The sequence below is a fragment of the Promicromonospora citrea genome, from assembly GCF_013004695.1.
Lineage (GTDB): Bacteria > Actinomycetota > Actinomycetes > Actinomycetales > Cellulomonadaceae > Promicromonospora > Promicromonospora citrea.
The window spans coordinates 1-114,726 of record NZ_JABEMG010000002.1 but is presented as its reverse complement, the minus strand read 5'-3'; the positions used below and the strand labels follow the sequence as shown (position 1 = coordinate 114,726).

97 protein-coding genes and 4 tRNA genes (1 of these 101 only partly in view) are annotated in these 114,726 nt (G+C 73.5%); 62 read left to right on the top strand and 39 right to left on the bottom strand.

What is annotated here, in order from left to right:
• From HLB15_RS01090 to HLB15_RS01060, 7 genes are all read left to right on the top strand, one after another.
• On the top strand, positions 1–391 hold the 3' portion of the coding sequence (locus tag HLB15_RS01090; protein WP_171102822.1) for an ABC transporter substrate-binding protein. 890 nt of this gene lie to the left of the window's left edge; the window shows 391 of its 1,281 coding nt (coding positions 891–1,281); its start codon lies beyond the left edge, outside the window; it ends in the stop codon at positions 389–391.
• Between the two features lie 332 nt (positions 392–723).
• Complete coding sequence (locus HLB15_RS01085; RefSeq protein ID WP_171102820.1) at positions 724–2,175, top strand: branched-chain amino acid ABC transporter permease; 1,452 nt, start codon at positions 724–726, stop codon at positions 2,173–2,175.
• 13 nt (positions 2,176–2,188) lie between these two features.
• Positions 2,189–3,175 carry a branched-chain amino acid ABC transporter permease gene (locus HLB15_RS01080; protein WP_171102819.1) on the top strand — a complete coding sequence of 329 codons (987 nt, stop codon included), beginning with the start codon at positions 2,189–2,191 and terminating at the stop codon, positions 3,173–3,175.
• Positions 3,165–4,160 (top strand): ABC transporter ATP-binding protein, encoded by a 996-nt coding sequence (locus HLB15_RS01075; RefSeq protein ID WP_171102817.1) that lies wholly within the window; start codon positions 3,165–3,167, stop codon positions 4,158–4,160. Before HLB15_RS01080 ends, HLB15_RS01075 begins: the two co-directional genes overlap by 11 nt.
• A complete protein-coding gene (locus tag HLB15_RS01070) occupies positions 4,157–4,951 on the top strand; it encodes an ABC transporter ATP-binding protein (protein ID WP_171102815.1) in 795 nt (264 codons plus the stop codon). The genes HLB15_RS01075 and HLB15_RS01070 overlap by 4 nt, the downstream gene beginning before the upstream one ends.
• 83 nt (positions 4,952–5,034) lie before the next feature.
• Positions 5,035–6,129 carry a threonine aldolase family protein gene (locus tag HLB15_RS01065; protein ID WP_171102813.1) on the top strand — a complete coding sequence of 365 codons (1,095 nt, stop codon included), beginning with the start codon at positions 5,035–5,037 and terminating at the stop codon, positions 6,127–6,129.
• 25 nt (positions 6,130–6,154) lie between these two features.
• Positions 6,155–7,450: a glycoside hydrolase family 3 N-terminal domain-containing protein gene (locus HLB15_RS01060; protein WP_171102811.1), complete on the top strand. Its 1,296-nt coding sequence runs from the start codon at positions 6,155–6,157 to the stop codon at positions 7,448–7,450.
• Positions 7,451–7,495: 45 nt separating this feature from the next.
• On the opposite strand, the gene HLB15_RS01055 is transcribed toward HLB15_RS01060, so the two are convergent.
• A complete protein-coding gene (locus HLB15_RS01055) occupies positions 7,496–9,676 on the bottom strand; it encodes a S9 family peptidase (RefSeq protein ID WP_229785612.1) in 2,181 nt (726 codons plus the stop codon).
• 93 nt (positions 9,677–9,769) lie between these two features.
• Positions 9,770–11,035: an endonuclease/exonuclease/phosphatase family protein gene (locus tag HLB15_RS01050; RefSeq protein ID WP_171102809.1), complete on the bottom strand. Its 1,266-nt coding sequence runs from the start codon at positions 11,033–11,035 to the stop codon at positions 9,770–9,772.
• Between the two features lie 189 nt (positions 11,036–11,224).
• On the opposite strand from HLB15_RS01050, the gene HLB15_RS01045 reads away from it, so the two are divergent.
• Positions 11,225–11,770, top strand: coding sequence for a septum formation family protein (locus tag HLB15_RS01045; RefSeq protein WP_171102807.1), 546 nt, complete (start codon positions 11,225–11,227; stop codon positions 11,768–11,770).
• Here HLB15_RS01045 and HLB15_RS01040 read toward each other — a convergent pair.
• Positions 11,751–12,977 carry an MFS transporter gene (locus HLB15_RS01040; protein ID WP_171102805.1) on the bottom strand — a complete coding sequence of 409 codons (1,227 nt, stop codon included), beginning with the start codon at positions 12,975–12,977 and terminating at the stop codon, positions 11,751–11,753. The two genes, HLB15_RS01045 and HLB15_RS01040, sit on opposite strands and share 20 nt — an antisense overlap.
• A 253-nt stretch (positions 12,978–13,230) precedes the next feature.
• On the opposite strand from HLB15_RS01040, the gene HLB15_RS01035 reads away from it, so the two are divergent.
• Both HLB15_RS01035 and HLB15_RS01030 read left to right on the top strand, forming a co-directional pair.
• On the top strand, positions 13,231–15,531 hold the full coding sequence (locus HLB15_RS01035) for an immune inhibitor A domain-containing protein (RefSeq protein WP_171102803.1): 2,301 nt from the start codon (positions 13,231–13,233) through the stop codon (positions 15,529–15,531).
• A gap of 85 nt (positions 15,532–15,616) precedes the next feature.
• On the top strand, positions 15,617–16,597 hold the full coding sequence (locus HLB15_RS01030) for a Gfo/Idh/MocA family protein (RefSeq protein ID WP_171102801.1): 981 nt from the start codon (positions 15,617–15,619) through the stop codon (positions 16,595–16,597).
• Positions 16,598–16,749: 152 nt separating this feature from the next.
• Here the strand turns inward: HLB15_RS01030 and HLB15_RS01025 are convergent, their stop codons facing one another.
• Positions 16,750–17,064, bottom strand: coding sequence for an ArsR/SmtB family transcription factor (locus HLB15_RS01025; RefSeq protein WP_171102799.1), 315 nt, complete (start codon positions 17,062–17,064; stop codon positions 16,750–16,752).
• Between the two features lie 60 nt (positions 17,065–17,124).
• Here HLB15_RS01025 and HLB15_RS01020 point away from each other — a divergent pair, with 60 nt between their 5' ends.
• Positions 17,125–18,318, top strand: coding sequence for an MFS transporter (locus tag HLB15_RS01020; protein ID WP_171102797.1), 1,194 nt, complete (start codon positions 17,125–17,127; stop codon positions 18,316–18,318).
• 9 nt (positions 18,319–18,327) lie between these two features.
• Here HLB15_RS01020 and HLB15_RS01015 read toward each other — a convergent pair whose 3' ends face one another.
• The 5 genes from HLB15_RS01015 to HLB15_RS00995 form a co-directional block, all read right to left on the bottom strand.
• The gene (locus HLB15_RS01015) at positions 18,328–19,149 is read right to left on the bottom strand and encodes an amino acid ABC transporter ATP-binding protein (RefSeq protein ID WP_171102795.1); all 822 of its coding nucleotides are present in this window, start codon (positions 19,147–19,149) and stop codon (positions 18,328–18,330) included.
• On the bottom strand, positions 19,136–19,795 hold the full coding sequence (locus tag HLB15_RS01010) for an amino acid ABC transporter permease (protein WP_171102792.1): 660 nt from the start codon (positions 19,793–19,795) through the stop codon (positions 19,136–19,138). Before HLB15_RS01010 ends, HLB15_RS01015 begins: the two co-directional genes overlap by 14 nt.
• 9 nt (positions 19,796–19,804) lie before the next feature.
• A complete protein-coding gene (locus HLB15_RS01005) occupies positions 19,805–20,599 on the bottom strand; it encodes an amino acid ABC transporter substrate-binding protein (RefSeq protein ID WP_171102790.1) in 795 nt (264 codons plus the stop codon).
• A 93-nt stretch (positions 20,600–20,692) separates the two neighbouring features.
• The gene (locus tag HLB15_RS01000; protein ID WP_171102788.1) at positions 20,693–21,646 is read right to left on the bottom strand and encodes a helix-turn-helix transcriptional regulator; all 954 of its coding nucleotides are present in this window, start codon (positions 21,644–21,646) and stop codon (positions 20,693–20,695) included.
• Positions 21,643–22,599: a cation diffusion facilitator family transporter gene (locus tag HLB15_RS00995; protein WP_171102785.1), complete on the bottom strand. Its 957-nt coding sequence runs from the start codon at positions 22,597–22,599 to the stop codon at positions 21,643–21,645. Before HLB15_RS00995 ends, HLB15_RS01000 begins: the two co-directional genes overlap by 4 nt.
• 176 nt (positions 22,600–22,775) lie before the next feature.
• Here HLB15_RS00995 and HLB15_RS00990 point away from each other — a divergent pair, with 176 nt between their 5' ends.
• Positions 22,776–23,543 carry a class I SAM-dependent methyltransferase gene (locus tag HLB15_RS00990; RefSeq protein ID WP_171102783.1) on the top strand — a complete coding sequence of 256 codons (768 nt, stop codon included), beginning with the start codon at positions 22,776–22,778 and terminating at the stop codon, positions 23,541–23,543.
• Positions 23,544–23,561: 18 nt separating this feature from the next.
• Here the strand turns inward: HLB15_RS00990 and HLB15_RS00985 are convergent, their stop codons facing one another.
• Positions 23,562–27,008, bottom strand: a complete 3,447-nt coding sequence (locus HLB15_RS00985) for a S41 family peptidase (protein WP_229785613.1) — start codon at positions 27,006–27,008, stop codon at positions 23,562–23,564.
• A 192-nt stretch (positions 27,009–27,200) separates the two neighbouring features.
• On the opposite strand from HLB15_RS00985, the gene HLB15_RS00980 reads away from it, so the two are divergent.
• The 6 genes from HLB15_RS00980 to HLB15_RS00955 are packed head-to-tail and all read left to right on the top strand — an operon-like array spanning position 27,201 to position 32,493.
• On the top strand, positions 27,201–28,061 hold the full coding sequence (locus HLB15_RS00980; RefSeq protein WP_171102780.1) for an ABC transporter ATP-binding protein: 861 nt from the start codon (positions 27,201–27,203) through the stop codon (positions 28,059–28,061).
• Between the two features lie 55 nt (positions 28,062–28,116).
• The gene (locus HLB15_RS00975; protein WP_171102777.1) at positions 28,117–29,175 is read left to right on the top strand and encodes an aliphatic sulfonate ABC transporter substrate-binding protein; all 1,059 of its coding nucleotides are present in this window, start codon (positions 28,117–28,119) and stop codon (positions 29,173–29,175) included.
• The gene (locus tag HLB15_RS00970) at positions 29,168–29,992 is read left to right on the top strand and encodes an ABC transporter permease (RefSeq protein WP_171102775.1); all 825 of its coding nucleotides are present in this window, start codon (positions 29,168–29,170) and stop codon (positions 29,990–29,992) included. Before HLB15_RS00975 ends, HLB15_RS00970 begins: the two co-directional genes overlap by 8 nt.
• 37 nt (positions 29,993–30,029) lie before the next feature.
• Entirely contained in the window at positions 30,030–31,358 is a 1,329-nt protein-coding gene (locus HLB15_RS00965) for an O-acetylhomoserine aminocarboxypropyltransferase/cysteine synthase family protein (RefSeq protein WP_171102773.1), read from the top strand.
• Complete coding sequence (locus HLB15_RS00960; protein WP_171102772.1) at positions 31,355–31,846, top strand: CoA-binding protein; 492 nt, start codon at positions 31,355–31,357, stop codon at positions 31,844–31,846. The genes HLB15_RS00965 and HLB15_RS00960 overlap by 4 nt, the downstream gene beginning before the upstream one ends.
• 23 nt (positions 31,847–31,869) lie before the next feature.
• Positions 31,870–32,493 carry a nucleoside/nucleotide kinase family protein gene (locus HLB15_RS00955; RefSeq protein ID WP_171102770.1) on the top strand — a complete coding sequence of 208 codons (624 nt, stop codon included), beginning with the start codon at positions 31,870–31,872 and terminating at the stop codon, positions 32,491–32,493.
• 18 nt (positions 32,494–32,511) lie between these two features.
• Here HLB15_RS00955 and HLB15_RS00950 read toward each other — a convergent pair whose 3' ends face one another.
• Together HLB15_RS00950 and HLB15_RS00945 are read right to left on the bottom strand one after the other, a co-directional pair.
• Positions 32,512–33,234 carry a VOC family protein gene (locus HLB15_RS00950; protein WP_171102768.1) on the bottom strand — a complete coding sequence of 241 codons (723 nt, stop codon included), beginning with the start codon at positions 33,232–33,234 and terminating at the stop codon, positions 32,512–32,514.
• A 251-nt stretch (positions 33,235–33,485) separates the two neighbouring features.
• The gene (locus HLB15_RS00945; protein WP_229785614.1) at positions 33,486–34,859 is read right to left on the bottom strand and encodes an NAD(P)/FAD-dependent oxidoreductase; all 1,374 of its coding nucleotides are present in this window, start codon (positions 34,857–34,859) and stop codon (positions 33,486–33,488) included.
• A 79-nt stretch (positions 34,860–34,938) separates the two neighbouring features.
• Between HLB15_RS00945 and HLB15_RS00940 the strand changes: the two genes are divergently transcribed.
• From HLB15_RS00940 to HLB15_RS00930, 3 genes are all read left to right on the top strand, one after another.
• A complete protein-coding gene (locus HLB15_RS00940) occupies positions 34,939–36,324 on the top strand; it encodes an amino acid permease (protein WP_171102764.1) in 1,386 nt (461 codons plus the stop codon).
• Between the two features lie 81 nt (positions 36,325–36,405).
• Positions 36,406–37,578, top strand: a complete 1,173-nt coding sequence (locus HLB15_RS00935) for a metallophosphoesterase family protein (protein ID WP_171102762.1) — start codon at positions 36,406–36,408, stop codon at positions 37,576–37,578.
• Between the two features lie 66 nt (positions 37,579–37,644).
• On the top strand, positions 37,645–38,331 hold the full coding sequence (locus HLB15_RS00930; RefSeq protein WP_171102760.1) for an MOSC domain-containing protein: 687 nt from the start codon (positions 37,645–37,647) through the stop codon (positions 38,329–38,331).
• A gap of 137 nt (positions 38,332–38,468) precedes the next feature.
• Here HLB15_RS00930 and HLB15_RS00925 read toward each other — a convergent pair whose 3' ends face one another.
• On the bottom strand, positions 38,469–38,936 hold the full coding sequence (locus HLB15_RS00925) for a DUF6194 family protein (RefSeq protein WP_171102758.1): 468 nt from the start codon (positions 38,934–38,936) through the stop codon (positions 38,469–38,471).
• Positions 38,937–38,978: 42 nt separating this feature from the next.
• Here HLB15_RS00925 and HLB15_RS00920 point away from each other — a divergent pair, with 42 nt between their 5' ends.
• Complete coding sequence (locus tag HLB15_RS00920; RefSeq protein ID WP_171102755.1) at positions 38,979–39,767, top strand: MerR family transcriptional regulator; 789 nt, start codon at positions 38,979–38,981, stop codon at positions 39,765–39,767.
• A 41-nt stretch (positions 39,768–39,808) separates the two neighbouring features.
• Here the strand turns inward: HLB15_RS00920 and HLB15_RS00915 are convergent, their stop codons facing one another.
• Both HLB15_RS00915 and HLB15_RS00910 read right to left on the bottom strand, forming a co-directional pair.
• Positions 39,809–40,300, bottom strand: a complete 492-nt coding sequence (locus HLB15_RS00915) for a PH domain-containing protein (protein WP_171102753.1) — start codon at positions 40,298–40,300, stop codon at positions 39,809–39,811.
• A 33-nt stretch (positions 40,301–40,333) separates the two neighbouring features.
• Positions 40,334–40,990 (bottom strand): histidine phosphatase family protein, encoded by a 657-nt coding sequence (locus tag HLB15_RS00910; protein WP_171102750.1) that lies wholly within the window; start codon positions 40,988–40,990, stop codon positions 40,334–40,336.
• Positions 40,991–41,105: 115 nt separating this feature from the next.
• On the opposite strand from HLB15_RS00910, the gene HLB15_RS00905 reads away from it, so the two are divergent.
• From HLB15_RS00905 to HLB15_RS00895, 3 genes are all read left to right on the top strand, one after another.
• Positions 41,106–42,923 carry an FAD-dependent oxidoreductase gene (locus tag HLB15_RS00905; protein ID WP_171102748.1) on the top strand — a complete coding sequence of 606 codons (1,818 nt, stop codon included), beginning with the start codon at positions 41,106–41,108 and terminating at the stop codon, positions 42,921–42,923.
• A gap of 127 nt (positions 42,924–43,050) precedes the next feature.
• Positions 43,051–43,188, top strand: coding sequence for a hypothetical protein (locus HLB15_RS00900; protein ID WP_171102746.1), 138 nt, complete (start codon positions 43,051–43,053; stop codon positions 43,186–43,188).
• Between the two features lie 328 nt (positions 43,189–43,516).
• Positions 43,517–44,935, top strand: a complete 1,419-nt coding sequence (locus HLB15_RS00895) for a class-II fumarase/aspartase family protein (protein ID WP_229785615.1) — start codon at positions 43,517–43,519, stop codon at positions 44,933–44,935.
• A gap of 21 nt (positions 44,936–44,956) precedes the next feature.
• Here HLB15_RS00895 and HLB15_RS00890 read toward each other — a convergent pair whose 3' ends face one another.
• Positions 44,957–45,559: an RNase H family protein gene (locus HLB15_RS00890; RefSeq protein ID WP_212759343.1), complete on the bottom strand. Its 603-nt coding sequence runs from the start codon at positions 45,557–45,559 to the stop codon at positions 44,957–44,959.
• Between the two features lie 187 nt (positions 45,560–45,746).
• Between HLB15_RS00890 and HLB15_RS00885 the strand changes: the two genes are divergently transcribed.
• From HLB15_RS00885 to HLB15_RS00870, 4 genes are all read left to right on the top strand, one after another.
• Entirely contained in the window at positions 45,747–46,895 is a 1,149-nt protein-coding gene (locus HLB15_RS00885) for a VIT1/CCC1 transporter family protein (protein ID WP_229785621.1), read from the top strand.
• A gap of 234 nt (positions 46,896–47,129) precedes the next feature.
• Positions 47,130–48,818 carry a hypothetical protein gene (locus tag HLB15_RS00880; RefSeq protein ID WP_171102740.1) on the top strand — a complete coding sequence of 563 codons (1,689 nt, stop codon included), beginning with the start codon at positions 47,130–47,132 and terminating at the stop codon, positions 48,816–48,818.
• Between the two features lie 81 nt (positions 48,819–48,899).
• Entirely contained in the window at positions 48,900–50,126 is a 1,227-nt protein-coding gene (locus HLB15_RS00875; protein ID WP_171102651.1) for a chromosomal replication initiator protein DnaA, read from the top strand.
• Between the two features lie 294 nt (positions 50,127–50,420).
• Positions 50,421–51,719 carry an MFS transporter gene (locus HLB15_RS00870; protein ID WP_171102738.1) on the top strand — a complete coding sequence of 433 codons (1,299 nt, stop codon included), beginning with the start codon at positions 50,421–50,423 and terminating at the stop codon, positions 51,717–51,719.
• 75 nt (positions 51,720–51,794) lie between these two features.
• Here the strand turns inward: HLB15_RS00870 and HLB15_RS00865 are convergent, their stop codons facing one another.
• The 3 genes from HLB15_RS00865 to HLB15_RS00855 all read right to left on the bottom strand — a co-directional run bounded on the left by HLB15_RS00865 (position 51,795) and on the right by HLB15_RS00855 (position 55,125).
• Positions 51,795–53,243 (bottom strand): flotillin family protein, encoded by a 1,449-nt coding sequence (locus tag HLB15_RS00865; RefSeq protein ID WP_171102736.1) that lies wholly within the window; start codon positions 53,241–53,243, stop codon positions 51,795–51,797.
• A 107-nt stretch (positions 53,244–53,350) separates the two neighbouring features.
• A complete protein-coding gene (locus HLB15_RS00860) occupies positions 53,351–53,815 on the bottom strand; it encodes an NfeD family protein (protein ID WP_171102734.1) in 465 nt (154 codons plus the stop codon).
• Positions 53,816–53,901: 86 nt separating this feature from the next.
• A complete protein-coding gene (locus HLB15_RS00855) occupies positions 53,902–55,125 on the bottom strand; it encodes an MFS transporter (RefSeq protein ID WP_171102732.1) in 1,224 nt (407 codons plus the stop codon).
• A gap of 97 nt (positions 55,126–55,222) precedes the next feature.
• On the opposite strand from HLB15_RS00855, the gene HLB15_RS00850 reads away from it, so the two are divergent.
• On the top strand, positions 55,223–55,531 hold the full coding sequence (locus HLB15_RS00850) for a GNAT family N-acetyltransferase (RefSeq protein ID WP_171102730.1): 309 nt from the start codon (positions 55,223–55,225) through the stop codon (positions 55,529–55,531).
• A gap of 233 nt (positions 55,532–55,764) precedes the next feature.
• Positions 55,765–57,477: a glycoside hydrolase family 10-like protein gene (locus HLB15_RS00845; RefSeq protein ID WP_229785616.1), complete on the top strand. Its 1,713-nt coding sequence runs from the start codon at positions 55,765–55,767 to the stop codon at positions 57,475–57,477.
• A 10-nt stretch (positions 57,478–57,487) separates the two neighbouring features.
• On the opposite strand, the gene HLB15_RS00840 is transcribed toward HLB15_RS00845, so the two are convergent.
• Positions 57,488–57,823 (bottom strand): rhodanese-like domain-containing protein, encoded by a 336-nt coding sequence (locus tag HLB15_RS00840; protein WP_171102728.1) that lies wholly within the window; start codon positions 57,821–57,823, stop codon positions 57,488–57,490.
• Between the two features lie 134 nt (positions 57,824–57,957).
• On the opposite strand from HLB15_RS00840, the gene pgm reads away from it, so the two are divergent.
• On the top strand, positions 57,958–59,634 hold the full coding sequence (gene pgm, locus HLB15_RS00835) for a phosphoglucomutase (alpha-D-glucose-1,6-bisphosphate-dependent) (RefSeq protein WP_171102726.1): 1,677 nt from the start codon (positions 57,958–57,960) through the stop codon (positions 59,632–59,634).
• 3 nt (positions 59,635–59,637) lie between these two features.
• Here the strand turns inward: pgm and HLB15_RS00830 are convergent, their stop codons facing one another.
• Positions 59,638–60,336, bottom strand: coding sequence for a TetR/AcrR family transcriptional regulator (locus HLB15_RS00830; RefSeq protein ID WP_171102724.1), 699 nt, complete (start codon positions 60,334–60,336; stop codon positions 59,638–59,640).
• Positions 60,337–60,460: 124 nt separating this feature from the next.
• On the opposite strand from HLB15_RS00830, the gene HLB15_RS00825 reads away from it, so the two are divergent.
• Positions 60,461–63,277 carry an MMPL family transporter gene (locus tag HLB15_RS00825; protein ID WP_171102722.1) on the top strand — a complete coding sequence of 939 codons (2,817 nt, stop codon included), beginning with the start codon at positions 60,461–60,463 and terminating at the stop codon, positions 63,275–63,277.
• The gene (locus HLB15_RS00820) at positions 63,274–65,580 is read left to right on the top strand and encodes a YhgE/Pip domain-containing protein (protein WP_171102720.1); all 2,307 of its coding nucleotides are present in this window, start codon (positions 63,274–63,276) and stop codon (positions 65,578–65,580) included. Before HLB15_RS00825 ends, HLB15_RS00820 begins: the two co-directional genes overlap by 4 nt.
• A gap of 62 nt (positions 65,581–65,642) precedes the next feature.
• Here the strand turns inward: HLB15_RS00820 and HLB15_RS00815 are convergent, their stop codons facing one another.
• The 4 genes from HLB15_RS00815 to purB all read right to left on the bottom strand — a co-directional run bounded on the left by HLB15_RS00815 (position 65,643) and on the right by purB (position 70,479).
• The gene (locus HLB15_RS00815) at positions 65,643–66,017 is read right to left on the bottom strand and encodes a serine/threonine protein phosphatase (RefSeq protein WP_171102717.1); all 375 of its coding nucleotides are present in this window, start codon (positions 66,015–66,017) and stop codon (positions 65,643–65,645) included.
• 57 nt (positions 66,018–66,074) lie between these two features.
• The gene (locus tag HLB15_RS00810) at positions 66,075–67,427 is read right to left on the bottom strand and encodes an acetamidase/formamidase family protein (protein ID WP_171102715.1); all 1,353 of its coding nucleotides are present in this window, start codon (positions 67,425–67,427) and stop codon (positions 66,075–66,077) included.
• Between the two features lie 144 nt (positions 67,428–67,571).
• Positions 67,572–68,915 (bottom strand): M20 family metallopeptidase, encoded by a 1,344-nt coding sequence (locus tag HLB15_RS00805; RefSeq protein WP_171102713.1) that lies wholly within the window; start codon positions 68,913–68,915, stop codon positions 67,572–67,574.
• 88 nt (positions 68,916–69,003) lie between these two features.
• Positions 69,004–70,479, bottom strand: coding sequence for an adenylosuccinate lyase (purB, locus tag HLB15_RS00800; RefSeq protein WP_229785617.1), 1,476 nt, complete (start codon positions 70,477–70,479; stop codon positions 69,004–69,006).
• A 211-nt stretch (positions 70,480–70,690) separates the two neighbouring features.
• On the opposite strand from purB, the gene HLB15_RS00795 reads away from it, so the two are divergent.
• Both HLB15_RS00795 and HLB15_RS00790 read left to right on the top strand, forming a co-directional pair.
• Positions 70,691–70,963 (top strand): hypothetical protein, encoded by a 273-nt coding sequence (locus HLB15_RS00795; protein WP_171102711.1) that lies wholly within the window; start codon positions 70,691–70,693, stop codon positions 70,961–70,963.
• Complete coding sequence (locus tag HLB15_RS00790; protein ID WP_189087124.1) at positions 70,957–72,492, top strand: type VII secretion target; 1,536 nt, start codon at positions 70,957–70,959, stop codon at positions 72,490–72,492. Before HLB15_RS00795 ends, HLB15_RS00790 begins: the two co-directional genes overlap by 7 nt.
• Positions 72,493–72,505: 13 nt before the next feature.
• Here the strand turns inward: HLB15_RS00790 and HLB15_RS00785 are convergent, their stop codons facing one another.
• Positions 72,506–72,913, bottom strand: coding sequence for a phage holin family protein (locus HLB15_RS00785; RefSeq protein ID WP_171102709.1), 408 nt, complete (start codon positions 72,911–72,913; stop codon positions 72,506–72,508).
• A 14-nt stretch (positions 72,914–72,927) separates the two neighbouring features.
• Here HLB15_RS00785 and hisC point away from each other — a divergent pair, with 14 nt between their 5' ends.
• Positions 72,928–74,016 (top strand): histidinol-phosphate transaminase, encoded by a 1,089-nt coding sequence (gene hisC / locus HLB15_RS00780; RefSeq protein ID WP_171102708.1) that lies wholly within the window; start codon positions 72,928–72,930, stop codon positions 74,014–74,016.
• A gap of 3 nt (positions 74,017–74,019) precedes the next feature.
• On the opposite strand, the gene HLB15_RS00775 is transcribed toward hisC, so the two are convergent.
• Positions 74,020–74,916, bottom strand: a complete 897-nt coding sequence (locus tag HLB15_RS00775) for a helix-turn-helix transcriptional regulator (RefSeq protein WP_171102707.1) — start codon at positions 74,914–74,916, stop codon at positions 74,020–74,022.
• 101 nt (positions 74,917–75,017) lie between these two features.
• Here HLB15_RS00775 and HLB15_RS00770 point away from each other — a divergent pair, with 101 nt between their 5' ends.
• From HLB15_RS00770 to HLB15_RS00755, 4 genes are all read left to right on the top strand, one after another.
• Positions 75,018–76,472, top strand: a complete 1,455-nt coding sequence (locus tag HLB15_RS00770) for an MFS transporter (protein ID WP_171102705.1) — start codon at positions 75,018–75,020, stop codon at positions 76,470–76,472.
• Positions 76,473–76,723: 251 nt separating this feature from the next.
• Positions 76,724–77,890 carry a pyruvate dehydrogenase (acetyl-transferring) E1 component subunit alpha gene (gene pdhA / locus HLB15_RS00765; RefSeq protein ID WP_229785618.1) on the top strand — a complete coding sequence of 389 codons (1,167 nt, stop codon included), beginning with the start codon at positions 76,724–76,726 and terminating at the stop codon, positions 77,888–77,890.
• Positions 77,887–78,918, top strand: coding sequence for an alpha-ketoacid dehydrogenase subunit beta (locus HLB15_RS00760; RefSeq protein WP_171102703.1), 1,032 nt, complete (start codon positions 77,887–77,889; stop codon positions 78,916–78,918). Before pdhA ends, HLB15_RS00760 begins: the two co-directional genes overlap by 4 nt.
• Positions 78,919–78,937: 19 nt before the next feature.
• Positions 78,938–80,353, top strand: coding sequence for a dihydrolipoamide acetyltransferase family protein (locus HLB15_RS00755; protein ID WP_171102701.1), 1,416 nt, complete (start codon positions 78,938–78,940; stop codon positions 80,351–80,353).
• A gap of 105 nt (positions 80,354–80,458) precedes the next feature.
• Here the strand turns inward: HLB15_RS00755 and HLB15_RS00750 are convergent, their stop codons facing one another.
• On the bottom strand, positions 80,459–80,740 hold the full coding sequence (locus HLB15_RS00750; protein WP_308424949.1) for a WhiB family transcriptional regulator: 282 nt from the start codon (positions 80,738–80,740) through the stop codon (positions 80,459–80,461).
• A gap of 157 nt (positions 80,741–80,897) precedes the next feature.
• On the opposite strand from HLB15_RS00750, the gene HLB15_RS00745 reads away from it, so the two are divergent.
• Together HLB15_RS00745 and HLB15_RS00740 are read left to right on the top strand one after the other, a co-directional pair.
• Positions 80,898–82,940 (top strand): bifunctional copper resistance protein CopD/cytochrome c oxidase assembly protein, encoded by a 2,043-nt coding sequence (locus tag HLB15_RS00745; protein ID WP_171102699.1) that lies wholly within the window; start codon positions 80,898–80,900, stop codon positions 82,938–82,940.
• 66 nt (positions 82,941–83,006) lie between these two features.
• Positions 83,007–85,166, top strand: coding sequence for a S9 family peptidase (locus HLB15_RS00740; RefSeq protein ID WP_171102697.1), 2,160 nt, complete (start codon positions 83,007–83,009; stop codon positions 85,164–85,166).
• Between the two features lie 21 nt (positions 85,167–85,187).
• Here HLB15_RS00740 and HLB15_RS00735 read toward each other — a convergent pair whose 3' ends face one another.
• Both HLB15_RS00735 and HLB15_RS00730 read right to left on the bottom strand, forming a co-directional pair.
• Entirely contained in the window at positions 85,188–85,529 is a 342-nt protein-coding gene (locus HLB15_RS00735; RefSeq protein ID WP_171102695.1) for a hypothetical protein, read from the bottom strand.
• Between the two features lie 221 nt (positions 85,530–85,750).
• The gene (locus HLB15_RS00730; protein ID WP_171102693.1) at positions 85,751–86,803 is read right to left on the bottom strand and encodes a chymotrypsin family serine protease; all 1,053 of its coding nucleotides are present in this window, start codon (positions 86,801–86,803) and stop codon (positions 85,751–85,753) included.
• Between the two features lie 261 nt (positions 86,804–87,064).
• Between HLB15_RS00730 and HLB15_RS00725 the strand changes: the two genes are divergently transcribed.
• Together HLB15_RS00725 and HLB15_RS00720 are read left to right on the top strand one after the other, a co-directional pair.
• Positions 87,065–87,280, top strand: coding sequence for a hypothetical protein (locus HLB15_RS00725; RefSeq protein WP_171102691.1), 216 nt, complete (start codon positions 87,065–87,067; stop codon positions 87,278–87,280).
• A gap of 10 nt (positions 87,281–87,290) precedes the next feature.
• Positions 87,291–89,258 carry an NHL domain-containing thioredoxin family protein gene (locus HLB15_RS00720; RefSeq protein WP_171102689.1) on the top strand — a complete coding sequence of 656 codons (1,968 nt, stop codon included), beginning with the start codon at positions 87,291–87,293 and terminating at the stop codon, positions 89,256–89,258.
• Between the two features lie 38 nt (positions 89,259–89,296).
• On the opposite strand, the gene HLB15_RS00715 is transcribed toward HLB15_RS00720, so the two are convergent.
• Positions 89,297–89,941 (bottom strand): HAD family hydrolase, encoded by a 645-nt coding sequence (locus HLB15_RS00715; RefSeq protein ID WP_171102687.1) that lies wholly within the window; start codon positions 89,939–89,941, stop codon positions 89,297–89,299.
• Positions 89,942–89,974: 33 nt separating this feature from the next.
• A complete protein-coding gene (locus HLB15_RS00710; RefSeq protein ID WP_171102685.1) occupies positions 89,975–90,466 on the bottom strand; it encodes a PTS sugar transporter subunit IIA in 492 nt (163 codons plus the stop codon).
• Between the two features lie 143 nt (positions 90,467–90,609).
• Between HLB15_RS00710 and ptsP the strand changes: the two genes are divergently transcribed.
• The 3 genes from ptsP (at position 90,610) to HLB15_RS00695 (ending at position 94,668) form a co-directional block, all read left to right on the top strand.
• Positions 90,610–92,259 (top strand): phosphoenolpyruvate--protein phosphotransferase, encoded by a 1,650-nt coding sequence (gene ptsP, locus HLB15_RS00705; protein WP_171102683.1) that lies wholly within the window; start codon positions 90,610–90,612, stop codon positions 92,257–92,259.
• A 58-nt stretch (positions 92,260–92,317) separates the two neighbouring features.
• On the top strand, positions 92,318–93,196 hold the full coding sequence (locus tag HLB15_RS00700; RefSeq protein WP_171102681.1) for a sugar phosphate isomerase/epimerase family protein: 879 nt from the start codon (positions 92,318–92,320) through the stop codon (positions 93,194–93,196).
• Positions 93,197–93,516: 320 nt separating this feature from the next.
• Positions 93,517–94,668: a magnesium and cobalt transport protein CorA gene (locus tag HLB15_RS00695; RefSeq protein ID WP_171102680.1), complete on the top strand. Its 1,152-nt coding sequence runs from the start codon at positions 93,517–93,519 to the stop codon at positions 94,666–94,668.
• A 4-nt stretch (positions 94,669–94,672) separates the two neighbouring features.
• Here HLB15_RS00695 and HLB15_RS00690 read toward each other — a convergent pair whose 3' ends face one another.
• Positions 94,673–95,986 carry an MFS transporter gene (locus HLB15_RS00690; RefSeq protein ID WP_171102678.1) on the bottom strand — a complete coding sequence of 438 codons (1,314 nt, stop codon included), beginning with the start codon at positions 95,984–95,986 and terminating at the stop codon, positions 94,673–94,675.
• A gap of 66 nt (positions 95,987–96,052) precedes the next feature.
• The gene (locus HLB15_RS00685; protein WP_171102676.1) at positions 96,053–96,664 is read right to left on the bottom strand and encodes a TetR/AcrR family transcriptional regulator; all 612 of its coding nucleotides are present in this window, start codon (positions 96,662–96,664) and stop codon (positions 96,053–96,055) included.
• Positions 96,665–96,896: 232 nt separating this feature from the next.
• Between HLB15_RS00685 and HLB15_RS00680 the strand changes: the two genes are divergently transcribed.
• Both HLB15_RS00680 and HLB15_RS00675 read left to right on the top strand, forming a co-directional pair.
• The gene (locus tag HLB15_RS00680) at positions 96,897–97,907 is read left to right on the top strand and encodes a hypothetical protein (RefSeq protein ID WP_229785619.1); all 1,011 of its coding nucleotides are present in this window, start codon (positions 96,897–96,899) and stop codon (positions 97,905–97,907) included.
• A gap of 543 nt (positions 97,908–98,450) precedes the next feature.
• Positions 98,451–99,494, top strand: a complete 1,044-nt coding sequence (locus HLB15_RS00675; RefSeq protein ID WP_171102674.1) for a pirin family protein — start codon at positions 98,451–98,453, stop codon at positions 99,492–99,494.
• Positions 99,495–99,501: 7 nt separating this feature from the next.
• Here HLB15_RS00675 and HLB15_RS00670 read toward each other — a convergent pair whose 3' ends face one another.
• The gene (locus tag HLB15_RS00670; RefSeq protein WP_229785620.1) at positions 99,502–100,221 is read right to left on the bottom strand and encodes a GntR family transcriptional regulator; all 720 of its coding nucleotides are present in this window, start codon (positions 100,219–100,221) and stop codon (positions 99,502–99,504) included.
• Between the two features lie 164 nt (positions 100,222–100,385).
• On the opposite strand from HLB15_RS00670, the gene HLB15_RS00665 reads away from it, so the two are divergent.
• Both HLB15_RS00665 and HLB15_RS00660 read left to right on the top strand, forming a co-directional pair.
• Positions 100,386–100,685: a hypothetical protein gene (locus HLB15_RS00665; RefSeq protein ID WP_171102672.1), complete on the top strand. Its 300-nt coding sequence runs from the start codon at positions 100,386–100,388 to the stop codon at positions 100,683–100,685.
• Entirely contained in the window at positions 100,673–101,017 is a 345-nt protein-coding gene (locus tag HLB15_RS00660) for a hypothetical protein (RefSeq protein WP_171102669.1), read from the top strand. The genes HLB15_RS00665 and HLB15_RS00660 overlap by 13 nt, the downstream gene beginning before the upstream one ends.
• An 89-nt stretch (positions 101,018–101,106) precedes the next feature.
• Here HLB15_RS00660 and HLB15_RS00655 read toward each other — a convergent pair.
• Positions 101,107–101,180: transfer RNA gene (locus HLB15_RS00655), tRNA-Gly, on the bottom strand.
• Positions 101,181–101,337: 157 nt separating this feature from the next.
• Here HLB15_RS00655 and HLB15_RS24425 point away from each other — a divergent pair.
• From HLB15_RS24425 to HLB15_RS00640, 3 genes are all read left to right on the top strand, one after another.
• Positions 101,338–101,772: a TM2 domain-containing protein gene (locus HLB15_RS24425; protein ID WP_229785763.1), complete on the top strand. Its 435-nt coding sequence runs from the start codon at positions 101,338–101,340 to the stop codon at positions 101,770–101,772.
• Between the two features lie 64 nt (positions 101,773–101,836).
• Positions 101,837–102,412, top strand: coding sequence for a dCTP deaminase (gene dcd / locus HLB15_RS00645; protein WP_171102667.1), 576 nt, complete (start codon positions 101,837–101,839; stop codon positions 102,410–102,412).
• A 68-nt stretch (positions 102,413–102,480) separates the two neighbouring features.
• Positions 102,481–103,602 carry a hypothetical protein gene (locus tag HLB15_RS00640; protein ID WP_171102665.1) on the top strand — a complete coding sequence of 374 codons (1,122 nt, stop codon included), beginning with the start codon at positions 102,481–102,483 and terminating at the stop codon, positions 103,600–103,602.
• A gap of 54 nt (positions 103,603–103,656) precedes the next feature.
• On the opposite strand, the gene HLB15_RS00635 is transcribed toward HLB15_RS00640, so the two are convergent.
• Both HLB15_RS00635 and HLB15_RS00630 read right to left on the bottom strand, forming a co-directional pair.
• A complete protein-coding gene (locus HLB15_RS00635) occupies positions 103,657–104,277 on the bottom strand; it encodes a bacterial proteasome activator family protein (protein ID WP_171102662.1) in 621 nt (206 codons plus the stop codon).
• Positions 104,278–104,382: 105 nt separating this feature from the next.
• Positions 104,383–105,360 carry an NAD(P)H-quinone oxidoreductase gene (locus tag HLB15_RS00630; RefSeq protein ID WP_171102660.1) on the bottom strand — a complete coding sequence of 326 codons (978 nt, stop codon included), beginning with the start codon at positions 105,358–105,360 and terminating at the stop codon, positions 104,383–104,385.
• A gap of 142 nt (positions 105,361–105,502) precedes the next feature.
• Between HLB15_RS00630 and HLB15_RS00625 the strand changes: the two genes are divergently transcribed.
• From HLB15_RS00625 to HLB15_RS00605, 5 genes are all read left to right on the top strand, one after another.
• Entirely contained in the window at positions 105,503–109,522 is a 4,020-nt protein-coding gene (locus HLB15_RS00625) for a HAMP domain-containing sensor histidine kinase (protein WP_171102658.1), read from the top strand.
• A 40-nt stretch (positions 109,523–109,562) separates the two neighbouring features.
• Positions 109,563–110,012 (top strand): roadblock/LC7 domain-containing protein, encoded by a 450-nt coding sequence (locus HLB15_RS00620; RefSeq protein ID WP_020017525.1) that lies wholly within the window; start codon positions 109,563–109,565, stop codon positions 110,010–110,012.
• Positions 110,013–110,022: 10 nt separating this feature from the next.
• Positions 110,023–110,433 (top strand): DUF742 domain-containing protein, encoded by a 411-nt coding sequence (locus tag HLB15_RS00615; protein ID WP_171102656.1) that lies wholly within the window; start codon positions 110,023–110,025, stop codon positions 110,431–110,433.
• 91 nt (positions 110,434–110,524) lie between these two features.
• Positions 110,525–111,244, top strand: a complete 720-nt coding sequence (locus tag HLB15_RS00610) for a GTP-binding protein (RefSeq protein WP_229785764.1) — start codon at positions 110,525–110,527, stop codon at positions 111,242–111,244.
• Between the two features lie 125 nt (positions 111,245–111,369).
• Positions 111,370–111,454 (top strand) — tRNA-Ser (locus tag HLB15_RS00605).
• Positions 111,455–111,535: 81 nt separating this feature from the next.
• Here HLB15_RS00605 and HLB15_RS00600 read toward each other — a convergent pair.
• Positions 111,536–113,248, bottom strand: coding sequence for a GMC oxidoreductase (locus HLB15_RS00600; RefSeq protein WP_171102653.1), 1,713 nt, complete (start codon positions 113,246–113,248; stop codon positions 111,536–111,538).
• Positions 113,249–113,413: 165 nt separating this feature from the next.
• Here HLB15_RS00600 and HLB15_RS00595 point away from each other — a divergent pair.
• Positions 113,414–113,505, top strand: a tRNA-Ser gene (locus HLB15_RS00595).
• A 174-nt stretch (positions 113,506–113,679) separates the two neighbouring features.
• Positions 113,680–113,752: transfer RNA gene (locus tag HLB15_RS00590), tRNA-Arg, on the top strand.
• The last annotated feature ends 974 nt before the right edge of the window (positions 113,753–114,726 follow it).

Sequence of the window (114,726 nt, the reverse complement as noted above, 5' to 3'; positions counted from 1 at the left end):
GGCCCCCGACGAGTTCCGTGACCGCGTGAGCGGCTGGTACGAGGAGAACGAGGGCGAGGCGCTCTCCGACTTCTCCTACGCCCCCGAGTCGTACGACGCGGTGATCCTCGCGGCGCTCGCCGCGGTCCGCGGCGAGGGCACGGACGGCGCGACCATCTCGGAGAACATCAAGGCGGTCTCCGGCGCCGAGGGCGGTACCGAGGTCACCTCGTTCGAGGAGGGCGTCGAGGCGCTCGAGGCCGGCGACGAGATCCACTACGTGGGTCAGTCCGGCGTGGGCCCGCTCAACGACCAGAACGACCCGACGTCCGCGTTCATCGGCGTCTACAAGTACGACGACAAGAACGTGAACGTCTTCGAGCGTTCGATCGAGGGTGAGGTCGCGCCGTAGTGCGCCATCTCGGGTGCCCGGCGGGTGAGCTCCACCCGTCGGGCGCCTCCTGACGACACCGGCCCGATCGCCTTCCGCGCGGAGGGTGGTCGGGCCGTCGTCGTCCCTGGCCCGGCACGGCCGTGAAACGTGCCCCGATCAACCACTATCAACCACGACCCTTTCGTGTGACACGGGCGTGCCAGGTGTGACACAAACCACGGCTACACTTCGGCTCGCTCGCGAAACCTTTGCGATTCACGGCCTGTTCAGGGCTGCTACACCACGGGGAGAACGGTGGTCCCGAGAGCGAACCTCTGGGCCAGCCCCTGACACCACGGAGGACCCGGCACATGACAGCCGACCGACCCATCGCGTCCGCGGCACGGCGAATCCTCGCCGTCGGCGTGGCGGCGCTCGCGGCCGCGACCGCGAGCGCGGCGATGCTCGCCGCACCCGCCGCGGCATCCACCACGGACGTCGCCACGACCTGCACCCCCGACGGGACCACCGCCTGCGTCTCCCCGGTCGTGCTCGACAGCGACAACGAACCCCTGCCCGGCATCGACGTGACCATCGCCGGGCCGGGCTTCGAGCAGGTCGTCACGTCCACCGACGGGCCGGTGTCCGTCGCCGTGCCCGAGGTGGGCACCTACACGCTGACCATCGACGAGGACACGCTGCCGGAGGGCACCACGGCGAACGCGACCGAGCGCCAGGTGACCGCGCAGCTCGGCTCGACGGCCCGCGGCGCGTTCCGGGTCGGCGAGGGCGTGGCGCCCGAGGGCGGCGGGGCGACCGACGAGCCGACCGAGCCCGCGGACGGCGGCACGTCCGACGGGGCCGGCGCAGGCGGCGAGGGGGAGGACACAGGCATCGGCGCCGACGGCTCCACCCAGAACGTCTCCGGCTGGCCGGCCTTCAGCCAGGTCTGGCAGCAGTTCGGTTCCGGCATCCGCTTCGGGCTCCTGCTGGCGCTCGCGTCCGTCGGCCTCAGCCTGATCTACGGCACCACCGGGATCTCGGCCTTCTCCCACGGCGAGCAGGTGACCCTCGGCGCCCTGCTCGGGTTCATCTCCGTCAACTGGTGGGGCCTGCCCGTCCCGGTCGCCGTCGTCGTCACGATCCTCGTCTGCGCCGGGACAGGCTGGTTGCAGGACATGGTGCTCTGGGGGCCGTTGCGCAAGCGCGGGACGCCCGTCATGCAGCTCATGATCGTCACGATCGGCCTGTCGATGGCGCTGCAGTACGTCATCCAGATGTTCATCGGCGGCCGCTCGCAGCGCGTGCTCCCGTCGAACGCGCAGCCGCTCGAGCTCGCGGGCATCACGCTGAGCACCGCCTCCTGGATCTCGATGGCCGTCGCCGTCGTCGTGATCGGCGCCATGGCGTGGTTCCTCACGCAGACGCGCATCGGTCAGGCGACACGTGCCGTGTCGGACAACGCGGCGCTCGCCGCGGCCACGGGCATCAACCCCGACCGCATCGTCCGCATCGTGTGGATCATGTCGACCGGCCTCGCCGGCCTGTCCGGCATGCTGCTCGCCATCTCGTTCGGGTCGTTCACCTGGACCCTCGGCATGATCCTGCTGCTCCTCATGTTCGCCGCCGTGACGCTCGGCGGCATGGGCACGGCGTTCGGCGCGCTGGCCGGCTCCATCGTGATCGGCATCGTCGTCGAGATGTCCACCCTCATCCCCGGCATGCCGAGCAGCCTCCGGTACGCCTCGGGCCTCTTGATCCTCATCCTCGTGCTCCTGGTCAGGCCGCAGGGCCTGCTCGGTCGCGCCGTGCGGGTCGGCTGAAAGGAGAATCGTCATGGACGAACTGAGTCGCATCCTCATCCAGGCCCTCGGGCAGCTCATCGCGCCGGCGACGGCGGCGTACGCGCTGGCGGCCATCGGCCTCAACCTGCACTTCGGGTACACGGGCCTGCTCAACATCGGGCAGGCAGGCTTCATGCTCATGGGCGCCTACGGGTTCGCCATCGCCACGATCGAGGGCGCGCCGTTCTGGCTCGCGTTCCTCGTCTCGGCCGGCGCGGGCGCACTGCTGGCGCTCCTGCTCGGCATCCCGACGCTGAAGCTGCGCGGTGACTACCTCGCCATCGTGACCATCTCCGCGGCGGAGATCATCCGGTTCGCCGGGCGCTCGACGCTCTGGGCCGACTACACCGGCGGCGCGTCCGGCCTGGCGGGCTCCACGTACAAGGGCCCGTTCCAGGCGCTCTCGCCGCTGCCCGACGGGCGCACCACCATCGGCCCGCTCGAGTACCTCAACAACGGCTCGGACTCGTGGTGGACCCGCATCTTCGCGTGGTCGGTCGTGCTCGTCGCGGTGCTCCTGGTCTGGCTCATCACGCGCAGCCCGTGGGGCCGCGTCCTCAAGGGCATCCGCGAGGACGAGGACGCCGTGCGCGCGCTCGGCAAGAACGTCTTCGCCTACAAGATGCAGGCGCTCGTGCTGGGCGGTGTGGCGGGCTCGCTCGCCGGGTTGCTGTTCGTGCTACCGATCTCGGTGGCCCCGGACAACATGGGTCGCACCCTGACCTTCTTCGTCTGGACGGTCATGCTGCTCGGCGGCGCGGCCACCCTGTTCGGGCCCGTGCTCGGGGCGATGCTCTTCTTCTTCGTCTACATGCTGCTGCGCACGGGCATGCGGGCGGGGCTGGCGGACGTCATGCCCGCCCAGAACGTCGAGCACCTCGCGGGTCTCATGGTCGGTGTCGCGCTCATGTGCATCGTGATCTTCCGCCCCCAGGGCATCCTGGGCAACAAGAAGGAGCTCGCCTTCGATGTCCGCTGAGAACACCACCGAGAAGCCCGCGGAGAACACCACCGAGCCCGTCGAGCTCGACGACGAGACCCTCGCGGCCACCGTCGTCGACAGCGAGACGGCGCGGCAGGTCACCGAGACGCTGGCCGGCGTCGAGCCGAAGGTCGGCGTCGCCAAGCCCGACCCGATCCTCCGGGCGACCGGCGTGCAGCGCCGGTTCGGCGGCATGACCGCCGTCGACGTCGACCACCTCGAGGTCCAGCGCGGCGCCATCACCGCACTCATCGGGCCCAACGGCGCGGGCAAGACGACCTTCTTCAACCTGCTCACCGGGTTCGACAAGCCGAACCAGGGCACCTGGGAGTTCGAGGGCAAGCAGATCGCCCGCACCAGCGCCGCGAAGCTCGCGCGCAGCGGCATGGTGCGCACGTTCCAGCTCACCAAGGCCCTCTCGCGCCTCACGGTGCTGCAGAACATGCTGCTCGCCGCGCCGGACAACCCGGGCGAGAACCTGTTCGGCGCGCTGTTCCGGCCCCTCTGGTCCGGGGTGGAGAAGCGCAACACGGAGAAGGCGCTCGAGATCCTCGAGCGGTTCAACCTCGCGCAGAAGAAGGACGACTTCGCCGGCTCGCTCTCGGGCGGCCAGCGCAAGCTGCTCGAGATGGCCCGCGCCCTCATGACCGACCCGGCGATGATCATGCTCGACGAGCCCATGGCCGGTGTGAACCCTGCGCTGGTCCAGTCACTGCTCGGGCACATCCAGGCGCTGCGCGACGACGGCATGACCGTGCTGTTCGTCGAGCACGACATGCACGCCGTGCGGCACATCTCGGACTGGGTGGTCGTGATGGCGGAGGGCCGGATCGTCGCGGAGGGCCCGCCGACGTCCGTCATGCAGGACCAGGCCGTGGTGGACGCCTACCTCGGCGCGCACCACGACACCGACCTCGGGGACGACTCGCTGCTCGACCCCGCCGTGCTGGCCCGGCTCGAGGCCGAGGAGGAGAAGCGATGAGCGACACAGCCGCACCGGACGCCACCACCACGCCGGAGGCCCCCGCCCAGGAGCGGAAGGTCCTGCTCCGGGCGACCGATCTCGTCGCGGGATATCTGCCCGGCGTCAACATCCTCAACGGGTGCAACCTCGAGGTCGCCAAGGGTGAGCTCGTCGGCATCATCGGCCCGAACGGCGCCGGGAAGTCGACCCTCCTCAAGGCCCTGTTCGGTCTCGTCAACGTCCGCTCGGGCAGCGTGACGCTCGACGGCGTCGACATCACGAACCAGAAGGCGAACAGGCTGGTGTCCCAGGGCGTCGGGTTCGTGCCGCAGAACAACAACGTGTTCCCCTCGCTCACCGTCGAGGAGAACATGCGTATGGGCGTGTTCCTGCGGCCCAAGACGTTCGCCGAGCGGTTCGAGTTCATCACCGACCTGTTCCCCACGCTGGGCGAGCGGCGCTCGCAGCGCGCGGGCGCCATGTCCGGTGGTGAGCGCCAGATGGTCGCGATGGCCCGCGCGCTCATGATGAACCCGTCGGTGCTGCTGCTCGACGAGCCGTCGGCCGGCCTGTCGCCCGTGCGCCAGGACGAGACGTTCCTGCGCACCCGCATGATCAACAAGGCGGGTGTGTCGGTGGTCATGGTCGAGCAGAACGCGCGGCGCTGCCTGCAGATCTGCGACCGGGGCTACGTCCTGGACCAGGGCAAGGACGCGTACACGGGCACCGGCCGTGAGCTCCAGGCCGACCCGAAGGTGATCTCGCTGTACCTGGGCACCCTGGCGGAGGACGTCGACAAGGCGTCCTGACCCCGCCCGCGCAGCGCCCGTCCGCCGTCGTGCGGACGGGCGCTGCGTCGTCGGCAGGGGCGAGCCAGGAGGAGAATCGAGGCGTGCTGCAGCTCGCTTCCGACAACTACGCCCCCGTCCACCCCGAGGTCCTCGCCGCCGTCGCGGCGGCGAACGACGGCCCGGCCGTCTCCTACGGCGCCGACCCCGTCTCCGCCCGGCTCCAGGAGCGCGCCGCCGAGGTGTTCGGCGAGCGCGCCCGCATCTTCCCGGTGCTCACCGGCACGGGGGCGAACGTCGTCAGCCTCATGGCCGTCACGCCGCGGTGGGGCGGCGTGATCGCGAGCGACGTCGCGCACGCCCACACCGACGAGAACGGGGCGCCCGAGCGCGTGGGCGGCCTCAAGATCCTCGCCGTGCCGAGCACGCACGGCCGCATCGGGCCCGACGCCGTGGACCGGTACGCCGGCGACCTCGGCGACGTGCACCGCGCGCAGCCCGCGGTGCTCAGTCTCACGCAGTCCACCGAGCTCGGCACCGTCTACTCGCCGGCGGACCTCAAGCTCCTGGCCGACGCCGCGCACGCCGCCGGCCTGCGCGTGCACGTCGACGGCTCGCGGCTCGCCAACGCGGCGGCGGCGCTCGGCGTCGGGCTGCGCGAGCTCACCGCCGACGTCGGCGTGGACGTCCTCTCCCTCGGGGCCGCGAAGAACGGCGGCATGCTGGGGGAGGCGGTGGTCGTCCTGGCCGACGACGACCCCGCGGGGCCCGCCGCGGCCGTCCCGTACCTGCGCAAGGCGACGATGCAGCTCGCCTCCAAGACCCGGTACGTCTCGGCGCAGCTCCTCGCGCTGCTCGGGGAGCCCGGGACGCCGACAGCGGGCGCCGGGGAGAACGCGCCCCTGTGGCTGCGCAACGCGGAACGCTCCAACGCGACGGCGGCGCGCCTGCGTGCGGCGATCGAGGCCGCGGGGCTCGCGGGCGACGGTGCGGTCCGGCTGGTACGGCCCACCGAGGCGAACGTGGTGTTCGCCACGCTGCCGCGCACCGCCGCCGAGCGCCTGCGGGCGCACGTGCGGTTCTACGACTGGGCCCCGGGGGAGACGGCCGACCGGGTCGAGGTCCGCTGGATGTGCGCGTGGGACACCACGGACGCGGACGTCGACGCGTTCGTCGCGGCCCTGGTGTCGTCGCTCTGATCGCGGCGGGGTGAGACTGGGGGTCATGACACGACATCGTCCGCTCGGCCTCGTGGCCGCAGCGGTTCTCGCGACGGCGCTGGTCACCGGCTGCGCCGGGCAGCCCGCCGAGCCCGACCCGACGGCGGCTCCGGGGCCCGCGCAGTCAGGTGCGCAGTCCACCGGCAGGCCGAGCGGTTCCCCGTCGCCGTCCGTCGCCTCCCCGTCGCCGTCCGCCGACCCGTCGCCGACCAACCCCGGCCGCCCGTCGCCGACCCCGACGGAGACGGCCGCCCCGCCGAACGAGGCGCCGGCACCCGGGGAGCCCGACCTCTCCCTCGTCGCCGGGTGGAGCCTCGAGGAGAAGGTCGGTCAGCTCGTCATGGTCGGCCTCCCGGTGAAGGGCCCGTTCCAGCCGACCTTCGACATGGTCCGGGACGACCACATCGGCGGCGTCTTCCTGCACGGCCGCACGCAGGCCGGTCGGCAGCCGGTGAAGAACCTCGTGGATGCCGCCGTGGACGCGGCGGCGCAGGAGCGCGAGCCGCTGTTCGTCGCGACCGACCAGGAGGGCGGGCAGGTGCAGGTGCTGCGCGGCCAGGGGTTCAGCGACATCCCGAGCGCCGTCGACCAGGCCAGGCTCGACCCCGCGGAGCTGCGTGCCCGGGCGACGACCTGGGGGCAGGAGCTCGCGGCGGCGGGCGTGAACCTCAACCTGTCGCCGGTGATGGACCTCGTGCCGGCCGGGTCCGCGGCGGCCAACGCGCCGATCGGCGCCTTCGGGCGCAGCTACGGCTTCACGCCCGACTCGGTCACGGCGCACGCCAACGCGTTCGCCGCGGGGCAGCGGGCCGCGGGGGTGCAGACGTCGATCAAGCACTTCCCGGGGCTGGGCCGCGTGACCGCCAACACCGACACGACCGCGGGGGTCACCGACACGGAGACGGGGCCCGACGCGCCGTCGGTCGGTGTCTTCCGGTCGGGCATCGAGGCGGGCACCGGGCTCGTCATGATGTCGTCGGCCGTGTACACGCGCATCGACCCGGACGCGCCGGCGGTGTTCAGCCCGACGGCGGTCGGCCTCGTGCGCGAGCTCGGGTTCGACGGCGTGATCATCTCCGACGACCTGTCGGCCGCCGTGCAGGTCACGGGCATCCCCGCCGGGCAGCGCGCCGTCCGCGCGGTCGACGCGGGCGTGGACCTCGTGCTCGCGTCGGCGAAGCCCGCCGTCGCGGGCGACATGGTCGCGGCGCTCGTCGCGGCGGCGCGCGACGACGACGCGTTCGCGGCGAAGGTGGACGCCGCGGCCGCGCGCGTCGTCGCCGCGAAGGCCGGACTCTGACACGCGGGTCCGTGCGCGGAGCGCTCCGCGCACGGACCCGGGGGGTCAGCGGTCGGCCAGGCCCAGCACGTCCAGCACCCAGGCGTGCTCGAACGCGATCTGCTCCCACGCGGCGTAGCGCCCCGAGACGCCGCCGTGCCCGGCCGACATCTCGATCTTCAGCATCGCGGGCGCGCCCGCGGCCTGCAGGCGGGCGACCCACTTGGCGGGCTCGACGTACAGCACGCGGGTGTCGTTGAAGCTGGTGGTGGCGAGGATCCGCGGGTAGTGCGACGCGTCGTCCGGCACGTTCTCGTACGGCGAGTACGAGCGCATGGTGGCGTAGACGTCCGGGTCGTGCAGCGGGTCGCCCCACTCGTCCCACTCGGTGACGGTGAGCGGCAGCGACGGGTCGAGCATCGACGTCAGCGCGTCCACGAAGGGCACGCCGGCCAGCACGCCCGCGAACAGCTCGGGCGCCAGGTTGACGGCGGCGCCCACGAGGAGGCCGCCCGCGCTGCCGCCGTCGGCCACGAGGCGGTCGGCCGCGGTCCAGCCGGCGTCGACCAGGTGCCTGCCGCACGCCACGAAGTCGGTGAACGTGGTGCGCTTGGCGGCGAGCTTGCCGGCGTCGTACCACGCGCGGCCCATCTCGCCGCCGCCGCGCACGTGCGCGATCGCGAACACGACGCCCCGGTCCAGCAGGCTCAGCCGGCCGATCGAGAAGTACGGGTCGATCGAGTGCTCGTAGGCGCCGTACCCGTAGAGCAGGAGCGGCCTGGGTGCGGCGGGCGAGCCGTCCGTGAGGTCGACCGTGTCCTTGCGCCACACCAGCGAGATCGGCACGCGCGTGCCGTCCTCGGCCGTCGCCCACTCCCTGCGCTGGTCGTAGTCGTCGGCGTCGTAGCCGCCGAGCACCGGCTGCTGCTTGAGCAGCGTCCGCTCGCCGGACGCGACGTCGTGCAGGTAGAGCGACTGCGGTGTGACGAACGAGGTGTAGCCGACCTTGAGGTTGGGCTGCTCCCACGTGCCGACGCCCGCGCCGACCGACTCGAGCGGCCGGCCGAAGGAGAGCTCCTCGAAGTCCCAGGTGACCGGGCCGCTCGCGGGGAGCTGGAGCACGGCGGAGCGCGAGATCGCCGCGCGGCGGTAGTGGAGCACGATGTAGCGCGCGCTCGCGCCCACGCCCTCGAGCCGGACCGCCGGGTCGTGCGGTACGACGACCTCGGCCGCGGCCGGGTCGACGCTCCCGCCCGGCGCGGGGACCGGCGAGCTGACGAGCTCGAAGTCGAGCGCGTCGTGGTTGTGCAGGATGAGCAGGCGGTCCTCCGGGCCCGACGCGCCGGGCAGCACGGCGTGCTCGACCGAGTACTCGACGCCCTCGCGGCGGGGCCACACGACGCGGAACTCGCCGGTCGGGTCGTCCGCCTCCAGCAACCAGGACTCGCTGGTCACCTTCGAGCCGAGCTCGATCTGCAGGTACTTCTTCGACCGCGACAGGCCCACGCCCACCCAGTAGCGCTCGTCCGGCTCCTCGAACACCACGACGTCGTCGGACCCCGGGGTGCCGAGCCGGTGCCGCCAGACGCGCCACGGGCGCCAGGCCTCGTCGAGGGTCAGGTAGAAGACGTGCTCGCCGTCGGGCGCGAACAGGGCGCCGGGCGCGGTCTGCTCCACGACGTCGGGCAGGTCCTCGCCCGTGGCCAGGTCGCGCACGCGCAGCGTGTAGCGCTCGTCACCCGCCGTGTCGGTCGCGTACAGCAGGAGCGTCCCGTCGTCGGTCACGTCGAGCGAGCCGAGGGCGAAGAAGTCGTGCCCCTCGGCCTCGACGTTCTGGTCGAGCAGCACCTGCTCGCCCGGCACCGGCACGCCGGGCTCGAGGACGCGCGGCGTCCAGTCGTCCGGCCCGGCGGCGGGGTAGCGCGCGTGGATCGGGTACTGCTTCCCCTCGACGGTGCGGGCGTAGTACCACCAGTCGCCGTCGCGCGACGGGACGGACAGGTCGGTCTCCTGGGTGCGGCCCTTGATCTCGTCGAAGAGCGTCTGCCGCAGCGGTGCGAGGTGCTCCTGCTGCCGCAGGGTCCAGGCGTTCTGCGCCTCGAGGTGTGCGACGACCTCGGGGTCGTCCTTGGCGCGGAGCCACTCGTAGTCGTCGACGAACGTGTCGCCGTGGAAGGTGCGTTCGGTGGGGCGGCGGGGGGTCACGGGCGGTGCGTCGGCCCCGGACGAGATCAGTGCATCGGACACCGCGTCAGCCTATCGGCGCGGCCCTCGCCGGGTGCGGGGTCGTCGCCCTTTTCGCGGTGCGCGGAGGGCGAGGATCCCGCACTCGGCGGACGGTCAGAGACGGAGGTCGGTCCAGGTGAGCCGGTGGTCGCTGCTCGGGAAGGGGAAGACGCCGGTGAGGCGGGACAGCGGGTCGACGGCGGCCGGCCAGAACACGCCGGCGCCACGGACCCGCAGGTCGCGCGAGGGCAGCACGTAGTCGACGCGCAGGTTGCCCGGCGTGGTGTCCGCGAAGTCGGCGGTGTCGAGCGCCGGGTCGCCGCGGTGGTCGGCGTTCGCCCCGCCCTGCAGCGCCGCGGCCTCGGCCGCACCAGCCGACGAGGCCTGCGGGTCGGCGATCCGGGGGTGGCGCAGGAGCTGGTCGATCGCGGCGTCCGCGGAGTCGCCGTCGAGCGGGTCGGCGTTGTAGTCGCCGACGATCACGAACGACGAGCCGGGGCGCAGCCCGCCGCGGCGGCCCTCGTCGTCCGACACGTAGCGGGCGTGGCGGCCGCCGCGTACGTAGTCGGCCCAGAACCGGATCTCGTCGTGGTTGCGCAGGCCGTTGCGGTCCTCCGCGCCGTCGAACGACGGCGGGGTCGGGTGCGCGGCCAGCACGTGCACCGTCTCGCGGCCCACGCGCACCGGCACGTCCCAGTGAGACTTGCTCGACAGCGGCAGCACGGCGAGCTCCTCGGCGGAGTACCAGTCGGCCGGGGCGGGGGTGGCCGGGTCGTCCGGCAGCAGGGCTCCGGGCATGTCCTGCCAGCGGAAGTGCTGGAACGTGCGCACCTGGCGCCGCTCGATCGGGTACTTCGACAGCACGAGCATGCCGTACTGGCCGGGGAACGTGCCGAAACCGAGCGCGTCGTCGCCCCCGCCGACCGTGCCGTCGTTGTCGAGGTCGAACCCGCTGGGCACACCCGTGTTCACCGGCGCGACGAACGCGTACCGGTACTCGACGGGCCGGCCGGTGCCCTGGGGCACCTCGAGGTAGTTCTCGCGGAACAGGTCGGCCGCGGCGTACGGGTCGGCGTCGCCGGAGTAGTCGAACTCGTTGAGGAGCACGACGTCGGGGTCGGCGTGCTGGATCACCTCGGCGACCGTCGCGGCCTGGGCGTCGTCGCCCGTGGCCAGGTCGGCGAGCAGCTCGCCCTCCGCGGCGCGGTTGAGCGAGAGGTTGTACGTGGCGACGCGCAGGTCGCGGTGCGCGGGCTGGCCCGGGTGCCCGGGGCGCGCGCTCGCGCCGGCCGGGACCGCGCCCGCCGCGACCACGGTGCCGGCGAGCAGGGCCGCTGTCGCGGCGGCGCTCGTCAGGCGCCAGGGGGTGCTGGCTCGCATGGCTGCTCCTTCGTCGGGTCGTCGTGCCGCGCGCCGGTGCGCGCGTGAGCGAGCGTAGGCCCTGACCCGGCCCGGCGGGGTGAATTCGGGATGAACGGCCCGCTCAGGGGCCCGACCGGCGGTAGGTTTCCGGGGCGGCCCAGCGCCGTCCCGCGCCGTCCGCCGCGGGTCCCCGTCGAGGAAGAGCTGATGAACCGTACTGCCCGCCCCGCCCGCCTGCTCGCGGCGGTGTCCGCCGCCGCCGTCTCGCTGACCCTGCTGTCCGGCTGCGGCCTGCTCGAGGAGCTGACGTCGAGCGGCGACGCCCCGCGCGACGAGCCCGGCGGCGAGATCACCGCCGCGGCCGAGGCGGACGCGTTCGAGATCCTCAAGGGAGACTGCATCGACCTCGAGGCGATGGCCGGCTACGGCGACGCGTCCGCGGGCGAGGAGTACGAGGTCGAGACCGTGCCTGTGGTGCCGTGCGACGAGCCCCACACGGGCGAGGTGTTCGCCGAGCTGGTCATGGACACCGACGAGTACCCCGGCGACGAGGGCATCGCCACGAAGTTCGACGAGTGGTGCTACGGCGAGTTCGAGAAGTTCGTCGGCATCTCCTACGACGAGTCGGTGTACGGCTACACCGGCTTCTACCCGACGCAGCAGACCTGGGACATGCTCGACGACCGCACCCTCCAGTGCATCGTCAGCGCGGAGGAGCCGGTGACGGGCACCCTCAAGGGCGCCGCGAAGTAGTCCTCGTCGTGCGGGCGCGCCTCGTCGTCCACAGGTCCAGGCCGAGGACGACGAGCGCCGCCAGCACGAACGCCGCCCCGACGAGGGGCACGGCGTGGATGCCGGTCGTCGCGACCACGAGGGCGCCCAGCGCGGCGCCGCCGCCGATCCCGATGTTGAACACCGAGCTCGAGATCGCCGTCGCCGACTCGGTGGCGCCGGGCGCGACCCGCAGCGACAGGAACGACAGGGCGGGCGGCACGGCGCTGAACGCGAGGCCGAACAGCGCGAGGCCGGCCAGGGCGACGGCGGGGACGTGGCCGAGCGTGCCCAGCAGCACGAGCGCGCCGGTCAGAGCCGAGAGCGCGACGACGACGGTGTGCCACGGCTGCTTGTCGAGCACCTGGCCGATGAGCAGGGTGCCGACGAGGCCCGCGGTGCCCTGGACGAGCAGCAGACCGCTGAGCCAGCGGTCGGGGAAGCCCGCGGTCTCCAGCAGGAACTGCGTGACGAACGTGATCATGGTGAACCCGCCGGTCACGAGCAGCACGGTGACGAGCAGGAGCATGACGAACCGGCGCAGGTCCGGGTGGGTGCCGCGCGCGGTGCCGCTCTGCTCGGCGTCCACGTGGGGCATCGCGACGGCCATCGTGACGCACGCGACCAGGCTGACCGCGGAGAACAGCAGGAACGCCGTGCGCCAGCCCGCCTGCTGACCCACCCAGGTGCCGAGCGGCACGCCGAGCAGCGGCGCGAGGGAGTTGCCGACAGCGAGGCGGGCGATCATCCGGCCGCGCACGGCGGGCGCGAACAGGCTCGCGGTGGCCGGCGTGACGATGGACCAGAACAGGGCCTGGCCGAGCGCCGTGACCATGCGGGCGGCCATGAGGTCGGCGTAACCGACGGCCAGGGCCGACCACAGCGAGCCGGCGGCGCACACCGCCGTCGTCGCGGCGAGCACCCACCGCCGGGGGAAGCGCCGCGTGAGCCGGGTGAGCGGCAGGGACGCCAGCACGACGACGACGGCGTACGCCGTGACGAGCAGCCCGACCTCCGAGGTGGTCCGGCCGAGGTCGGGGGCGATGAGCGTCAGCAGGCCGCCCGGCAGGTTCTCGGCGGTGACGAAGGTGAAGGCGCTCACCGAGAGCGCGACCAGCGCGACGACGGCGCGCCGGGGGTCCACCGGGGCGGCGGCGAACTCCGCGGCGGCGGGCCGGTTCGGGGTCATGCGCTCTCCAGGGCTCGGTTCCGGGTGAAAGCAGTGGTCAGACGGGGCGGGTGCCCTGCAACGGTACGCGGCGTCGAACCGATTCGGTGCACGCGTGCCCGTGCACGCCGGGTGACCGCATCTGTGTCCTAGGCAACATTGTCGTAATATTTCCCTGGTTTCCTCCTGCGTGGACAAAGGTGTCCAGCAGGTTCGGGACCCGTACATGCAGCACCTCCCCGTCCCGGACGCGGCTCTCTCCACGGAGGAAGAAATGAACCCACGTATCTGTGCCGTCGGTGCGGGAGCAGCCCTGCTGCTCTCCGCTGCCGTCGTACCGATCACCGCTTCCGCAGCACCGCCCGTCGAGGACGTGCCGCAGCAGGCCGCTCCGGCCAAGGAGGACAACCGGCCCGACCCGCTCGCCGAGAAGCGGAACGAGAAGCGCCAGCGCGCGGTGGAGATGGTCGCCACCGGCAAGGCCAAGGTCGAGACCCGTGGCAAGGGCAAGCACAAGTCGAAGGTCGTCGAGATCTCCCCGCGCGAGTACGTGGAGTACGGCGTCGAGGAGACGGCTCAGCTCTTCAGCATCCTCGTGGACTTCGGCGACGAGGTCGACGAGCGCTACCCCGACGCGTCCGCCGGCCCGGTGCACAACCAGATCCCGGAGCCGCGCCGGAGCGACAACTCCACGTACTGGGAGCCGGACTTCTCCCGCGAGCACTTCCAGGAGATGTTCTTCACCGGCCTGGAGGACCAGGGCGGCGAGTCGTTCGCCGGCGTCTACGACGAGATGTCGTCGGGCCGGTTCGACCTGCAGGGCGACGTGTCCGACTGGGTGACCGTGCCCTACAGCACCGCGTCGTACGGCACCACCGAGTCCGGCGCCGACATGACGCGGTTCATCCAGGACACGGCGAACGCCTGGTACGAGCAGCAGGTCGCCGCGGGCAAGAGCGCCGAGGAGATCGAGGCGTACCTGCAGTCGTTCGACGTGTGGGACCGCTACGACGTCGACGGCGACGGCATCACCGCCGAGCCCGACGGCTACATCGACCACTTCCAGGCGATCCACGCCGGCGAGGGCGAGGAGGCCGGCGCGCCCGAGGAGGCCATCTGGTCGCACCGCTGGGCGGTCAACCAGGGCGGTCTCGGCAGTGACGGCCCGGCCGACTTCGAGAAGCTCGGCGGGATCAAGATCGGTGACTCCGACATCTGGATCCGTGACTACACCACGGAGCCGGAGAACGGCGGCCTCGGCGTGTTCGCGCACGAGTTCGGCCACGACCTCGGCCTGCCCGACTACTACGACACCGCGGGCGGCGAGAACGGCACCGGGTTCTGGAACCTCATGAGCTCCGGCTCGTGGATGGGCCACGGCACGGGCACCATCGGCACCACGCCGAACCACATGGGTGCCACCGAGAAGCTGTTCCTCGGCTGGCTGGACTACGAGACGGTGGAGCCCGGCGAGCGCGAGCGCGTCAAGCTCGGCCCGTCGTTCCACGCCACCACCAGCGCGCAGGCCGCCGTCGTCACCCTGCCGGACGGCGTGGCGACCGAGGACCTGGGCATCGCGGCGTACGACGGCGAGTTCGTCTACTCGAGCACGGGCAACAACCTGAACAACACGATCACCTCGCCGTCGTTCACGGTCCCCGACGGTGCGTCGCTCACCGCGAAGGTCCAGTACGCGATCGAGGACGACTTCGACTACGCGTTCGCCGAGATCTCGACGGACGGCGGCTCCACCTGGGCCGCGCTGCCGAACAACCTCTCGACCGACGAGGACCCGAACGGCACCAACCCGGGCGGCGGCATCACGGGTGACTCGGGCGGCGCCTGGATCGACCTCACGGCCGACCTCGGCTCCTACGCGGGCGAGACCGCGCAGGTCCGCTTCCGCTACGCGAGCGACGGCGGTGCCAACGAGACCGGCATCCTGGTCGACGACGTCGCCGTCGGCGACGCGCTGACCGAGGACTTCACGGACACCGACTGGACGGCCGACGGCTTCGTCACCGTGGGCGCCGACGGCACCTACGAGGTCACCTACGAGCACTACTACGTCGCGGAGAACCGCGTGTACGGCGGCTACGACCAGACGCTGCGCACCGGCCCGTACAACTTCGGCTGGACCTTCTCCAACAGTGACAAGGTGGAGCACTACCCGTACCAGGACGGCCTGCTGGTCTGGTACGTGAACAGCCGGTTCGGTGACAACAACACGTCGCAGCACCCGGGCGGCGGCCAGGCGCTGCCGGTCGACGCGCGGGCGAAGGCCCTGAAGTGGTCGGACGGCACGATCGCCCGCAACCGCATCCAGTCCTTCGACGCGACCTTCGGCCGCGACAAGACGGACCCGATCTCGCTGCACCGCGAGGTGGAGGCGGGCTCGCTCACCACGCTGAAGGTGGGCAAGCAGAAGGCCGTCACGACGTTCGACGACACTGACCCGAACGCCTACTACGACCCGGCCAACCCCGGCCACTCGGTCAAGGTCGGCGGCACCGGCACCACGATCAAGGTGCTCACGCAGGACAAGAAGGGTCACATGACGATCCAGGTCAACTGACCCCGGTCGGACGCACGCTGTGGCGCGGTCTCGCGAGAGGCTGCGCCACAGCCGTCTCCGGACGGGACGCACTACGCTCCGACGCATGACACACCTGCGATGGGGCATCCTCGCGGCCGGCGGGATCGCCGGCGCCTTCACCTCCGACCTCAACGACAACGGCTTCACCGTGCAGGCCGTGGGCTCGCGCTCCCTGGACAAGGCCCAGGCCTTCGCCGACCGGTTCGGCATCCCGACGGCGCACGGCTCCTACGAGGACCTGGCGAACGACCCCGAGGTCGACATCGTCTACGTCGCCACGCCGCACCCGATGCACGCGCAGGCCGCGAGGCTCGTGCTCGAGGCGGGCAAGCACGTGCTGGTCGAGAAGCCGTTCACGCTCAACGCCGCCGAGGCGCGCGAGGTCACCGAGCTCGCGGAGGCCAAGGGCCTCGTGGCGCTCGAGGCCATGTGGACCCGGTTCCTGCCGCACATGGCGCGGGTGCGCGAGATCATCGCCTCGGGTGCGCTCGGTGAGGTCCGCACCCTCATGGTCGATCACACCCAGGACCTGCCCGACGACCCCGCGCACCGCATCAACGCCCTCGAGCTGGGCGGCGGGTCGCTGCTCGACCTCGGGATCTACCCGGTCTCGTTCGCGTGGGACCTGTTCGGGAAGCCGACCAGCATCCGGTCGCACGCGACGTTCAAGGAGACCGGCGCCGACGCGACGATTGCCACGATCTTCGGGTACGACGATGGGCGGGTCGCCACGACCGTCTCGGCGTCCGACACCCGCGGGCCCAACCGCGCCTCGATCCTGGGTACGGAGGGTCGCATCGAGATCGACGCGACCTGGTACAACCCGGCCGTCGTCCACGTCTTCGACGCCGCGGGCACCGAGACCGACACGTTCACCGCCGAGGTGACCGGTCGCGGCATGCACTTCCAGGCCGCGGAGGCCGAGCGCCTGGTCGCCGCCGGCGAGCTCGACAGCCCCCTGCTGCCGCGCGCGGAGACGGTCGCGATCATGGCGACGCTGGACGAGATCCGCGCCCAGATCGGCCTCCGCTACCCGGGCGAGTGACGCGGTAGGCGCCGCTGAGATCTGGCGCCTGGGTGTGGTGGTGCTGCCGAGATCTGGTGTTTCCGGTGAGATCTGGTCGCGCACCACCAGATCTCACCGGGAGCACCAGATCTCAGCGGGCGTGCCGGCAACCGGCCGGCAGCCCCGCAGCGTCAGGTCGGTGGGGCCGAGCCGAGGACCGACGGCAGCAGGCCCGGGAACTTCTCGTCGAGCTCGTCGCGGCGGAGCTGGATGTCGTGGGTGCGGCCGTGCACGATCGTGCGCGTCAGGCCCGCCTCGCGCAGCGTGCGGAAGTGGTGCGAGGCCGTCGACTTCGACAGGTCGAGCCCCATGAGGCAGTCGCCCTTGGGGTAGGGCTTCCCGTCGGCCAGCATGCCGACGATCTGCAGCCGGACCGGGTCGGCGAGCGCACGGAGCACGTCGACCAGCTCGACGTCGGCGATGTCGGGAGACGGGTACTCGTTCACGACGGACCCCTCCCCAAGACAGTTCGACAACCATCGAACCGTTCGGTTACGCTCGACGGTATGACGTTCATCGAACAATCATACCCGCTGCGCGGTGCCTACCTCCGGATCACGGTGATCGCAGCGGCGCTGTTCGTGGTGGGGACCAACGCGTTCGTCATCGCGGGCGTCCTGCCGCAGATCGCGGCGGGGATCGGTGCCTCGCCCGGGGCCGTCAGCTACTCGATCTCCTGGTACGCCGTCGTCGTGGCGGTGCTCGCGCCGATCGTCTCCGTGCTGTTCGCCCGCGCGTCGCGCGCCGCCCTCATGGGCACCGGCATGGCGCTCATCGCGGCCGGTATCGCCCTCTCGGCGCTCGCGGGCGACCTCGCGCTGTTCACCGCGGGCCGCGTCGTCGCCGCGCTGGGCGGTGCGGCGCTCATGCCGGCCGCCATGGCGGCCGCGCCCGCGCTCGTGCCGCCCGAGCAGCGTGGGCGCGCGCTCGGCGTCGTCGGGTTCGGCTTCATCCTCTCGACGGCGATCGGCTCTCCGCTCGGCACCGCACTCGCGTCCCTCGGGAGCTGGCGCGCGGCGCTCGGGTCACTCGCCGGACTCGCCGCGGTGCTCGCCGTCGCGCTCGCGCTGGCGACGCGGACCGTGCCGACCGGTGTCGTGCCAGGGCTCGTCGCCCGGTTCGCCGTGCTGCGTGACGTGCGCATCGGACTCGCCCTGCTGACCACGCTGCTCTTCACGGCGGCGTTCAACCTGGTCTACATCTTCAGCTCCGCCGTCACCGAGGGGGTGACCGGCGGTAGCGGCACAGCGCTGGCGACGCTCCTGCTCGTCTTCGGCGTGGCAGGAGTCATCGGCAACACGCTTGGGGGAGTGCTGACCGACCGGCTCGGCGCACGCCCCACGGCGCTCGTCGCGCTCGGCCTCGTGGCTCTCTCGCTCGCCGCACTCTACGGCGTGACCGACTCCTACGTGGGCACCGCCGCCCTCTTCGGCGTCTGGGGCCTGGGCGGCGCCGCGGCCCTCGTGCCCATCCAGCACCGCCTCGTCGACTGCGACCCCGCCGTCGCCGGGGTGTCCCTGTCCTGGTACTCGACGGCCATGTACCTCGGCATCGCGCTCGCCCCCGTCGTCGGCGCGTCGGTGCTGCCCTACGGCGCGGCCTGGCTCGACCTGGTGGGCGCGGGCGCGGCGGCCGCCGCGCTGGCGCTGTTCGCGCTCGGGTACGTCGTGCGCCGCCGGGTGGCGGCTCCGCCGGCCTGACGCCGCGGGTCAGTCCAGCGGGTGCAGGATCCGGTCGAGGAAGCGCCGCGTGCGCTCCTCGGCCGGGTCCGTGAACACGTGCTCGGGCGCGCCCCGCTCGACCACCACGCCGCCGTCGAGGAACAGCACCTGGTTGGCCACCTGACGCGCGAACGACAGCTCGTGCGTCACCACGACCATGGTCCAGCCCTCGGCGGCGAGGTCCTTCATCACCGTGAGCACCTCACCCACGAGCTCGGGGTCCAGGGCCGACGTCGGCTCGTCGAACAGCAGGAGGTCCGGCTGCAGGGCGAGCGCCCGGACGATGCCGACGCGCTGCTGCTGACCGCCCGACAGCTCGTGCGGATAGGCGTCGCGCTTCTCGGCGAGCCCGACGCGGGCCAGGAGCTCCTCGGCGCGGTCCACCGCCGCCGCGCGCGGCACGCGCTGCACCTGGGTGGGCCCCTCGACGACGTTCTCGAGCACCGTGCGGTGCGGGAACAGGTTGTGGTGCTGGAACACCATCGCCGACCGGTCACGCAGGGCGGCGCGGTTCGCGGCGGCGGTGCGGCGGGCGGTCCGGTTCCAGAACCAGCCCGTGCTCGTCGCGCCCGCCTGGGCGGCGAAGTCGACGGTCGGGCCGCCGTCCAGCTCCAGCACGCCGGCGTCCGGGGTCTCCAGGCCGTTGAGCGAACGCAGCACCGTCGTCTTCCCGCTGCCCGACGGCCCGATGAGCGCGACGACGTCGCCCCGGCACACGTCGAGGTCGACGCCGCGGAGCACGTGGTTGTCGCCGAACGACTTCTCGATGCCGCGGGCGGTCAGGAGCGGCGCGCGGTCAGTGGGCGACATAGCGGTCCAGCCTCTTCTCGAGCACGTTCTGTCCCGCCGAGAGCACGGTGCAGAACATCCAGTAGATCAGGGCCGCCTCGCTGTAGATCAGCAGGAACTCGTTGGAGAACGCGGCGATCTGCTGCGCGACGCGGAACATCTCGGTGACCAGGATGAGCGTCGCGAGCGACGTGTCCTTGACGAGCGAGATGAACGTGTTGGACAGCGGGGGCACCGAGACGCGCGCGGCCTGCGGCAGGATGATCCGGCTCAGCGTGCGGGCCGGTGACATGCCGACCGTCCAGCCCGCCTCCCACTGGCCCTTGGGCACGGACAGGATGGCCGCCCGCACCACCTCGGCCGCGTAGCCGCCCACGTTGAGGGAGAACGCGATGATCGCGCTGGGCCACGGGTCGATGCGGATCCCGAGCTGTGGCAGGCCGTAGAAGATGATGAAGAGCTGCACCAGCAACGGCGTGCCGCGGATCAGCGAGATGTAGGCGCGCCCCACCCACGACAGCACCGGGTTCGGCGAGAGTCGCAGCAGCGCGACGAACAGCGCCAGCACGAGCCCGATCGCGAACGACGCGAGAGCGAGCGGCATGGTGCCCGTGAGGGCGCCGCGCAGGAGCGGCCAGAAGGATTCGGAGACGAGCTGCCAGTCCATGGGTGCGGACTACTCGGAGACGTCCTCGCCGAAGTACTTCTCGCCCAGCTCGGCGAGAGTGCCGTCGGCGCGCAGCTCGTCGAGGGCCCCGGTGATCGCCTCCGCGAGGGCCTCGTTGTCGGGCGTGACGACGAACGCCGCCTCCGACTGCTCCTCGGTCTCCGCCGCGACCCGGATGCCCGAGGCGTCGTCGGTGGTGGCGTAGTCGAGGTAGGTGAGGCTGTCGTTGATCGTCGCGTCCACGCGGCCCTGCTCGAGGAGCGCGACCGCCTGGGCCCAGCCCTCGACGGCCTCGACCGTCGCGCCGTTCTCCTCCGCGAGGTCCTTCCAGTTGCTCGTGAGCGACTGGGCGGTGGTCCTGCCGTCGAGGTCCGCGAAGTCCTGGATCTCGTCGTTGTCGGCCGCGACGACGAGCACGCCGGTCGAGACGGTGTACGGCGCGGAGAAGACGTAGTCGGCCTCGCGCTCCGGGGTGATGGTCACCTGGTTGGCGATCGTGTCGAACCGGCCGGCGTCCAGGCCCGCGAAGATCGCGTCCCACTGCGTCTCCTGGAACTCGACCTCGACGCCCAGCTTCTCGCCCACCGCCTCGGCGACCTCCACGTCGTACCCGACCAGCTCGCCGGACTCGTCGTGGAAGCTGAACGGGCGGTACGTGCCCTCCGTCGCCACGACGAGGGTGTCGCCCGAGAGCCCGAGGTCGTCGCCCGCCCCGCCGGACTCGCCGGAGCCGCCGCAGCCGGTCAGGGCCAGGAGGGCGGCGGTGGCCGCTGCGGCCGAGAGAAGGGCGCGGGTGCTGGACATGGATGCTCCGTTCGACGGGTCGACATACATCGGTCGTGCCGATGCGTGCCCCCAAACTAGCCGATGGCGCGGGGCGGACCCACCCTCGCCGTCTCAGCGTCTCGCGGTTCGGGCACGCTCGCCCCGCCGCCACCGCTCCGGCGTCACGCCGTACCGAGCCTTGAACCGTCTGACCAGGTAGGTGGCGTCGCGCAGGCCGGTCCGCGCGGCGACGACGCCGAGCGGCAGGTCGGTCTCACGCAGGAGCCGGCGCACCTCGGTCATGCGCCGCTCGGTGATCCAGTCGAGGAGCGTGCGGTCGGTGCGCTCGCGGACCACCGTCGTCAGGTGCCCGGGCGTGTAGCCGAGGGCGCGCGCGACGTCCCCGGCGGAGACCGGGTCCCGGTAGGTCGCCTCGATCTGCTCGAAGACCCGGCCGACCAGCGGGTCCAGCGGCGCGGGAGCCGACGGCGCGAGCCGCGCCGCCCCCACGAGCAGCCGGGTGAGCAGCGCCGCCACCGCCTCGCGCGTCCCGACCCGCTCGGGCGACGCCAGCTCGTCGGCCAGCTCGGTCAGCCACGCCGTCCAGCTCGGGCGCTCGGCCTCCGGCACCCTCGCGCTCGCGCCGCCCGGCGTCGGCTCCGCCGCGAACAGCGCGAGCAGCGGGTGGTGCGCCCAGGCCAGCGGCGACACGGACGCGAGCGACGGGACGGCGTCGGGCGTGAACGACACGCTCCACGACCGGCCGTGGTCGAGCGCCGCCCGGCCGACGTCGATGGTGCGGCCGGGCGGGACGGCGTGCACGTCGCCGTCGCGCAGGGGTGTGGGTGAGCCGCCCATGCCGACCGTGCCGCCGCCTCGCTCCACGTAGACGAGCACGAGGAAGTCGTGCGCGTGGGGCTGCCCGGGCGGCTGGTGCGGCAGCCCCTCCTCGAGGTCGTTCCGGCCGAGGCAGACCGGCGGCGACCCGGGCGCAGCGGCGTGCCGGTACACCGGCGTGCCGTCCGGCCGGACGGTGCGCAGCCGGTTCCGGAAGCCGCCCGGGTGCCGGTCGGGTGCGGACGTCACCGCGTGTCCCCGGTGTCCGTGGGGACGGCCGGCGTGAGGACGGCGTCGACGATCTGCGGGGCCTGCTCGAGCCGGCGCTCCAGCTCCCGCAGCCGGACCGCGACGTGCGACTCCGTGTCGTCGCCCGGCAGGTCGATGCTGGCCACCAGCAGGAGCTGCCGCGGCCCCACGTACTCCAGCCGCAGGTAGCCGACGTGGTCGACGCCGGGCAGCGACTCGATCCGCGCACGGACCGCGTCGTGGATGCGCTCGTCGGCGACCTCTCCCGTGAGGAACCGCCGGTTGCGGTCGAACAGCACGAGCGCCACGACGCACAGCAGGAGGCCGACGAGGATCGACCCGGCGGCGTCGTACCGCGCATCGCCGGTCGCCTGGTGCAGGCCCATCCCCGCCGCGGCGACGACGAGCCCGGCCAGCGCCGCCGAGTCCTCGGCGAGCACCGCACGCAGCGTCGGGTCGGACGTGTCCAGCGCGTGGTCGAGGAGGTCGCGCCCCAGCGCGCGGGCCTCGGTCCGGGTGCGCCGGAAGGCCTGGACGAACGACGCCCCCTCGAGGCAGAAGGCCACGGCGAGCACCAGGTAGCCCACCGTGTAGGACGTCGACCCCTCGCCGGGGCCGAACTCCTGGATGCCGTGGTAGACCGACACCACGCCGCCCGCGACGAAGAGCCCGATCGCCGCCAGCAGCGACCAGACGTACGCCTCGCGGCCGTAGCCGAGCGGCCGGTCCCGGTCCGGTGCCCGCGCCGCCTTGCGCTCGGCGACCAGGAGGAAGACCTCGTTGCCCGTGTCGGCCCACGAGTGTGCGGCCTCCGCGACGAGCGAGGCCGATCCCGTCAGCGCCGCGGCCATCGTCTTCGCCACCGCGACGGCGAAGTTCGCCGCGAACGCGATCACCACCGTCAGCGCGGAGCCCGTGGGCCGTGCCGTGCTCGTCGCCGTGTCGTCCGCCATGCGTCCTCCCGTCCCCGGGGCGACGCTACCTCCGCCCGTACCGGTTCGCCCAGGGACCGGCGCCGCAGCGGCCGACGATCGTGCCACGGGAACCGACATCTGTCCGGCCGTGAGGCCGAAGGATGTCCGACGCTGGAGGAGCACGGCGGGAGGCCGCCGACCGGAGGAGGGACCCGATGGACCACGACACGACCATCACCGACCACCGCACCGCCGAGGAGCGCGACCGCGAGTTCCTGCCCGGTGTCGGCAGACCGTGGCTGCTGCCCTTCTACGACCTGTTCTCCCGGCTCGCCGGCGTGCGGCGCATCCACGACCGGACGGCGGCGCTCGCGGACGTCGCCCCGGGGGAGTCCGTGCTCGACGTCGGCTGCGGCACCGGGAACCTGTCGCTCGCGGTGCTGCGGGCACAGTCGGCGGCCCGGGTCACCGGCCTCGACCCTGACGGCGCCGCTCTGCGGGTCGCGGCCCGCAAGGCCGCCCGGCGCGGGGTCCCGCTCACGCTGGTCCAGGGCTTCGCCGACCGGCTGCCCGCCCCCGACGGGTCGCTCGACCACGTCGTGTCAGCGCTCGCGCTGCACCACGTGCCCGACGGGGCCCGTGAGCAGTTCGGGCGCGAGGCGCTCCGCGTGCTGCGGCCCGGCGGGCGCGTGACGATCGCGGACTTCGGCAGCGCGGGAGGGGAGGCGGGTGCCGGGACCACCGCCGGGGGCGGTCACGGGCACGCCGAAGGCCACGGTCACGGCACCGGTGGGCACGGGCACGGCCACGCCCGGGGTCACCGGCACGGCCGGTCCGCCACCGCGGATCCCCGCGCCGCGCTGAACCGGGAGGGCGGTGTGCTGCGCCTCCTCGCGGACGCCGGGTTCACCGACGCCCGGGAGGTGGCACAGATCGAGCACCGCTTCGGCCCGCTGACGGTCGTCCAGGCCACCCGGGCCTGACGCCGGACCGGGCGCGGCTCAGGCCCGGCGGACCCGCGGCTCCGGGAACGCGGGCGGTGTGGCCGCCGGGCGCTCGTCGAGGCGCCGGAACGCCTCGGCGATCGCGGTGTCGAGCTGCCGGTCGACGTCGGAGAAGTATTCCGCCGGTGTGTGCCGCACCTCGATGTCCGGGTCAACGCCGTGGTTCTCCACGCCGAAGCCCTTGCCGTCGAGCCAGAACGAGAAGCGCGGCTGGGTGATCCCCGTGCCGTCGACGAGGCCGAACCGCCCGTCGATGCCGACCACGCCGCCCCACGTGCGCACGCCGACCACCGGGCCGATGCCGAGTGCCTGCGCCGCGGCGTTCACGATGTCGCCGTCCGACCCTGCGTACTCGTTGGTGACCAGCACGACGGGTCCGCGCGGCGCGCGGTCCGGGTAGGTCGCGGGCCTGCCGTAGTGCCGGTTCAGCTCCCAGCCGACCACGCGGGCGGCGAGGCGCGCGATGACGAGCTGCGAGGTGTGCCCGCCGCCGTTGAACCGCACGTCGACCACGACGCCTTCCCGCTCGGTCGCCAGGCGCAGGTCGCGGTGGAGCTGGGCCCAGCCCGTGCTCATCATGTCCGGCACGTGCACGTAGCCGAGCCGCCCGCCGGACTTCTCGGCGACGTACTCGCGGCGCGAGCGCACCCAGTCCTGGTAGCGCAGGTCGGACTCGTCGGCCAGCGGCACGACGACGACCCGCCGGTCGGTGCCTGCCGCGTCGCCGTCGCCGCCCGCGGGCCGGCGCAGGGTCAGCTCGACGGGCGTCTCCGCCGCGCCGACGAGGTTCGCCGCCGGGCCGGCCACGGGGTCGACGGGGCGTCCGTCGACCGCGACGACCAGGTCGCCCGGGCGGGCGTCGACGCCCGCCGCGCGCAGCGGCGACCGGGCGCCCGGGTCGGACGACTCGCTCGGCAGCACGCGCTCGATGCGCCAGCCGTCCGCCGTGCGTGCAAGGTCGGCGCCCAGCAGGCCGAGCCGCCGCGACTCGTCGCCCAGGGGCCCCGGCGCCCGGACGTACGCGTGGGACGTGTTGAGCTCCGCGACCGTCTCCCACAGCACGTCCACCAGGTCGGCGTGGGTCGCGACCCGGTCGACGAGCGGCCGCCACCGCTCCACGACGCCGGCCCAGTCGACGCCGTCCATGTCCGCACGCCAGAAGTGGTCGCGCATGATGCGGGCGTTCTCGTCGAACATCTGGTGCCACTGCCTGCGCGGGTCCACCTCGTGGCGCAGACGGGACAGGTCGATGTCGAACGCGGTCGGGTCGCCGTCGCCCGGCTTGCTCGTCGCCGACTGCGTGGCCAGTCCCGACCCGGACCGGACGACGATCCGCTCGCCGTCGCCCGAGACCGCGTAGAAGTGCACCTTCTCGGCGACGTCCGTCACCCTGCGGGCCTCGAAGGACCAGAGCTGGAGCACGTTGGGCGCAGGCTCCTCCTCGGCGCCGGCGTGCCGGGAGCCGAGCACGCCCGCGTCGTCGGTCTCCCGGACCCAGAGCACGCCGCCCTTGACCGCCTGCAGGTCGCGGTAGCGGCCCGACGTCACAGGGAACGGCACGACGCGCTCCTCGGCGCCGTCGAGGTCGATCTCGGGGGAGGGGGTCGCCGGCGAGGCGTCCTTGGCGTCGTCTGCCGTGTCCCTCGTCGTCTCCTTCGTCGTGCCCTTCGTCGTGTCGTCGGCCTTCTCGTCCGCCCTGCCCTCCGCCTTGTCCTCCGCCTTGGCGAGCCGCCAGCCGTCGGCGCTCGGGCCGAACGGGGCGGGCTCGGTCGCGGACAGCGGGATGAGCCAGGGCCGCGTCGCGGCGCTGAACGAGAGGCCGAACTCGTGCGAGTCGTAGGACGGGTCGAACGTGCGGTCGGAGAGGAAGACGAGATACCGGCCGTCGTCGCTGAACGCGGGCGAGAAGTCGTGGAACCGCCCCGACGTGAGCGGCACGGCCGCGGGCTGCTCGGCGTGCAGGTCGGCGACCATGATCTGGTGGTGGTCGCCCACGGTGCCCGTCGGGCTCGACCAGGCGAGGTACCGCCCGTCGGGCGAGAACGTGGGCGAGAGCGCCTCGCCGTCGGCGGACCGGCCGACCTCCGTCACCGTGCCGGGTGCGACGGCGGGCTCCTGGTCGCCGGACGTGTCCGGCGTCGCGACCACGCTGATCCGGCCGTCGTGCGAGACGGCGGCGACCCGGTCGCCGGACGGGCTCGCCGCGAGGTGCAGGACCCGGCCGAGCTCACCGGCCGCGAGCCGCTGCGGATCGTCGGACGGCACGCCGGCCGAGGTGCCGGGCAGCGCGTGGATCTCGAGCGCGTCCTCCCGGCTCACGCCGTCGGCCGTGGTGCGCGGCGCGTCCGTGACGACGGCGGCACGGCGTGTGTCGCCGAGCAGCACGGGCTCGCGCACGCGGACACCCGGGTCGGCGACGAGGGCGCGGGCAGGCCCGGCGCGGTGGGTGACCCACCACGCCGTGCCGAACCAGCCGACGACGCTCGCGTCGCCGGTCGTGTCGACGGCGATCCCGTCGACGGGCACGGGGCTCGAGTCGGGGTCGGTCGAGTACGGCTGGGGCAGCGCGCCCGTGAGCGTGATGTCGAGCCGGCGCGGGGTGCCGTCCAGGCCCTCGAGCAGCCAGAGGTCGCCCCGGCTGTGCCAGACGATGCGTGAGCCGTCGGACGCGGCGTCGCGCACGTAGCCCTCGGCCGGGCCCTGGTGGGTGAGCTGCCGCGGCTCGGGCGTGCCGTCGGCGCCCGCCAGGCCGTCGAGCACCCAGAGGTTGGCCTGCTCGTCGGCGTGGTCGGGGAAGGTCGCGCCCCGGTCGGACGTGAGCACCAGGCTGTCGCCGATCCAGATCGGGTCGTAGACGCCCGCGGTCTCGTCGGGCAGGGGTCGCTCCCAGTCGCCCGTGCCGCGGTCGAGCCACAGCACCGACGCCGTGCCGCCCCGGTACCGCTTCCAGTAGGCCGGGGTGCGGTAGCCGGCCGAGACGAGGGCCGTGGTGCGGGCGCCGTCGCCCGCCACGTGCTCGGCGACGCCCCAGGCGGGGCCGTAGCGGCGCGGGGTCTCGACCGTGCCGTCGAGCGCGACGGCGCGCACCACGGTGAGCGAGCGCTCCGGGGTGCCCGCGTTGGACGAGACCAGCACGCGGCCTTCCTCGTCCCAGCCGAGCACGGTGAGGCTGGTGCCGCCGAACCAGGTGAGGCGCCGCGTCGCGCCGTCGGCCAGGTCGACGAGGTACGCCTCGGGGTGGCCGTCCTTGTGGGAGACGTAGGCGAGCCTCGTGCCGTCCGGCGCGAAGCGCGGCGTGGTCGCCGGGACGTGGTCGCTGGTCAGCCGCCAGGCACGCCCGCCGGACACCGGGGCGAGCCAGACGTCGTCGTCGGCGACGAAGGCGACCTGGTCGCCGTGGACGTGGGGGTATCGGAGATAGGGCCGGAGAGTGGGCTGGGTCACCCGGCCAACGTACTCGCGGCCTCCGACACCCGTCATCGGAAATGGGTCCCGCGGCGGACGAGGTGCGTCCGCATCGTGGTCTCACATCGCGGAACGCCCTGGTCTCACCGACACATCGTCCGCTTCGATGAGAGCCATCGACGGTGCCTCGTGAACGCGAGGCACCGGACCGAGCGCACGGGAGGCACGACGATGGTTCTGCCCACGGAGCAGACGGCCCTGCCGTCGCCCGTGCCCACGACGAGCCCGGGCGGCGGACGGGGCACGAGCGCGCTGCCGGTCCGTCTCGACGGCGTCGCGCGAGCGTTCCCCGCGGGCCGGGGCAGCACGCCCCGCACCGTGCTCGCGGGCGTCGACCTCGAGGTGGCGCCCGGCGAGATCGTCGCCGTGCTCGGCCCGTCGGGCTGCGGCAAGTCGACGCTGCTGCGGCAGGTCAGCGGGCTCGACGCGCCCACGGCAGGCCGGGTGACGGTCGACGGCACCCCGGTCGCCGGGGCCGACCCGCGCACCGCCGTCGCCTTCCAGGAGCCTCGGCTGCTGCCGTGGCGCACCCTCACGCAGAACGTGGCCCTCGGGCTGCCCGCCGGGACCCCACGACCGGCGGGCCGCGAGCGCGTGGCCCGGCTGCTCGACCTCGTGGGCCTGTCCGGGGCGGCGGAGCTGCGGCCGCGGCAGGTGTCCGGCGGGATGGCGCAGCGGGCGTCGCTCGCCCGGGCCCTTGCCCGTGACCCCGGCGTGCTGCTGCTCGACGAGCCGTTCGGGGCGCTCGACGCCCTGACCCGCTTGCGGATGCAGGACCTGCTGCTCGACGTCCACGCCGCGCAGCCCGCCACGGTGCTGCTGGTCACGCACGACGTCGAGGAGGCGCTCTACCTCGCCGACCGCGTCGTGCTGCTGCGCACGCTGGGGCAGGGCGCCGCCCCCGCCGGCAGCGTCGCCCGCGTCGTCGAGGTGCCCGGCGCACGACCGCGTGACCGCGCGGCGCGCGACCTGGCCGAGCTCCGCGCCGAGCTGCTCGACGGCCTCGGCGTCCCGACCCACCACGACCGCTGAAGCTTTCCGAACACACCAGCCCGCCGACCGCCGTCGGGCAGCGAGAGGACGAACCATGCGCGACCGCACGATCACGACGCCCGGCCGGACCCTGACCTCGACGGCAGCGCCGGTGGCGGCAGGCCTGACCGCTGCCGTGCTGGCGCTGAGCGGCTGTGTCGCGGGGGAGGGGAGCGCCGCGGCGGGCAGCTCCGACGCCGGCTCGGGCGGGTGGAGCACCGACGCCGTCGCGGTCGACTTCGCGACCTACAACCCGCTGAGCCTCGTGATCCGCGAGCAGGGCTGGCTCGAGGAGGAGCTCGACGGCGTCGAGGTGACCTGGGTGCAGTCCGACGGGTCCAACACCGCGAACGAGAACCTGCGCGCCGCGGCGGTCGACTTCGGCTCAACGGCGGGATCGGCCGCACTCCTGGCGCGGGCGAACGGCTCGCCCATCCGCACGGTCGACATCTACAGCCAGCCGGAGTGGTCGGCGATCGTCGTGCCCGGCGACTCGGACATCACCGACGTCGCCGACCTCGAGGGCACCTCGATCGCCGCGACCAAGGGCACCGACCCCTACTTCTTCCTGCTGCAGACGCTGGAGGAGGCAGGCATCGCGCTCGACGACGTCGAGGTGCAGAACCTGCAGCACGCCGACGGCCGCGCGGCGCTCGACAACGGCTCGGTCGACGCGTGGGCGGGGCTCGACCCGATCATGGCGGCGGCCGAGGCCGAGGCGGGCGACCGGCTGGTCTACCGGAACATCGACTTCAACACCTACGGATTCCTCAACGCGCGCGAGGAGTTCGTCGAGGAGCACCCCGACGTGACGCAGGCCGTCGTCGACGCCTACGAGCGGGCCCGGGCGTGGGCGCTGGAGCACCCCGAGGAGCTGTCCGCGCTGCTGGCCGACGTCGCGGGGATCGACCCGGAGGTCGCCGCCACGGTGATCGAGGAGCGCACCGTGCTCGACCTGGACCCCGTGCCCGGCGACGAGCAGCGCGCGGTGCTCGAGGTCGTCGGCCCGATCTTCGTCGACTCGGGCGACGTGCCCGCGCAGACCAACGTCGACACCGCGCTCGACGAGCTGTTCGCGCCCGAGTTCGCGCAGGAGGCGGTCACCGATGAGTGACCGGGCGGCCGTGACCGCACCGTCCGGTCCTGCCGGTCCGGCGACGGCCGCAGGACGCGCCCGACTCGGCCGGGCCGGCCGCGTGGCGCTGGGCCTCCTCGTCCCGGTCGCCCTCCTGGGCGCCTGGTGGGGGACGACGGCGGCGGGCCTCGTGCCGCCCTACCAGCTGCCCGGCCCCGTGGCGGTGTGGGACGCCGCCGTCGACCTCGTCGAGCGCGGCCAGCTCTGGCACCACGTGGCGATCTCGACGCAGCGCGTGCTCGTCGGGTTCGCCGTCGGCGCGGCGGCGGGGCTCGCCGTGGGCGCGCTCGTCGGCCTGTCCCGGCTCGGCGACCTCCTGCTCGCCCCCACGCTGGGTGCGATCCGCGCCGTGCCGTCGCTCGCGTGGGTGCCGCTGCTCATCCTGTGGCTCAAGATCGGCGAGGAGTCCAAGATCACGCTCATCGCGATCGGCGCCTTCTTCCCCGTGTACACGACCGTCGCGGCCGCGCTGCGGCACGTCGACCCGCACCTCGTCGAGGCAGGGCGCGCGTTCGGGCTGCGCGGCCTGCGGCTGCTCTCGGTCGTCCAGCTGCCCGCCGTGCTGCCGTCGCTGGTCGCCGGGCTGCGGCTCGCGCTCGCGCAGGCGTGGCTGTTCCTCGTGGCCGCGGAGCTCATCGCGTCGTCCATGGGCCTCGGCTTCCTGCTCACCGACTCGCAGCAGAACGGGCGCGTCGACCGCATCCTCCTGGCGATCGTGCTGCTCGCGCTGCTGGGCAAGGTGACGGACGCGCTCATCGGGCTCGCGGAACGGCGCCTGCTGCGCAGGTGGGCATGATGGCCTCCGCACCCGTCGACCGGAAGAGAGCAGCACGATGACCGAGCACACCTTCGGGTTCCGCACCCGGGCCCTGCACGCCGGGGGCATCCCCGACGCGGCCACCGGGGCCCGGGCGGTGCCGATCTACCAGACCACGTCGTTCGTGTTCCAGGACACGGACGACGCCGCGAACCTCTTCGCGCTGCAGAAGTACGGCAACATCTACTCCCGCATCGGCAACCCGACCGTCGCAGCGCTCGAGGAGCGCCTCGCCTCGCTCGAGGGCGGCATCGGGGCCGTCGCGACGGCGTCCGGCATGTCGGCCGAGTTCATCACGTTCGCGGCGCTCGCGGGCGCGGGCGACCACGTCGTCGCCTCCGCGCAGCTCTACGGCGGCACCGTGACACAGCTCGACGTGACCCTGCGACGATTCGGCGTCGAGACCACGTTCGTGCCCGGCACCGACCCCGCGGACTACGCCGCGGCGATCACGCCGCGGACCAAGGCCGTCTACACCGAGGTCGTCGCCAACCCGTCCGGCGAGGTCGCCGACCTCGCGGGCCTCGCGGAGGTCGCCCACGCGGCCGGCGTCCCGCTCGTCGTCGACGCGACGCTCGCGACGCCGTACCTCGTGCGACCGATCGAGCACGGCGCCGACATCGTGATCCACTCCGCGACCAAGTTCCTCGGCGGGCACGGCACCACGCTCGGCGGCGTCGTCGTCGAGTCCGGCCGGTTCGACTGGGGCAACGGCAAGTTCCCGCAGATGACCGAGCCCGTGCCGTCCTACGGCGGCGTGAGCTGGTGGGCCAACTTCGGCGAGTACGGGTTCCTCACCAAGCTGCGCTCGGAGCAGCTGCGCGACATCGGGCCCGCGCTCTCGCCGCAGGCGGCGTTCCAGCTCCTGCAGGGCGTCGAGACGCTCCCGTACCGGATGGACGCGCACCTGGCCAACGCCCGGGCCGTCGCCGAGTGGCTCGAGGCCGACCCGCGCGTCTCGTCCGTGCGGTGGGCGGGCCTGCCGTCGCACCCGCACCACGACCGCGCCCGCCGGTACCTGCCGCTCGGGCCGGGATCGGTCTTCGCGTTCGGCCTGCGCGTGCCCGACACGTCCGGCGACGCGCCCGCGCCGACCGCGCGCGAGGCAGGCAGCCGGTTCATCGAGGCGCTGCAGCTCGCCTCGCACCTCGCGAACGTGGGCGACGCGCGCACGCTCGTCATCCACCCGGCGTCCACCACGCACCAGCAGCTCTCGGCCGAACAGCTCGAGGCGGCGGGCGTGCCGGAGGACCTGGTACGCATCTCGGTGGGTCTGGAGGACGTCGACGACATCCTCTGGGACCTCGACCAGGCGCTGACGGCGGCGACGGGGGTGGCCCGATGAGCGAGACGGTGCGGACCTGGCAGGGCCCCAGCGCCCAGGAACGACGGCGCATCCTGCGGGCGACCCGGTCGGTCGCGATCGTCGGCGCGTCGGCCAACCCGGCGCGCGCGAGCTACTTCGTGGCGACCTACCTGCTGTCGTCCTCGTCCTACGACGTGTACTTCGTCAACCCGCGGGCCACCGAGATCCTCGGCCGCCCCGTGTACCCGAGCCTCGCCGACCTGCCCGTGGTGCCCGACCTCGTCGACGTCTTCCGGCGGCACGAGGACCTGCCGTCCGTGCTGGACGACACCCTCGCGGTGGGTGCCCGCACGCTGTGGCTGCAGCTCGGCTCGTGGCACGAGGACGTCGCGCGCCGGGCGGAGGCCGCGGGGCTGGAGGTCGTGATGGACCGGTGCGTGAAGATCGAGCACGCCCGGTTCCACGGCGGCCTGCACCTGGCGGGCTTCGACACGGGCGTCATCAGCTCGCGCCGGGCGGAGCGGTGACCGAGGCGTAGGGTCGTGCCCCGATGAGCCCCCACGTCGAACCCGTCAGCACCGCCCTCCTCGTGGAGCGGCTCGTCGGGCTCGTGCTCGGCCGGGCCTCCGGCGACGAGCCCGTGCGGCTGCTGGTCGACGGGCACCCGACGGCCCGGCCCGACGCGCTCGCCGACGCGCTGGTCGCCCCGCTCGAGGCGGCGGGGCGGCCGACGGCGCGCGTCAGCGTCCGCGACTTCCTGCGCCCGCGCTCGTTGCGGTTCGAGCGCGGGCGCGAGGACCCCGACAGCCTCCTCGACGACCGGATCGACGTCGGCGCGCTCAACCGCGAGGTGCTCACACGCGTCGCGGAACGACACGAGTACCTGCCCAGCCTCCGCGACCCCGACACCGACCGCGCCACCCGCGCCGCCTACATCGACGCGGCGCCGGGCACCGTCGTCCTCCTCGACGGCACGCTCGCCGCCGGGCGCGGCCTCGACGTCGACCTCACGGTCCACCTCGAGCTCAAGCCCGGCACCCTGCGCCGGCGCACGCCGCCCGAGGACGCCTGGGCGCTGCCCGCGTGGGACCGGTACCTGCGCGAGATCGAGGGCGTGCCCGACCTGGTGGTCCGGGTCGACCACCCGGACCACCCGGCGCTCGTGCACGCCTGACCAGGGTCGGCGCGCCGGTCAGCGCACCAGGCAGAACGGGTGGCCCACCGGGTCGGCGAACACTCGGAAGCCGTCCTCCCCGCCGGGCAGCCGCGTCGCGCCCAGCGCCAGCACGGCCTCCTCGCCGGCGTTCAGGTCCGGTACCTCGATGTCCAGGTGCACCTGCTGCGGGAAGGCCGGGTCCGGCCACCGCGGCGCGGTGTACCCCTCGACGGACTGGAACAGCAGCGGCCTCGGGCCGCCCAGCATGGCCACGCCGTCGGCGTCGTACGTCACGGGCGCGCCCACGACGCCCGACCAGAACCGCGCGAGCGCCGACGCGTCCGGGCAGTCGAACGTCGCGCCCATCACGGTCACGCCGTCCGCGCCCTCCTTGAGGCACACGTCGAACGGGTGCCCGGCCGGGTCCGCCAGCGTGACCCACTGCTCGTTCTCGCGCAGCACCGTCGCACCGAGCTCGACCGCCCGGGCGCTCGCCGCCGCCAGGTCGGGTACGTAGAGGTCGAGGTGCGCCTGCTGCGGGTGGTCCTGTCCCGGCCACTGCGGCGGCACGAGGTCGGGCGCGCGCTGGAACCCGATGCCCCAGCGGTCGGGTGTCACCACGGTGATCCAGTCGTCGGACTCCGACGACACGCTGCCACCCGTGAGCGCCTTCCAGAAGCCGGCCTCTGCGGCGACGTCCGGCACGTCGAGGACCACGGTGTCGAGCGTCCCCACGCCGGCGGGGGTCTGTTCGGTCATGGCGGTGTCCTGTCCTGTCGTTGGTCCCTCTACTGTGCACCGAGCCACTGACACCCCCCACCGGACCGCTGCCGTCCGCCGCGCTGTCCACAGGCATTGTCCACAGACCTGTGAATAGCCTGGTCAGCCCGCGGTGCCCGAGCTGCCCGCGCTGGCGACGGCGCTCGGTGAGGCCGCGGTGTGGGCCCTCGACGCGTGGGGCGCCGAGACCGAGACGACGGGGTACCGCGCCTTCGGCTGACGCGGTGCGTTCAGCCGACGTCCTGGCGCGGGCGCGGCTTCGGCGGGCGCACCGTCGGCACGTCGCCCACGATCGGCACCGGCCGCCGGTGGAACGGGAACCCGTAGCGCGTCACGAGGCCCGCGAGCGTCGTGACGCGGTTGCGCGGCCCGACCAGGGACATGATGTGCACGAACAGCCAGACCAGCCACGCGACACCCCGGGTGAGCCGGATCGCCCGGCCGCCGGGCAGGTTGATCTCCGCGACCGCGGCACGGCGGCCGATCACCGCCATCGTGCCCTTGTCCACGTAGCGCAGCGCCGCGGTCGGCCGGCCCTCGAGCAGCGCGCGGATGTTGCGGCCCACCAGCTCGCCGCCCTGGATGGCGGGTTGGGCGAGCTGCGGCAGGTCGGCGGGTGACGCCGCGACGTCGCCCGCGGCGAACACGCCCGGCAGGCCCTCGACCTGGAGGTCCTCGCCGACCCGGATGCGGCCGCTGTCGTCCTGCGGCAGGCCCCAGCCGCCCACCTCCTCGTGCGGGTGCACGCCCGCGGACCACACCGTGAGGTCGGCGTGGATGCGCGTGCCGTCGGTGAGCACCACCGCGTCCTTCTCGACCGCCGCGACACCGGCGCCCAGGTGCAGCGAGACCCCGCGCCGCTTGAGCTCCTGCGCGGCGTAGGTCCGCAGCTGGGGCGCGAACGACTTGAGGATCTCCCCGCCCCGCTGCACCACCTTGACCTCGAACGCGTCGCCGTGGATCTCCGGGTAGGCCGGCCGCAGGCCCGCCGTGCGCAGCTCCGCCAGAGCGCCCGCCACCTCCACGCCGGTCGCGCCACCACCCACGACGACGACCCGCAGCCCGTCGTCGGTCCGCTTCGACTTCGCGGCACGCTCCAGCCGGATGAACAGGTTGTCGCGGATCCGCATCGCCTGCGAGCGCGAGTACATGGGGAACGCGAACTCCTTCGCGCCCGGCGTGCCGAAGAAGTTCGTGGTCACGCCCGTGGCGACCACGAGGTGGTCGTAGCTGATCCAGTGGTCGTTGAGCAGCCGGATCTTCTTCGCCTCGTGGTCCGCCTCGACCAGGTGCTCGTGCACCACGTGCAGGTTCTTCTGCTTGAGCCGCAGGCCGCGCAGGAAGTAGGTGACGTCGCCCGGGTTCAGCCCGCCGGTGGCCACCTGGTACAGCAGCGGCTGGAACGTGTTGTAGACCCGGCGGTCGATGAGCGTGATCCGCACGGGTGCGTCGCGCAGCGCCTTGACCGCGGCCATCCCCGCGAACCCGCCACCCACCACGACCACGTGCGGCAGCGGCTCGGACGGCCCGGTCAGGGCCCTCTCGAGGCCGTACTCGTCGTCCGGGGCCTCCGGCTCGGGCGTGGCATGCGCTGGATCCGTCACAGACATGAGTCTCCACCGGACCGGGACCGCTCACATCCGCTGCGGTTCCCCGGCGCACCCCGGGTTACCGTGGTCGGTCGTGAGCACCTCTGACACGACCGGCCGCACGCTCGCCAACGGCTTGCGCACCCGCCACCTGACCATGATGGGCCTCGGCTCGGCCATCGGGGCCGGCCTGTTCCTCGGCTCGGGGCTGGGCGTCGCCGCGGCGGGCCCCGCCGTCCTGCTCAGCTACGCCATCGCGGGCGCGATCGTCGTCCTCGTCATGCGCATGCTCGCCGAGATGGCCGCCGCGCTCCCCTCCAGCGGCTCCTTCTCCGTCTACGCCGAGACCGCGCTGGGCCGCTGGGCCGGGTTCCTGCTCGGCTGGCTGTACTGGTTCACCATCGTCATGGTGCTCGGCGTCGAGGTGACCGGCGTGGCGGGGATCGTGCACGGCTGGTGGCCCGCCGTGCCCCAGTGGGCGGTCGCCGCGGTCGTCGTGGCCGTGTTCGGCGCGATCAACCTCGTCGGCGTGCGCCAGTTCGGCGAGGCCGAGTTCTGGTTCGCGGCGATCAAGGTCGCCGCCATCGTGGGCTTCCTCGTGCTCGGCGTGCTGGTGGTGGTCGGCGTCGTCCCCGTGACGGGCAGCATCCTCGGCGACTGGGCCGCCCACGGCGGCTTCGCGCCCGCCGGGCTACCGGGCATCGCCGCCGGCCTGCTCACGGTCGTCTTCGCCTTCGGCGGCATCGAGATCGTCACGATCGCCGCGGCGGAGGCCCGCGAGCCGCAGAAGGCCGTCGCGGCCGCGACGCGCACCATCCTGTGGCGCATCCTCTTCTTCTACGTCGGCTCCGTGGCGATCATGGTCGCCCTCATCCCGTGGACCGACGCCGCGCGGCTCGAGTCGCCCTTCGTCGCCGTCCTGGAGATGGCCGGATTCGACGGCGCCGCGCGGCTCATGGAGGTCGTCGTCGTGCTGGCGCTGCTCAGCGCGTTCAACGCCAACGTCTACGCGACGTCCCGCATGCTCTTCTCGCTCGGCGGGCGCGGGGACGCACCGGCGCTCGCGACCAGGGTCTCGCGCCGCGACGTCCCGTGGGTGGCAGTGCTGGTGTCGGTGTTCTTCGGCGTCGTCGCCGTGCTGCTCAACTACCTGCTGCCGGAGTCGCTGCTCGGCGTGCTGCTCAACGCCGTCGGCTCGGCGCTGCTCGTGGTGTGGCTCCTGGTGGTCGTCTCCCAGCTCCGGCTGCGGCCGCGCCTGGAGGCGGCCGCCGCCGAGCGCGGCGAGCGGCTGCCGCTGCGCGCCTGGGGGTACCCGTGGCTCTCGTGGGCCACCCTGGTCGCCCTGGTCGCGGTCGTGGGTCTCATGCTGTCCGACGCCGCCGCCCGTCCGCAGATCGCCGCCACCGCAGGTCTGGTCGTGGTCATCCTCGCGGTCTACGCGATCACGCGGGCCGTGCGGCGGGCACCCGCCGAGCGCTGAGCCGCGGCGTTCAGCAGACCGTCACCGGGCGTCCACCCGCCGGTCGGACGGTCGTCGGCGACGTCCCGGATCGTCGTCGGCATGAGCGAGAACTCCGGCGTCGACCGCCGTACCTTCCTCTCCCTGAGCGCCGCGGGTGTCGCGGCGGCGGCCACCGCGCCCCCTGCCCAGGCCGCCGAGCAGAGCCGCGAGCTCGGCAGGCACCCGCGGCGGGGACTGCGGTTCGGGCGGGACGGGCGCTTCCGCATCGTCCAGTTCAACGACACGCAGGACGACGAGAAGATCGACCGCCGCACGCTCGAGCTGATGCGGGCGGTGCTCGACGACGAGCGCCCCGACCTCGTGGTGCTCAACGGCGACAACATCACCGGCGGGTGCGACACGCCGCTCGAGATGCACCAGGCGATGAACAACGTGGTGCAGCCGATGGAGGAGCGCGACATCCCGTGGGCCGTGACGTTCGGCAACCACGACGAGGACTCGACGCCCGAGAGCGGGGTGGACGAGGCGGACATGCTCGCCTTCTACCGGTCCTACCGGCACAACGTGAACGGCCCGACGGCGCGGGGCGTCACCGGGCAGGGCAACTCGCACCTGCTGATCGACGGACGGGACGGCCGCCCGGCGTTCAACGTCTGGCTGCTCGACTCCGGCCGCTACGCGCCCGAGACGCTGGGCGGGCAGGACTTCGCGGGCTACCCCACGTGGGACTGGCTGCGCATGGACCAGGTGAAGTGGTACTTCGACACGTCCGTGGGCCTCGAGCGCCGGTACGGGCGGCCCATCCCGTCGCTGATGTTCATCCACATCCCGCTGTGGGAGTACCGGTTCATGTGGTTCGGCTCGGTCGACGGCCGCACGGACGCCGACCACGAGCGCGGCCGGGTGCGGCACCGGATCGAGGGGGAGCGCAACGAGGAGGAGTGCCCCGGCCCGTTCAACTCCGGCATGTTCTCGGCGATCCGGCACCGCGGCGACGTGCGCGGCGTGTTCTGCGGGCACGACCACGTCAACACGTACAGCGGCGACTACTACGGCGTGCTCCTCGGGTACGCGGGGAACACCGGGTTCGGTACCTACGGCCTGTCCGGCGCGGAGCGGAACCGGCTGCGCGGTGCGCGCGTGTACGACCTCGACGAGTCCGTGGACGGGGTGCTCGCGGGCACCCGCATGCGGTTCGCCTCGGAGTTCGGCATCGACCTGACGGCCGACGACCAGTGGATGGAGCCGCTGCCGCTGCCCCGCCGAAAGTGACCGGGCGGTCCGCTCCGGCGAACATCACCGGGCGGACCGTCCTGCCGGGAATGAGAAGATCTGCCCATGGCTGAGCTTCTCGCGGTCTGCCGCGTCCACGCCCTGCTCCCCGACAGCGGCTCGGTCGGCGTCACGGCCATCGACAAGCGCGCCGTCGAGGGGCGCGTCGCGGTGCGCCCGCTCGGCCTGTACGCCGACCTGCAGGCGAACCGCGCCGACCACGGCGGGTACGACCAGGCCGTCTACGCCTACGCGCAGGAGGACGCCGACCACTGGGCGCCGGAGCTCGGCCGCGAGGTCGTGCCCGGGCTGTTCGGGGAGAACCTGCGCACGCGCGGCATCGACGTGAACGGTGCGGTGATCGGCGAGCGGTGGCGCGTCGGCACCGCTCTGCTCGAGGTGACCCAGCCACGCACGCCCTGCCAGACGTTCGCGCGCCGGCTCGGCGAGGACCACTGGGTGCGCCGGTTCACGCAGGCCAACCGCACCGGTGCCTACCTGCGGGTGGTCGAGAACGGCGAGCTCGGCGCGGGCGACGCCGTCGACGTGGTGTCCCGCCCCGCGCACGGCGTGACCGTCGCCGACTGGTTCGGCGCGAGCCACGCCGTCCGCGGCGCGGGGGACCGCGTCGCCCTGGGGACGATCGCCCGCCGCCTGGTCGACGCGCAGGCCGCGGGCGAGATCCGCCTCAGCACCGATCTGCAGCAGCGCACGGAGCGCGCCCTGACCCGCGCGGCGACGCCGGCGAGCTGACGGCGGCGCCTGCCTGGCGCCGGCGGGTCGCTCAGATCTGGCATTCCGGTCGAGATCTGCTCGTGCACGACCAGATCTCGGCCGAAGAACCAGATCTCAGCGCCGCCGGGCGCCCACCTCAGCGCCGCGGGGCGCCCTCAGTGTCTGCGGGCGTAGCGGGCGCGGGCCGCCTCGTGGGCCTCGCGCAGCAGGCGGAGCACCGTCGCGGTGGTCCGCGGTCCCGGGGTGACGACGCACACCCAGCCCATCGAGCCGTACACCGGGTGCGGCAGCAGCACGTCGGCGGTGGAGAAGTCGCTCGTGCCGGCGTCGACGAGCTCGGCGGCCGCCGTCCGGCCCACGTGGATGTTCACGCGCCACCGGCCCGGCCCGTCCAGGTCGGACGACGTGTCCTCCGGGTAGTTCTTCGTGACGACCGTGCCGTAGGGCTGCACGTTCGTCGGCATCTGCCCGTCCGGCGCGTAGTAGAAGAAGGCGTCGCCCCACGCCGGCTCCGGGACGTCCGGGTCGCCTGCCACGGGCGCGACGACGAGCGCACCCTCGAGGCCGCGCACCTCCTCGACGATCCGGTCGATGCTCGGGTCGGTACTCTGCGAGTGATCCATGCTTCAAGCATCACCTTCAAGTGCTTCTGTGGGGTTCTGCGCATGACATCACGTGCCGACGGACCGCTCCGCACGGCCGACGTCGTCCGGGCGACCGGGTACTCCGCGCAGCAGGTCCGGGACCTGGAGCGGCTCGGCGTCCTGCCGCCCGCGGTGCGAGAACCCAACGGTTACCGGGCGTACACGGCCGACCACGTGCGCGCGCTGCACGCCTACCGCGGGCTGGCCGCGGCCGCAGGACCGGTCGACGCGCGCTGCCTGCTCGGGGCTCTCGTCGCGGCCCGCGACGCGGCGGCCGGACCGTCCGATCCCACACCGGCCCAGCCTCGGGGCGCCGCGGCCGACCCCGCACCGTCCGTCCTCACCGACGCGCTCGCCGCCGTCAACGCCGTCCACGCGCGCTTCGCCCGCGAGCGCGAGGAGGTGCTGCGCGCCCTCGCGGCGCTCGACGCGATCCGGGGCGAGGGTCCTGCGGCCGACGAGCACCCCGACGCCCTGACGATCACCCAGCTCGCCGCCGCGCTCGGCGTCCGGACGTCGACGCTGCGGTTCTGGGAGCAGGAGGGCCTCGTGCACCCCGAGCGGGTCACGACCCTGCGCGCCCGCCGGTACGGGTCCGCTGCGGTGCGGGAGGCGCGCGTCGTCGCGGCGCTCCGGGCCGGCGGGTACGGCGTCCCGGCGGTCCGCGAGGTGATCCGCTCGCTGGACGCCGGTGCGGGCGTCGACCGGGCCCGCGAGATCCTCGACGACCGACTGCGGCGGATCGCGACACGAACCCTGGCTCTCCTCCGCGCCGGCTCCGACGTCGCTGCCCTGGCCGCTCCCGGCTGACGCGCGGCTCCTCGGTTCCCGGCGAGCGGCCGGACCCCGCCTCAGTCGTCGCTCAGCTGCTGCCCCTGCCGCACGAGGTCCTGCAGCGTGCGCTGCACCTGCTCCACGTCCGGCACGTCGTCGAGCACCATGCCCGGCTGGTCCGTCCCGTCGGAGATGACGAGGGTGCCGCAGCCGAAGAACCGGTCGCTGAGCTGCTTCTCGAAGGTGACGTTGTTGATCCGGTACAGCGGGATGTCGCGCCCGGTCTGCGTGAGGATGCCCGTGCGCAGCGCCACGCGCTGGTTGGTGATGACGTAGCGCGTGGTGCGCCAGCGCAGGAACGGCCCGGCCGCGGCGACGATCCCGAGCAGCACGAGCACGGCCGTCGCGAACCACAGCACGACCGCGTCGACGGGCAGCGGCAGCACCCACACCGCCACCAGGACGGCGACCAGCACGAGGAGCAGCAAGACCGGCTTGACGATCTTCTTGGGGTGGGTGCGGAGCTGCATCACGATCGTCTCGCCCTCGGCGAGGTGCTCTTCCCTCATTCCGCGAATACTGCCCTACTGCGCCAAGGGGATCTACTGTGCGGCCAGGTTCCAGCCCTCGATGGTCCGCAGGCCGTGCCCGTACCCCAGCAGGCAGACGGCGGCGGTCCCGAGCTCGAACCGCGCGCCCAGACGCGGGTCGACGCCGAGCCACACCGTGGCCAGCACGCGCAGCAGGTGGCCGTGCGCCACGAGCAGCACGTCGCCCCCGGCCTGGAGCGTCTCCTCGGCCCGCGCGACGACACGGGCCGCGCGCTCCGCGACCTCCTCGAGCGTCTCGCCGGCGCGCCCGTCGCCGTGGTCGGCGGACGGCGGCAGCACGTGCACGCCGTCGTCGAAGATCTGGAACTCCCGCCCGAGCTCGGCGGAGACGTCGCGCGACGTGCGCCCGTCCACGGGGCCGTAGTCCCATTCCATGAGGTCGTCGTCCGGCACGGCGTCGGGGTAGCCGGCGAGCTCGGCGGTGCGTCGCGCCCGGGCGAGCGGCGACGTCCGCACGGCGGCGAACTCGTACCGGGCGAGGGTCTGCCCGGCGACCCGGGCCTGCTCCTCGCCCGCGGGCGTCAGCGGGAGGTCGGTGCGCCCGGTGTGCTGACCGCTGCGACTCCACTCCGTCTCGCCGTGCCGGAGCAGCACGAGCTGGGGGTCGCGCGGGGGCGTCAGGGGCTGGGGCGTCGCGTCATCGGGCATGACACGAGCATCCTGCGTCCGGAGGCGCTTCGCACCCGTCACGCCGTCGCGGAGCAGGGCAAATATTACTGGTTTGCCCTTTTATGTCCCCGCCAGGCGCGACATCCTGGGGCGCATGCCTGAGTTCGACGACGGTCAGACCCCGACCACACCGCCCAGCCCCGCAGCCCCCAGCACGGAGACCACGGTCGAGACCGAGGTGCTCGTCGTGGGATCAGGACCGGCCGGCGCCTCGGCCGCGCTGTTCCTGGCGTCCCTGGGGATCGACACGATCATGATCACCAAGTACCGGTGGACGGCGAACACGCCCCGCGCGCACATCACCAACCAGCGCACCATGGAGATCTTCCGCGACCTGGGCATCGAGGACCAGGTGCTCGCGGACGCGACGCCGCACGAGCTCGTCGGCGACACCGTGTTCTGCACGTCGATCGCGGGGGAGGAGATCGGCCGCATCCTCACGTGGGAGACCCATCCGGCCCGCGAGGCCGACGCGCGGCTCGCCTCGCCGTCGCTCACCGTCGACATCCCGCAGACCTACCTCGAGCCGATCCTCGTCCGGAACGCGTCCCAGCGCGGCGCCCAGTCGCGCTTCTCGACCGAGTACCTCGGCCACACCCAGGACGCCGACGGCGTCAGCACCCGCGTGCGCGACCGGCTCACCGGGGCCGAGTACACGATCCGGTCGAGGTACCTGATCGGCGGCGACGGCGCCCGCTCGCAGGTCGCGGCGGACCTCGGCCTGCCCATGGAGGGTGCGATGGACATCGCAGGCTCCATGAACATCACGTTCACGGCGGACCTGTCCCACCTCGTCGCGCACCGGCCCTCGGTCCTGTACTGGGTGCTCCAGCCGGGTTCCGACGTCGGCGGCATCGGCGCGGGCCTCGTCCGCATGGTGCGGCCGTGGGACGAGTGGCTGGTCGTGTGGGGCTACGACATCGCCGGCGAGCCGCCGCAGCTCGACGACGACGCGGCCGCGGCGATCGTCCGCCAGCTCGTCGGCCAGGAGGACCTCGACGTCGAGATCACCGGCTACTCGCTGTGGGGCAACAACCGCATGTACGCGACGCACCTGCAGGAGGGTCGCGTCTTCTGCGTCGGCGACGCCGTGCACCGGCACCCGCCGAGCAACGGCCTCGGGTCCAACACGTCGGTGCAGGACTCCTACAACCTGGCCTGGAAGATCGCCGGGGTGCTGCGGGGGTACGCCGCGCCGTCCCTGCTGGAGACCTACTCGGCCGAGCGCGCCCCCGTGGCCGAGCAGATCGTGCTGCGCGCCAACAAGTCGGGCGGCGAGTTCCGGTTCCTCGAGGTGCTCGGGGTGCTCGACGCCGGGTCGCCCGAGGAGATGCAGGCCGCGATCGACGAACGCAAGGCGAACACCCCGGCGGGCGCCGCCAAGCGCGCGGCGCTCGTCGAGGCGATGGACCTCAAGCACTACGAGTTCAACGCGCACGGCGTCGAGATGGGGCAGTTCTACACGTCGTCCGCCGTCGTCCCCGACGGGTCGCCGAAGCCGGACGACGAGCGCGACCCCGAGCTGTACTACGTGCCGTCGACCGTCCCCGGCGCGCGGTTCCCGCACGTCTGGGTGGCCGACACCGCCGGGCACAAGCTCTCGACGCACGACCTCGCCCCGTACGGGCGGTTCACCCTCGTGACGGGTATCGCGGGCGAGGCGTGGGCCGACGCCGCGGCGAAGGTCGCCGCCGAGCTCGGCGTGCCGCTGGAGACCGTGGTGATCGGGCCGGGCCGCGAGGTGATCGACACCTACTACGACTGGGCGCGGATCCGGGGCGTCGAGGAGTCGGGTGCCGTGCTGGTGCGGCCCGACACGCACGTGGCGTGGCGGGTGCAGTCGCTGGCCGACGACCCGGAGCGGGCTCTCGGCGAGGCGCTGCGCGCGGTGCTGGGGCGGGCCGCCGACTGAGCGTGTGAGTCCGATATCACACCTCCCGGTGTCGACGCTATGGGCGCCCACCACGGAAAATAGATGATCCGCACATCAGCGGTGAACACCGTGCAGCGCCACAGAACACCTGCACCGGAGGAGGACCATGACGGACGCCGACGACGCTCAGTACCACTCCATCGCCAACCCGCGCCGCACCACGCTCCTGCATCGGAGCGCGCTCGACGCGTTCGCGCCCCATCGCGAGGAGCGCGACGCCGCCGAGGAACAGCCCGCGGCCTGAGATCCCACGGCGCCCCCGGACATCCGGGGGCGCCGGGTCTTTTTCGGCCGGTGGCGGTGTCCGCCTGGCGAGACGGCTCGAAGTTCACCCGATCGGGTGTGCTCCCGCGTGAAGCCCCTGATCGCGGCCACATCCCGACCGTCCCCGGTGTGATCGGCATCACGTCTGTTACATGCCGGAAACATTTCCGCTAGGCTGGATGGCGCTCCATCTTCCAGAATTCGGTACGACGTTCCGCCCGGAGATGCGAAAGCCCGGTCGGTGACACACTCGAGCGGGGAATCCAGGGATGATCAACGAATCGATTCGACACTACACGGACGGTCGCGTGCCCGATGCCGGCATCGCGTGCCTCTTCAGCGTCGAGAACCGATTCCAGGCGCGCCTCGACGTCGAGGCGGCCCTCGCCCTCGCCGAGGCAGAGGTCGGCCTGATCCCCGAGCCCGCCGGCGACGCGATCGCCCGGCACGCGCAGGTCGAGAAGCTGGACCTCGCCCGGGTCGCGGCGGGCACGGCCTCGGCCAGCCACCCCCTCATGCCCCTCATCGAGGAGTTCGCCCGCGTGGTCGGCAGCGAGCACGGCGGCTGGGTGCACTGGGGCGCCACCACCCAGAACATCACCCAGACGGCCGACGTCCTCGTGCTGCGGGACGCGCACCGCGCGCTCAAGGACCTCATCGCCCGGGTGCTGCGCGGCATGTCCAAGCAGGCAGAGGCGTCGGCCGCCGTCCCGATGGCCGGCCGCACGCACAGCCAGCACGCGGTGCCGGTGACGTTCGGCTTCAAGGTGGCCGTCTGGATCGACGAGCTCACCGCGCACACCGACCGGCTCGAGCGCCTCGAGGACCGGCTGTTCCGCGTGCTCATGGGCGGGGCCGTGGGCACGTTCGCGTCGTTCGGCCCGGCGGGCCGCGAGGTCGAGCGCCGGGTCGCCAACCACCTCGACCTCGGCACCATGCCGGTGCCGTCGCGTGCCATCAACGACGGCATCGTCGAGCTCGTCCTCACCCTCGCCCAGATCGCCGGCACGGCCGGGAAGATCGGCAAGGACATCTACTCGATGATGCAGCCGGAGTTCGGCGAGGCCTTCGAGCCGATCCCCGAGGGCACCGTCGGCTCGTCGACCATGCCGCACAAGCGCAACCCGCAGCTCGCCCTCGACCTGCTGTCCATGAGCGCTCAGCTGCGCGCGCTCGCCGCGCCCGCACTGGAGTCGATGCAGCACGACCACGAGGCCAACGGCGGCATGACCGACCTGCTCGAGGAGACGGTGGCCCGGGCGACCGTGCTCGCGGGCGACATCCTGACCCGGCTGGACGTCATCGTCGACGGTCTCGAGCTCGACGAGCAGCGGATGCGCGCCAACCTCGCGCTGAGCGAGGGCCTCATCGGCTCGGAGTCGCTCATGATGGAGCTCGGCGAGCGCATCGGCCGGCAGCAGGCCCACGAGGTCGTGTACGAGGTGGCGCAGGAGTCCGCCGTCGGCGACACGCCGTTCCTCGACCTGCTGGTGCGGAACGCGACCGTCAGCGCCTACTTCGACCGCGACGAGATCCGCCGCCTCATCGACCCGCGGGCCTACCTCGGCGAGAGCATCACGATCGCGCACGAGATGGCGCAGCACGCGCGTGCCGTCGCCGACCGTCTGGAGTTCAGCGCCCGCGTGGCCAAGCCGGTGCCCCTCTCGGTCCGCGAGCCGTCCCCCGAGCCCGTCGCGGCACCGGACCGCGTCCTGGTCGGCCTCTGAGCCCACCCACCCGCCGGGCGGTCAGAAGAGGGTGACCGACTCCCAGGTGGGGCCCGTCGTCGCCGCGGCAGGGGGCGCAGGGGCCGACGGCGCCTCGGCCGGCTCGGCCGGCACGCTCCCGCCGCGCAGCTCGGCGTCGGGGATCATGCCGGCGTCGGGCACGAGCATCTCCCCGACGCCGCCCCGGCCGGCGTCCCACTCCTCGGCGGCGAAGCCGGCGAGCTGCTCGACGCGCTCGTTGTAGGGGTTGCCGACGTGGCCGCGCACCCAGTGGAACCGGACGGGTCCGGTGCGCGCGTCGACGGCGCCGTCGATGTCGCGGACGAGCTCGAGGTTGGGGACGGGGTCGCCCGAGGGAGAGCGCCAGCCGTTGCGCTTCCAGGCCTCGGACCACTCGGACACGGACCGGACGGCGTACTGCGAGCTCGACTCCACGAGCAGGGGCTCGTCCCCGGGGTGCGCCTCGATCGCGCGCAGGAGGGCCGAGAGCGCGGCGACCTGGTCCGTGCCCCGGGCAGCGCCGCCCGAGTCGAACTGACCGCCCGCGTGGTTGATCCATGCCCATCCGACCGCGCCGCCGGGCGCGGTGGACCCGTGCGTGCTGACGATGATCACGGCGTCCATTGTGCATGGTTCCGCGCGGAACCCGAACGGCCGCCCAGGGCGTGGCGGCGCCGGACGACCGGACGGAAGAGTTCGGCCCGGCGAACGCGCCTGCCCGGCGCCACGAAACCCGGCGGCGCCGTTTCCTGGGCATGATGACGACGTGTCCCGCCATCCCTCCGACCCGTCCCGCCGACCCGCCGGGGGCGTGCCGACGCCCGCCGAGCGCTCGTTCGGCCAGCACCCGTCGCGCACCCGCACGCCCGCCGACATCCGGCGCTGGCGCCGGCTGCTCGCGGACGAGCGCGCCGAGGCCGCCGTCTACCGGGACCTCGCCGGCCGGCGCACCGGCGAGGAGCGAGAGATCCTGCTCGCCCTCGCGCGCGCGGAGAAGAGGCACGAGCGGCACTGGCTGGACCTGCTGGGCCCCGACGTCGGCACGCCCGTCCGCGGCGACCTCCGGACGCGCGCGCTCGGGTTTCTCGCGCGCCGCTTCGGCGGCGTGTTCGTGCTCGCCCTCGCGCAGCGCGCCGAGGCGCGCTCGTCCTACGCGCACGACGCCGACGCCACCGTCACCATGGCTGCCGACGAGCAGATCCACGAGGAGGTCGTGCGCGCGTTGGCGACGCGGGGCCGCAACCGCCTGTCGGGCACGTTCCGCGCCGCGGTGTTCGGTGCGAACGACGGCCTTGTCTCGAACCTCGCCCTCGTGCTCGGCATCGGGGCCTCCGGCGTCGCGACGAGCACCGTGCTGCTCTCGGGTCTGGCCGGTCTGCTCGCGGGCGCGCTCTCGATGGGCGCGGGCGAGTTCGTCTCGGTGCGGTCGCAGCGCGAGCTGCTCGAGGCGTCGACCCCGTCGGCCGACGCCGCCGCGGCCCTGCCGCACCTCGACGTCGACGCCAACGAGCTCGCCCTGGTGTACCGCGCCCGCGGCATGAGCACCGAGGAGGCGACCGCGCACGCCGACGCCGTGCTCGCCCGGCTCGCGGTGCCGCCGGGGGAGCACCGCAGCCCGCTCCTGCACCCCCAGGACGACGGCGTGCCCGCCGACGCCGAGGCCGGCGACGACCTCGAGACGCACGGCACGGCGTGGGGGGCGGCGCTCTCCTCCTTCTGCTTCTTCGCGTCGGGCGCCGTGGTCCCGGTGCTGCCGTACCTCCTCGGCCTGGACGGCCTCGCCGCTGTGCTGGTCGCCGTCGGCCTGGTGGGGGTCGCGCTGCTCGTCACCGGAGCCGTCGTCGGGCTGCTGTCGGGCACGTCGCCGCTCACCCGGGCGCTGCGCCAGCTCGCCATCGGCCTCGGCGCCGCGGGCGTGACGTACGTGCTCGGCCTCGTCTTCGGTGCCACCGTCGGCTGAGCCGCAGAAGATCACCCGCACCCGTTTTCCGGGTGTTTGTCCTGGTGAGATGTCCTGAGAAGCCCGAGATAACGCCGCTCTTCCGACATGTCGCAGTCCTAAGCACAAAATTCTCGATGCGCAAACCGCAGGTATGCAGTTGCCGAAACCGGGACGCCCGCGCAGATTGAATGCGTATACATCTCTGCCGGCACGCCCGTGCCGGCGAGAGCCGGAGCAGGAGCGGGAAGACGCATGGCGAAGGACGCGCGGTCGGGCACGGGGGAGCACCTCCGTCGCCTCGTCGCGCGCGCCGCCGGGACGGTCGCGCTCGGTGCCGCCGGTCTGGCCCTCGGCGTGACCCTGGCCGCCCCGTCGGCCGCCGCGGAGGGCGGCACCGGCGAGCAGGTCGTCCGCACGGTCGACGGCCCGCGCGGCTCCGCTCTCTCGGACACGCTGGACGCGACGACGCGACTGGTGACGGCGACGACAGACCTGCTGGGGCTGACCTCCACCCACCGCACGCCCGGGGCGACGGAGCCCGGGTCGGCAGCGCCGGAGACGACGGTGCCGGACGCCGGGGTGGCGGACGCGCCGGGTGGCGTGCCCGGGGACGAGCCCGCGGGTGCCCTGCCGGACGTCGAGCTGCCGGACGTCGAGCTGCCGGACGTCGAGCTGCCTGAGGTGGAGCTGCCCGAGGCGCCGACGCCGGAGGCTCCCGCCGAGGAGAGCCCCGCGGAGGAGGCCGCCGACCCTGAGGGGCAGGCCCCGGTCGACGCGATGCCCGGGACGGCCGCGCCCGACGTCGAGCCCGCGCCCGAGGCGGAGGAGCCCGCGAAGGGCGCGGACACTCCGACGGCCCCCACCGAGGACGGCGCGACGCCGAAGCCGTCAGGTCTCGTCGGCGGCGTGGTCGGTGCCGTGTCCGAGGGTCTGCTCGAGCCCGTCACGAAGCCGGTCCGCACGGCCGTCACGGAGCCGCTCGGCACGGTGGTCGGCGCGGTCACCGAGAAGCCCGTCAAGCACACCGCCGGTGTGGTCGGCGCGGTGACCGACCCCGTGCTGCGCCCCGTGGGCGAGCTGGTCGGCGGCGTGCTGAAGCCCGTGACCGAGCCCGTCGGCCAGGTGCTCAGCCCCGTGACCGGCCTGGTCGGCCAGGTGCTGTCGCCGCTGACCCCGGTGCTCAGCAGCGTCACGAAGCCGCTCGCGCCGGTGACCTCCGGCCTGCTGTCGCCGGTGGCCGGCGTCGTCAGCCCGATCACGGAGGCGCTCGGCGGCGTCACCGACCCGATCCTGCGATCCCTCACGCCCGTCACGGCCCCCCTCACCGACGCCCTTGCGCCCGTGCTCACGCCGGTCGGTCAGGTGGTCGCACCGGTGATCACGCCGCTCGTGCCCGTCGTCGAGCCGCTGAGCCCTGTCGTGACTCCCCTCGTGCCGCTCCCCGAGATGTCGGCACCCGTGCTTCCCGCCGCGCCCTCGGCGCCGGGCGGGCTGGTCCCCGTGGTCCCCACCGTGCGTGACGGGGTCACGATCGAGCCGGCGTACCCGGGGTCGCTGCAGGCCTCCGGTGCCGCCGCCGGTGTCGTGGACCGGGCTTCCTCCGAGGTCCGGCACACGGCGTCCGTCCTGACCGCCGCGTCCCACGAGGCGCCGGCCGACACCGCGACCGTGCGCGACGTCGTCGCCACGGCCACCGACGGGAGCGGTGCCGGCGCCCTCGGCGGGAGCCTCCCGCTCGTCGCAGGCGGCGCCGGGGCGGTCGCCATGGGCGCCGGCTCGGGCCCGTCGAGCGGCGGCGCCCCGCAGAAGTTGGGCGGCGAGCCGCTCGCCGTCCTCTCCGCCCTCCTGGTCTTCCGCGGCCGGGCCTGGCTCGTCGCGGCCGACGAGTCGCGCGCCAAGCTGTCGAGCAGCTACGCCGACATCCCTGTCTCTCCTGCCTGACCTGGGGCACCGCGCTCACGCGTGCGGTTCCACCCGACGGCGAGCCTGCCGTCGGTCCCAGGCCTGGCAAGGAGAGACCCTATGGACAGATTCATCCGACGCGCCCTGTGCACGGCGCTCGTGGCGGGCGGCCTCGCCGTCGTCGGCGCCTCCGCCGCGCACGCCGCGGAGGCGGCCCCGGCGGAGACCGCGGCCACCGGGGCGGTCGACGCCGCCGCCGTGCCCGGCGCACGCGCCGACCGCACCGGCCTCCTCGACGGCCTGACCGCCGACGACGGCGTGCTCGGTGCGCTCGCGCGGGCCGACGTCGCCGGCGTGGTCACCGGTGTGCTCGGCGAGGGTGACACTGTCGACGACCTGCTGCCCGACGCCCCGGAGCCCGGCCCCGGCGTGCCCGAGACGGCCGAGCCCGGCGCGGAGGACCCGGCCGCGGACGAGCCCGGCACGGAGCCCGCCCCGGCGGAGCCCGATGCTGAGCCTGCCCCGGAGGAGCCCGGCGCCGAGGAGCCCGGTACCCAGGAGCCAGGCGCTGAGGAGCCGGGTGCGGACGAGCCGGGCACCGGCCCCGGCGTGGACCTCCCGGGCATCGACCTGCCTGACACGGAGGTGCCCGGCATCGACCTGCCCGGCACGGAGATCCCGGGCACCGAGGAGCCCGGCGCCGAGGAGCCCGCGACCGAGGAGCCCGCGACCGAGGAGCCTGCGGCCGAAGAGCCCGCCACGGACGGCCCCGGCACCGGGATCATCGACCTGCCCGACCTCGACGGCCCTGCCCGCCCGGGCCACGGCGGGCACCAGGACCCGGACGGCCGCCCGAGCACCGACCGGCCCGACTCCGGCGGCGCCGTTCACGGGCCCCGTCCCGGCGCCACCGCGGACCGGCCCGAGACCGTGCCCGGGGTCGAGCTCACCTCGGCGTCCCGGCACGACCTCACGAGCCCGAGCGCGCCGTCGTCCACGGGTCCGGTGCGGCGGACGGCGGACGTCCCGGCCGTGCAGGTCCCGGTCGCGGACGAGCGGCCGGCGGCCGACCAGCCGGACAGCAGCGTCGACCTGCGCTGGGGCGACGGGGAGTCGCTGCCCGACAGGCCGATGCACGGCGAGGGCAGCCTCTCGGGCGACCTGAGCCGCAGCTTCCTGGGATCGACGGACCTGCCGTCGCCCAGGTCGACGCCCGACGAGGAGGAGCCGGTCCCGGCTCCCGGCGAGAAGCCGCTCCTCATGGGCCACATGTTCACGGGGCAGCTCTCGCTGATCTCGGTCCTGCTGGGGCTGGGGATCGCGGCGCTCCGCACTCGTCGCCGGTGAGCGTGGCACGACCACGCATCGACCGGTGACAGCGATCCGGGCGCGGACCCCGGCCGGGAGGCACCACGGTGACTTCCGGCCGAGGACCGACCACCGTCCGGAGCGCAAGGCCCGCGGGTCGGGGCGCCGCTGGGGGGCGCCCCGGTCCGCGGACCGGAACTGACACGACGGAGCGGGAGCTCACGGCATCGGGGGGTGCCAGGGCTCCCGCTCCGCCGTCTTCCGGCAGCGGGAGGCGCACGTCACAGGGGCGACGCCGGTCCGCCGTCGGGGCGGGGCCTACGATCGAGGATCATGCGTCAGCTGCTCGCGGACACCACGCCGCTCACGGTGTCTCCCGACTACCGGCGCCTCTGGGTGGGCCTGTCGATCTCGAACATCGGCACGCAGGTGACCATCGTCGCGGTGGGCCTGCAGATCTACGCGCTGACCGGCTCCACGCTGGCCGTGGGCGTGCTCGGGCTGTTCTCCCTGGTGCCGCTCGTCGCGCTCGGCCTGTACGGCGGTGCGCTCGTGGACCACTACGACCGGCGCACGGTCTCGCTCGTGTCCTCGCTCGTGCTGTGGGTCGTCGTGGCGGCGATCGCGGCCCAGGCCTGGTTCCGCGTGGAGTCCGTGCACCTGCTGTACGGCCTGATCGCGGTGCAGAGCGCGGCGTTCGCGATCAACAACCCGGCACGGTCCGCGATCATCCCGCGGCTGCTGCCGAAGGAGCTGATGCCGGCGGCCAACGCGCTGACGACGCTGTCGATGAACGTCGCGCTGACCGGCGGTCCGCTCATCGGCGCCGTCCTCGTGGCCAGGCTCGGGTACTCGTGGGCGTACACGCTCGACATGGTGCTGTTCCTGGCCGCCCTCTGGGCCGTGTTCCGGCTCCCGCCGGTGCCGCCCGAGAAGCCGGTGGACGGCACGGGCCGCGCGCGGGTGGGCGCCGTCGGGCTGCGCTCGGTGCTGGACGGGCTGCGCTACCTGGCCACGCAGCCGAACGTCCGCACCACGTTCGTCGTCGACATCATCGCGATGGTGCTGTCGTTCCCCCGCGTGCTGTGGCCCGCGGCCGGCGTGATCTACCTGGGTGGCGGCGAGGCGACCACGGGCGTGCTCGCCGCGGCGTTCGCCGTCGGCGGGGTGCTGGCGAGCGTGTTCTCCGGCGGCCTGACCCGCATGCGCAGGCAGGGTCAGGTCATCGTCTGGGCCATCACCGCCTGGGGCGCGTCGATCGCGGCGTTCGGCCTCGTGCTCGTGCTCGTCGGCCGGGGGTCGCCGGACGCGCCGGTCGTCTGGGCGGTGGTGGCGGCGGGCGTCGCGCTGGCGTTCGCGGGCGGCTCGGACAGCGTCTCGTCCGTCTTCCGCCAGAGCATCCTGCAGACCGCGACACCGGACCACATGCGTGGCCGTCTGCAGGGCGTGTTCATCGTGGTCGTGGCCGGCGGGCCGCGCCTCGGTGAGATGGTCCTCGGTGCCGAGGCCACGTGGTTCGGCGAGGGCTGGGCGGCCGTGGGGGGCGGCCTCACCTGCATCGTGCTGCTGTGGCTGGTGGTCCGCCTGACGCCCCGGTTCTGGCGCTACGACGCGCGCCACCCGGAGCCCTGACGCCGCGAACCCCCTGCACACGACAGGACGCCCGGGCCGTGACGGCCCGGGCGTCCTGTGCGTCGTACCGCCTGATCAGTGCGCGGCGGTGCCGTTCTTCTCCTCGGACCGGGGCGCCAGCGCCGAGATGAGCTGGTTGATGTCCACGCCCGTGAGCTGCTTGATGACGCCCTGACCCTCGCCGAGCACCGACGCCACGTTCTTGGTGACCGCCGAGGCGCCGTCCGTCGAGATCATGGTCATGCCCTGGATGGAGCTGATCGGCTCGGCGGCAGCGCGCACGATCTCGGGCAGCCGCTCGATGAGCTCCTGGACCAGGGCCGCCTCACCGTACTTGCGCAGGGCCTCGGCCTTGGCGTCGGTGGCGGCGGCCTCGGCGAGACCCTCCGCCTCGACCGCGGCGGCGCGGGCGCGACCCTCTGCCTCGATACCGGCGGCCAGCGCCACCTGCCGGTCGCGGTCGGCCTCACCGGCGCGACGCACGGCCTCGGCGGCGGCCTCGGCGTCCTGCAGGGCGGCGGTCTTGTTCGCCTGCGCGATGGTCGTGCGCTTGAACGCCTCCGCCTCGGTGGCGGCGTTGTTGGCGTCGCGGCGTGCGTTGGCGCTCTGCACCTCGGCGTAGGCCTGCGCCTCCGCCGGCTTGCGGACCTCGATGTCGAGGCGCTCCTGCTCGACGCGGGCCTTCTCGGCCATGGCCTCGCGCTCCTCCTGGGCGACGAGACGGTCCTGCGCGGCGCGCGCGAGCTGGCCCGCCGCCTCGGCCTCGGCGTTCGCACGGTCGGTCTCGGCCTTGATGGCGGCCTTCTTGAGGTCGAGGGCCTTCTGGCGCTCGGCGATCTGCTCGGCCGCCTCGATGACGGCGAACTCGGAGGCACGCTTGGCCTCGGCCTCCGACACCTCGGCGAGCTGTCGGGCGTTGGCGGCCTCGGCGCGGCCGAGGTTCGCGAGGTAGTCCGACCCCGGGGTCGAGATGTCGGAGATGTTGAGCAGGTCGACCTGGAGACCCTGCTCCGAGAGGTCCGTCTTCGTGGACTGGACCACCCGGTCGGACAGGCCCTTGCGGTCCGAGATGATCTGCTCGATCGTCATGTCGCCGACGATGGAGCGCAGCGAGCCCTCGAGGGACTCCTTGATGATCTCCGTGAGCAGGTGCTGCTGGGAGAGGAAGCGCTGGGCGGCGCGCCGCACACCCTCCTCGTCGCCGCGCACCTTGAAGTTGATCGACGCCTTGATCGCGATCTTGATGCGGTTCTTGTCCACGCCCTCGACGGTGATGCCGATCTGGCGCTGCTCCAGCGAGATCGCGAAGCCCTGCTGCAGCACGGGCCACACGAACGTCCGGCCGCCGACGACGACACGCTGGCTCGCGAGCTGCGCCTCCGACTTGCCCGCGCCGCGGCCGACCACGATGAGCGCCTCGTTGGGCGGCACCCGCCGGATGCGGCTCGCGACGAACGCGAGCACGAGGAAGATCGCGACGACGCCTGCGGCGACAGCGATGATGCCTATGACCTGACCGGGCATATCGACTCCTGGGGTGTGGTGGACCGACCAGGCCGTCGAGGCGGTCCCGGCCGAGGGATGGACGAGAGCGGGGACCGCGCCCGGGGGCGCAGGACTCAGGACAGGACTCAGCGCGGGACGGGCTCGACCTTGACACGTGCGCCGTGCTGCTCGACGACGACGACCCGGGTGCCCTGCGGGATCGGCTCGTCGGCGAACGCGAGCCGGGTCTCCAGCTCGCTCGTGGCGTCGAGGGAGACCTCGCCGTGCGCCGTGTCGACGTCGGAGGTCACGCTGCCCTGCGTGCCGACCAGGGAGACAGGCGCGCCGTCGTCACCGGCCCTGAGGCGCTTGATCAGGACGTTCACCAGCACGATCACGAGGAGGCCCACCACGACACCTGCGGGGTAGGCGACCCAGGGTTCGAGGCCGGCGGACAGGATCACCGTGCCGGTCGCCCCGAACAGGAGCGCTCCTGCCCCGAGCGACGTGCCGGAGACGGCGCCGTCGGCCAGGTCGAAGAAGTCGCCGAGCACGAGCGACGTCACGGCGAGGGCGAGACCGAGCAGGCCGATGACGATGAAGACGAGCATGCGCGTCCGTTCGATGAGTCTGGAAGTGTTCTGAAAGTTATCAGGAACGGCTCCGCCGTCGGTCGTGAAACGGGGTGAAGTTCCGGCTACGACCGCGCCGCGGCCTGGCGGTGCAGCGTGCGGCTCGCCGCCAGGGTGGTCAGGGCCGCGAACCAGGCGGCGACGACGGGCACGAGGAAGCCGGCGTCCGCCCCCGCCTGGTCCACGCGCAGGCCGGCGAGCGACGCCCCGAGCGACGCCCCGATCCCGATCGACGTGCCCACCCACGTGAGCGCCTCGGTGAGCTGGTGCCTGCCGACCATCTCCTGGACGAGGCCGTTCCCGGTGATCACCGTGGGCGCGATGGCGAGGCCCGCCACGAACATCACGCCCGCGAGCACCCAGAGCGAGTGGGCCAGCAGGAACAGGGAGACGCCGGGCGCCAGGGCGACCATGCCGATCACGAACCGGCGCACGGCCGGGCTGGTGAAGGTGCGCGCGCCGTAGACCAGGCCCGCGATCATCGAGCCCAGCGCGAACACCGCGAGCACGAGCCCCGAGGCACCCTTGCTGCCCAGCTCCTCCGCGAAGGCGACGGTCACCACCTCCATGGAGCCGAAGATGACGCCCATCGCCACGAAGACCAGCACGAGCGCGGGCATGCCGGGGACGAGCACGACCGGCCGCCGCCGCTCCTCGGTCTCCGGGACGACGACGGCCGGCTCCGTCGCGCGCTGCACCACGAACAGCAGCCCGCCCACCACGGCGGCGAACCCTGCGACCACGAGGCCCGACGGCGCGGCCACCGCCGTGGCGAGCGTGGTCGCGAGGACGGGACCCACGATGTAGACGAGCTCGTCGATCGAGGACTCCAGCGAGTACGCCGTGTGCAGGCGGCGTGGGTCGTCCAGGACACCGTTCCAGCGCGCCCGCACCATCGACCCGTACGACCCCTGGCTGCCGCCCGCGACCGCGGCGAACGGCCACAGCACCCACTCCGGGGCGCCCAGCACCGCCGCGGTGACGAGGCCGCCGAGCCCGACCGCGGTGACGACGAGGGCGGGCAGGAGCACGGTGCGCTGGCCGTGGCGGTCCACCCAGCGCGCGATCTGCGGCGCGAGGAACGCCTGCGCGAGACCCAGCACGGCCGCCACCCGGCCCGCCATGGCGTAGCTGCCGTACAGCCCCTGGACCATGAGCACCGCGCCGATGCCGACCATCGACATCGGTAGGCGGGCGAGCGCGCCCGCCGCGGAGAACCGCAGCGCACCGGGGGTGCGCAGCACGGCGACGTACGGGTTGGAGCGGGACGGGAGGGCGGTTCCTGGCACGTCCTGATCCTCGCACCGACCACTGACACGGCCGGGCCGGCCGGCGCCGCCCCGGCCGGGGCTGGCTTCCGCCGTCGGAAGGGCTCACGATGGCTCCATGACCGAATCCCGGGTGACGGTGACCGACAACAGCGACGAGTCCCGCTTCGAGGTGGTCGTCGACGGGGTCCTCGCCGGGTACGCGGAGTACGACGCGGGCGAGCCCGGCATCGTCGCCATCCTGCACACCGAGGTGCTCGAACGGTTCGAGGGCCAGGGGCTGGCGGGCCGGCTCGCGAAGGCGGCACTGAGCGCCGTCCGCGCGTCCGGTCGCAAGGTCGTCCCGCTCTGCCCGTACGTCCGGGCCTACGTCCGGAAGCACGCGCCGGAGTACGACGACCTGCTCCGCAAGCCCCTCGCGCCCTGAGCGGGCCACCGATCCGCAGGCCTCTGACCGGCGCTCTTGCCACTGTGTGAAAATTCTTTCCACATCAGGATTCGCCCTGCAACTTCACATCCGACCGCACATGTGCGAGAGTTTCCCCACGGCGTCGGCCGGTGGCATTGTTCGTCACCTCGATGTGGCCGTTCGACGCCGGCCAACTTCACCCTGAGCACCACGGCACCAACCCCCAGCAGCCAGTACCGGAGGTCGAGCACGTGAGGCACCCCGTCCGTACCGAGACGACACCGATGCCCGCCTGGGCGCGGACCAGGTCGCTCTCACCGGAACGGCAGGAGGCGAGGCCTGCGGGGCCCGCCGCAGGGCTCGGCCGCAGGGAGTTCCTCACGATGGCGGCGGCGGGTACCGCCGCGGCGGCCATCGGCGTCACGATCGCGGCCCTCGACCCCGCCACGGCGCTCGGTGCGACGGCGATGACGGGCAACGCGTCCCCTGAGCCGCCGTCGGCGCTGAACCAGAAGCGTGAGCTGCGCGGCATGTGGATCGCGTCGGTCGCGAACATCGACTGGCCGTCGGCGAGCGGGCTGGACGCCGAGGCGCAGAAGGCCGAGTTCGTCCGCCACCTCGAGGTCGCCCGGGAGAACCGGCTGAACGCCGTCTTCGTCCAGGTCCGGCCCACGGCCGACGCGATGTGGGACAGCCCGTACGAGCCCTGGTCGCAGTACCTGACCGGCACGCAGGGCGTCGACCCGGGCTACGACCCGCTGGCGTTCATGGTCGAGGAGGCGCACCGGCGCAACATCGAGCTGCACGCCTGGTTCAACCCGTATCGCGTCTCGATGCAGCCGGACCCGGCGCAGCTCGTGGCCGACCACCCGGCGCGGCAGCACCCGGACTGGGTGTGGGCGTACGGCGGCCGCCTCTACTTCGACCCGGGCATCCCCGAGGCGCAGGAGCACATCCAGCGGGCGATCCTGCACGCGGTCGAGACCTACGACATCGACGGCGTGCACTTCGACGACTACTTCTACCCGTACCCCGTGGCGGGCGAGACGCTGCCCGACGCCGCGACCTTCGAGCGGTACGGCGCGGGCTTCGACTCGATCGAGGACTGGCGCCGCGCGAACGTCGACCGGTTCGTCGAGACGATGAGCTCGCGGGTCAAGGCGGCCAAGCCGTGGGCCAAGTTCGGGATCAGCCCGTTCGGCATCTGGCGCAACTCCTCGACCGACCCGCTGGGTTCGGACACGGGCGGCTCGCAGTCGTACGACGACCAGTTCGCGGACACGCGCAAGTGGGTGCTCGAGGGCTGGCTCGACTACATCAACCCGCAGATCTACTGGCAGATCGGGCTCGCGGTCGCCGACTACGCGGCCCTCGTGCCGTGGTGGGCGGAGCTCGCGGCGCAGTCGGGCACGCAGCTCTACGTGGGCGAGGCGCTCTACAAGATGTCGAGCGGCGTGTTCACCGACCCCGACGAGCTGACCAACCACCTCGACCTCTGCCGGGAGGTCAGCCGCGACGTCGGCCCGGTCCACGGCAACGTCTACTACTCGGCCGTGCACGTCCCGGCCGACCCGCAGGGTGGCATGTCGCGCGTCGTGGCCGACCACTACCAGCAGCCGGCGCTGGTCCCGCCCATGCCGCACCTGCCCGCCGACCCCGTCGTGAGCCCCGTGCTGGCGAACGCCCGCCGGGTCGACGGCGGCGTCCGGCTGCACGTCGCCGACATCGGGGTGCGGATCGCGCGCGCGACGTCGTTCGCCGTCTACCGCGTGCGGGGCGTCGCCGACTCGGTGGACACGGACGTCCCGACGAACCTGGTGGGCACCTTCCGCGCGACGGGTGGCCGCATCCAGACGTGGCTGGACACGACGGCGGAGCCGGGGACGCCGTACACCTACGCCGTCACCGCGCTGGACCGCGTGTGGAACGAGTCCGGCCCGAGCCGGCCGTCCACGGTCCGGTGAGCGCGAGCGCTCAGCGCTCGACCGGCAGGCCCGCGCCCTCCCAGGCGATGATGCCGCCGTCGAGGTTCGTCGCCTCGTAGCCGACCGCCTCGTTGAGCCACTGCGTGGCGCGCGCCGAGCGGCCGCCCGAGTGGCACATGACCAGGATCGGTGAGTCGGCGTCGAGCTCGCCGAACCGCGCGGGCAGGTCACCCAGCGGGATGTGCACGGCACCGGGGGCGTGGCCGGCGTCCCACTCGTCCTGCTCGCGCACGTCGAGAAGGGTCGACCCGTCCGGGACGGGGGAGGAGGGGTCGAGCTCGCTCGGGTGGACCGCAGGGACCTCGGGCTGCATGGGCGGGAACATGCCGCCAGCCTACGTCGCGCGGCGGACCCACCCCGCGCGACGCCTGCTCCGGCAGTGGCGGTGGCCCGTTCCTGGCAGTGTCGGAGGCCCGTTCCTGGCAGTGTCGGTGGCCCGTTCCTGGCAGTATCGACCACATGGATGCGCGTGCCGGAACTCCTGCCCAGCCCAGTGACCTGATCGACGTCGACCAGGTGGTCGGCGCCTACTACGACCTCGCACCGGATCCGGACGACCCGGCCCAGCAGGTCGTCTTCGGCACCTCCGGCCATCGCGGGTCCAGCCTGGACCACGCGTTCAACGAGGCGCACATCGTCGCGATCACCGCCGCGATCGTCGAGTACCGGCGCGACCAGGGCACCGACGGCCCGCTGTTCATCGGGCGCGACACCCACGCGCTGTCGGAGCCGGCCTGGCGCACGGCCCTCGAGGTGCTGGCGGCCGCCGAGGTCGACGTCATGGTCGACGCGCGCGACTCGTGGACGCCGACGCCCGCCGTGAGCCAGTCGATCCTGCTGCACAACCAGACCCGGTTCGCCGAGGGGACCCCCGGCCTCGCCGCGCCCGGCTCCGGGCTGGCCGACGGCATCGTCGTCACGCCGTCCCACAACCCGCCGCGCGACGGCGGGTTCAAGTACAACCCGCCGCACGGCGGGCCCGCCGGGTCCGACGCGACGGGGTGGATCGCGGACCGCGCCAACGAGATCCTGCGCACCGGCGTCGGCCAGGTGAAGCGGGTCCCGCTCGAGACCGCGCTCGCCGCGGACAGCACCCACCGGCACGACTACCTGTCGACCTACGTGGACGACCTGAGCAACGTGCTCGACCTCGAGGCCATCCGTACCTCGGGCGTCCGCATCGGCGCCGACCCGCTGGGCGGCGCGTCGGTCGAGTACTGGGCGGCGATCGCCGAGCGCTACGACCTCGACCTCACGGTGGTCAACCCGCAGGTCGACCCGCGGTGGTCGTTCATGACGCTCGACTGGGACGGCAAGATCCGCATGGACTGCAGCTCGTCGTACGCCATGGCGTCGCTGGTCGAGAAGATGGCGGCGGACGCGCCGTTCGACATCGCGACCGGCAACGACGCCGACTCGGACCGCCACGGCATCGTGACGGCCGACGGCCTCATGAACCCCAACCACTTCCTCGCCGTCGCCATCGAGTACCTGTTCGGCGGGGCGCGCCCGAGCTGGCCCGCGGGTGCGGCGGTCGGCAAGACACTCGTGTCGTCCGCGCTCATCGACCGGGTCGCCGCGGGCCTGGACCGGCGCCTGGTCGAGGTGCCCGTCGGGTTCAAGTGGTTCGTGCCAGGGCTGCTCTCGGGCGAGGTCGGGTTCGGCGGCGAGGAGTCGGCGGGCGCGTCGTTCCTGCGCAAGGACGGCCGCGTCTGGTCCACCGACAAGGACGGCATCCTGCTCGCGCTCCTCGCCTCCGAGATCCTCGCCACCACGGGCCGCAGCCCGTCCGAGCACCACGCCGCGCAGGTCGAGCGGCACGGGCAGAGCTGGTACGCCCGCGTCGACGCCGCCGCCACGCGCGAGCAGAAGGCCCGCCTCGGCGCGCTCGCGCCGTCGGACGTGACGTCGACGACGCTGGCCGGGCAGGACATCACCGCGACGCTCACGGAGGCGCCGGGCAACGGCGCCAAGATCGGTGGGCTGAAGGTGACCACGGCCGACGCGTGGTTCGCCGCCCGGCCGAGCGGCACGGAGGACGTCTACAAGATCTACGCCGAGTCGTTCGTGTCCGCCGAGCACCTCGCCGAGGTGCAGGACGCCGCGAAGACGCTCGTCGGCGAGGTGCTCGGCTGACCGTCAGTCGGTCGTCGTCATCAGCAGGTTGACCAGCTGGCTCAGGACGGCGGTGCCCGGTGCGGCGTCGCCGTCCTGCCCGACCGCCTGACCGGCGGTGACCGCGGCGCGCGCCGACGACTCGTAGGTGCTGAGCAGCAGGTCGACCGCCGTGCGCTGGTCGATCGTGAACCGCAGGCCGAAGTCGTCGAGGATGCGCGCGATCGCGGCCCCCAGCTCGGTCCGGATCATCTCCTCCTGCGCCAGGAACGGCCGACCCACGTCGGGGTCGCGCATCGCGAGCAGCTCGAGCTCCGCGCGCATGAGGGCCCACTGCCTGGCGTCACCGGGGTCCGGCACCATCACCGAGAGGATCGTGCTGATCGCGTCCGGGTTGACCGCACCGCAGCGGACGACCTCGGGCTCGAGGTTCCGCGTGATCTCCTCCAGCGCCCCGAGCTGCCTGCGCATCGCCCGCTCGGCGAGCGCGAGGAACAGCTCCTCCTTGCTGCTGAAGTTCGAGTAGAAGGCTCCGCGCGTGAAGCCGGCGGCCTCGCACACGGCCTCGATCGACGCGCCGTGGATGCCGTGCTGGGCGAACACGGCGTAGGCCGCGTCGAGCAGGCGCTCGCGGGTGCGCTCGCGGCGCGGTGTCAGGGCAGCGGCGAACGCGCGCTCGACCGGCGACTCCGAGCCGACGTCGCTGGCGGGTCCGGTGGTCACGGCAGCTCCTTAGGGGACGGGTGACCAGTCTATCAATACACCCGTGTATCCGATGCACCGACGTATCGGATACAGTGGTGCATCGAACATCCCATCCGGTACCGCCTCGTCCCCAGGAGTGTGCGTGTCCTCCGTCCTCTACTCGCTCGGCCGCTGGGCCGTCAGCGCCCGCAGGCTCGTCGTGGCCGTCTGGGTCGTCGCGCTCGTCCTGGTGGGCGGCGCGGCAGGCCTGCTGCAGCAGGGCCTCGACAACGAGGTCTCCATCCCCGGGACGGAGTCACAGGAGGCGCTCGATCGCCTCGCGGCGACGTTCCCCCAGGTCAGCGGTGCCTCGGCGCAGGTGATCGTCGTCGCTCCCGAGGGCGGGACCATCGACGACCCGGCCGTGCGGCGCGCGATCGAGCACGGCGTCGAGGAGCTCGGGGACGTCTCGCAGGTCGAGGTCGTCACCTCTCCCTACGACGACCAGATGGCCGCGTCCGTGTCCGACGACGAGCGCGCCACCCTGCTGACCATCCAGCTCGACGGTGACCTCGGGTCGATCACGGACGAGACGAAGGACGCGCTCGCCACCGAGACGACGGCGCTCGCCCGCTCGCTGCCCGACGGTGCGGAGGCGCACCTGGGCGGTCAGCTCTTCTCCTCGAAGTTCCCCGAGATGACGCTGACGGAGGGCATCGGCCTGCTCGTCGCGCTCGTCGTCCTGGTGCTGACGCTCGGCTCGCTCGTGGCCGCAGGTCTGCCGCTGCTCAACGCCCTGCTCGGCGTCGGCGCGTCGATGGGCCTGCTGTTCGCGGCGACCGCGCTCGGGCCCATCAACTCGACCACGCCGATGCTGGCGGTGATGCTCGGCCTGGCGGTCGGCATCGACTACGCCCTCTTCATCGTGTCCCGCCACCGCGAGCAGCTCGGCACCGGGCTGTCGGTGACCGAGTCGGTCGCCCGGGCGACGGCGACGGCGGGCTCCGCCGTCGTGTTCGCCGGCCTGACCGTGATGATCGCCCTGGTGGGTCTGGGCGTCGCCGGGATCCCGTTCCTCACGATCATGGGCGTCGCCGCCGCCGTGACCGTCGGCATCACGGTGCTCGTGTCGCTGACGCTGCTGCCCGCCCTGCTCGGGTTCGCGGGGGAGCGGCTGCGGCCGAAGCCCTCGCGCCGGGCCCGTCGCGCCGCCGCGGCGGCCGCCGCGGCGCAGGAGACGGACGACCCCGAGGTGACCCGCCGGCGCGCGCCGGCCCCCGCAGTGCCCGAGGCGCGCCCGAACCGGTTCTTCACCGGCTGGGTCCGCGCCGTGACGAAGGTGCCCGCGCTGACGGTGGTCCTGGTGATCGCGGCGATGGGAGCCCTGAGCTACCCGGCGCTCGACCTGCGGCTCGCCCTGCCGGACGCGGGCGTCATGGAGGAGGACGACCCGGCCCGTCTCACCTACGACCTCGTCTCGGAGCACTTCGGCGACGGCTTCAACGGCCCGCTCATCGTCACGGGCTCGATCGTGACGAGCACCGATCCGCTGGCCCTCATGGAGCAGGTGGGCGACGAGATCGAGGACCTGCCGGGCGTGGCGGACGTGCCGCTCGCCACGCCCAACGAGACGGCGGACACCGGCATCATCCAGGTCGTGCCGGAGGGTGGGCCCACGTCGGCGGAGACCGAGGACCTCGTCCGCGAGATCCGCGGCCTGCACGACCACTTCCTCGACGAGTACGGCGTGGACCTCGCGGTCACCGGCTTCACGGCCGTCGGCATCGACGTCTCCGACAAGCTGGGCGACGCCCTGCTGCCCTTCGCCCTCGTGGTGGTCGGTCTCTCGCTGATCCTGCTCACGATGGTGTTCCGGTCGATCGCCGTGCCGATCAAGGCGACCGTGGGCTACCTGTTCTCCGTGGGCGCCGCGTTCGGTGTCGTGGCGCTCGTGTTCGAGCACGGCGTCTTCGCCGAGGCGCTCAACGTGACGCGGACCGGGCCAGTCATCAGCTTCATGCCGATCGTCCTCATGGGCATCCTGTTCGGCCTGGCGATGGACTACGAGGTCTTCCTCGTCTCCCGCATGCGTGAGGACTACGTGCACGGCGGCAGCGCGCGGCACGCGATCACGACGGGCTTCCAGGGCTCGGCGAAGGTCGTGACCGCCGCGGCGGTCATCATGATCGCGGTCTTCGTCGCCTTCGTGCCGCACGGCGACATGAACCTCAAGCCCATCGCGCTCGGCCTCGCGGTCGGTGTGGCCGTCGACGCGTTCGTGGTGCGCATGGTCTTCGTGCCCGCGGTGCTCGCGCTGCTCGGCGAGAAGGCCTGGTACATGCCCCGCTGGCTCGACCGCGTGCTGCCGTCGTTCGACGTCGAGGGCGAGGGGCTCACGCGCGAGCTGTCGCTCGCGGACTGGCCCGAGCCCGGCGCCACCGACGCGGTCGCGACGCAGGACCTCGAGGTGGCCGGCCGCTCCGGTGCGGTCGTGGGCCCGGTGAGCGTCCGGGTGCCCGACGGCGGAGCCCTGCTCGTACGCGGCGACGCCACGGCGCCGGTGAGCGCGTTCCTCCTCGCGGTCTCGGGCCGTCTGGCCCTCACGGGCGGCGTGGCCAAGACGGCGGGTCTCGTGCTGCCGGAGCGGTCGTCCTCGGTGCGTCGCCGGGTCGCCGTCGTGGACTCGGCGGCCGAGGGCGGGCAGCCGGCCGGAGCGGTCCGCCAGGCGCTGCGCGACCGGCCGGCGGTGCTCGTCGTGGATGCCACCGAGACGGTCGGCGACCTCGCCGCCCGTGCCGAGCTCGCCCAGGCCCTGGCCACGGCGCAGCGCGACGGCGTCGCGGTGCTGCTCGGCTCGACGGGGGTCGCGGCGACCGACCTGGCGCCGGCGGGCACACCGATGCTCGACGTCAGTCCAGGGCCCGACACCACAGAACGTGACCAGCAGACGACCGTGACCGAGCAGGAGGTGCGGGCATGAGCACCGCGACGAGATGGCTGCGGCCCGAGCCGTTCCGCAACCCGTGGCGTGCCGTGGCGGTGGCGCTGCTCCCGCTGATGATCCTGGGGCTGCTCATCTCGGCCCTGTGGAACCCGCAGGAGCGCCTCGACACCGTCAAGGCCGCGATCGTGAACCTCGACGAGCCGGTCGAGGTCGACGGTCAGACCGTCCCGCTCGGGCGGCAGCTTGCCGCCGGTCTCGTGAGCGGCGGCGAGACCGCCGACGCCGAGCCGGGCCAGGCGGCAGCCGTCCCGGCCTCGGACGCGAGCTACGACTGGGAGATCACCGACGAGGAAGGTGCCGCCGATGGTCTGGCCGACGGCACGTACGCCGCCGTCGTGACCATCCCCGAGGACTTCTCCGCCGCGGCGACCTCGTTCGGTGGCGACGACCCGGCGGAGGCCCGCCAGGCGACCATCGACGTCGCGACGCCGGCCAACGGCCGGGTGCTCGACGACGCGCTCGCCCAGGTCGTCGCCCAGACCGCGACGGGCGTGCTCGGCAGCACCCTGACCGAGACCTACGTGGACAACGTGCTGGTCGGCTTCTCCACGCTCTCGGAGGAGCTCGGCAAGGCCGCGGACGGCGCGGGCCAGCTCGCCGACGGCGCCGACGAGGCGGGCGACGGCGCGCAGCAGCTCGCGGACGGCGCACGCCAGACGTCCGAGGGCGTCGCCGGTCTCGGTGACGGCGTGTCCGGCCTGGCCGGGGGCGCGGGCCAGTGGGCCGCCGGTGCCAACCAGTGGGCCGCAGGGGCGGACCAGGTCTCGAGCGGTGTCTCCGGACTGGCTTCCGGCGCGTCCGGCCTCGCCGAGGGCGCGAACCAGGTAGCGGCGGGTGTCGGCCAGAGCTCGGCCGGTGCGCGACAGCTCGCGACGGGGGCCGAGCAGCTGTCCGACGGCGCAACCGGTCTGGCCGAGGGGGCGTCCGAGCTCGCCGCGGGATCTCGACAGCTCGCCGGGGGCGCTGAGAAGGCGGCCGACGGTGTGAGCACACTGGCCGAAAAGGCATCGAACGCTGCGGACGGTGCCACAGAGCTGGTGACCGAGGTCGCAGAGGTGTGTAAGGACCCGCTCCTGCTCGCCCAGGTCCCTGATCTCTGCGCCACGCTGGCGAAGCACGGCGAGCTCCCTGTCGACGCGACCACCGTCGCGTACGGTCTGTCGGCGCTCTCCGACAAGGGCAGCGACGAGAGCCTGTACGCCCTCGCTGCCGGTGCCTCGCAGAGTGCAGGCGGCGCCGAGAAGCTTGCGGATGGTGCGAAGAAGCTCGCCGGGGGCATCGATGTCGTGGCCGGTGGCGCCGGCGACCTCGCAGATGGTCTCGGCCAGCTGGAGGGCGGCTCGACGCAGCTCGCGACCGGTGCCGTCCGGCTGGCTGACGGCTCCACGCAGCTCGCCTCCGGCGCGTCCGGGCTCGCGTCCGGCGCCCGCGACCTCTCCGGCGGCGCGGGCGGCATCGCGTCCGGTGCCACGCAGCTCGCCGACGGTGTCGGTCAGCTCGAGACGGGCACCAGTCAGCTCGCGACCGGCGTCGGCGGTCTCGCGGACGGCGTCGGCGAGCTGGCAGGCGGTGCGCGGGAGCTCTCCGACGGGCTCGACCAGGCCACCGAGGAGATCCCGAGCTACACCGAGGACGAGCGCAAGTCGCTGGCCTCCGTCGTCGCCGACCCGGTGGCGACCGACCGCGAGGTGACCGACCTCGACACGGGCGCGACGGGACCGATGTTCGCCGTCCTGGCGCTGTGGCTGGGCGCGCTCGCCCTGATGATCGTGGTGCCGCCCGTGCCGCTGCACGCCCGCGGCTCGACGCGCGGCGCGCTGCGGCTCACGCTCGAGACGTTCGCCCTGCCTGCGGGCGTCGGGCTGGTGTCCGGCCTGGCGACCGGTGCGGTCCTCGCCGGCATCGAGGGGCTGGACGTCGGTGGCTGGGTCGGGACGATGGCGTTCGGCGGGCTCGTCTCCGTCGCGTTCGTCGCCGTCAACCAGGCGCTGGCCGCGGCTCTCGGACACGTCGGGCGTGGTGTCAGCCTGCTGATCGCGGTACTGGTCATCGCGACCGGGGTCGTGTCGACGGCACCCGCGGTGCTCGAGGGGCTGACCGCCTTCCTGCCGGTCGGCCCGGCGACGACCGGCCTCGGACGGCTGGTCGAGGCGGGGACGGGCGGTGTCGGCATGGCGGTCGCCTCGGTGGTCCTCTGGGCCGCGGCGGGCCTGGTGATCACGAGCCTCATGGTCGCCCGTCGCCGGACGGTCCGCCTGGCCGACCTCCGCACGGCCTGACCCCTCGCCGAGTGCGGGATCTTCGCCCTCGACAGTCGTCGACACGGGCGAAGATCCCGCACTCAGCGGGTTCTCGGGGCCGGGCGGAGGCGGTGGGTCGTGTCCGGCCAGGGGATCCGGGTCGCGACCGTCGCGAGCGCCTTGGACACGTACGCGTCGCGCAGCACGATCCCCGCGGGCGAGAGCTCGGTGATCGTGAGCTCCGCGCCCGCGTCGTCGAGCAGCCAGTGCTCGGCGAGCTCGCGCAGGCCGCGGTCCAGCACCAGCTCCTCGGCCGCGTCGTAGTCGGTCGCCGCGCCGACGGCGTGCCCCAGGCGGTTACGGGGGACCACCTCGGCGTAGTCGTCGGTCACGGGTTCCAGGTAGCCGACCGTCTCGCCGTCGTCGCGGGTGACGGCGAGCCAGGTGTCGAGCGGTGCGGTCTCGGGCGTCGTCATGTCCGCACCCTACGGTCGCCCCGTCCGCCCGGTCCCGCTGAATAGCACCCCGGGAGGTCAGCGGAGGTCGGCCTTGTGGATCAGCGCGTGCACCCCGACCGTCCGGTCGACCACCTGCGACACGGCGAAGTCGCTCGCCGCCGAGAGGTAGGCGTAGGCGACGGCGCGGTCCAGGCCCCTGTCGTGCTCGAGGAAGTCGAGGGCGTTGACCACCGCGCGCCGCATCGCGACGTCGAGGTCGCTGAGCTGCCCGTCCACCGAGCCGTCCGGGTCCGACAGGCCGATCGGGATCCAGGCGTCCGCCGTCTCCCCGAACGGGTAGCGGAACGCGACCGACGGCGCGTCGCCGGACCGGGGCTTGCACACCGTGAGCCGGAAGGTGCCCCGCAGCGAGCCCTCCATAGCGGTGAGCGCCACCTCGCCGTCGCCCATCGCCATGTGCGGGTCGCCGACGTAGAAGAGCGCGCCCTCGGCCCGGACGGGTAGGTAGAAGGTGGACCCGGCGCCCAGGTGCCGGATGTCGATGTTGCCGCCGCCGAGCGTGGGCGGGATCGAGTTCGCCTCCGGCGCGGTGAGGTCCGTCGACTCGGCGAAGGCGACGCCCATCATGCCGAAGAAGGCGCGCAGCGGGAACCGGACCCGTGCCCGGCCCGCGCCCATCACGGCCTGGGACCCGCGCACCGACGCGAACACCGACACGTTGCCGTACTCGGTGGGGATGCCGGAGCCGCGCCCGTCGGTGCCGACGGGCGGCATGACCTCGTCGAGGGTGATGCCAGCGGGCGCTCCGGACGCCGTCCGCGCGAGGGCGCCCTTGCCGTGCCGGGAGGACACGACGCCGTACGGCACGCGCGGCGTCACGGCGAGCGTCTCGATCTTGAGCACGTCACCGGGCTCTGCGCCCTCGACGAGCACGGGCCCGGTGACGACGTGCGGGCCGTCGACGTCGAAGGAGCGGGCCGTGCGCGTGTAGCCGGCGGCGATCGCGACGGCGTCGTCGAGCACGTCGCGGCGCCGCACGCCGTGCTGCGCGAAGTACGCCACCGGGTCGCGGCCCTGGTCCTCGAGGATGCCCTCGTGCGACACGGAGTCGATGGTGACCGTGCGCCCCGAACGCACCCGCGCGACGGGGGCGGCGTGCACGGACGGGACGTAGCCCCAGAGCACGTCGTCGACGTCCGACCGCAGGTAGGTGTCACCCGGGATGCGGCCGCGGCCCGGCTGCAGCACACCGGTGAACCGCGCGGTCTCGCGGTGTCCGCGCGCGGCGTGCGCGGTGGGCGCCGCGCCCGCTGCCAGCGCGGACCCCGCGCCCACCCCGAGCGCCGCGCGCAGGAAGCTGCGCCGCCCCAGCGCGGCGACCAGGGTCTGCGCTGCTGTCCGTCCGTCTCGTTGCTCGCCACCGGTCACGGGACCACGCTCCTCGGGAAGGGTGCGCGACCGTGCGCCGCGCCCTCCCGACGCTAGGAACCGGACGTTTCGCCCGGATGAGCCGGCCGTTACGGGTCGGGGGCGGCGACGCCGCCGGCCGAGGCGGTCTCAGTCGAAGCGGTCTCAGTCGAAGTGGTGCTCGACGTCGACCGGCCCGCCCGCGTGGGCGAACTCCTCGTGGACGGCGGCGCGCAGCCTCGCGTCGGCCAGGTAGTCCAGCGCGGTCGCGGCGAGCCCTGCGGCGCCGTCGACGGCGGCCGACACCGCCGCGGGCGTCGCCGCCGCGGCCGCGAACTCCGCGGTGTGCAGGGCCACGTCCGGGGAGGAGACCTGCACGAGCGGGTGGATGCCGGGCACGCGGAAGGAGAAGTTGCCGAAGTCGGTGGAGGCCGCGAGCGTCTCGGACAGCACGCCCGCGGGCAGCGGGTCGCGCCCCCGCCGGCGCTGCGCCGCGACCCACCGCTCGGTGAGCGCCCGGTTGGTGCGCACCGGCAGGCTCGGGTGTGCGCCGTCGTCCCAGGTGATCTCGACGTCCGTGCCGGTCATGAGGGCGGCGCCGCGGGCGACGTCGTCGAGGCGGCGGGACAGGTCGCGCAGCGTGTCCGGGTACTTGGACCGCGCGTACAGGTGCACGACGGCGCGCTCGGTGATGATGCTCGGCCGGGTCCCGCCCTCCGCGATCGTGGCGTGCACCCGGTCGACGGGCGGCATCTGCTGCCGCAGCAGGCCGATGCCCTGGTAGGCGAGGGTCGCCGCGTCGAGCGCGTTGCGCCCCATGTACGGCTGGGCGGAGGCGTGCGCGGGCCGGCCGGTGAACGTCCAGGTCAGCAGGCGTCGGCCCAGCCACACCTGGTCGGCCACGTCGAGGCCGTACGGGTGCACCATGATCGCGGCGTCGATGCCCTCGAGCGCACCTTGGCGGGCCAGCACCTCCTTGCCGGTGTGCCCCTCCTCCGCGGGCGTGCCGAGCAGGACCACGCGACCGGTGGGCGCGTCGCTCGCGGTGAGTGCCTCGCGCGCCGCGAGGAACGCCCCGACGCCGGCCGCCGCGATGACGTTGTGCCCGCACGCGTGGCCGATACCGGGCAGCGCGTCGTACTCCGCGCAGATCGCGATCGTCGGACCCGTGGCCGTGCCCGCCTCGGCCCGGAACGCCGTCGCCACACCGTGCGCGCCGAGCTCCGCCGTCACGCCGTGCCGCGCGAGCACCTCGATCAGCGTCGCGGCGCTGCGGTGCTCCTCGAACGCGGGCTCGGGATCGGCGTGCAACCGCCGGACGACCTCCGCGAGGTCCGGCTCCAGCCGGTCCGCCGCCCGCTCGGCGGCGGCGGCGAGCCCGGCGGTCGCACCGCCGTCGGGCCGGTGCTCCGGCTCCCCGGCGAGGGCCTCCCGCCGTCCTGCGGTCTCGGCGACCAGATGGTCGAGGTAGGCGGTGCTGGGCAGGGCGGGGCGGTGCATGCCGTCCATCGTAGGGAAGGCGTCGTGCCCGGCTGCCTGCGCGGGCCGGCGCCGGTCGGCTCCGGCGCGGCGCCGGCGTCCGTGGTGGAGCTGCTGGTCAGTCCAGGTAGTCCTTGACGAGCTGCTCCGCGAGCCCCGTGTACGTGGCGGGGGTGAGGGCGGTCAGGCGGGCCGCGACGTCGTCGGGCAGACCGAGGCCCGCCACGAACTCGCGCATGCGCTCGGCGTCCACGCGCTGGCCGCGCGTGAGGTCCTTGAGCCGCTCGTACGGGTTCTCCATACCGGGCACGCCCGCGACCGACGCGGCGCGCATCGCGGACTGGACGGGCTCGCCGAGCACCTCCCAGTTGGCGTCGAGGTCCTCGCGCAGCAGGTCCTCGTTCACGGCCAGGCGGTCCAGGCCGCGCGCCACGTTGTCGATCGCGAGCAGGCTGTGCCCGAACGCGGGGCCGATGTTGCGCTGCGTCGTCGAGTCGGTCAGGTCGCGCTGCAGGCGGCTGGTGACGAGCGTCGCCGACAGCGTGTCCAGGAGCGAGCACGAGATCTCGAGGTTGGCCTCGGCGTTCTCGAACCGGATCGGGTTCACCTTGTGCGGCATCGTCGACGAGCCGGTGGCGCCCGCGACGGGGATCTGCGTGAAGAACCCGAGCGAGATGTAGGTCCACACGTCGGTCGCGAGGTTGTGCAGGACGCGGTTGAACCGGGCGACGTCGGCGTAGACCTCCGCCTGCCAGTCGTGCGACTCGATCTGCGTGGTCAGCGGGTTCCAGTCCAGGCCGAGGCCCTCGACGAACGCCTTCGACACCGCGGGCCAGTCGGCGCCGGGCACCGCGACCGTGTGCGCGCCGTAGGTGCCCGTCGCACCGTTCAGCTTGCCCAGGAACTCGGCGCGCTCGATGCGCCGCAGCTGGCGGCGCAGGCGGTGCGCCAGGACGGCGAGCTCCTTGCCCAGGGTCGACGGCGTCGCGGGCTGGCCGTGCGTCCGCGACAGCAGGGGAGCCGCGGCGTGCTCGCGCGCCATCCCGGCGAGCTGGTCGGCGAGCGCCGTCGCCTTCGGCAGCCAGACGTCGCGGACGGCGCCGCGCACCATGAGCGCGTACGAGAGGTTGTTGATGTCCTCGCTCGTGCACGCGAAGTGCACCAGCTCGCTCGCGGCGGGCAGGCTCGTCTCGCCGAGCGCCTCCGGCGCGGCGGCGATGCGGCGCTTGATGAAGTACTCGACGGCCTTGACGTCGTGCACGGTCTCGCGCTCGATCGCGGCCAGCTCGGCGATCTCGTCCGCGCCGAACGTCGCGGGGATCGCGCGCAGGTAGTCGATCTCCGCGGGCGTCAGCGTGGGCGCACCCGGCACGACCGCCCCCGGGGCGCCGCTCGTGCCGTTGCACAGCGTGATCAGCCACTCGACCTCGACGTGGATGCGCTCGCGGTTCAGCGCGGCCTCGCTCAGGTGGTCCACGAGCGGGGCGACGGCGCCGCGGTAGCGGCCGTCGAGCGGGCCGAGCGCGATCGGCGGGGTCACCCCGGCGAGGCTCACGCGGGCGGGCTGGGCGGTCTGCGGCGCGGTGTCGTTCACGGCGCCCATTCTCCCATCCCTGACACCGACACCGGCGCGCCCGCCGCCCGCTGAGATCTGGTGCCCCCGTCCGGAGGCCCGGCGAGCGTGACCACAGGGGCGTGCTCGGGGTGGTTGTGCACAGGTGGTGGCCGGTGCACTCCGCCGCGCTCGCCTGCCCACCTACCGTCGAGGCAGTACGACGGAGCCGCACGACAGGACAGGGGAACCGATGCGCGAAGGGACGGACACGCCGGGGCTCGCCGCACCGACAGCACTCACGACAGCACTCACGGAAGCCGCCCGCCACACGGACCAGGCCGTCGACGCCGTGCAGACCGCGCGGCACGTCGAGTGGGACGCGACGGCGGCCCGGCTGTTCGACGACGCGGCCGCCGGTCTGCTGCGCGCGATCCTGCACGACCGGGCGCTGCTCGACGAGGCGCTCCGGTACGCGGCGCTCGCCTCGGCCGATGCCGGGGTGACGGGTGGCCTCGCATGGTGAGCGTCACCGGCGCCGACCCGCCGGCCCCCACCGTCCCCCGCGCCCCGGTCGACACCGTCACGGTCCACGGTGGCGCGGGCGCCTCGGTCGTGGAGTCCGACGCGGTCCGTCGCGCGGCGACGCGCCTGGCGGACGCCGCCGCCGATCTCCGGGCCGCTGTCGCGTGCTGCGCCGGGGCAGTCGGCGATCTCGCGCTCCCCGGCGTCCGGCCCGTGACGGGTCACCCCCTGACCGGCCCGCTCGCGCAGGCGACCGCGGCTGCCCGTGAGGCCGCGCGCGGGCTCACGGCTCGCGCCGAGCTGTGCGACCTTCTCGCCTGGCGCCTGCTGCGCGCCGCCGGTCTGTACGAGGAGGCGGAGTCCACCGCCCAGCGCGCCGTCGGGGGGATCGTCACCGCCTGGTCGGCGGGCACGGGCGCGGGGTTCGGCGTCCTGGGGGCCGCGGGGCTGGCGGGCCTGGGCGTCCTCGGCGCGGCCGAGCTGGGCGGGCGCCGTCTCACCGCGCCGTTCACGGGCGCGGCGGCGCCGCTGTCCAGCCGGATGCACGCCGCCGTGACCCAGGCGGTCGCGCCGTACACCGACGAGGCGTTCGCGGGGGCGGGGGCCGGCGTCGCGCTCACGCGGCCCGCGCTCGCCGGCGGGCGCGCAGGTGTCCCCGGCGGAGCCGCGGTGCTGGCCCATGTCGCACGCGAGGCGCCGCTGGTCGGCGACGCGACCGGCGGCGTGGCCCTGACCCGGGTCGACGGCTTCGCGGACGGGCGTCTGCCGGACTGGTCGGACACCCCCGCGGCGTCCGTCCAGGAGGCGCTCGCCCGCATCGACGACCTCTACCCGGGCACAGGCGGCGCGCCCGAGGCCACGCTCGCGGTCCAGCAGGTCGTGGGGGAGGGTGGTGCGACCTCCTGGACCGTCCTCGTCCCCGGTACGCAGTCGGCCCTGCCCGCCGACCACCCCTGGGACGGCCGCACCGACCTCGAGCTCGTGGCGGGGCAGCCGGACGGCGCGACCGCGGCGATCGAGCAGGCGCTCGCGGACGCGGGGGTCGGGCCCGACGAGCCCGTGACGCTCGTGGGACACAGCCTCGGCGGGATCGCGGCCACCGCGCTGGTGGCCCGCCCGGGCTTCGCCGAGCGGTACCGCGTGTGCGGGCTCGTCACCGCGGGTGCACCGACCGGCCTGCTGCGCACGCCGCCGGGCGTGCCCGTGCTGCACCTGGAGACGCCGGAGGAGGTGGTCTCGGCGACCGACGGCCGGTCCGGCGCCGAGAACCCCCGCGGTCGCGACCGGGTGACCGTGGTGCGGTCCCTGACGGCGTCGACCGACCCGGCGGACCGGGCCGCGTCGGGCAGCGTGCCGGACGCCCACGCGGTCGCGACCCATGTGCGCACGCTCGACGTGGCCCTCGCGACCGGCGACCCGCGGGTCGCTGACGTCACGGGCCGCATCGGCCGGCACCTCGCCGGCGGGACCGGCGGGACCGGCACCACCGCGACGACCACGTACTACCGCGTGACGCGGGCGGGCCCGTGACCCGCCCGGGTGGTCACTCCGTGATCTGCTTCGGCAGCACCGCGAGCAGGATCGTCTGCACCACCGAGATCACGAGCGCGCCCAGGAGGTACCACCAGAACCCGCCGTTGACCTCGAGGCCCCAGTTGGGCTGGTCCGAGAACCAGGACTGGTTGGTGATGAGCGTCGTGATCCACAGCATGAGGGTGTTGACCAGCAGCGAGACCAGACCGAGCGTCAGGATGTAGAGGGGGAAGGAGATGAGCTGGACGATCGGCTTCACGATCATGTGCACGAGGCCGTAGACGACGGCGACGACGACCAGCGCGATGAACGTGCCGAGCGTGGTCCCGTCGCTGACGACGTCCATGTGCGAACCGAGGATCAGGGCGGACAGCCCGATCGCGAGTGCGGTGATGAGGATGCGCGCCACGAGCTTCATCCGGTCATCGTGGCATGCTGACCTCCGTGGAAGAAGCATCGGTACCGCTCCGGCCGGCCGTGTCGGCCCTGCCCGCCTACGTCCCCGGCGCCCGCGTCGCCGCCGGGGCCAGGGCCTGGAAGCTGTCGTCCAACGAGAACCCGTACCCGCCGCTGCCGTCGGTGCTCGACGCGATCGCACGCGGTGCCACCGAGGCCAACCGGTATCCCGACATGTACGCGGGCGAGCTCGTCGAGGCGCTCGCCGCGCACACCGGGGTCGCCGCCGAGAACGTCGTGGTCGGCAACGGCTCGGTCGCCGTGCTCGCCCACGTGCTGCAGGCCGTCGTCGAGCACGGCGACGAGGTCGTGTTCCCCTGGCGGTCGTTCGAGGCGTACCCGATCGCCGTGGCCGTCGCCGGCGGGAAGGCCGTCACCGTCCCGGTCGACGCGGTGACCGGCAGGCTCGACCTGCCCGCGATGGCCGCGGCGGTCACCCCGGCGACCCGGGTCGTGCTCGTCTGCACGCCCAACAACCCGACCGGACCGGTCGTGCACGCCGACGAGCTCGAGACGTTCCTCGCGGCCGTCCCGCGCCACGTGCTCGTCGTGGTCGACGAGGCCTACCTCGAGTTCGTCCGTGACCCGCGCGTGGCCGACGGCGTCGACCTGCTCCGCCGGCACCCGAACGTCGTCCTGCTGCGCACGCTGTCCAAGGCCTACGGGCTGGCGGGCCTGCGCGTCGGCTACGCCGTGGCCGAGCCGCGCCTCGCCGCGGGCATCCGCGCCGTGTCCACGCCGTTCGGGGTCTCCCACCTCGCGCAGGTCGCGGCGCTCGCGTCGCTGGCGCCCGCAGCCCAGGACGAGCTGATGCAGCGCGTCGAGGCACTCGTCACCGAGCGCACCCGCGTCGCCGGCGCGCTGCGCGAGCAGGGCTGGGAGCTGCCGGAGACGCAGGCCAACTTCGTCTGGTTCGGCCTCGGCGACGCCACGCTGCAGCGCGCGGGCGAGGCCAAGGAGCGGGGCGTCCTGGTGCGCCCGTTCGCGGGCGACGGACTCCGGGTCACCATCGGTGAGGTCGAGGCGAACGACGCGTTCCTCGCGATCGCGGCGACCTGGCGCTGACCCTCACCCGGTGAGCGCGTCCGCCAGCGCCCCGTCCCGCGCGGTCCAGGCGGGCGCGGCGCCCACGAGCGCGTCGAGCCGTTCGAGCCGCCGGGCCGTCGTGGCGTCGGCGGGCGTCAGCACGACGATGCGCTCGCCGCGGTCCCGGTCGAGCCACAGGCTCTGGAAGACGACGTCGACGCGGCCCACCCGGCTGGACCGGTAGTGGCGCAGCTGGCCCGGACGGTCGCCCCGCACCTCGTGCTCGTCCCAGTACCGCACGAACTCCGGTGAGTGCTCCCGCAGGCTGCCGAGCAGCCCCGGCCAGCGGGGGTTGTGCCGGAACTCGGCCTCCCGGGCGCGCAGGCGCCCGGCGAGGTCGCGCAGCACGATCTCGGGCTCGACGAGGGTGTTGCGCCACCCCTCGTCGGTGAAGAGCAGCCAGGCGCAGTTGCGGTCGTCCGGGTCGACGGCGTCGAGGTCGGCCCCGAACAGGAAGCGGTAGGCGCGGTTGGACGCCATGAGGTCGTAGGTCGAGGTCTGGATCGCGGCCGGGTACGGCAGCAGGCGCTCCAGCACCTGGACCTGCTCGGGCCGGACCTGCATGAGCCGGCAGGCCGACGTCGAGCCGCCGACCCGGCCGGCGAGGATCATGACGTGCCGCTGCTCCTCGGGGCTCAGCCGCAGCGCCCGGCCCACGGCCTGGAGCACCTGGTCGGACGGGTTGGTCGCGCGGCCCTGCTCGAGCCACGTGTACCAGGTGACTCCCACGCCGGCGAGCTGCGCCACCTCCTCACGGCGCAGGCCGGGCGTGCGGCGGCGGCCCGCCGGGGGCAGCCCCACGTCGGCGGGCCGGACACGGCCGCGGCGCTCCCGGAGGAACGCGCCGAGCGTCTTGAGGTCGGGGGAGGTGGTCGCCACGTCACCAGTGTCACCCCGCCGCGGCGCGGTAACCAGGTGGTGCCGGTACCAGTATGAGCAGGCTCCTGGTACCAGGATGGGAGCGCCCGCAGGGTGGTGCCATGACCACTCTCGACGTCGCCGCGCCGCCGGCCCGCCACCTGACCGGCGCGGGCCTCGCGGTGCTCCTGCTCGGCTACGGCCCCGTCAACTTCACGTTCGGCGCGGTGAACCTGCTCGTCCCCGCCATCACCGACGACCTGTCCGTGACCCCGTCGAGCGCCGCGCTCGTGCTGTCCGCGTACACCACGACCTTCGCGGCGGGCCTGGTCGTGTCCGGCCGGCTCGGCGACCGGTACGGGCGGCGCAGGCTGTTCGCGACCGGCCTCGCCTCGTTCACGGTGCTCGCGGCGCTCACCGGCCTGGCCCAGGGGCTCGTCGACCTCGTGGTGCTGCGCGCGGCCCTCGGTCTGGCGGCCGGCCTGTTCACGCCGCAGGTGCTGGCGACGATCCAGGCCACGGCGCCCACCTCGCTGCGTGCCCGCGGGGTCATCATGTTCACCGCCACGGCGGCGACGGCCACGATCCTCGGGCAGCTCGTGGCGGGCGCCGTCGCCACCGTCCTGCCCGGCCACCTGGGCTGGCGTGCCGTCCAGCTCGTCACGGCGGTGCTGGCCGCGGCGGCCCTGCCCGCCCTGCGCACCGTGCCGGAGTCCCGCTCGGAGGCCGTGCCCGGTCTCGACCTGCCCGGTGCGACGCTGCTCGCGGCGGGCCTGGTGGCACTCGTCGTGCCGCTGACGACAGGCCCGGGCGCGGGCTGGCCCGCGTGGTCCGTCGGGCTGCTCGTGGTCGCCGCGGTGCTGCTCGCCCTGTTCGCGGTGACCCAGCTCCGCGCCGAGCGCCGCGGGCTGGTGCCCGTCGTCCCGCCGAGCGTGCTGCGCGTGCCGTCGGTGCGGCTCGGTCTGGGCATGACCCTCATCTTCTTCGCGGCGTACGGCGCGCTGCTCTACGAGCTGGCCGAGTACGCGTCGGTCGCCTGGGGCGCCGAGGGCTGGCGGGTGGCGCTCCTGGTGCTCGGCTTCGGCATCGCGTTCACCGTGACGGCGCTCGTGCTGACCCGCATCCTGCAGCGCACGGGCCCCCGTCTCATGGTCTGGGCCGGGACCGGCCAGGCGGTCGTGCTGGTCGGCATCGCGCTGGTCGTGTGGGCGGACGGCGGACCCGGGGCGCCGGTCGTGCTCCAGCCCCTGCTCGTCGCGCTCGGGATCGTCCAGGCGATGATGTTCGGCCCGGCGCTGCACACCGTGCTGCAGGGCACGCCCACCTGGGCCGCCGGTGCCGCGGGTGGACTGCTCACGACCATGCAGCAGCTCGGGCTCGGGCTGGGCGTCGCGGTGCTGGGCGGGCTCTTCCACGTGATGGCCCGCGCGGCGGACGGGACACAGGCCGCTGCGGCCACGGGGTCGGGGTCGGGCCTCGCCGTCGGCCTGTCCGGGGTGCTCCTGGTGCACGCGGTGTGCGCCGTCGCGTTCGCCGTCCTCGCGGCCCGCGTGGTGCACCACACGGCGCGCGCCTGAGACGGGAGACCGCGCGCCGAGACCGGGTCGCGCCCGTTGGTGGATCCCCACAAACGCTTCCCCGAGACGTTGGCCGAGATCGCGGCAGACCAACCTACGGACCCGTAGCCTACGCTTGCGTAGGCTACGAGAGCGTAGGTTGCGGAACGGTCCTTTTCCGGCCGAACCCGTGCCAGGATGGAAACGTCCCCGGAACGGGCCGGGCGTCTCCGCGACTGCGGACGCTCGCGTCCGACGTCGAAGGAGGAAGCGTGACTACGACCAACGGCTCCAACGAGGCGATCCCGACGTTGCAGCTGCTCGACCCCGAAGGGCGCCGCGTCACCACGCGCGGCACCAAGGGGTACCGCGACCGCGCAGCGACCCTGACCGCGGAGGATCTCCGCGGCATGTACCGCGACATGGTCCTGACCCGTCGCTTCGACGACGAAGCGACGTCGCTCCAGCGCCAGGGCGAGCTCGCCCTGTACGCACCCTCTCGTGGCCAGGAGGCCGCGCAGGTCGGCAGTGCCTACGCGCTGCGGCCGCGGGACTTCGTGTTCCCGTCCTACCGGGAGCACGGCGTGCTGCAGGTCCGTGGCATCGACACCGTCGACCGGCTGCGGTTCTTCCGCGGGTCCGACCACGGCGGCTGGAACCCGTACGAGCACAACGCGCAGGTGTACACCGTCGTGATCGGCGCGCACGCGCTGCACGCCGTCGGCTACGCGATGGGCGTCCAGCGCGACGGCACGCCGCTCGACGCGCACGACGGCACCGCCGTCATCACCTACTTCGGTGACGGCGCCACCTCGCAGGGCGACGTCAACGAGGCCATGGTCTACGCGACGGTGAACCAGGCCCCGGTGGTGTTCTTCCTGCAGAACAACCAGTGGGCCATCTCCGAGCCGACCACGCGCCAGACCCGCACGCCGCTCTACCGGCGCGGCGAGGCGTTCGGCATGCCGAGCCTGCGGGTCGACGGCAACGACGTGCTGGCCGTCTACGCGGCGACCCAGGAGGCCCTCGAACGGGCCCGCCGGGGCGAGGGCCCGAGCTTCATCGAGGCATTCACGTACCGCATGGGCGCCCACACGACGTCGGACGACCCGACGCGCTACCGCACCACCGACCAGGAGGAGGTGTGGCGGCGCCGCGACCCGATCGACCGCCTCGCCGCCCTCCTGCGCGCGGAGAAGGAGCTCGACGACGACTACGTCGCCGAGGTGCAGCAGTCCGCCGACGAGCTCGGCGTCCGGCTCCGGGCCGGCGTCCGCGCTCTCGACGGCGGAGCGCCCGTCTCGACCTTCGACGACGTCTACGCCACGCCACACGGCGTCGTCGCGTCCGAGCGGGCCTGGTACGAGGCCTACGAGGCCGGTGACCCGCCGGCCGACCAGTACGCGATCGCGGAGACGGCCCAGGGAGGCGCACGATGACGACCATGGCGGAACGTACCCGGACCACGTCCGGCGCCCCCGGGGGCACGCGGACCCTGACGCTCGGCAAGGCCGTCAACGAGGGCCTGCGGGCCGCGATGCGGCGCGACGACAAGGTCATGCTCATGGGCGAGGACATCGGCCCGCTGGGCGGCGTCTTCCGCGTGACCGACGGGCTGCAGGCCGAGTTCGGCGAGCAGCGCGTCGTGGACACGCCGCTCGCGGAGTCGGGCATCGTCGGCACCGCCGTCGGCCTGGCCATGCGCGGCTACCGGCCGGTCTGCGAGATCCAGTTCGACGGGTTCGTCTTCCCGGCGTTCAACCAGATCACCACGCAGCTCGCCAAGATGCACAACCGCACGCGCGGCGCGGTCGAGCTGCCGGTCGTCATCCGGATCCCGTACGGCGGCGGCATCGGTGCCGTCGAGCACCACAGCGAGAGCCCCGAGGCGCTGTTCGCGCACACGGCGGGCCTGCGCGTGGTCTCGCCGAGCACCCCGCAGGACGCCTACACGATGATCCAGGAGGCGATCGCCTGCCCGGACCCGGTCCTGTTCTTCGAGCCCAAGGGGCGCTACTGGGCCAAGGGCGAGGTCGACCTCGACGCCGAGATCGGCTCCTCCACGCTGGACGCGGCCCGCGTGGTGCGTGCGGGTACCGACGTCACCCTCGTGGCGTACGGCCCGTCCGTCGAGACGGCGCTCAAGACCGCCGACGCGCTCGCGCAGGAGGGCCGGTCCGCGGAGGTCATCGACCTGCGCGCCGTCTCGCCGATGGACACGGCCACCGTGGTGACGAGCGTCCGCCGGACGGGTCGTTGCGTCGTGGTCCACGAGGCGCCGGTGTTCTTCGGCGCCGGTGCGGAGATCGCCGCCCGGGTGACCGAGGAGTGCTTCTACGCGCTCGAGGCGCCGGTGCTGCGGGTGGGCGGCTTCCACACCCCGTACCCCGTGGCCAAGCACGAGCACGACTACCTGCCCAGCGTGGACCGGGTGCTCGACGCCGTCGACCGTGCCTTCGCGCACTGAGCAAGGAGCCAGCAGCCAAGTGAGCTCGAACAACCAGAGGTTCCCGCTCCCCGACGTCGGTGAGGGCCTCACCGAGGCGGAGATCGTCGAGTGGCGGGTCGCCGTCGGCGACACCGTCGAGGTGAACCAGACGATCGTCGAGATCGAGACGGCGAAGTCGCTCGTGGACCTGCCGTCGCCCTGGACCGGGACCGTGTCCGCCCTGCTCGTCGAGCCGGGCACCACCGTCGACGTCGGCACCCCCATCATCGAGATCGCGGTCTCGGAGCCGGCGGGCGCCGCGGCCCCCGCGGCGGCACCCGAGCCGGGGGCGGCCACGGAGCAGGCGCAGGACGAGGCCTCGGGGTCCGTCCTGGTCGGCTACGGCACGGCGGAGGCCAAGGCGAGCGGGCGGCGTCGCCGGTACCAGGCAGCACCCGCGGCACCGGCCGCGGTCGCCGTCGCTCCGGCGCCCCCGGCGCCGAAGCCCGCACCGGCCGCGCCCAAGCCGGCCCCGGAGCCGGCAGGAAACGGGACGACGACCGCGACGCGGGCACGGGTGCTCGCCAAGCCACCGGTCCGCAAGCTGGCCAAGGACCTGGGGGTGGACCTGGCGAGCGTCCACGCGACGGGTCCTGGCGGCATCGTGACGCGCGAGGACGTGGTCGCCCACGCCGAGCGGTCGTCGGTGCGCACGCTGACCCACTACCCCGACGACGAACCGTGGCTCGCCTCGGGCGTGGTCTCGCCGGACGGGCGCCAGACGCGTGTCCCGGTGCGGTCGGTGCGCAAGCGCACGGCCGAGGCCATGGTGGCCAGCGCCTTCACCGCCCCGCACGTGACGGTGCTGCACACGGTCGACGTCACCCGGACGATGAAGCTCGTGGCCTCCCTCAAGGAGGACCGCGACTTCGCCGACGTCAAGGTGACGCCGCTGCTGGTGGCGGCGAAGGCGGTGCTGCTGGCCGTCAAGCGCCACCCGCAGATCAACGCCTCGTGGGACGACGCGGCGCAGGAGATCGTCTACAAGCACTACGTCAACCTCGGCATCGCCGCGGCGACGCCGCGGGGTCTCGTGGTGCCGAACATCAAGGACGCCCACACGCTCGACCTGCTCGGGATCGCCACGGCGCTGAACGAGCTCACGGCGACCGCGCGGGCCGGCCGGACGTCCGTGACAGACATGTCGGACGGCACGATCACGATCACCAACCTGGGCGTGTTCGGCATCGACACGGGGACGCCCATCCTCAACCCGGGGGAGTCGGGGATACTCGCGTTCGGCGCGATCCGGCAGCAGCCCTGGGTGCACAAGGGCAAGGTGAAGCCGCGCTGGGTGACGACGCTCAGCTTCAGCTTCGACCACCGGCTGGCCGACGGCGAGCTCGGCGCCCGGTTCCTCTCGGACGTCGCGCGCGTTCTGGAGGACCCGTCGCGCGGCCTCGTCTGGGGCTGATCCCGGACGCACAGGACCCCCAGGTCACCACGGTGACCTGGGGGTCCTGTGCACGGGCAGGCCGGGTACCCGGACGGCCGCGCGCCGCCCGGGAGCCGCGTGGCCTCACGCCACGCGCATACCACCGATCGACCGCGGCCTGCCGCGACGGCGCTTGCGGCTGCGCACGGTGCCGTCGACGACGATCTCGCCGCCCCAGACCCCCCAGGGTTCGCGCCGCGCGAGCGCACCCGCGAGGCACTGGGCCTTCAGCGGGCAGTCGCCGCAGGCGCGCTTCGCCGCCTCGAGGTCAGCCGGATGCTCCGCGAACCAGAGCTCGGGCTGTTCCGAGCACGGCACGGAGTCGTCGGTCTCGGTGATGATGTTCGCGAGGTCCACACTGGTCACAACGCAGAAGAGGGCTAAAGGGTTGGGTTTGGTGCATAATCCAGCCCAACTTTTTGCGCAGGTTCCGCGTATGTCCGGTTCGTCCTGATCCACACCGTGGTCAACCGGACACCCGGAGACGGTCAGAACCCCCTCGGCGCACGCCTAGGCTGGAGCGGTGACCCCGACCGACGCACGGAACAGGACCGGCACCCCCGCACGCGCCGGCGCGGCAGGCCCCGCCGCCCCGCCCTGGCTCGCCGTCGCGCTGCCCGCGGCGGCGCTCGTCGCGCTCGCCGCCCTCGTCGCGGCCGGCGCGTTCTCCGGCGCCTTCACGGCGTTCGCTGCGTTCACCGACCCGGGGGCGCTCGTCCGCTGGGGCGCGCCGGTCGCGACGATCGTCACCGAGCTGTCGCTCGCCGTGACGATCGGGTCGCTCGCGCTGGCGGCGTTCGTCCTGCCCCGCGGCCCGCTCGTGGACCGCGCCCTCGGCGTCGCCGGGGTGACGGCGGGCCTGTGGACGCTCGCGGCCCTGATCCAGCTCGTGCTGCGCTTCTCGTGGTCGACCTACCTGCCGCTGGACGCGCCGGGGTTCGGCCCCACGCTCATGGAGTACGTCACGACCATCACCGTCGGGCGCACCTACCTCGGCATCGTCGTCGTCGCGGCGCTCACCGCCGCCGTCGCGCTGCTCGTGCGCGGGCGGGTCGGAGCGCTGTGCGCGCTCGCGCTGCCCGTCGTCGCGCTCGGCATGCAGTCCTCGACCGGGCATGCCGCGGGCGCCGCGAGCCACGACCTGGCGGTCTCGGCCCTGTTCCTGCACCTCGGCGGCGCCGCCCTGTGGATCGGCGGCCTCGCGGCCGTCGCCCTGGTCGGCCTGCGCCACGCCGCGACGGCGGACGTCATCCGCCGGTACTCGAACATCGCGCTGTGGTGCTTCCTCGCCGTCGCCGTGTCCGGCCTCGTCAGCGCCTGGATCCGGCTGGGCTCGCTGGACGGCCTGACCACGGACTACGGCGTCCTCCTCCTGATCAAGGTCGTGCTCCTCGTCGTCCTGGGCGCGCTGGGCTGGCTGCACCGCACCACCGTCGTCGCACGGCTGGCCTCGCCCGCCACCACGCGGGACGCCGCCGTCGGCCTGTTCTGGCGGCTCACGGCCGTCGAGGTCGCCGTCATGGGGGCTGTCTCCGGCGTGGCGGTCGCGCTCGGCTCGACGGCGCCGCCTGTGCCCGACGAGCCCATCGCCGACCCCACGCCCGCCGAGCTCGTCACCGGCCACCCGCTGCCGCCCGAGCCCACGCTCGCGCGCTGGTTCACCGAGTTCCAGTGGGACGTCATCCTCGCCTTCGGCTGCGCCGCCGCGCTCCTCGTCTACGTGCGGTGGGTGCTGCGCCTGCGGGCCCGCGGTGACGCCTGGCCCGTCGGGCGCACGATCTCCTGGTGCCTGGGCGTCGTCGTGCTGTTCTGGGCCACCAACGGGGGCGCGGCCACGTACGGCCACGTCCTGTTCAGCGCGCACATGGTGCAGCACATGGTCCTCGCCATGGTCGTGCCGATCTTCCTCGTGCTCGCCGCGCCCGTGACCCTGCTCGTCCGCGCGGTGCCCGCCCGCAAGGACGGGTCGTGGGGGCCGCGCGAGTGGGTCCTCGCGCTCGTGCACTCGCCGTGGGGCCGGTTCATGGCCCACCCCGTCGTCGCGGCCGTGCTCTTCGCGGGCGGCATGATCGTCTTCTACTTCACGCCGCTGTTCGAGCTCGCCCTGACCACCTACGCGGGCCACGTGTGGATGGTCCTGCACTTCACGCTGGTCGGGTACCTCTTCGCCAACGCGCTCATCGGGGTCGACCCCGGCCCCTCACGGCCCGGCTACCCGCTGCGGCTGGTGCTGCTGTTCGCCACGATGGCGTTCCACGCGTTCTTCGGCGTCGCGCTCACGTCCGGCACCGCGCTGCTCGTGCCCGAGTGGTTCGGGCTCCTGGGCCGCCCGTGGGGCCCGAGCGCCATCGAGGACCAGCAGCGGGGCGGCGCCGTCGCCTGGGGGATCGGCGAGCTGCCGACGCTGCTGCTCGCCGTCGGCGTCGCGATCTCCTGGACGCGGTCCGACCAGCGCGAGGCCCGGCGCAACGACCGCAAGGCCGAGCGTGACGGCGACGCAGAGCTCGAGGCCTACAACGCCATGCTCGCGCAGAAGGCCGACCAGGCGCGGCGCGGCCAGGGGTGACACAGTCCGGGTGACGCGGAGGATATTCCTGCCCGCCACCCCACCGGCCCGTGGTAGACGTGGTCGGTGAACGAAACCCCGCAGACCCCGTTCCACGACCTCGACCACTACGTCGCCGTCCCGCGCCTCGCCGGCCTCACGGCGAGCCCGGACGGCACCCGCCTCGTCGCGACGGTGCAGACGCTCGACGGCGAGCGCACCGCGTACCGCACGGCCCTGTGGGAGGTGGACCCGGCGGGCGAGCAGCCGGCCCGCCGCCTGACCCGCTCGGCGAAGGGCGAGTCGTCCGCCGCGTTCACGCGCACGGGCGACCTCCTGTTCACCTCCGCCCGCCCCGACCCCGACGCGGCCGACGGTGCCGACCCGGTCCCGGCCCTGTGGCTGCTGCCCGCGGACGGCGGCGAGGCGCGGGTCGTCGCGACCGCGCCGGGCGGCGTCTCCGCCCCGCTGGCCGCACGCTCGGCCGACGTCGTGAGCGTCGCGGCGGAGCTCCTGCCGTCCGCGGGGGACCTCACGCAGGACGCCGCCCTGCGCAAGGCCCGCAAGGACCAGAAGGTGTCCGCGATCCTGCACACCGGCTACCCCGTGCGGTACTGGGACCACGACCTCGGTCCGGGCGAGGACCGGCGCCTCGTCGGTGACCTCGGGGCGCTCGCGGACGTGCCGGCGGCGCCGCTGCCCCCCGCCCCCGGGGCGGACGCCGAGGCGCGGGCCGCCGAGCCGGGCAGGCACCTGGAGCTGCGCGACCTCACCGGCCCGGGCCGGTACCTGCACGATCACGCGGCGGACCTGTCCGCCGACGGCGGCACCCTCGTGACCTCGTGGACCGTCCCGGACGCCGGGGCCGCGCAGCGGTCGACGCTCGTCGCGATCGACACCGCGACGGGCGAGCGTCGCGTGCTCGTCGACGACCCGGACGCGGACGCGACCGCGCCCCGGATCTCGCCCGACGGGGCGTGGGTCGCGTACGTGACCGAGTCGATCTCGACGCCCGAGCAGGCACCGGTCGTCCGCCTCGGCCTCGTGGCGCTGGACGGCTCCACCGAGCCCGTCGTGCTCGCGGACGACTGGGACCGCTGGCCGGGCCGCCCCACGTGGCTCCCCGACGGCACCGGCCTGCTCGTCACGGCCGACGACGACGGGCGCGGCCCCGTCTTCCTGGTCGGCTTCACGGGCGCCCTGCCCGGCGGCGAGGTCGTGGTCGAGCGGGTGACCGCCGACGACGCGGTCCTCACCGACGTCTCCGTCACGCCCGACGGCGCCACGCTGTTCGCGCTGCGTACCTCGTACGTGGCACCGGCCGAGCCCGTGCGTGTCGACCTGGCGGCGTTCCGCGCGTCGGGCGCACCGGGGGAGCGGACGCCGGTCCCGGCGACCGTGCTGCGCTCGCCGGTGCCCGCCCCGCCGCTGCCGGGCCGGCTCACCGAGGTCGAGACGACCACCGACGACGGCGTCCGTGTGCGCGCCTGGCTCGCGCTCCCCGCGGACGCGGGGCCGGACGCGAAGGCCCCGCTGCTGCTGTGGATCCACGGTGGCCCGCTCGGGTCGTGGAACGTGTGGAGCTGGCGGTGGAACCCGTGGCTCATGGTGGCGCAGGGCTACGCGGTGCTGCTGCCGGACCCGGCGCTGTCGACGGGTTACGGGCAGGAGTTCGTCCAGCGTGGCTGGGGTGCGTGGGGCGGTGCGCCGTTCACGGACCTCATGGCGATCACGGACGCGGCCGAGGCCCTGCCGGAGATCGACGAGACGCGCACGGCCGCGATGGGCGGGTCGTTCGGCGGCTACATGGCCAACTGGGTGGCCGGGCACACCGACCGGTTCCGCGCGGTGGTGACCCACGCGAGCCTGTGGGCCCTGGACCAGTTCGGTCCGACCACGGACGCGAGCTTCTACTGGGCCCGTGAGATGACGCCGGAGAGGGCGCTGGAGAACAGCCCGCACCGGTCGGTCGACCAGATCCGCACGCCGATGCTGGTGATCCACGGCGACAAGGACTACCGCGTCCCGGTCGGCGAGGGCCTGCGCCTGTGGTTCGAGCTGCTCACGCGGTCGGGCCTCGCGGCCTCGGACGACGGCGAGACGCCGCACCGGTTCCTGTACTTCCCGGACGAGAACCACTGGGTGCTCACGCCGCAGAACGCCAAGACCTGGTACCAGGTGGTGTCGGTGTTCCTCGCGGAGCACGTCCTGGGCGAGACGCGCGAGCTGCCGTCGACGCTGGGCTGACCGCCCCGCCGTCCGGGTCGTTCAGCCGGCCCGGACGGCGCCGACGACCCGGACGCGGACCGCCACGTCCCCGATCTCCTCCGGCACCTTGTCCACGAGGGCGGGGTCCGTCACGTTGACCTGGAGCACCCAGCTCCCGCCGGGCCCGGTGACCTGCTCCACCGAGACCTCCTCGGTGAGCACCTCGACCGGTGAGCCACCGGACGCCGGCCGCGCCTGTGCCCGGGTCGGGTACTCGCGGGGCGGCTGTCCGAGGGACGTCGTGAACTCAGGGGCGACGCCGACGCCGATCACACCGGCCAGCCCGACCACTTTTTCCCGCAATGCGGCTTTTGCGGAGCGAGCCTCGTCGAGTGTTGCCATCCCGATCACCTCCTGGTCATCCATTGTGTCCCCCGTGTCTACCCCCTACCACCGGCCCGGGACGTGCCCTCCGCCGCTCCACGCGACCCCGGACGACGCCGCAGGTCAGGCGGTGTTCACCCCGCGACGCGCCGTCGGGACACGCCCGGCCGCCACCGGCCGGCCCCCGACACGCCCGGCGGGCGAAACGCTGGTGCGCCCACCGAACGCCCGCGGCAGGCTCATGCGAACGGCTGCGCAGGCTCGCGCGCGAGCTCGATGCCCAGGATCTCCAGCACGCGGTCGATCGGGTTGGCATAGGTGAGCCCCTTGCCGCTCCGCCCGCCGGACTCGGACCCCGCGAACAGCAGACCGAGCGCCACGCCGTCCTCGCGGTACACGAGCGCGCCCGAGTCGCCGCCGCGCGAGAACGGTCCGTCGTCGAGGCTCTCGATCTCGATCTGGTCGTCGAACGCGAGCGCGCCCAGGTCCTCGTAGCCCACGATGACGTCGTCGAGCTCGATCGCCGTCACGCGCCCCCGCGTGACCGACGTCGTGCGGCCCACCTTGCCGACGGTCTCGCCGCCGAGAGCCCGCGCGGTCTTCACCACGCGGCCGACCGGGTACTCGAAGTCGACGGGCACCCGGTCGAGCCGGGCGATGGCGGCGTCGGTGTACGCGGGCTCCGCGCCGTCGAGGTCGACCACCTCCGTCAGCTCGCCGATCCGGTCGCCGGGCGGCAGGCCGCCGTCTGCAGGCCCCGGCTGCAGCACGACGTCGCCGGGCCGGGCGTCGGGCGAGCCGGCGAGCACGTGGTAGTTCGACAGCGCGTACAGGTGCCCGTCGCCCGCCCGGGTGACGAAGGCGCCGAGCGTGCCCGCCGTGACGCCGACGTGCCCGATCGAGAGGCCGGGGCGCAGCGGTCTGCGCCGGTCGGTGTCGCCGTCGGCCAGGGACGTGGGCGCGGGCGGGCGCGGGCCCAGCTCGCTCACGGGGCGGATGCGGCCCGTGCGCCGCACGTCGACGGCGGGCCCCACCTCCGCCGACACCTTGCGCACGATCGACCGCGCGCGAGGGATCCCGAGCCGGTACCGGACGGCGATGCCGAACTCGCCCTCGCCCTGCGGCACGAGGCCGAGCGCGAGCGTCGGGGCGCGGACCACGTCGGCCGCGCGGACCGCGGTCGCGGTGCCGCCGCCCGACCGCGGCGTCGGCACGTCGCCGTGCCGCTCCGCGAGGTCGAGGGCGAACGCCGCAAGCTGCTCCTTCAGTGTCCTGGCCTCGTCGCGGTCCATACCCCTGATCCTCTCCTCACCCACCGACACACCCGACCCCACCTCGTCACGACACGCCGGTCCGTCCCCAGATGTCATCCGAAAGACGGATATCCCGATGCCGGGTTTGCGCGGTACGTTCCTCTGCTACACCCAATCACGGCCGGGTGAAAGCCAGGAAGACCTGGGATGTCACAAACCTCCCGAGCAGGCCTCCTGAAACGGTGGCGGTGCCCGGCCCGGGCACCCGCGGACACGGAAACGGCGAGAATGATCGGGACGATGGACGAGAGGCGCAGCACGCGAGTGACCCGTGCGGACGTGCGCGCGGCGCTCATGTGGGCCCTCGAGCGGGACCGCGAGGCGCTCCTGGCGCACCGCGACGCCGTGCACTCGAACAAGAGCGACCTCACGCGTCGCCGCGCGGACAAGGCGCTGGTCGAGCAGTGGCGTGCCCGCACGGCGGACACGGAGCAGGACACCAGCCGCCCCGAGTGACAATGGGCGGGTGAGCACTGGCCTGCAGAACCTCCCCCGCGTCCGCGCCTCCGAGCTCGTCGGACGGGGCTGGCTGAACACCGGCGGCAAGGACGTCACCCTCGCCGACCTGCGCGGCAAGGTCGTCGTCCTCGACTTCTGGACCTTCTGCTGCATCAACTGCCTGCACGTCCTCGACGAGCTGCGCGAGGTCGAGGAGCGGCACCGCGACGAGCTCGTCGTCGTCGGCGTCCACTCGCCGAAGTTCGAGCACGAGGCCGACCCGGAGGCGCTCGCGGCCGCCGTCGAGCGGTACGAGGTGCACCACCCCGTGCTCGACGACCCGGAGCTCGTCACCTGGGGCGCGTACACGGCGCGGGCGTGGCCCACGCTCGTCGTCGTCGACCCGGAGGGCTACATCGTGGCGCAGATGGCGGGGGAGGGGCACGGTTCCGCCATCGCTGCGCTGGTCACCGACCTCGTCGCCGAGCACGCCGCCAAGGGCACGCTGCACCGCGGCGACGGGCCCTACGTGCCGCCCGAGCCGACGTCGGGCACGCTCCGCTTCCCCGCCAAGGCGATCACGCTGCCGGGCGGCAACCTCCTGGTCGCCGACGCCGGGCACCACTCGCTCGCCGAGCTCGCGCCCGACGGCGAGACGCTCGTGCGGCGGATCGGTTCCGGCGACCGCGGGCTGCTCGACGGCGGGCCCGCCGTGGCGATGTTCTCCGAACCGAACGGGCTGTGCCTGGTGCCCGAGGAGCTGCGCGCCGAGCTGGGCTACGACGTCGTCGTCGCCGACACGGTCAACCACGCCCTGCGGGGTGTGCGCCTGGCCGACGGCCGTGTGACCACCGTCGCGGGCACCGGCGAGCAGTTCATGGTCGGCGGCCAGGAGAACGTGGGCCGGGACGGCGAGCCGCGCCGCGCCTACGAGCCCGGGAGCACGGTCGCCCCGCTCGACGTGCGCCTCAGCTCCCCGTGGGACATCGCGTGGTCGCCCGTGCGCGCCGCGTTCGTCGTCGCCATGGCGGGCAACCACACGCTGTGGGAGGTCGACCTGGTGCAGGGGTCGGCGGGCCTGCTCGCCGGGACCATGAACGAGGGGCTCCAGGACGGCCCGGGCCAGGACGCGTGGTTCGCCCAGACGTCGGCCGTCGTGCCGGCGGTCGGCGGGGACGGCCTGCCCGACGGCGCCCTGTGGATCGCGGACTCCGAGACCTCGTCGCTGCGCCGGGTCGAGCTGTCCGCCGGCGCGGACGGCGCGCCGGCAGCGACCGTCACCACCGCCGTGGGGCAGGGCCTGTTCGACTTCGGCCACCGGGACGGCGCCGCCGACCAGGCGCTGCTGCAGCACCCGCTCGGCGTCGGCGTGCTGCCGGACGGCAGCGTCGTCGTCGCCGACACGTACAACGGCGCGGTGCGCCGGTACGACCCCGCGTCGGGCGAGGTGACCACGCTCGCGCGCGGGCTGGCCGAGCCCTCGGGCGTGCTGGTCGAGGTCGCCGAGGACACCGTGCACCTGCTGGTCGTCGAGTCGGCCGCGCACCGGCTCACGCGCGTCGCGCTGCCCGCGACGCTCGTGGGCGAGGTGCTCGACGGCGGCGCGCACCGCGTGGCCCGGCCCGCCACCGGCGTCGCGGCGGGCGCTCTCCGCCTCGACGTGCCCTTCGCGCCCGCCCCCGGCCAGAAGCTGGACGACCGCTGGGGCCCGTCGACGTCGCTCCAGGTGAGCGCGACCCCTCCCGAGCTGCTGCTGTCCGGCGCCGGCACGGGGACCGACCTGTTCCGCGACCTCGTGATCAACCCCGACGTGGCCGAGGGCGTGCTGCACGTGACGGCCAAGGCGGCGTCGTGCGACGAGGTACCCCTGCTCCCGGACGGCGAGCCTGACCCGGACGTGTTCCCGGCGTGCCACCTCGCGCAGCAGGACTGGGGCGTGCCCGTGCGCGTCGTGCCGGAGGGCGACGCGGAGCTGACGCTGCCGCTGCGGGGCTGAGCCCTGCTGGTCAGGTCTGCCGGTCAGGTCTGCCGGGCTCAGCCCATCAGCACGGCGGGCAGCTCGGCCAGCGAGTCGATGACCGTGGTGCGCGCCGCCTCCGGCCGCCGGGCGTGCAGGTACCCCCACGGCCCGCGGCGCAGCAGGACCGGGCGCATGCCCGCCTCGGCGGCGGGCAGCACGTCGTTGTCCAGCCGGTCGCCGACGTACGCGATCTCCTGCGGCGCGACCCCCGACAGCTCGGCCACGCGCGCGAAGAACCCGGGGTCGGGCTTCTGCACGCCCCACTCGTCCGAGGTGCGGATCGCGCTCACCGGCAGGTCCATGGCCTCGAGCGCCGCGCGCGCGACGGGCGGCTGGTTGCCCGCGACCACGACGTCGAGCCCGGCCTCGCGCAACGCCGCCAGCGCGGGGCGGACGTCGGGGTAGAGGTCGTCCGCGTCGAACCCGTTCCGCAGGCCGTCCGGGTCGTCCCGCGCCCAGCGCTCGGCCTCCTCGTCGACGTCGAGGCCGGGACGCACCAGCGCGAACGCCTCGAGGTGCGGGAGGTCCAGCGCGGCGCAGCCGCCCAGCACGCCCAGGAACGTCAGCGGCGGGACCCCCAGCCGCTCGGCCCAGCGCAGCCAGATCCTCGACTCGTCGATCAGCGTCTCACCCACGTCGAACACCACCGTACGCACCATGGGGGCGACTCTATGCCGGGGGCGGCGGGGACCTCAGCCGAGGCGGAAGAGGGGGTCGCCCGCGCGGACGACGGTGCCGGGGGCGGCGATCTCGGTGAGCCCGTCGGTCCCCAGGTCCAGCGCGACGACGGGGACCAGCGGGGACCGGCCGCCGTCGGCGACCGCGGCGGGGGACCAGCGCACGAGCTCCTGGCCCGCCTCGACGGTGTCGCCCTCCGCGGCGAGCAGCGCGAACCCCTCGCCCTCGAGCTGCACGGTGTCGATGCCCAGGTGCACGAGCACACCGCGGCCCGATCCCTCGGCCGCCTGAGCGTCGCCCGAGGGTGCGAGCAGCACGAACGCGTGCGGGTGCAGCTTGACGACGACGCCGGCGCACGGTGCGACCGCGCTCGTGCCCGCCGCGGGGTCCGGGTCGACGGCGAGCCCCGGGCCGACCATGCTCTCGGCGAAGACCGGGTCGGGCACGTCGCGCATCGCGACCACCCGTCCCGCGACGGGGGAGGTGACCATCAGCGCCTCGGCCATGCCGCCATCCTGCCAGACCCACGGCCGCGCGGCGGGTGATCCTGGGCGGCGCGGGGTGCGTCCACGCCGCAGGCTCGTCGTGAGGTGCGCTCGCGTGTAACGTTCCGAGCGCACTCGACGACGAGCCTGTGGGGAGCGTACGGATGACGAGCGAGAGGCTCACGGGCGTCCCGGCCAGCCCGGGACGCGCCGCGGGGGTCGTGGTGCGGATGCCCGCACGCGTCCCCGAGCCACGGACCAGCCGCCTGACCGGGGACGCCGAGGCCGCCGTCCGCGCCGTCGAGGAGGCCGCCGCCCAGGTCGAGGCCGACCTCGCTGACCGGGCCGGCCGCGCGTCCGGGACGGCGGCCGACGTGCTCGCCGTGACGGCGGCGATGGCGGCCGACCCCACGCTCGCGGCCGGTGCCGCACGCCGCGTCCGGGAGGACCGCCTCACGCCCGAGCGCGCCGTGTGGGACGCCGCGGGGTCGGTCGCGTCGCAGCTCGAGTCCCTCGGCCCGCCCATGTCGGAGCGCGCCCGCGACGTGCGCGACGTCCGCGACCGCATCGTCGCGGCCCTCACGGGCGCCGCCCCGCCCGGCGTGCCCGACCCGGGTCACCCGTTCGTGCTGGTCGCGAGCGATCTCGCGCCCGCGGACACCGCGATGCTCGACCCCGCCGTCGTCGTCGCCGTCGTCACGGCGCGCGGCGGGCCGACGTCGCACATGGCCATCCTCGCGCGTGCGCTGGGCATCCCCGCCGTCGTCGCGCTGCCCGGCGCCGCCGACCTCGTCGACGGCGAGGAGGTCGTCGTCGACGGCACGGTCGGCAGCGTGCTGCGCTCGCCGTCGGCCGAGGACGTCGAGCATGCGCGGGACCGGGTCGTCGCGGCGACCTTCGACGGGCACGCGGCCACGCGCGACGGCGTCGCGGTCGACCTCGTCGCCAACGTGGCCGACCCCGCGGAGGCCCGGGCGGCCGCTGCGGCCGGCGCGCGCGGTGTCGGGCTCTTCCGCACCGAGTTCTGCTTCCTCGGCCGGGGCGAGGAGCCGGGCATCGACGAGCAGGTGGCCGCCTACCGCGCCGTGCTGTCGCAGTTCCCGGGGCAGCGGGTCGTCGTCCGCACGCTGGACGCGGGCGCCGACAAGCCGCTGCGCTTCCTCACGCCCGACCACGAGGACAACCCGGCCCTCGGCGTGCGCGGGCTGCGCACCGCCGTCGCGCACCCGGACGTGCTCGACCGCCAGCTCGACGCGATCGCGCGCGCCGCAGCCGCCGAGACCGCCGAGGTGTGGGTCATGGCGCCGATGGTCGCCACGGTCGACGAGGCGCGCGACTTCGCGGCCGCGTGCGAGGCGCACGGCCTGCACCAGCCCGGTGTGATGATCGAGACGCCCGCCGCCGCGCTCCAGGCGCGGCACGTGCTGGCCGAGGTGGCGTTCGCGAGCCTCGGCACCAACGACCTCACGCAGTACACGATGGCGGCCGACCGCGACCTCGCCGGGGTGGCCGCCCTGTCGACCCCGTGGCAGCCCGCCGTGCTCGAGCTGGTCCGGGTGGCGTGCGAGGGCGGGGCGGTGCATGGTGCTCCGGTGGGCGTGTGCGGCGAGGCGGCGGCGGACCCGCTCCTCGCGCCCGTCCTGGTGGGGCTCGGCGTCGCGTCGCTGTCCATGACGCCCCGTGCGCTCGCCGAGGTGGCGGATACCCTGGCACGGGTGACCCGCGACGAGTGCACGGAGCTGGCGCGGCTGGTCCTCGACCGCCCCACGGCCGAGGCCGCGCGCGACGCGGTACGGACACGTCTCCTGCCCTGAACCTCATCTGAACCCACCGGTCACATCCCAGTCACGTCTGCGCCCTAAGGTGGCCCGCATGCCCGAACCGATCCCGACCGACCCGGCCGGACCCGCAGCCCCCGAGGTGCGGGTCACCCTGTCGACGGCGTCGGTCTTCCCCCGCCGTGTGCCGCTCGCGTTCGAGTCGGCCGCCGAGCTCGGCTACGACGGCGTCGAGGTCATGGTCTGGTCGGAGGAGGTGACCCAGAACCCGCGCTCGCTCGCGAAGCTGTCGGCCGACACCGGCATGCCCGTGCGCTCCGTGCACGCCCCGACGCTCCTGGTGAGCCAGCGGGTCTGGGGCCGCTCGCCCGACGCGAAGCTGGAGCGCACCGCCGACATGGCGCTCGAGCTCGGCGCGGGCACCGTCGTGGTGCACCCGCCGTTCCGCTGGCAGTACAAGTACGCACGGCAGTTCCAGGACCAGGTGCGCACGCTCAGTGAGTCCACCGGCGTCACCATCGCCGTCGAGAACATGTACCCGTGGCGCGGCGGCAAGCGCGAGTTCCAGGCCTACCTGCCCGGCTGGGACCCCGCGGAGCACGACTACGACGCCGTCACGCTCGACCTGTCCCACGCCAGCGTCGCGCAGCAGGACGCCGTGGCGCTCCTGCACACCTTCGGCGACCGCCTGCGGCACGTGCACCTGGCCGACGGCAACAACGGCGCGCGCGACGAGCACCTCGTCCCAGGACGCGGCAGCATGCACGCGGAGAAGGTGCTGCGCGAGCTCGTGGCGCGGGGCTGGAGCGGCGACGTCTGCGTGGAGATCTCCACGCGCGCCGCGCGCACGGCGGCAGAGCGGCGCGACGACCTGGCCGCGTCGCTCCAGTTCGCGCGGGCCTACCTGGCACCGACGCCCGGCGACTTCCACACGCCGCCCGGCGTGCACCACCGGCCGCACGACGCGTGGTGACCTCCGGTGTGATCCTGCTCTCGAACGGTTTCGATCCGACCCGGTCCCGGGTCTAGACTGGCCCCGTCGGGAGAACGGCAGCGGCGACCCGCCGCACGGACGAAGGAGGTGGCGCGCATGACCCGTAGCGAGCCTCCGAGTAGTCCGAACCGCAGCTGAGCTGACGGTTCCCCTCCCGCCTCCCCGCGGGTTCCCGCGCACCGGTGCGCCTCGCCCTCCTCCGTCGAGAGGGGGCGCGACCTCGCACCGGCCGGTCGGCCGTCCCCGCTGCGGTGTCCGTTCGCAGTCCATCACCTGCGCTCGACCCCAGGAGCTCCCTCATGGCCACCTTCCTGCCCTCGCGTCCCGCACGCCCCGTGCGTCCCCTCCTCGGCGCACTGCGCCCGCGCCGCGCCCCGGGCACGCCGCCCGACGTCGCCCCCCAGGGCCCCGCCGCCGAGCCCGAGCCGCGCTCGTCGGTCGTCGCCGCCGCGATCTACGACGACGGCGTGCTCACCGACCGGTACGACAACCTCGCCGAGACGTTCAGCGCGCTGCGCTCGCGGCCCGGCGGCATGGCCTGGATCGGCCTCGAGCGGCCGCACGAGACCGAGCTCACCTCGCTCGCGCGCGAGTTCGACCTGCACCCCCTCGCCATCGAGGACGCCATCCAGGCGCAGCAGCGCCCCAAGATCGAGCGGTACGGCGACACCCTGTTCGTCGTGCTGCGCGCCGCGCGCTACCTCGACGCGGTCGAGCAGGTCGAGTTCGGCGAGCTGCACGTCTTCGTCGGCCCCGACTTCGTGGTGACGGTGCGGCACGGCGCCTCGCCCGACCTCGCGGCGGTGCGCGCCCGCCTCGAGAACGACCGGGAGATGCTGGCCCGCGGCCCCGAGGCCGTGCTGTACGCCATCCTCGACAGCGTCGTGGACGGGTACGCGCCGGTCGTGGCCGGGCTGGACCACGACATCGACGAGATCGAGGCCGACGTGTGGGGCGGCGCCCCCGACGTCTCGCGCCGCATCTACGAGCTGTCCCGCGAGGTCATCGACTTCCAGCGCGCGGTGCGCCCCGAGCAGAAGGTCTGCGCGTCGCTGGCCAAGGGCGCCGACAAGTACGACGTCGACCCCGAGCTGCAGGCCTACCTGCGCGACGTCGCCGACCACCTCATCGAGGTCGCCGACCGGATCGAGGTCTTCCGCGCCGCGCTGCGGGACATCCTCACGGTGGCCGCGACCCTCGTCGCGCAGCGGCAGAACGAGGAGATGAAGCACCTCTCCGAGGTCAGCATCCGCCAGGGCGAGGAGGTGAAGAAGATCTCCGGCTGGGCCGCGATCCTCTTCGCACCGACGCTGGTGGGCACGGTCTACGGCATGAACTTCGACGTCATGCCGGAGCTCGCGTGGTCCTACGGCTACCCGGCGGCCCTGGTCGCGATGCTGGCCGTCAGCGTGGGTCTGTTCGGCGTGTTCCGGTGGAAGCGCTGGATCTGAGCGGTCAGGCCCGCTCGGCGGCGTCGCGCTCGGGGGCCGGGCCCTCGGGATCGAGGTCCTCGGGGTCCGGCAGGGACACGAGGTACCGGTGCCCCACCAGGGCGACCACGAGCCCCGCGGCCGCGCCGACGAGGAGCGGCGTGCCGTAACCGGCCCGCGCGAGCAGCCCGCCCGCCAGCGACCCGAGCGGCATGGCGCCCCAGAGCGCCGTCCGCCAGGTTCCGTGCACGCGTCCGAGCAGGTGGTTCGGCACCGCGGCCTGGCGCAGCGACATCATCAGCACGTTCCACGTGGTGGTGCAGCCGAACGCCACGAACACGGCGGCGGCGCCCACCCCCACCACGGGGAACGCCCCGGCGAGGAACCAGGCCGCGAGCCCGGTCGCGTTCGCCGTCGCCATGACGGGTCCTGTCCGGAACCGGGCCTTGAGGCGGCCCGTGACCGCGGCCGCGACGAGCGACCCGGCGGCGCCGGCCAGCATGAACGTGCCGTACCAGGCCTCCGGGACGTCGAGCCGCTCGAGCACGAACAGCACGAACGTCGACGTGACGGCGGCGTGGCAGATGCCGATGAGCACGCTGACCACCCACAGCGGCCGCAGCATCGCGTCGGCCCAGATGAACCGGAACCCCGCGGCGAGGTCGGCGCGCCATCCCGCCGCCCGCCCGTCCGCCGACGCCCCGGTGGGCGCCCCGGTGGACGCCGTACCGCGGGCCGTGCGACCGGACGCGACCGCGGGCAGCGCGAGCGCCAGCCCGCCCGCCACGGCGTACGCGGCGGCGTTGAGCCCCAGCGCCCACAGGGCGGACGCCGCGAGCAGCCACGACGTCAGCGGCTGCGACAGGAACTGCTGGACCACGATCTCCGCGGCCTCGATGCGCGAGTTCGCGCGCGGCAGGTCGGCCCGGCCGACGATGGACGGGACGACAGCGCGGACGGCGCCGTCGTACACGGTCTCGAGCGCTCCGTAGAGCAGCACGACGGCCAGCAGCCACCAGATCGTCAGCGCGCCCGTGAGGTGCAGCGCGAGGAGGCCGCCCGCCACGAGGGCGCGCAGGCCGCCGGCCAGGCCGAGCGCGAGCCGCCGGTCGACCCGGTCCACGAGCACGCCCGCCGGGATGGCGAACAGCAGCCACGGCAGCAGCGCCGCGACCGCGACGAGTGACACGAGCAGCGGGTCGTCGGTGAGCTGGACGGCGAGCAGCGGCGCGGCCACGCGCGCGATGCCGTCGCCCAGGCTCGAGCTGAGGTTGGCGGCGACGACCCGGGAGAACGCGCCCCCGAGCGGCGCGGGCCTGCGCACGGAGGGGGAGGACACGCGCCCGAGGCTATCGTCCGGCGCGGCGATGCCGGTCCGCCGTCCCGGCGTCGCCGCCCGCTGCGGTCAGGCCGGGACCGGGTCGGGCAGGCGCGCGCCCACCGCGCGGAGCACGAACGCCTCGGCCGCGCGGATGGTGCGCTCGCGCGCCACGGGCTCGTCGGGGATGAGGCGGCCGGACAGGCACGCGTTCACGAGGTGCACCGTCGGGTCGATGTCCTGCGGCGGGAACGTGCCCGCCTCGATGCCTGCCGCCAGGATGCGACGCAGGATCGCCTCGACGATGTCCGCGTGCTCGCGCAGCCGCTGCTGCGTGGCGCGCGACAGGACGGTGCGGAGGTCGGGCCCGGGGGCGAGGTGGAAGACACGGGTGAGCTGGGCCTGCTGCCGGATGTACGTGCGCAGCTGTTCCACCGGGTCGCTCACACCGTCCAGGGCACGCTCGAGCGTGTGGGCGTACTGCTCGGTCTCGTGGGTGATGAACCCGAGCAGCAGCGCTTCCTTGTCGTGGAAGTGGTTGTAGACGGCGGTCCGGCCCACGTCCGCGGCGGCGGCGATGTCGGCCAGCGTGATGGTGTCGAACCCGCGCTCGGCCATGAGGGTGGACAGCGCGGTGAACAGCTTGTGCCTCGTCATCTGGCGGTGCTCGTGCAGGCTCTTGCCGATGATCTTGGGCATGCTGACATCATAGGCATCGCTCGTCAGGTAACTGGAAACGCAGTCGGCCGGAGGTGAGACCTGGTCGCACCGTCCCGGCGCAGGAAATATCCGTTGTCATCCATTTTCCGACAGCAACAAAAAGCTTTCCCCCGCCGTGCCTCGGATCATGTGCACCCTCTGTCACCTGCGTGTTTCCTCTTTGTAACACGCCCGCATCATGGGTGAACAAAGGGGCCAGTAAAGTCTCCGCATGACATTCCTGGCGGGCGTGATTCCTGCGGAGCATGCGTCGGGTCACATTCTGATCCTGCCCAGCACCCACGGCCCCGTGGCCGTCAGCCAGCTCGCCGCCGCCTGGTTCGCGGACGTCGAGTGGCTCAGGGAACCCTCGCGCGCCGCCGGGCCGCGCCGGGTGGCGGGTGCCCGGTTCCGGGGGATGGCTCAACCCGAGGCGCTCGTGCCGGGGGTCCTGCGCCTGGGCGCCGGCCACGTCGCGACCGGTCCGTTCGAGGTCGGCGAGGCGCACCTCGCCGAGCTGGGGATGGCCGCGGCCACGGCGGAGGCCTACTCCGTCGCCCGTTCGGACGGCCTGCGCGACGTGCGGGGCGCCGCGCCGACGGCCTACGGCGACCGGGACGGCATCGCCCGCGCCTTCCCCCACGCCCTGCCGCAGGGGGACGAGCTGCGCGTGGTCCAGTGGATGGTGGCGGCCGCGCGCAAAACCGCCGGTGGCGCGCTCGCCGACGGCAGGCAGCCGCTCGTCCCCGATCCGGCCGGATCGGTGGACCTCGGCCTGTACTCGGCGCACGCGCTCCGGCCCGCCGACGTGCTGCCCATGCTGCGCTCGCTCATCGCGACCGCCGACGTCACGGCCGACCAGCCCACACCCGACGGCTCGCCGCGCTACACGCTCGTCGGCAGCACCGCCTACGACGGCTCGCTCGTCGTCGACGTCGAGCGGGTGGACCGGGTGCCGCGCGCGCTCGGCTCGCTCGACTGGCGCAGCTACGGGCCGTTCGCCTACCGCCTGAGCTGGATGCCCGCCGACCCGTACGAGCTCGAGCTGGAGCAGCCCTCCGGCCTGCACGTCATCGCCCGCTCGCGCATGCGCGCGTCGCTCGCGCGCCTCGCGCTCGGCCTCCACGGCCGGATCGGGGGCGTCCTCGTCGACGACGGCGGCTTCATCACCGCGCCCGAGGAGCTCGAGGCCCGCAACGACCCGACGGCGGGCGGCACCCAGGGCGTCCGGGCCTGGGTCTGACCGGCCGGAGCTCCCCGTCCCCACCCTGCGAAGTTATCCACAGGTTTGGTCCACAACCCTGTGTGTGACACGGGGAATCAGCGCCTCTGCCTGTGGACAGAACTGTGGGCGACGAGAGGGTGAAAATTACAACGGTGGAGCAGTTGCCGCGGCCCCGACACGCGGATAGAAACGTGGGCAATGGCTCGAGCCCGACGCCGATGCGGTGCGCTGCAGCAGTACCGACCGGCCCGGTCCTCGGGCACATGTGGTCGACCGGAGAACGACAGGACGCCCCGTGCTGCGGCGCGGGCTGTGGATGACGCCACAGGTGTCTGTACGGGGCCGGAAGACCACCCGCGTCCGACGTGACCGCCCAGACGCAGACCCGGCGCCCCGGGTCCGAGAGGCACGTCGGAGTCGTGACGTCGACACGACGTCCGGGTCCCGCTGCGGCCGGCCCCGGGAGCGCGGTGGAGCCAGGGCCCCCGGCCTGCCCCGGGGGCCCTGGCCCGTGCCCGGGGTCCTCTGTCCACCGGCGCACCGGCGTCCTAGGCTCGGTGCATGAGCAACCTCGAGACCCGCCCGGCCGCCCAGGTCTGCGCGGCCGGCGCGCAGGGCGAGGGCATCGAGCTCCTGGACCCCCGGGACGTGCCCCTCGGCGGTCCGCGCGCGATGACCGTCCGGCGCACCATCCCGCAGCGCGCGCGGTCGCTCGTCGGCGCCTGGTGCTTCAGCGACCACTACGGCCCCGACGACGTCACCACCGGCGAGGGCATGCAGGTGCCGCCCCACCCGCACACCGGCCTGCAGACGGTGAGCTGGCTCTTCGAGGGCGAGATCCTGCACCGCGACTCCGTGGGGTCGCTCCAGACCGTCCGCCCGGGCGAGCTCAACCTCATGACCGCCGGCGTCGGCATCTCGCACTCCGAGGAGTCGCCCACCGGCGTGCGCCCGCCCCGCCTGCACGGCGTGCAGCTGTGGACGGCGCTGCCCGGCTCGGCCCTCGACGTCGACCCGCACTTCGAGCACCACGCGGACCTGCCCGTCGCCCGGCACGACGGCGCCGTCGTGCAGGTGTTCGTCGGCCGGCTGGTCGTGGGAGGTGAGCTCCTGGAGTCGCCCGCGACGACCTACACGCCGCTGGTCGGCGCGCAGCTCGACCTCGAGCCCGGCGCCGAGGTGCGGCTCGACGTCGACCCCGGGCACGAGCACGCCCTGCTCGTGGACGCCGGTGACGTCACGTTCGAGGGCCACGGCGTACCGCCGTCGTCGCTCGGGTACCTGGCGCCGGGGCGCAGGACGCTCACCGTGCGGGCCGGTGCGACGTCGCCCGTGCGCGCCGTGCTGGTCGGCGGGCTCCCGTTCCCCGAGGACGTCGTCATGTGGTGGAACTTCATGGGCCGCACGCACGAGGACGTCGCCCGGGCCCGGGCCGACTGGATGGCGCAGGTCGCCGACCTCGCCGACGGGGCGACCGGGTACGCCGGCGGCGCGGCCGGCCGGCGGTTCGGCGAGGTGGTCGGTTACGCGGGCGGCCCACTGCGCGCCCCGGCGCTGCCCGAGCTTCGGCTCAAGCCACGGGCGCGGCCCGGCTCGACGTCGTGACCGGTACTCAGTCGATGTCGTAGCGGAGCATGAACTCGCCCGCGTCGAGCACCACGTGGCTCAGCTCGACCGGCGTGCCGTCCGCCGCGAAGGCCGTGCGGGTCACCGCGAGCACCGGTGTGCCGGGCTCGATGCGCAGCTCCTCGATCTCCTCGATCGAGGGCATGCGGGCCACGACGTCCTCGCGGAACCGCACGGGCGCGTGACCGGCGTCGGCCAGCCGGGCGTGCGTACCGCCCTGCCCGACGTCGCGCTCGGCGATCGGGGTCCCCGCGGCGATCGAGGCGGGCAGGTACGACGTGGCGAACAGGACGGGCTTGCGCTCGCGCAGGTGCAGGCGCTCGCGGACGGTGACCTTGTCGCCCTCGGCCAGGCCGAGGGCCGTACGCACCTTCTCGGGGGCGTCGGCCTCCGCCGTCACGGCGAGGGTCCGGACGGTGAGTCCCGCGCCGGTCTCGTCGATCTCCGCGGTGACGGTCGAGTCGTCCGCCGGCGCGCCCGTGGTGTCCCGGATGATCGGCTCGAAGGCGCGGACGAAGACACCCGAGCCGTGTCGCGTCACGGTGAGGCCCTCGTCCTTGAGCATGGACAGGCCGTGGCGGGCGGTCATGCGTGCCACGCCGTAGGTCGCCATGAGCGCCGCCTCGCTCGGCAGGCGGTCGCCCGGCGTATAGGTCCCGGAGCGGATCGCGGCTCGAAGGTCCTTGGCGATGCTGGCGGCAGTCACTCGTCCCTCTCTAGACACGGAACCCACCTAACCCGCAGCCAGTGCATATACGCAACTTTTCCGCGTAGCGGTTGCGGCCCGCGCCGCGCTGCTCGCACCCTGTCTAGGTGCCTAGAGAGATGACGCCAACGGCTGGCGTCCCGGGGTGCGGGAAGGTGGGCGAGATGGACGCGATGACGGCCGGTCTGTCCGGCGCGGTGGCCGGCGCCGGCGCACTGCTGGCGGAGGTCGGCGAGGCCCGGGTCAAGTGGGTGGAGGTGTTCCGCGACCGCCTGGTCGTGCATCCGGAGCGGATGAGCGAGGGCGCGGACATCGCGGCGGACCTCGGCGTCATGGCCTGCACGGACTACCCGGCCACGCGGCCCGGCTTCACGGTGTGGAGCGGCCGGTGGCGCGGCCTCGACCTGTTCGTCTACGCCGAGCTCCGTGGGGCGTCGCGGGCGGTCCGGGCGTGGCCGGCGTGACGGCCGCCGACCAGGTGCCCGGCGCGCACCTCGCCGAGCTGGTGGGCGTCACGGCGCTCATCGCCCACGTCTTCGACATCCGCACCCTCGACGTGCGGGCCGGCGTCGACCACCTGGACCTCGAGGACGACATGGTGCGCGTGCTGACGGTCGACGTCGTCGCCGCGCACCTGGCGGACGCCGTCAAGCTCTCCCGGCTGCTCCACCTCGCCGAACGCCTCGGCCACCACGACGACGACCGGTCGGCGTGGCGCTGCTGGAGCGGCTGGGTCGCGGCCGCGGACCGCGGCCTCCCCGTCTCGCTGCACGTGACGGCGCGGGGGGCGGGCTGACATTCGCGCGGATCCATGCGCCGGGCAGGCCCGCGCGAACGACGAGGCCCCAGGAGAGGAAACGTCCTCTGACCTGGGGCCTCGTCGTATGGAGCGGGTGACGGGAATCGAACCCGCGCTGTCAGCTTGGGAAGCTGAAGTTCTACCATTGAACTACACCCGCATCGTCCGGTTCTGTCCGGGTATCTGCTGCGTGAGGATCCCGCTAGGGTTCCCCCCGCAGCGCCCGTCGAACCTGGCGCGCGACCTGATCATACCCAACCTCGCCCGGAAGCCCGAACCGGCTCCCGCGCGAGTGTCGCCGAGCAGCCGGAGCAGCAGTGAGCGAGCATCCCAGCGAGAAGCCGACCGAGCCGATCTACCAGGAGACCAAGCCGCTCCCGCCGCGGCAGCAGAAGCCGCTGTCGGAGCGCGAGACCCGGGCCCTGCAGACGCCGGGTCCGCCGGTGTCGCCGGCGAACTACCAGCAGCAGTTCGACTACGACCGGCCCACGCCGCCCGTCGAGCACGTGCCCGGCCGGAAGTCCCGCATCACGGCGGGCCTGCTCGGCATCCTCCTCGGCGTGGTGGGCGCGCACCGGTTCTACCTCGGGTACAAGGGCCTCGGCTGGGTGATGCTGCTGATCACCGCCGTCTCTCTGGGCAACGCCTGGTTCGTCCCGGCCATCTGGGGCGCCATCGAGGGCATCCTCTACCTCGTGATGCGCAAGGGCTACTGGTCGGTCGACGCGAAGCACCGCCCGCTGCAGTGGTGAGCCCGCGCGGCGCCGTCCGCGGAACGGGGCGGCGCCGCCGGTCCACGGCCAGTACCGTAGCCGCGTGCTCCTCTCCGACCGCGACATCCGGGCAGAGCTCGAGGCGGGCCGCGTCGTCCTCGACCCGTACGAGGCGTCGATGCTGCAGCCGTCGAGCATCGACGTCCGCCTCGACAAGTTCTTCCGGCTGTTCGACAACCACAAGTACCCGTTCATCGACCCGGCCGCGGAGCAGCCAGAGCTGACGCGCCTCGTCGAGGCGGACAACGGCGACGCCTTCGTGCTCCACCCGGGCGAGTTCGTGCTCGGCAGCACGTACGAGACGGTGACCCTGCCCGACGACGTCGCCGCGCGCCTGGAGGGCAAGTCCTCCCTCGGCCGGCTGGGCCTGCTCACGCACTCGACCGCCGGCTTCATCGACCCGGGCTTCAGCGGTCACGTGACCCTGGAGCTGAGCAACGTCGCGACCCTGCCGATCAAGCTGTGGCCGGGGATGAAGATCGGACAGCTCTGCTTCTTCCGGCTCTCGTCCGCGTCCGAGCACCCCTACGGCTCCGACCTGTACGGATCCCGGTACCAGGGCCAGCGCGGCCCGACGGCGTCCCGCTCGTGGCGCAACTTCCACCGCACACCGGTGTGACCCCGGCCGGGCGGTAGGCTCCGGGTGCCCGGGCGGACCGGGCGACCCGGACGTCAGAAGGGACCCCGATGCCCGCACCCCAGCTCCCGCTCCTGCCCCGCACGGTCGCGCAGGCGCACCAGGCACGCCACGTCCTCACGGTGCCCGGCGACGTGGAGCTGGACGAGATCGAGGTCCTCGCGCTCTCCCGGTTCAGTGCCACCCGCTGGGACGTCGTCCCGGCGGGCATCCTGCCCGGCAACGTCGCGGGTGCTCCGCAGGGCCGCCGGGCGCAGGGCAATGAGGTCGGCGTGCTGCGCGTGTCGCGGCATGCGGTCATCAACGGCCCCTACCAGCCCGTGGGCGACGGGTTCGACCTCGGCATGCCGCCGGGCGCCGCGATGGCCTTCGACGTCGTGTGCCACCGCGAGCGGGGCGAGCCGCCGTTCCCCGGGGGAGGCGACCGCGACGGCATCGGTCGGGCCTTTGCCCAGGGCATGCCCGAACGTGAGGAGCGGCGCCTCATCGAGTGGCTGGTCGCGGTCGCCCGCCGGCTGGGCGGTTCGCTCCGGCTCGACGTGGGCGGCTTCTGGGACGCCCCGGGCGTGCCGACGGCGCCGCGCGGCGCGGGCATCGTCCTCACCCCGGACGCGGGTGCGGCGATCGACATGACCGTGTACTCCGACGTCTGGTTGGACCCGCAGGCCGCCTACGCGATCCTGCACAAGGTGCACCCCCGCACCCGCCTCCACATGGAGGGCAAGGAGTGGGGCGGCCCGCCGCAGGGCATCGCCGACAAGCCGCTGTACCCGGGCGACCCGCTGGACCCCGAGCTGCGCAAGCGGATCCACGCGGCGGCCGACGACTACGACATCAAGGCGCTCACCGGTCCGCGCGTGCTCGACGGCTACGGCCTGGTCGTGGAGCTCGACGTCGACGGCATCGTCTCGATCGAGATCAGCGGCGAGGAGAAGCTGCCGCGGCTCCTGCGCGGCCTGCCCTGGGCCGAGCAGGGCGCCGTCCGCTACTGGGTGCACTGGGCGCCGCACGACCTGGCGGAGTCCCAGCAGGAGTTCCCCGCGATGGAGCTGCGCGTCGCGCGCAAGCGCGCCGCCGAGCTCGTCGTCAGATTGGCCGCGGCGATCCACGACGCCGCGGGGGGCGAGGTCGCCGACGAGGACGGCTTCCTCGTCGACCCGGCCGACCTCTGACGGCGCGCCGGGAGACCGGCCCGCCGCCGCGCCGAGCCGTCCCGGCGCCCGCGCTCAGAGGTACTGGCCCGGCGTCCGCCGGTCGCCGCCCTCCTCGTCCTGGCCGCCGGGCATGCCGGGGCCACCCGGGCCGCCCGGCCCGAACGCCGCGGTGCCGGGCGGCAGCGCACGCCGCATCTGCGAGAGCTGCGCCTGCGCGGCCATCTGCTGCGCGACCAGCGCTGTCTGGATGCCGTGGAAGAGGCCCTCGAGCCAGCCCACGAGCTGGGCCTGGGCCACGCGCAGCTCGGCGTCGGACGGCGCCGACTCGTCCGAGAACGGCAGCGTGATGCGGTGCAGCTCCTCGACGAGGTCGGGGGAGAGGCCGTCCTCGAGCTCGTGGATCGAGCGCTCGTGGATCTCGGCGAGGCGGGTGCGGGCCGCCTCGTCGAGCGGGGCGTCGCGCACCTCGTCGAGCAGCCGCTTGATCATGCCGCCGATGCGCATCACCTTGGCCGGCTCCTCGACCTGGCCCACCACGGCCTCGGCCTCGTCGACCTGCTCGTCCTCGCCCTCGCGGGGCTCGCGGGCGGGCGGGACCGCCGCGCCGTCGGGGGTCACGACCTGCGGGTGGATGCCGGGCTCGCCGGCCTCGGGCCGCTCGTCGGACTTCGGGTTCGCTCGCTCGTCGGTCATGTGCCCAGTCTTGCCCCATCCGGGCGGCGTCCGCACGGCTTTCCGGGCGGCGGAACGAAATTACCGGCCATGCCTATATATAGGCACGACCGATCACGCGGTTGGTCACGGGACCAGGAGCACTTTGCCGAACACCTCGCCCGACTCGAGCAGGTCGTGCGCCCGCTGCGCCTCGGCGAACGGGACCCGCGCGTGCACGACGGGCCGCACGCGCCCGTCCGCGACCATCGGCCAGACGAAGCGCCCGGTGTCCTCGACGATGCGCGCCTTCTCGTCGGCGGGCCGGGAACGGAGCAGCGTGCCGGTCACGGTCGCGCGCCGCGCGAGCAGCGCACCGAGGTCGAGCTCGCCGCGCCGCCCCTTCTGCATGCCGATGACGACGAGGCGCCCGCCGCGGGCCAGCGACCGCACGTTGTCGTCCAGCGCGCCGGCGCCGAGCAGGTCGAGCACGACGTCGACGCCGCGCCCGTCGGTGGCACGCAGCACCTCGTCGGCGAAGTCCTGCGTGCGGTGGTCGACGACGACCTCGGCCCCGAGCTCGGCGCACCGGGCCGTGCGCTGCGGGCCGCCCGCCGTCGTGACGACGCGGGCGCCGAGCGCGACGGCCACCTGGATGGCGAGGGTGCCGATGCCGCCGGAGCCGCCGTGCACGAGCACCCACTCGCCCGCGCGCAGCCCGGCGACGTCCACGAGGTTGCTCCAGACGGTGCAGGCCGCCTCCGGAAGCGCCGCGGCGTCGACGAGGTCGACGCCGTCCGGGACGGGCAGCACCTGGGTCTCGCGGACCGCCACCTGCTCGGCGTAGCCCCCGCCCTCGAGCAGCGCTACCACCCTGTCGCCCGGCTTCCAGCGCGACACGCCGGGACCGACACGCTTGACCGTGCCCGATATCTCGAGCCCCGGCCAGTCCGGGGCGCCGGGCGGAGGGGGGTAGGATCCGGCCCGTTGGAGCAGGTCAGCGCGATTGACGCCCGAAGAGGCCACGTCGATGAAAACGTCTGATTGGCCGGTATTCGGGTGGTTCAGGGTTGAAAGGGAGAGTTTCCCTGAGGGGCCCGGTCCGGATATCGTGACGGCTCGCACATCGATGAAGCCTACTTCCGTGTGGCCTCACGAGGGTCGTCAGCGGGAACCGGGTGCCGGTAACTTGTACGCAGCACCGAGGGATGAGCGCGGGCACCACGCACGCAACACCCTTCCGGATCAGTGATGGAGAGAGGTACGCATGTTCCGCAGGTTGGGAGTGCGCGGGAAAGTTCTTGCGACTCTGGTCACGCCTGCCGTCGTCCTGGTCATCGCAGCGGCGTACATCATCGGCTTGTCCGTGACCGACGCGATGCGCGCTCAGCAGACCGCCGATCTCGTCGCCGCGCTCGAGTACCAGGACGCAGCAGGCACGGCATTCGCGCAGGAGCGGGCGTACAACATCGTCGCGCTGATCGACGACTCCACGTCGGGCGACGACGCCCGGCGGGCCCTGCTGCAGGGGGTCCCGGAGCTCGACGAGAACGGCCAGCCGGTGACCGACGAGGACGGCGCCGTCAAGTGGGCCGCGCAAGCGGCCCAGGTCCAGACCATCTCGGCCCTCGACGCCCGTGACGAGGAACTGCTCAGCATCGACATCTCGATGCTGGACCAGCGCGTCAAGGACGCGGTCACCCAGACGATCGAGGACCGCGCGGCCATCACGGACGTGCAGAAGAAGGTCGCGGAGGCGCGCCTCACCGAGCAGGTCGCCACCAACGCCTACGGCACCTACATCGACGGCGCGCTCGAGGTGATGGACGCCATCGCGGACACCTCGGAGGACCGCGACCTGGGTACCCGCCTCGAGGCGTACTACGCGATCGACCAGCTCATGCTGACGAACACGTACGAGCGCCCGGTCGTCTCGCTCGCCCTCGGCATCTTCAACGGCTACCCGGAGGAGATCCGGGAGGCCGCCTCGCGCTCGCTGGCCCTGCGCGGTGCCGACCTGGTGAACCTCGGTGACCGGCAGTGGGACAGCACGCAGGACCTGTTCGACCGCATCCCCGGTGACTACCAGGTGCCCGGCATGGACGGCGTCTACGGCGCGGTGCGCGGTCAGATCGCGCGCGGCAACCTCGCCGCCATCCAGCCGGCCCAGCGCGAGGCCTTCCAGACCGAGTCCGCCAAGTGGGTCGAGGAGAGCCGCATCGTCCGCGACGCGGTCCGCGAGGACACCGCGGCCTTCGCGCAGGAGCGCGCCGACGTCGCGGCCAACCGCGCGTACCTGACCGGTGGCATCGCCATCGCGGCCCTCGGCTTCTCGGTCATCATGGCCCTCGTCATCGCCCGCCGTCTGGTCTCGCCGCTGCGCCGCCTGACCCAGGCCGCCGGTGTCGTCCGTGACCGCCTGCCCACGCTGGTCGAGCAGGTGTCGGTGCCGGGTCAGGGCCCGAGCATCGACCTCGACCCGATCAGCATCGAGTCGTCGGACGAGATCGGTCAGCTGGCCGCCGCGTTCAACGACGTGAACCGCACGACGATCGACGTCGCCCGCGAGCAGGCGGCCCTCCGTGGCTCCATCGCCGAGATGTTCGTCAACGTGGCCCGCCGCGACCAGGTGCTCCTCAACCGCCAGCTCGCGTTCCTCGACGACCTCGAGCGCTCCGAGGAAGACCCGTCGACGCTGTCGAACCTGTTCCGCCTGGACCACCTCGCGACCCGTATGCGTCGCAACGCGGAGTCCCTCCTGGTCCTCGCGGGTATCGACTCCGGTCGTCGTGTGCGCCAGCCGATGCCGGTCTCCGACGTGATCCGTACCGCGTCCTCCGAGATCGAGCTGTACGACCGCGTGCGCCTGAACCTGGTCGTCGACCCGATGATGCTGGGCCACAACGCGCTGAACGCGGCGCACCTGCTGGCCGAGCTCCTCGAGAACGCGACGATGTTCTCCGAGCCGCACACGCCGGTGGAGGTCACCACGGCGCGCGACGAGCAGTTCGTCACCGTCGTGGTCCGCGACCACGGCCTCGGCATGAACCCCGAGGAGATCGCGGAGGCGAACCGCAAGGTGCACAGCCGCTCGGCGTCGGACGCCGTCGGTGCCCAGCGCCTCGGCCTCTACGTGGTCGGGCGCCTGTCCGACCGTCTTGGCGCCCAGGTCACGTTCGGCCAGGGTGAGGGCGGCACCGGTACCGAGGTGACGGTCCGCTTCCCCGCGGTGCTGTTCATGCCGGACAACGCCATGCCGCTGCCGATGCCGACCGACCCGCTGGAGGCCAACACCCAGCAGGCCGCCTCGCAGTTCAACGGTGGCATCACGGCGGGCCCGGGCACGGGTGCCATGCGCTCCGCGGCGCAGGGCGGCCCTCCCGCCACGGCGGCCGTGCCGCAGCAGAACGGCCTCCCGGTCCCGACCGGCACCTCCCAGATCGCCGCGGCCGCGTTCGCGGCCCAGCCCGCCCCGGTCGCGCAGCCCGTGGACATCGAGTCCCTGACGGACGGCACGACGGCGCTCGGCCTCGCCCGGCGCCGCAGCTCGACGGCGGCCCAGCCGGCCGCCGAGACGACGCCGACCGGCTCCATCGTGCTGCCGGAGCTCCCGACGGCGTCCCTGCCGCAGGAGTACCAGAACGACGACAGCGCCTCGTGGGCGCCGCCGTCGAACGTCTCCGAGGGCAGCTCGCTCCCGAGCCGCCAGCGCACCCCGCAGCCTGCCGAGCCGCCCGCGCCCGTCTTCGAGGACACGACGCCGTCCGCCGTGGACGTCGACCAGCGCAGCGCGCTCTTCTCGAGCTTCCGCTCGCTGAGCACGATCGACCCGTCCGAGAACGGCGGCACCCAGTCGCTGCAGCTCGACCCGGTGACGCAGGACCCGGCCACGCTGCCGGGGATGTCGGACACCGACGTCATGCGCTTCCCGGCCGCCGGTGCCCCGCAGGCGCCGAACCCCGCCCCTGCCCAGAGCTTCGGCCGGCAGGACCAGCGCGACCCCGACGTCCAGGGCTTCGGGGCCGAGGAGGCGCCGGAGGGCGTCGACTCGTCGTTCGAGGCGCTGCCCGCGTTCGAGGAGCTCATGGCGGACCTGCCGAGCCGCCGCTCGTCGACCCAGCAGGCCAAGACCGGCCAGAAGCGCGGCCTGTTCGGCCGTCGCCCCGGCCAGCCCGCGACGGGTGAGCTGCGCGCCTACCAGCCGCAGCAGGACCGCCGGCCGATCCAGACGGTGAGCAGCCCGGTGAGCCACCCGGCGACCGGTGCGGTTACGGCCGTGCCGAGCTTCGGCGGCCCCGCGCCGTCGGTGGAGACGCAGAGCCTCCAGGCCGCCGCCCAGGCGCCGCAGGACGTCTACGTGCCGAACCAGCCGCAGGACTTCGAGTCGCTGAGCCGGCCGCAGGCGGTCCGCACCCCGCAGGCGAACGGCCCGGCGACCGGGGCCTTCCAGGCACCGGTGGCCCCTGCGCCCGCCGCGGCTCCGCAGGCGGACCCGACCTACCAGCGGGGCTTCCAGGAGGGCTACCAACGTGCCGTCCAGGAGTCCCTGAACTCCGGGCACAACGGCCCGGCGGGCGGGACCGTCCCTGTGCCGGTGCAGACCGCGACCCAGGCGAACCCGTTCGTCGAGGCCGCACCGCGTGCGGCCGCCCCGGCCGCCCCGCAGCAGGCACCGAGCGCCTACGCCGCGGCCCCCGCGACGGAGGCCCTGCCGATGGCGCCGGCCCGGCCGGAGCCGGCTCGCGAGTTCAGCGAGCCGTACCCGACGGGTGCCGTGTACGACCCGACCTACGCGTCGCCCGCGCCGCTCGCCAAGCGCGCCGCCGGCACGGACGACGACGGCAAGGACCCGCTGGACCCGGAGTACGTGCGGGACTCGGTGGAGGCCCGTTCGGAGTGGACCGCCTCGGCGGTCCTCTACGAGGAGATGACGAGCCTGCTTCGGCGGGGGGCATTCCAGGAAGACGATGTGAAGGAGAACGACTCGTACCGCCCGGCGTCGGTCAGCACCGAGGGAGGCACCGGCGGTCTGACCCGCCGCACGCGCGGTGCTTCCGGCACGGGGGCGGACCCCGCTGTCGAGCGGCTCTCCGCTCGCATCGATCGTGATCCCGAGCAGCTTCGCTCGCGCCTGTCGGCCTTCCAGTCAGCCACCGCGCGTGGCCGCTCGGAGTCTGTCGGCGAGGGCAAGCCGGAGCACGAGAACGGCAAGAACGGCGATGGGGACTCGACGTGGGCACCCTCGACCGTGAATCATGTCCCTGACTCAGCGCCGCAGTCGCGGTGACCAAAACGCGTCTGTGGATTCTGACTAGGAGGAACAGAGAGTGACCCTCAGCACCGAAGCAACGAATTTCGGGTGGCTGCTCGACAACTTCGTGCGTACCGTTCCCGGCAGCCGGCACACGCTCGTCGTCTCGGCGGACGGCCTGCTCATGGCGATGTCCGACCAGCTCGACCGCACCAGCGGTGACCAGCTCGCGGCGATCGTCTCGGGTATGTCAAGTCTTACGCGTGGAGCTTCTCGGCAGCTCAACGGCGGTAATGTCCGTCAGGCGATCATCGAGATGGACAACGGGTTCCTTTTCCTGATGAACGTCTCGAACGGGTCCGTTCTCGGCGTGGTCGCGGAGGCCACCTGCGACATCGGCCTGATCGGCTACGAGATGGCTCTCCTGGTGTCCCGCACGGAGGCCACGCTCACGCCGCAGCTGATCTCGGAGATGCGGGGCAGCCTCCCGGTCGACGGGCAGACCCGAGCAGCCAGCGTGGGATGAGGACTCGACCATGACGTACGCACCTTTCGGTTCCCAGGGGCAGAGCGATGTCCGCGAGACATCGACAGTGCGCCCCTACGCGGTCACCGGAGGCCGGGTGCGGTCGGAGCTGTCCGACCTGCCGCTCGAGGCCCTCGTGGAGGTTCTTCCCGGCGCGGTCAGCAGCTTCGGCCTCCCGCCCGAGAAGCGCGCGATCCTCCAGCACGCCGCGCACACGTACGTGTCGATCGCCGAGCTCTCGGCCCTCCTGCGGCTGCCCCTGGGTGTCGTCCGGATCCTTGTGGCGGACATGCAGGAGGAAGGGCACGTCACCGTGCACACCTCGACACCGGTTAACGTCCACACAGGCCACGGCAGCTCGAACTCGGGCCTGTCGCTGAGCGTCTTGGAGAGTGTTCTGAATGGCATTTCCGCCCTCTGACGGCGGGGCCCGCAGCGGCCCCAACTGGGCCCCGGTCTCGGGTAACGCCGGCACCGCGACGGCCTCCGCGAACGCGCCGGCGCGCCAGAGCGTGCTCGGCGGCGGTGGCGGCGCCCCGTCGCCGACCGCCCAGGCGTCGCGCCCCGCGCAGACGCAGCCCGCGCCGCCGGTGATGCAGCAGGCACCGAGTGGCAACGCCGGTACGCAGTCCGCCCCGGGTGCGCAGCCCGCCGGCGAGCGCACCGCTCCGACGGTCGTCAAGATCGTGGTCGCCGGCGGCTTCGCGGTCGGCAAGACGACGTTCATCGGCTCCATCTCGGACGTCGAGCCGCTGAACACCGAGGCCGCCATGACCGAGCACTCGGTCGGCGTGGACGACGCGGGCGGCGTGACCGACCGCAAGACGACCACCACGGTCGCGATGGACTTCGGACGTGTCGAGCTGCCCGGCAACCTGTGGCTGTACCTGTTCGGTACCCCGGGCCAGGACCGCTTCCTCTTCATGTGGGACGACCTGGTGCGCGGTGCGATCGGCGCGGTCGTCCTGGTCGACACCGACCGCCTGGAGCAGTGCTTCCCGGCCATCGACTACTTCGAGTCGCGCAACATCCCGTTCGTCGTGGGTGTGAACTGCTTCGACGGCGTGGCCAAGCACCGGCTCGAGGACGTCCGCGAGGCGCTGCAGATCCCCGCTCACGTGCCGATGCTCTACACCGACGCCCGTTCGCGCGCGGCGACGAAGCAGACCCTCATCGCGCTGGTCCAGCTCGCGATGCGTCAGCTCCGTTCCGGCGCTCAGGCGCAGGGCTGAGCCACTCTCTCTCCAGCACTTCGCGGACGGCGGGCCACCTCGGGGCGGCCCGCCGTCGCTGTTCACGCTGGCGCTAGACTGTATGGCCGCGCCGCGGCGCCGTCGTGAGGCGGTCCCTGGCGCGAGGAGGGCTGACAGAGCGGCCTAATGTGACGGTCTTGAAAACCGTTGTGCGGCAACGCACCGGGGGTTCGAATCCCTCGCCCTCCGCACCGCGAGGCAGAGCGCCGGCCCGGGACGTCCCGGGCCGGCGCTCTGTCGTCCCGGGTCGTCCTCGCCCGGCAGGTGGCTCTAGCTGATCCCCACGATGGGCAGCCGCAGCGCCGCGGGTGCCGCCTCCGGCACGACGGGCGCGGCAGGCCGCACGGGCTCGACCACGGTGTAGGGGCTGCCGAGCGCGGGCCGCGCGTCCGGCTCGCCCGCGTTGGGCCACAGCGCGCACGCGCGCTCCGCCTGCGCCGTGATGGTGAGGGAGGGGTTGACCCCGAGGTTCGCCGTCACCGCGGACCCGTCCATCACGTGCAGCCCTTCGTACCCGAACACCCGCAGGTACGGGTCGACGACGCCGCCGGCCGGGTCCGCGCCGATCGCGCAGCCACCGAGGATGTGGGCCGTGAGCGGGATGTTGAACGGGTCGCCGATCGTCCCGCCCGCGATGCCCTCCACCCCGTCGTCCCCGAGCTTGTCCGCCATGCGGCGCACGGCGTCGTGGCCCTCGGGGATCCAGCTCGGGTTGGGCGCCCCGGTGCCCTGCCGCGACGTCATGTACCGACCGAGGATCGAGCGGCGGGTGAGGGTGACCAGCGAGTTGTCCTGTGCCTGCATCACCAGGGCGATCACGGTGCGCTCCGACCACCGCCGCCAGTCGAGCAGCACGGGCAGCCACTTCAGGTTCTTCCCCATCTCGACGAACCAGCGCAGGAACCGGTACGGCCCGCCGTCGACCAGGATGTGCTGGAGCGCGGCCATGACGTTGGAGCCATGGCCGTAGCGCACCGGCTCGATGTGCGTGCTCTCGTTCGGGTAGAAGGACGACGTGATCGCGACACCGCGGGAGTAGTCGGTGGAGCCCACCTTGGCCGTCATAGCGCCCAGCAGCGCCTCCGAGTTGGTGCGGGTGAGGTGGCCGAGCCGGTCGGAGAGCCGGGGCAGGGTGCCGGCGTCCTTCATGGCGTGCAGCAGGCGCTGCGTGCCGAGCGTGCCCGCGGCGAGCACGACCTGCCGAGCCGTGAACGTGCGTCGCCCGCCCCAGCGCCTGCCGGTCCGGTGGGTGCTCACCTCGTACCCGCCCCCGGGCAGCGGTCGCACGACGTCGGCCGTGGTCAGCGGGTGCACCGTCGCGCCGGCCCGCTCGGCGAGGTAGAGGTAGTTCTTGACGAGCGTGTTCTTGGCGCCGTGCCGGCAGCCGGTCATGCACTCCCCGCACTCCGTGCAGCCGGAGCGCTCGGGCCCCGCACCGCCGAAGTACGGGTCGGCGGCACGGCACCCCGGCGACGGCGCCTCCGGCCCACCGGGCCCGAAGTACACGCCGACACGCGTGGGACGAAACGTGTGGCCGACCCCCATGTCGTCGGCGACCTCGCGGATGATCGTGTCGGCGGGGGACCGACCGTGGTACTCCACGACGCCGAGCATGCGCTCCGCCTGGTCGTAGTACGGGGCGAGCTCGGTCTTCCAGTCGGTGATGTGCGCCCAGGCCGGGTCGGCGTAGAACGGGTCGAGCGGCCGGTACAGCGTGTTCGCGTAGACGAGCGACCCGCCGCCGACGCCCGCACCCGTGAGGCACAGGACGTTGCGCAGCAGGCGCACGCGCTGGATGCCGTAGCAGCCGAGCGCCGGCGCCCAGAGGAACTGCCGCAGGTGCCAGGAGCTCTTCGCGAACTCGTGGTCCTCGAACCTGCGGCCGGCCTCGAGGACACCGACCCGATAGCCCTTCTCGGTGAGGCGGAGGGCGGCCACGCTGCCGCCGAACCCGGAGCCGATGACCAAGACGTCGTAGTCCATGGCCGCGAATGTACCCGCTATTGAAGCGAGGTGAAATAGGGGCCCGCCGACCTGCCCGCTGACCTGGATGGGCACGCCACCGCCGCCCCGCTTTGCTCAGGTCGTGGTGCTCCGGGTACCCTGGGCGACGCGGCACCACCCTGCCTCTGGCCAGGGCCGCCGCGAGGAGACGTCGCATAGTCAGGTCTAGTGCGCCACCCTGCTAAGGTGGTAACGGGGCAACCCGTTCGAGGGTTCAAATCCCTCCGTCTCCGCCAGGAAGGTCCCGGCCGCGCGTGACGCCCGGGGCCTTTTCTGTCGGGACCTCCGCCCGCTGTGACGGAGTTCTCTCGGGGAAGCGCGGTTTGAGTTTGGGCCCGCGCCGAACTCGCGGTAGTGTTCTCGTCGGTCGGCCGCACGAGCGGCAGGGCCGAGCAGTTGCAGTACAGCAGGCGCCCGTAGCTCAACGGATAGAGCATCTGACTACGGATCAGAAGGTTGGGGGTTCGAATCCCTCCGGGCGCACAGACAGCAGGAACGAGGGCCTCGGCCGGCGGAGACGCCGGCCGAGGCCCTTTGTCGTTGGCGCGGGCACCGTAGCCCGATCCTTCGACACCGACCGGCCCGGCCCTCCCCGGAACCCAGCTCGAGCCGCAGTCCCCGGACGCCGTTCTGACGGCCCCATCCGACCTTGCCCCCGGATGCCGGCTCCTGCCGAAGAACACCGACCCAAGCAAGCCCCGCCCACCCCCATCCCGCCGAGGTAGTCACCTGGCGAGGTAGTCACCTGGCGAAGTAGTCAGCCGGCGAGCGAGCGGGAACGACCTGTGGCCTCGGTGTCGGCAACGGTGTCGCACCGCTGAGCCGGCGGACGACGTGGCGCCCGGCGCCAGGAGCTCCGCGAGACCCAGTTGGCGAAATCTGAATCAAAGATTACGTACTCATGGCTGGGCGGACCGGTTCTTGGCGGATCCGCTGCCTGGAACCCGCCCAGCCGGCCCTGTGAGGGCCGATAGGCGGGCCTGCGGACCTCCCCGACCTGGAGTCTTCTTGGAGAAACAGCGCCTGAACAGCGCTTCTGTGTCCGCCGTCACGCGCCCCGGCTTTGACGCACCCCGCAGGCTGACGTAATGTTCTGGATGTCAGCCCGACGGGCCGACGGACACGAGGGGCCGGAAACGGACCGAGTGGCCGCGCCGGGGCTGGATCCCATCTCTGATGCAGGACGGTTTCGATCGTCGTGCGGGAATCGGATGCGGGTCTTTCACGCAGCAATTGCCCCCGGGCAGTGAGTTTGCGAGGCGGATTCGAATCTGGTAAGTTGAAGAGGTTGCCCCGGGCGGGGTCAGCATCCACAAGATGATGATCTCGACGGTGTGCGTCGGTTGTTTGAGAACTCAACAGTGTGCTTGATAGTCAATGCCAAACATTTGTTTTGGATCGGATCATGACCCGTGTGGGTTGTGGTTTGGCCAGTATCATTGTTCGCACACACGGTG

Bases quoted from the DNA above. Each gene is read 5' to 3' on its own strand.
- HLB15_RS01085 (WP_171102820.1), top strand. From the start codon at position 724: ATGACAGCCGACCGACCCATCGCGTCCGCGGCACGGCGAATCCTCGCC.
- HLB15_RS01080 (WP_171102819.1), top strand. From the start codon at position 2,189: ATGGACGAACTGAGTCGCATCCTCATCCAGGCCCTCGGGCAGCTCATC.
- HLB15_RS01075 (WP_171102817.1), top strand. From the start codon at position 3,165: ATGTCCGCTGAGAACACCACCGAGAAGCCCGCGGAGAACACCACCGAG.
- HLB15_RS01070 (WP_171102815.1), top strand. From the start codon at position 4,157: ATGAGCGACACAGCCGCACCGGACGCCACCACCACGCCGGAGGCCCCC.
- HLB15_RS01060 (WP_171102811.1), top strand. From the start codon at position 6,155: ATGACACGACATCGTCCGCTCGGCCTCGTGGCCGCAGCGGTTCTCGCG.
- HLB15_RS01050 (WP_171102809.1), bottom strand. From the start codon at position 11,035: ATGCGAGCCAGCACCCCCTGGCGCCTGACGAGCGCCGCCGCGACAGCG.
- HLB15_RS01045 (WP_171102807.1), top strand. From the start codon at position 11,225: ATGAACCGTACTGCCCGCCCCGCCCGCCTGCTCGCGGCGGTGTCCGCC.
- HLB15_RS01040 (WP_171102805.1), bottom strand. From the start codon at position 12,977: ATGACCCCGAACCGGCCCGCCGCCGCGGAGTTCGCCGCCGCCCCGGTG.
- HLB15_RS01035 (WP_171102803.1), top strand. From the start codon at position 13,231: ATGAACCCACGTATCTGTGCCGTCGGTGCGGGAGCAGCCCTGCTGCTC.
- HLB15_RS01030 (WP_171102801.1), top strand. From the start codon at position 15,617: ATGACACACCTGCGATGGGGCATCCTCGCGGCCGGCGGGATCGCCGGC.
- HLB15_RS01020 (WP_171102797.1), top strand. From the start codon at position 17,125: ATGACGTTCATCGAACAATCATACCCGCTGCGCGGTGCCTACCTCCGG.
- HLB15_RS01015 (WP_171102795.1), bottom strand. From the start codon at position 19,149: ATGTCGCCCACTGACCGCGCGCCGCTCCTGACCGCCCGCGGCATCGAG.
- HLB15_RS01010 (WP_171102792.1), bottom strand. From the start codon at position 19,795: ATGGACTGGCAGCTCGTCTCCGAATCCTTCTGGCCGCTCCTGCGCGGC.
- HLB15_RS01005 (WP_171102790.1), bottom strand. From the start codon at position 20,599: ATGTCCAGCACCCGCGCCCTTCTCTCGGCCGCAGCGGCCACCGCCGCC.
- HLB15_RS00995 (WP_171102785.1), bottom strand. From the start codon at position 22,599: ATGGCGGACGACACGGCGACGAGCACGGCACGGCCCACGGGCTCCGCG.
- HLB15_RS00990 (WP_171102783.1), top strand. From the start codon at position 22,776: ATGGACCACGACACGACCATCACCGACCACCGCACCGCCGAGGAGCGC.
- HLB15_RS00980 (WP_171102780.1), top strand. From the start codon at position 27,201: ATGGTTCTGCCCACGGAGCAGACGGCCCTGCCGTCGCCCGTGCCCACG.
- HLB15_RS00975 (WP_171102777.1), top strand. From the start codon at position 28,117: ATGCGCGACCGCACGATCACGACGCCCGGCCGGACCCTGACCTCGACG.
- HLB15_RS00970 (WP_171102775.1), top strand. From the start codon at position 29,168: ATGAGTGACCGGGCGGCCGTGACCGCACCGTCCGGTCCTGCCGGTCCG.
- HLB15_RS00965 (WP_171102773.1), top strand. From the start codon at position 30,030: ATGACCGAGCACACCTTCGGGTTCCGCACCCGGGCCCTGCACGCCGGG.
- HLB15_RS00960 (WP_171102772.1), top strand. From the start codon at position 31,355: ATGAGCGAGACGGTGCGGACCTGGCAGGGCCCCAGCGCCCAGGAACGA.
- HLB15_RS00955 (WP_171102770.1), top strand. From the start codon at position 31,870: ATGAGCCCCCACGTCGAACCCGTCAGCACCGCCCTCCTCGTGGAGCGG.
- HLB15_RS00950 (WP_171102768.1), bottom strand. From the start codon at position 33,234: ATGACCGAACAGACCCCCGCCGGCGTGGGGACGCTCGACACCGTGGTC.
- HLB15_RS00935 (WP_171102762.1), top strand. From the start codon at position 36,406: ATGAGCGAGAACTCCGGCGTCGACCGCCGTACCTTCCTCTCCCTGAGC.
- HLB15_RS00930 (WP_171102760.1), top strand. From the start codon at position 37,645: ATGGCTGAGCTTCTCGCGGTCTGCCGCGTCCACGCCCTGCTCCCCGAC.
- HLB15_RS00925 (WP_171102758.1), bottom strand. From the start codon at position 38,936: ATGGATCACTCGCAGAGTACCGACCCGAGCATCGACCGGATCGTCGAG.
- HLB15_RS00920 (WP_171102755.1), top strand. From the start codon at position 38,979: ATGACATCACGTGCCGACGGACCGCTCCGCACGGCCGACGTCGTCCGG.
- HLB15_RS00915 (WP_171102753.1), bottom strand. From the start codon at position 40,300: ATGAGGGAAGAGCACCTCGCCGAGGGCGAGACGATCGTGATGCAGCTC.
- HLB15_RS00910 (WP_171102750.1), bottom strand. From the start codon at position 40,990: ATGCCCGATGACGCGACGCCCCAGCCCCTGACGCCCCCGCGCGACCCC.
- HLB15_RS00905 (WP_171102748.1), top strand. From the start codon at position 41,106: ATGCCTGAGTTCGACGACGGTCAGACCCCGACCACACCGCCCAGCCCC.
- HLB15_RS00900 (WP_171102746.1), top strand. From the start codon at position 43,051: ATGACGGACGCCGACGACGCTCAGTACCACTCCATCGCCAACCCGCGC.
- HLB15_RS00890 (WP_212759343.1), bottom strand. From the start codon at position 45,559: ATGGACGCCGTGATCATCGTCAGCACGCACGGGTCCACCGCGCCCGGC.
- HLB15_RS00880 (WP_171102740.1), top strand. From the start codon at position 47,130: ATGGCGAAGGACGCGCGGTCGGGCACGGGGGAGCACCTCCGTCGCCTC.
- HLB15_RS00875 (WP_171102651.1), top strand. From the start codon at position 48,900: ATGGACAGATTCATCCGACGCGCCCTGTGCACGGCGCTCGTGGCGGGC.
- HLB15_RS00870 (WP_171102738.1), top strand. From the start codon at position 50,421: ATGCGTCAGCTGCTCGCGGACACCACGCCGCTCACGGTGTCTCCCGAC.
- HLB15_RS00865 (WP_171102736.1), bottom strand. From the start codon at position 53,243: ATGCCCGGTCAGGTCATAGGCATCATCGCTGTCGCCGCAGGCGTCGTC.
- HLB15_RS00860 (WP_171102734.1), bottom strand. From the start codon at position 53,815: ATGCTCGTCTTCATCGTCATCGGCCTGCTCGGTCTCGCCCTCGCCGTG.
- HLB15_RS00850 (WP_171102730.1), top strand. From the start codon at position 55,223: ATGACCGAATCCCGGGTGACGGTGACCGACAACAGCGACGAGTCCCGC.
- HLB15_RS00840 (WP_171102728.1), bottom strand. From the start codon at position 57,823: ATGTTCCCGCCCATGCAGCCCGAGGTCCCTGCGGTCCACCCGAGCGAG.
- pgm (WP_171102726.1), top strand. From the start codon at position 57,958: ATGGATGCGCGTGCCGGAACTCCTGCCCAGCCCAGTGACCTGATCGAC.
- HLB15_RS00820 (WP_171102720.1), top strand. From the start codon at position 63,274: ATGAGCACCGCGACGAGATGGCTGCGGCCCGAGCCGTTCCGCAACCCG.
- HLB15_RS00815 (WP_171102717.1), bottom strand. From the start codon at position 66,017: ATGACGACGCCCGAGACCGCACCGCTCGACACCTGGCTCGCCGTCACC.
- HLB15_RS00805 (WP_171102713.1), bottom strand. From the start codon at position 68,915: ATGGACGGCATGCACCGCCCCGCCCTGCCCAGCACCGCCTACCTCGAC.
- HLB15_RS00795 (WP_171102711.1), top strand. From the start codon at position 70,691: ATGCGCGAAGGGACGGACACGCCGGGGCTCGCCGCACCGACAGCACTC.
- HLB15_RS00790 (WP_189087124.1), top strand. From the start codon at position 70,957: ATGGTGAGCGTCACCGGCGCCGACCCGCCGGCCCCCACCGTCCCCCGC.
- HLB15_RS00785 (WP_171102709.1), bottom strand. From the start codon at position 72,913: ATGAAGCTCGTGGCGCGCATCCTCATCACCGCACTCGCGATCGGGCTG.
- hisC (WP_171102708.1), top strand. From the start codon at position 72,928: ATGCTGACCTCCGTGGAAGAAGCATCGGTACCGCTCCGGCCGGCCGTG.
- HLB15_RS00770 (WP_171102705.1), top strand. From the start codon at position 75,018: ATGACCACTCTCGACGTCGCCGCGCCGCCGGCCCGCCACCTGACCGGC.
- HLB15_RS00760 (WP_171102703.1), top strand. From the start codon at position 77,887: ATGACGACCATGGCGGAACGTACCCGGACCACGTCCGGCGCCCCCGGG.
- HLB15_RS00735 (WP_171102695.1), bottom strand. From the start codon at position 85,529: ATGGCAACACTCGACGAGGCTCGCTCCGCAAAAGCCGCATTGCGGGAA.
- HLB15_RS00730 (WP_171102693.1), bottom strand. From the start codon at position 86,803: ATGGACCGCGACGAGGCCAGGACACTGAAGGAGCAGCTTGCGGCGTTC.
- HLB15_RS00725 (WP_171102691.1), top strand. From the start codon at position 87,065: ATGGACGAGAGGCGCAGCACGCGAGTGACCCGTGCGGACGTGCGCGCG.
- HLB15_RS00715 (WP_171102687.1), bottom strand. From the start codon at position 89,941: ATGGTGCGTACGGTGGTGTTCGACGTGGGTGAGACGCTGATCGACGAG.
- HLB15_RS00710 (WP_171102685.1), bottom strand. From the start codon at position 90,466: ATGGCCGAGGCGCTGATGGTCACCTCCCCCGTCGCGGGACGGGTGGTC.
- ptsP (WP_171102683.1), top strand. From the start codon at position 90,610: ATGACGAGCGAGAGGCTCACGGGCGTCCCGGCCAGCCCGGGACGCGCC.
- HLB15_RS00700 (WP_171102681.1), top strand. From the start codon at position 92,318: ATGCCCGAACCGATCCCGACCGACCCGGCCGGACCCGCAGCCCCCGAG.
- HLB15_RS00695 (WP_171102680.1), top strand. From the start codon at position 93,517: ATGGCCACCTTCCTGCCCTCGCGTCCCGCACGCCCCGTGCGTCCCCTC.
- HLB15_RS00685 (WP_171102676.1), bottom strand. From the start codon at position 96,664: ATGCCCAAGATCATCGGCAAGAGCCTGCACGAGCACCGCCAGATGACG.
- HLB15_RS00680 (WP_229785619.1), top strand. From the start codon at position 96,897: ATGACATTCCTGGCGGGCGTGATTCCTGCGGAGCATGCGTCGGGTCAC.
- HLB15_RS00675 (WP_171102674.1), top strand. From the start codon at position 98,451: ATGAGCAACCTCGAGACCCGCCCGGCCGCCCAGGTCTGCGCGGCCGGC.
- HLB15_RS00665 (WP_171102672.1), top strand. From the start codon at position 100,386: ATGGACGCGATGACGGCCGGTCTGTCCGGCGCGGTGGCCGGCGCCGGC.
- HLB15_RS00640 (WP_171102665.1), top strand. From the start codon at position 102,481: ATGCCCGCACCCCAGCTCCCGCTCCTGCCCCGCACGGTCGCGCAGGCG.
- HLB15_RS00635 (WP_171102662.1), bottom strand. From the start codon at position 104,277: ATGACCGACGAGCGAGCGAACCCGAAGTCCGACGAGCGGCCCGAGGCC.
- HLB15_RS00625 (WP_171102658.1), top strand. From the start codon at position 105,503: ATGTTCCGCAGGTTGGGAGTGCGCGGGAAAGTTCTTGCGACTCTGGTC.
- HLB15_RS00615 (WP_171102656.1), top strand. From the start codon at position 110,023: ATGACGTACGCACCTTTCGGTTCCCAGGGGCAGAGCGATGTCCGCGAG.
- HLB15_RS00600 (WP_171102653.1), bottom strand. From the start codon at position 113,248: ATGGACTACGACGTCTTGGTCATCGGCTCCGGGTTCGGCGGCAGCGTG.